The organism is Zhongshania sp. R06B22 (genome assembly GCF_040892595.1).
GTDB lineage: Bacteria > Pseudomonadota > Gammaproteobacteria > Pseudomonadales > Spongiibacteraceae > Spongiibacter > Spongiibacter arctica.
Map to the genome: position 1 here is coordinate 54,802 of NZ_JBFRYB010000002.1, position 115,343 is coordinate 170,144.

Sequence of the window (115,343 nt, forward strand, 5' to 3'; positions counted from 1 at the left end):
TGGCGATATTATTACCAGCCACTTTACGTTTTTTATAAAGCTTGAAAATACCGGTAAGAGCGCGGCAATGAGCCACAGTAGTAAAGCGTTGACGATGCCTTCCATATGCGCCATCCGCCATGCGTCGTAAGTGCCAGGCATTTGGTAGACGATCTTGCCGGGAATCGGCCAGAGGCTGATTTCACCGGTGATGAAAAATAAAAAACCGAATCCGATGATAAAAGCCGCCAGTAGTAATAGTGTGCCGTGAATTACCAGAAAGCGCTGGTGTTTTAATATGTCATTGTTCATTAGGAAAACCTCGTACCTATAGGTGTCATTAAATTATTCGTATCTAGATGGGCCAATTCGGCATCATGTTTTTTATGAACTTTAAGCCACTCCTTGCTCCATTGTGGATCGTCAATATCAGTCGGGTGATGCGAGGGCAGCATAGAGTGTAGTAGTTTCGGTGCTATCCCCGCTAAGAAACGAAGGTTGTACTTTATGACGTTTATGCGGCTGCGGATATTTCCCCATTCGCCGTCTTTTTTCATCATGATGATGTAGCCCCTGCGGCTAAACTTCATGATGTGAATGGCAGCGAAAAACGTACCATAAAGCCTGTGCCAGTATTGACCGTAGGCTGCCTGGTAAGCATCGAAGGCCGCGCATTTATGCTCTATTTCTTCAACAAAATGCCAGAGGATTAATGAGGCGACCCTAGAGTCGGATCCGCCAAACAAATAGGCCCGTTGTTTGATCAACCAGTGACCTAGCGTTAGTGCCATAGATTCAAAGCCCGCCGCGTAGGCCAAATTAAACTTGAGACTTTTATTTTGTTCTAGATAAGAAAACTCGTCGAGCATTTGCTTTTCTAAGGCCTCAATTTGATCGTAGCCTTTCGATTTGATAATGTCGTTGAACTTCCTATGTTGCTGATAGTGCTGTGCTTCCTGGCCGATATAGTCTTTTACTTCTTGGATGAGCGCCGGGTCTTGAAGCTGAGGAAGAACTTTTTTCATTGTTCGAATCAAATAGGGTTCCAGATAGGGCATGGTTAATGAAGCGCCATTCACCATATAGCTCCATTCAGGTCTAGCGGCGTTCCACTGAACACTGATGTCATCTTCAAAGGTAAACGGCATCCGCCTGACAACTAATGTGCGCGGTGTATTTCTATTCCCTGTCATGGTTATCTCCAAGCTCTAAGCGCTATTAAGTATCGACTGCAAAATGTAGTTTCACACCTTCGTAGCGTTTTAATGTTCACGCTTAGGCGCCAGGATTTGCTATGCCGAGCATTTCTGCCATTTTTTCACGGTTTATTGATAGCACGTCGCCACCGTCGTGTTCATAGCGGCGCCATGCAATTTGGATGGTGTTTTTTTTGCCGCTTACAAGCTTATGATTGCGGGGGTGGTAGCTACGTTTAAAAACCGGCAAGGCATTTATTAAAAATCGAGATAACATGTAAGCGCAGAATCCCATTTTGCGAATGCCGCGAAAGGGGTTTCGCCAGTATCCTTCAACAATGGTCATGGCGGTGTAGCACTTTATTGTTTCGCTGGCGATGTGAGCGAGTGCAGCGAGCACCATCCATTTTCGGTACCACTCGGCATCGCCGTATAGTGCTTTGTACACGTCAAAGGCGACTGCACCATGTTCGACCTCCTCGACCTGATGCCATACCCATAGTGCTTTCATGACCGGATCGCTATCTTTCATCCAGCGGTCATAGTTTTCTAAAATGATCAGTCCGGCTAAAAACGTAAAGGTTTCATAGCCCGCCGTGTAACCGACTTTGCGCTTTAGCGAATCAGTTTTGCTATGGTGGTTAAAAAAATCTTGAGCACCATTTTCTAGCTCGGCTATTTTTGGATAGCGCTTCGCCAGCCATTTGTTGTAGTGGAGGAAATTCTTGGCATGTTGAGCTTCCTGTCCGATTATCGCCGACATATCGCCTTGTAGATTCTCATCCTTAATTTTTGGTCTGGCTTCGATCATGGTTTTAACGAGATAGCGTTCGAAATGCGGTACGTGGACTCCGAGGGCGTTTATAAGCATCGAAAAATCGCGGTGCGATCGGCTCCATAGTGGGTCATTGAATTCAATATTATCGAAGTTGAACTCTAACTTTCGTACCGGGAAGTCATCCATGGGGTGGGCACTGCTTGGCGATGCTGCGGCCTGTTTCATATTAATCCCTGCGATCTCTTGAACAGTGTGGGAGCAGCCCTATTAGCAGGTGATTTGTTCAATGAATCATCAGCTAACTTGGCGCTCGTTCAGAAGGTCAATATTGCGAGTTATTATTTATTATGGGCGTCGTATATCGGCTCGGCAAAAAGCAAAACAAACACTGCCCAGATTGACGTGACCGCACCTAAGATGGCGGGAATATAGGCAAGGGCGCCCGCCATACTGGCATCGCCAAGACGGTTTGCTTCAATACTTAAACCGTGATTCGGGGCGAACATTCCAAATAGGTAAAAGCAGAAGTTACCCCAGATGGCGATGGCGATCCCTAGGAATATTAAGCGGGCTTGTCGGTCGGACAAGTAGACAGTGCGTATCACTAGCCCTAATGCTAGGGCCATAATGCCGTTCATTAGCGTGCCAACATGGAGTATTCGCCAACCGGAATCTGGGCCAGGAAGTTCGAATTGAAAGAACACCGGTAGCGGGCTGATGGATGCACCTCCGACCATGGAAAAGGCGAGTAGGAATCCTCCAAAAAGCCCCACAAGCATTGCGGCTAGGCCGTGTTTGATTAATAGGTTGGAGTAGTGCGCTCGCATGTGTTTTCCTCTGTTATTATTTGCAAGGTGCTAGTGCTACCTTGTGCTTCGGTGGCGAAGCCGCTTATCTATTAAATGAATACTATCATCGTAGGAGTAGACTAGATGAGGAGCTTGGGTTGCGAACCGACCTTTAGTACGGTTCTAGGAGTAATGGCGGCATAATTTTATGTGGTGCTCGAGGGTTCTTTTGAGAGAGTGCCAATGCGGGCCGCTTTATATGAAGAAAGATGCAGTTAGGTAGCTTGAATTGATAGACGTCATTGAGACAAAACTGAGTCCACCCTATATTCGCCAGCAGCGAATGAATCGTAGCACTATTCTAAAGAGGATGGCGGAAGAGGCGGCTTCTGTGCGGTTTGTTAGCGTGGTGGCGCCGGCGGGCTCAGGAAAATCCACCTTGCTAGTGGAGCTGCACGAAAAATGTCGTTTGGAAGACAGTGCTTGTGCTTGGCTGAGCCTTGAGGCGGGAGATGATGAGCCGGCACGCTTTGCTCGCTACATTAGCTCGGTTTTCCGGGTGATAGATAAGCCCTTCGCTGAGACCAATTTGGCATATTTAAAGTCCAGTGCATCGGCTGACTTGACGCGGTTTTTTGATGACATTATTGAATATATAGCGGCCATCGACAGGCGTTTCACCCTGTTTGTAGATGATTTTCATGTTTTGAAAGATCCAGATATTCTCGACTTTTGGACTCGGTTTATTAGCTATGCTCCCAGCAGCGTGCGGACCGTTATTGCCTCGCGATCTAAATTACCCCTCGATTTGAGCCGGCTTCGAATTGCGGGAGGTATTTTTGAGCTGGGACAGAATGATCTTAATCTCAGTGTGCAAGAAACCATGCGGTTCATGAAGGAGCAGCATAATGTAGCCCTGCCCATGCCTACCGTGCAGCTGCTACACGATCGTACTGAGGGTTGGATGGTAGGCCTTCAGCTAGCGGGGATGGCGATCAGCAAGTCTGACCGCAATAAGGAGGAAATTATTCGCGGCTTTTCTGCCCGCGATCGAAATCTACAAGAATACTTATTCGAGGCAGTTTACGGTTTGCAGGATGAGGCAACTCGTCATTTTCTATTGTGTACTGCGCCGCTCAATCGCTTTTCAGCGGAGTTATGCGATGTGGTGACGGGTCAAAATGACGGCTACCATCGCCTTGCTCAACTCGAAGCCGCCAATTTATTTATTCTGCCTTTAGATAGGGAGGGGCATTGGTATCGCTACCATCATCTGTTTTCAGAATATCTTGTTGCTCAGTTGATGCGGGGAGATCCTGGGCTTAAGGCGCAGATATGTGCCAATGCTGCGGACTGGTGTGTTGGTGAGGGCTACGTGCTTGAGGCCATACAGTATTGTCTGGATGCGTCGTATTTTGAGAAAGCTACAGATCTGATTGCCGAGCAGGCGAAGACCGTTGCCATAGGCGAGGGCAATCATTCCATTATTTTCGAATGGATGCGCAAACTGCCGCTTGAATACCAATATCGTCGGCCAGAGATTTTATTACACCATGCCTGGTCCCGAGCCTTTACGCGGGATGGTGTGGGGATTGCTGTATCGATATGCGATGAGTTTGAAAAACTTCTAGCTGACACTGAGGTGCCTCGCTGGGATTTACCCGCGACAGAGGTGCAATCTCTGGTGCATCTTTGCAATGTCATTCGCTGTATTACATTCGCTTGCGTGGAGGCGATAGATGATTGCCTTTTCGCCGCTAAGGCGCTTTTAACGGAGCTTCCCAAGGAAGACGATGTATTAATAGCGTCGGCCTCGGTTGCCAGTGCTTTCAGCTATTACCTCCAGAAGGATTTAAGCCAAGCGCTTGTGTCAGCCCATGAGGCTTATGTTTATGGCCGCAGAGGCGAAAGTGCCTACGCGGCGATTTGGGCGGACTTTGTTGCCGCCATGACTAATATCGAGCTTGGTCGTATCGGCGCGGCGGAACTGCTTGCGCGCCGGGCCGGACAGACCTTGAGTGAGGTTTCTGGCGACAGTCAGATCGCCGCCCTTGCTGCCCTTGTGAAGGCCGAGGTGGACTGTCAGCGCTGTGATTTTGACAGTTTGCAGCAGGTAATGGTTGATAGCCGAGTAATGTCTATTCTTTCTAGCTCGCCGGAGCCATTATTTATTGCGCGTCGCAACGAGGCGCGATTTAGGTTGTGGGCGGGTGATGTTGAGGCGGCGCGTGAGGTCTTGCGGCAGGGCCAAGACCTAGCGCTAACTATGGATATGCCAAGGCTTTACTTTGGGTTTATCGCAGAAGAAATTGAGCTGCAATTGCATAACGGTGATATTCGTGGCGCCAGAGACACCGCGAGCCGAACGGATATTCTTAATCGTAAAAACAGCCTTATTACAGCACGCCACCAATCTGCGGTGATGGAATATATTGAGTTGACTGATGCGCGCCTGCTTCTCGCCGAAGGTCGAGGTGATGAGGCTCTCAAGCTGTTAAATATGATTTTGCGAAAAGCCCAGAGCCAGCGGCGAACGGCTTTGATACAGCAGTTGCGTACGATGAAATCTTTAGCGCTGTGGGCCTTGGAAAAAGAAACTGAGGCAATGCGAGAGCTTGATAAGGTCGTTAATTCGGCCGCGCCAGAGCTGCATATGTATCCCTTATATCGTGTGGGTAGCGGGCTTCTTGTTATCCTCCAGCGTCTAGAAGATGAACGTGTCAGTGATGTTGAGGATGACGCTCTGGATGCGAAATATCAATTTCAACAGCAGCTCATTAAGTTGCTTAGCGCTAATGCCTCGGTGGACATGAGAGTTCGAGTCGGTCAATTGCAGCCGCGGTTGAAGCCCTCAGCGCTTGCGGACCCCCTGACTGATCGCCAGTTGGAAATTCTCCGTTTGATCTGTTCCGGTTTAGGCAATAAAGAATTAGCCCAAGAGCTGCATATCAGTTTGTCGACCGCCAAATGGCATGTTCACAATATCTTTGACAAGTTGGGTGTTCGCAATAGGACCTCAGCGGCGGCCTATGCTCGAAAAATCAATTTAATATAAGTTGGTTTTGTGAGGATGTGTTTATTTTGATGTGCCTGGTGTCTATTTGAAAGCACGATGTGCCGTCAGCGAGATAACTGATTCCCATCGAGTGACAGGAGTCGCTCATTGTCATGCTACTGGTACTTAGCGGCTGTTAGCCCTTTTTTCTCCAGCTTAGTACGGTTTTACATAATTGCGTGGCGGCGGCTTGCGCTGCCTCATTCTTACCGTGCAACTTAATCGTCACGTTCATGCCAATCAAGGCGTTGGCGAGCATCTCGCTGGCTTCATCTATATCTACGCTCTTTTTAAGGCCGCCTTGGCTGCGTTCATTGCAAAGCGCCTGTCGCAAGGAGCTGCGCATTAAGCTCATGAATTTGAAGACGCGATCTTTTATATCACTATCCTCGATCTGCCCTTCACAGAGGGTATTGATCATGAGGCAGCCATTATTGGCTTCAGGGGCGGTGGCATTGCTTGCTCGGAGATTAAAGAAGTGGACTATTTGATCAATATTACCGGCGCGAATTTGTATCAGGTAGGTCTCGTCCCATTGGCTGATATATGCATCTATTGTCTCTAGAAAGAGTCCCTGTTTTCCGCCAAATTCGGTTTGCAGCATAAATCGGTTAATACCCGTCAGCTCCTCGAGCTTGCGAACCCCTAGGCTCTGATAGCCGTGTGACCAGAATGCGCTGAGTGCCAGAGCGCGGGCCGTACCTATATCCACTTTTCTTGCTCTAGCCATTTTGTCCTCTTTGGTTTTGTAGTTGGCAAATATCGCTAGCGCCATGATAACCCATCTAGAGTCTATAAAATGGTCGGTGCTACTCCTTTTAAAGACGGGTGTCTTGATTGTATCTAGACGACCGTCTATGGTTGCTGTTAGGAAGGCATTTGAACGCGATGATATGGCTTAAATCACGAGGTCATTATCAGGTGTAGTGCCCATAATCTTAATAAGATAGGAATGTTTTAATGACTGATTTTTCGGATCAATATCCCTACCCGAAGCAATATAAAACCATCCGCGGCAAGCGTATGGCCTATATCGATCAGGGTAGCGGCGACCCTATTGTATTTCTTCACGGTAATCCCACGTCATCCTATCTTTGGCGAAATATTATGCCCTACCTCGAGGGTCGTGGACGGCTTATTGCTCCTGATTTGATCGGTATGGGTGATTCAGAGAAACTCGATAATACTGGGGCTGATAGCTATAGCTATGCAGAGCATCAGACCTACCTCTATGCGCTGTTAGAGGAGCTCGGCGTGAAAGAGAATGTCACTTTGGTGGTTCATGATTGGGGCTCCGGGCTAGGTTTTCACTGGGCAAAGATGAATGCGCATGCGCTTAAGGGCATTGCGTTTATGGAGGCCATAGTGGCGCCGGTGCCTGATTGGGCGTCATTTCCAGAAGATGCCGTCGAATTGTTTAAGGGGTTTAGGTCCGAGGCCGGCGAGCCGATGATACTAGACGATAACTTGTTTATTGAGTTCGTGTTGCCGGGCATGATCATGAGAACGATGACAGGCAGTGAAATGGACGAATATCGTCGGCCATTTGCACGAGCTGGCGAAGATCGCCGGCCAACGCTAACGTGGCCTAGGCAGCTCCCTATTGCTGGCGAACCTGAGGATGTTGTTAAAGCCGTTTCTGCTTACAGTACTTGGTTGTCGCAGACCCAAATACCAAAATTATTTGTGAACGCGGATCCGGGCGTATTAATAACCGGCGCTGTGCGGGATTATGTTAGATCGTGGCCTAATTTAAGCGAGGTCACTGTTGCCGGTCTGCACTTTATACAAGAAGACTCTCCCCATGAGATAGGCCAGGCCATTGCCGACTGGCATAGCGATCTGGTTTAGCGTTCTAAGGCTTTGAGTTTTTGACGGCCGAAATATATTGGCCATAAACCACAAAGTAAGATGGCGAAAGCGGGGCTGGCTAGGGATCAGCCTGCCTACGTCCCGCTTTTTCCAATGAGATACTCTGTTTTGGCGGGCTAACGCGTCCGCCGAAAATGACAGCGATGATGGTTCTGCTTGCTGCTAACACCGTTTAACGATAAATCATTGAACGCCCCAATACTTCTGCTATTACTTAACGACAGCCATCGTCTTATGTCTGCGTTTTGTGGTCGTCAGCGGACGATATTTGTGTGCCGTCTTCTAAGCGTGGTCAGCTCTTACGTGTTTAATTTTTCGCTTAGTAAACCGTTTCCAAGCCATTTCCCGCGTTGTGCAGGCATGTCCTGTAATGAATATTTTTAGTCCAAAAATGATAGGCCAATCACAGCTAACCTAAGGAGGCTTAGAAGTGTGACTAAAAACAATAAGGAGAGATGTAGTGATTGACCTAATTTTTGTTGAGCACGGCGGTGAGCGTCACCGGGTAAGCGCTCAGCCCGGCGGCAGCCTAATGCAGGCAGCTATCGACAACTCAATTCCCGGTATAGACGCCGACTGCGGTGGCTCCTGCGCCTGCGGTACCTGTCACGTTATCGTTGATTCAGAGTGGTTGGCTAAAGTAGGCAGTCCCAGTGAGAGCGAGGCATTAATGTTGGAAATGACGCCCGAAAACAGTGAACGCTCTCGTTTGGCATGCCAGATCACCATTGAGCCGGAAATGAGCGGCATGGTGGTAGCGATCCCTGAGTTCCAGATGTAGTACAAAAAATAATTGGAGTGACTGTTATGACTAGCCAAGCCGCGCATAAAGATTCTATTTTAGCGGATCCTTATTCTCTGCCATTAGAGAGTATAGATCTGAGTGATCCCAGTTTATATTCACAAAATCGCTGGCAAGATTATTTCCGTCGAGTGCGTGATGAGGATCCTGTTCATTATCAAAAAAACAGTCCGTTTGGTCCGTTTTGGTCAATTACCCGATTTGAAGACATTGTCGCGGTTGATACCAATCATCAGGACTTTTCTTCGGAACCGTTCATTATGATCGGTGAACCAGACGACACCATCCCCGTTGCTAACTTTATCTCCATGGATCCACCCAAGCATGATCAGCAGCGTGCCGCGGTTCAAGCTGTGGTTGCGCCGAGAAACCTTGCCGCTATGGAGGGCTTAATTCGCGAGCGCATTGGCACCATTCTAGATAATCTGCCGCTGGATGAGAGTTTTGACTGGGTTTCCAGTGTTTCAATGGAGCTGACCTCGCAAATGCTTGCGACTATTTTTGACTTCCCGTATGAGGATCGCCACAAATTAGCTTATTGGTCTGATATAGCGACTGGCGCCCCGGAACTGTCCGGTGGCACTGCGTCGCAGGAGGAGCGCTTTGCGGCATTGCACGATATGGTGAATACCTTCGGCGCTTTGTGGGAGCAAAAATCAGCGTCGCGCAAGGCGGGTAACCCTGTCGGTTTCGATTTGATTAGTCTTATGGAATCCAATGAAGACACCCGCGACATGATGAGCCGTCCTGAGGAGTTCATGGGGAATCTGGCGCTCTTGATTGTCGGTGGTAATGACACAACTCGGAACTCGATTAGCGGCAGTGTCCTGGCTATGAATAAGTTTCCCGAAGAGTTTGCAAAACTGCGCGCGAACCCCAAGTTAATTCCCAGCATGGTGTCAGAGATTATCCGCTGGCAAACACCGCTATCTCATATGCGGCGGATTGCTACCCGCGACGTTGAACTTGGCGGTAAGCTTATTAAAAAAGGTGACAAAGTTGTGATGTGGTATATCTCGGGGAACCGTGATGAGCGCGTCATCGCAAATCCCGACCACGTTATTATTGATCGTGCTAATGCGCGACATCACCTTTCCTTCGGATTTGGTATTCACCGCTGTATGGGTAATCGTCTGGGTGAAATGCAGCTGCGAGTAACCTGGGAAGAAATACTGAAGCGCTTTGATGATATTAAAGTGGTAGAAGAGCCTGAGCGAGTGCACTCAAACTTTGTGTTTGGTTATACATCAATGCATGTGAAGCTTAGCCCTATCTCAGCCTAGCGTCTTGCAAAAACAGGTCTGTGCTTTGTGCGCAGACCATCTGGGCATTTCTTGGCTAGGCTCAGGCCTGCGCTTTACTTAAGTAGTGGGTGCTGGGCGTGCAGCAAGAGCGGGCGTCAAAGAACTAGATTAGGGCGGCGTCATTATTAGTCAGCATTGCATATTATCTAATTAGCATCTGCTGCGGAATTGCTTAGGGGTTTGACCTGTTGAGGTTTTAAAGGCGCGTGAAAAATTGGAGTCGCTATTATATCCGCAGATATGGGAAATTTTACATATTGGATATTCAGTGCTTTCGAGCAGTAGCTTGGCGTAATCGAAGGAGACCTGCTGCTTGATCTCTGCAAAGGAGCTATTTTCATTGTGTAATCGTCGCGCCAAGGTGCGCTCAGAGATATTCATTTGTTCTGCGATCTGGCAGATATTGGTCGATAGACCATCAGCTAGGCGCAGTTGAAGATTTTTCTTAACTTTAGCGCTTATCGATAATTTTGAGATTGAATTAGATGTGCCCTTCAGATTGCAGTACACCTCGTTAAATGTGGCTTTATTGTGGGTGTAAAGGGCTTGGTTAAGGTGGTGCTTTTCAAAAATGACTTTAATAGTTTTTTGTGAGAATAGATGCTTGGCCTTAAAGTAATCTTCATAGGCAGCAATTTCGCCCAATGGCGCGTGGCTAAGGTGAACTTGTATCGGTGGGTCGCTGAACTGCGCAAAATGCCTAAGATTTAAAAAGTAACCACAAACCGCCTCATCTAAGAAAAATTGAACTTCCCCGAAGTCCATGATGGGTTTGAGGATGATATGACATTGGCCGCCCACACTAAGGCGCTCGAAGCGATAGGCGGGCATGACAGTGTGTGAGAAGTCGACCATGACTTCCAGTGCCTGCCGAATATCTTTTGCGGTGAAGGATGCTAGACCGAACATCCCGCCGGGAGCCGTGATGGGAATGTAATCAGCTAGCTGCACGGAGAGAGGCGTACCGGGGAGCGCGATATCCTTGCAAGATCTGAATATCTCGCGTATCTGCCACCCGCTAATATTACTTTCTTCGCGTAAAACCTGAGCCGCAGATATCTGGCAGCGACTATATAGCGCGGTCTTGCTTAGTTTTCTGCGGACGTAAAAATTCTCTGCCAAATCGAGTAAGGCTATGGGGAATACCTTCGCGTGGAAGGAGGGGCTCTCTTCCGATTCACTTCTCATTATTGTCAATCTATGTGAATGTTAAGGCTTTTGGGTAATCGTCGCGGCGGTTTCAGCTGAGGCAGTAGTTAAAGGCCCTCGCGATATTTTATTCTGTGGTTTTGCCGCAGTTAGTAACAAATAATATACCGTGAGCGTAGAATCTCGTCTACAGGCTTTTTGAAATGATCAATAATAATTCGAAATTCAGGTAAATAGCTAATTATTTCAATGGTTTGGTGCGATCGTCGGGCGAATGCTCGGACGGTAAATTGAGTTTTACGCTCAGTGTTCGTAATGTCGTTTTAGGGAATAGGGTCTGATACTGGATATCTGCGGCCTATGACTTGCTTGTGGCCGCCAGTGAAGCCGCTTTAGGTCGGTATCCACGCATGCCTCGGCCAACAGTGATGAATCTGCTATAGGGCGCTCAAATCTGCGCCCGCCGAGTTAAGTCTTGACTGGCTGGTATCGCGGGCATGGTATCTACAAGGAAAATGTATATGTGTGGCAGTGCTCATAAAATTGCTGCTGTCTGTTTTTGAATGTTTCTGACCGAAAATAATAAAAATATTGCGCTATTGTGGCTTCATATAATAATTCCAATGAGCTTTTTGAGGATTAATAATAATGAGAAAACCCCCGAATAAGACCCGTTTAGCGATCTGCACTGGTCTACTTCTTGTTTCGATTCCGGCGATGGCGGCTCCTCAGCTAGAAGAGGTTATTGTCACCGCGCAGAAGCGTTCTGCTAGCACCCAGGATACGCCTATTGCAATAACCGGTATGTCCGAGGGCGCGCTGGAAAAGTTTGGCTTTTCTAATGCGAATGACATCTCCGCGCAGGTACCCAATATGCAAGTGAGTGGTCCCTACGGCGAGGTGCAGCCGATATTCTCGATTCGTGGCGTGAGCATGTCTGACTACAGCTCTAACCAAGCCAGCCCGATTGGGGTATATAACGATGAAGCCTATTTGGGCGCGGTATACACCCATGGCATGAGTTTTTTTGATGTCGAACGTTTAGAGGTGTTACGCGGTCCACAAGGCACTTTATACGGCAAAAATACCACAGGTGGTGCAATCAATATCGTCACCAAGACACCACTAATTGGCGATCCTACCGCATTTAATCTCAAACAAGGTGTGCGGAATTACAATGGTCACGCCGGTGATTACGGTGTGGAGAGCACGCTGATAGAAGATACCCTAGCGGCAAGATTGGCTTATTCTTATTCACGCAGGGATGGCTATTTTGAGAACGCTCTAGGTGGCCCCGACTTGTCGGAGCAAGATTTCCAGGCGGCGCGATTGGTGGTTAATTGGCAGCTGACAGACTCTACAAATATGGTGTTGAAGTACTCGACCGCCCGCAACGATGCTTTGGGTAGCCCAAGCCGCAATGAGCCTCGAGGGGATCTCTCTAAAAACCCAGAATTAGTGACAGCGCTAGAAACCTCGGGGGTGGGTGTTTACGATAAGCCTAATAATGGCTTTATCGATAATACGGGGTATTCTCGCCCCGCGAAGAACCTAGATTACTACGAGGTCGAAGACAACTTTACCGGTGCGCTGGTAGTTAATTCTGATCTACTAGTTAACAAGATCGAATATGTTGCCGACGCTTATACCCTGACTGCCATTACCTCCTTGGCAGACTCAGATTACTCGCAAGCGCAAAACGTCGATGGCAGCCCAGACCAGTTGTTGGAGATTAATTGGGGGGTCGATACACAGGCCTTCAGTCAGGATTTTCGAATTACGACCACTTTCTTAGAGGACTTTGATCTTATTGCCGGTGCGTATTATGCGACTGAGGACATGCAGTTAGATAATCAGTACAGCTTGTATGAGACTCCGCCAGATACACGGGCGGCTGCAACCTACCCCGGTGTGACAGGCTACTATCCCTACCTGCTAGATTTCGGCGTCATTGATCAGAAAATGGATACCGAAAAAACTAGTGCCGCGCTGTATTCACAGCTTCGTTGGAATGTCACTGCCAACTTGGGCATCGATTTTGGTCTTCGTTATACCGATGATAAAATTGATTTGACCTATTTAAATATCTCCCGACTAGGTTATGACGGTAGCCCGCGCGGAACCTATGTGCCCGGCAATAACACCGGCGTCGATAATATCTTTATACCCGCTAATGTCGCCGGTCAAAGTCCTCTGGAGCCGGGGCTATTATTGGCAGAGTTCCTCAGTGGCAATATCGGTCTGGAGGAGCTTCTGTTAACCGCCCAGACCGGCTATACCCACGGTCCATATACGACAGATTCTGCGACACCATTAAGTGCACATGAGAAAGAGTGGACGGGAAAAATCGGTCTAGATTACCGCTTTAATGACGAGCTAATGATATACACCAGTTACAGCCGTGGATTTAGGGCAGGTAACTTTAATGCCGGCGTTTACTATGAGGAGCGGGAATTTGAGAATGCCTACGCCTCACCGGAGTTTCTGGATGCCTACGAATTTGGCTTTAAAGCTGACTTATGGGATCGCCGTGCTCGTATAAACAGCGCCTTCTTTTACTACGACTATACCGATCAGCAATTCATTAATGTTGTCGGCGTCTCGAACTTTTTGGAAAATGCCGGTGGATCTAAGATCTTCGGTTTCGAATCGGAAATGTATTTCGCTCTCACTGAAAAGCTAACAGTACAAATCGGTCTGGGGATTTTAAAAAGCGAGTATACCGAGCTAGAACTCTCTAATGTTCAGACTGTAAATAATGATGACGATGTCGTTGATTTGGCCGGTAACGAATTGATTTCTGCGCCAAATATAAGCGCCAATATCTCCATTGATTACGATATTTTTACCAATGATTACGGCTATCTGAGTATGAACCTCAATGGTAATTACCAGGCTGATCAGTGGTATAGCGCTTATAACGACAAGATCGGTTATGACAAAATTCGTCAAGAAGGCTACGGCTTGTATAACGCGCGTTTCACTTGGTTTGGTAGTGATGACAATTACAGTATCGCGGTGTGGGGTAAAAATCTTACCGAAACAAAATATGATGGTTACGCGATTAATCTGCAAGCGGGATTTGGCTTTGATTACTTTCAACAGGGAGCGCCAAGAACCTACGGTTTAGAAGCGACCTATAAGTTTTAATAATGTGAGATATCAGCTCAAATGCAATCGGGCTGAGTACTATTTGTAGATGCGTTGTAACTGGTATCTTTATTAATATTGCTGAATTGTGAAAACATAAAGAATAGCGATTTCGAAACTATTTTGTTCAACCCTGGGGCTACCTTTGTCGGGCTTTCACTAAAACTGCAAGCCCGACTTTTTTAATAATAAAATGGAGAGGAATGTATGAAAATAAAATTGACTCCGCGCTCTATAGCTTTAAGTGTCATGTTAGGTATTGCGGGTTCTGTTAGTGCGATCGAGCTACCAATTATAGGGAGTGTTGATCTAGGGGCTGGTGGTTTAGATGCCCTGCCGTTGTCGGTGGGCGGTATCGGAAGTGGTTTATTAATCAATTCAGGTATTCCAGTTCTGGTAGATCTACCAGTCATAGGTGGACTGCCATTAATTGATGGTCGTGGTATTCCAGTGATTGGTGATTTGGGGGGCGGGAGTATGTTGGTCTCTGGGTTGGTTCAGGTTGTTGCTGGCAACCCTAATCTCAATGGTGGTTTGCCGGTAATCGGAGATCGAGAGTTGGTATTATTTGATCTATTGCTAGAGGGTGGCCCGACCTTAAACTTTTTGGCGCTTGATGCCGTAGTGCCGCTATAAGTCTGCCTTTGCTAAAGGGTCTTTACGGCCCTAATGCTGCTTATTTGATTGCCGGTAATGACCAGGAGAGCAGTCGCTCCAGCGTTGAAATGCGCGTGTAAAGCTGCGGGTGTCGGTATACCCTAAATGAGCGGCGAGTTCGTCAATCTTCATGTCGCTGTCAGTCAATAATTGAAACGCCATTTGCTTGCGCTCCTCTTCAACTACGCCGCGAAAGCTGGTTTTTTCTTGGTCTAGTTTGCGTCTAAGGGTGCGACTTGAAAGTGCTAGTGCCGATGCCACATCTTCGAGTGATGCTGTGAGTCCTAAATCACCCAATATGTGCTGCCTAACTTGCTCGGCGGTGCCGCCAGTTTGGCGCTCGCGTAATTGCTTGGAGCATTGTTCAGTTAGCATGCTCGCTAGGCTGGCGTCGTAGGTGGATAAAGGCTTATCGAGGTGTTTGCTGGGAATGGTAAGGGCGTTGTGGGTGTTTTGAAATGTCGGTTTAGCCGCGCAGGCGCTTTCAATAAAGCGCGCATCTTCTGATGTTGGCTCGATGAACTCGGCCACCACTGACTGAATCTCATTCAGGCTAAGCTCTTTGACTAAGATGATACCCGCCGCCATATCTCGCTCTAGTAAAAACTGGCGAAGGTGGGAGGGAATAGCCTGTGGGTTCATTCGCAAACTAAAAGTGCCACCTTGCTCAAAGGGGGTAATCTCGCAATAGGCGGTACTTAGTGGCAAGAAGCGCAGCGCGACCTGCAATGCATCTCGCAAGGTTCTGCAGGTGCGAAGCGAAAATCCCCAGATACCAAAGGTAGCGATGTTGTAGCAAAGGCCAATTCTAAAGCCAAGTACCGGTATGTCTGGTAAGGCCAACATTAGATTTTCAATGAGCCGCATTTCCTGTTCAGGCTCAATTAAGGCGCTGCCGTCATTGAGCTGCTGCTCTGAAATAGCGGTGCCGAGCAAGCAGGTTTCTAGGTCCACCCCCTCGTTAATCGCAAAATTAATCATTACTTTGCTGATAGCCACCGGCCTAAGTGTCGTTTTTATATTGCCCATCTCCTGGAGTCTAGTTGCTTATATGTGAGTCGTGGTGGTTGCGTATGGCCATCTCTCCGGCGTAATAGGACAAAAATGCCCTGCTATACGCAATATATCTAAAGTACAGTATTGGCAAATAATTTGGTCGGCCAATGGCTGTAGAAGGTAGAAATGATGCAAGCAGAACTAAACAAGCAAGCCCTAGGTGCTGCAAAGAATTATATCGGAAAAACCGCTTGGTTAACGATAGCACTGACTTTTCTGGTCTGTAATCTCTTTGTGTTGTGTATTGTGCTCTTTGCCAATGGCTTGATGCCTGTATGGATTGCAACGCTGCTAGTCGGCCTGCTTACCTATATGTCGTATACAACCTTGCACGAAGCAGTGCACGGTAATATCCACGGTAATAACCCAAAGTTTCGCTGGATTAACGATCTCTGCGGCTATCTAGTTGCGCCAATAATTGGCGTGCCCTACAACTCGCATAAACATGAACACTTTACCCATCATCGCTTTACTAACATCGAGGGCAAGGATCCAGATTTTATTATTAGCGGTATGCGTACGGGCCTGCTCGGGGTATTGCTAACAACATTCAAATTTTTCTATGTTCAGAATAGCTTCTTCGCGAAGAACAACTGGCATACCGCGCAGTTAAAAGAGCGTGTTACCTATTGCCTTGAGATATTGTTTTCGATTGGTTGGCGGGTGTTGACCATTACCCTTGTGGAGCGCTCGGGTATCGCCGTCGTTGTACTGCTCGGTTATTTCATGGGTGGTTTCTTTACGGCCTATTGGTTTGCTTACCGCCCGCATTTTCCCTATGACAATACTCAGCGCTATCAGAATACCAGTAGCCTAATTATGCCAACCTGGATGCGGCCATTTGAATGGATTTGGCTGGGGCAAAATCTTCACTCTATTCACCATTTGTTTCCACGAGTGCCTTTTTATCGCTATCACGCGCTTCACCGAGAGATAGAACCAATACTCCGCGCTCAAGGCACACCGATTATTGGTATATGGAACAGAAAGCCAATCGACGCGGAGCAATCTTAATTACTTGCATAGTGGATTCTCGGCTCGCGGTGTTGTGCCTCGATGTGAGTGTTCAATAGTGTGGTGCGTAAAAGGCGAGAGTACCTGGGTATAAGTCATCAAACGAGTTAAAACTTTGCGCTTCAAAAATATAGCGCAAAGTTTTACTCTCCCCTTGGCTTACTGGCGCCCGATGAAGGCGATTATTATTTCCAGCAATGTCGTCTTAGAATTTAAATCGCAGCGCAATATCTAATTGACGCGGTGCGATAGATCTTCCGAAGTGGGCACCGGATAAGGTGGGAATATCACCGCCGCCGTCTAAGACAAATTCGTCGCTAGCATTGCGTACGAAAGCCTGTAGTGACCAGCGGTCATTATCATCTGCCAAGCGCATGCGGAGATTCACCGTCGCAAATTCACCCTGAACGTCGATGGGATCTTGATCGGACTGCAGTAGCTTGTCAGCTTCATAGAGCAAGTCAAAACCTAGCAGTATATTGACCGGTAAAGCCCACAGATCGTGAAAGTAATTGACGCTGAATGTCGACTTCCATAGCGGCGCAAAAGCCAGGGGTTTGCCGCTCAAATCGCAGGGGGTGTCTTCGCCGGCAGGGCAGGGACCGTTGGCGTAGTCAGTAAACGTCGCGTCCAGATAGGCGAGTGAAACATTACCCGACACGCCCCATGGCGTCACATACGCTGCCTCGACCTCGGCGCCTTTTGAGATGGCACCGGCAGCATTGGAGATACGGCTGACATTGCCCTCAAATATCGTCAGCTGCAGGTCTTCAAACTCGGTGTAAAATGTGGCTGCATTGAGCGTTGCGGCACCGTCAAGCAAGCGGGTCTTGGCGCCGATCTCATAGGTGCTAGAAGACTCAGGTTCCACTTCGGCAATCTCGGCGCGCACGGCAGAGCCACTGTAGCCACCGCTTTTAAAACCTTTGGCCGCGCTCGCATAAAACGTTAGATCATCGCTAGGCAGCCAGTTCAGCGATACTTTGGGGCTAACGTCGCGATCCACGCGCTTGTCGACCAAGCGATATTCCTCAGCAGTCACTACTTGGGTGAAAACTGGCCCATCAAGGTCTGTGCCGGCGGTGAATAGTTGTAGAGTTTGATCTACGTCCTTGGTTTCCGTTGAGACCCGGATACCGCCGGTTAAGCTCAGACTGTCGTTAAAATGCCATGTTGCCTGGGCGTAAACCGCCGAGCTGATGCTCTCTTGATAACCGTCAATCAATAGGCGCTCCCCCGGGGCATCGCCAGTGACTGGATTTAAAAGTGACGCCAGGCCACCCAAGCTGCCGCCGGTAGCGCTTAGACCAGACGCTAAGTCAGCAGGCGTTGGCGCGGCATCAATAATAACTTTAATCGTGGTGTCGCTCTGGGCCACGTAAGCGCCGGCTACGTAATCCAATTTGCCCCCGAACATCCCGATAGGCGACACGATGCGCAGCTCACTGCTTAGCTGCTCATAGTCTTCTCCGTTGAGAAAGAACAGCAAGGGTATTGGCGAAAAATCCAAATCCGTTAATGACTGCTCCTTGATAGAACTCAAGGCGTTTATCCAGCTGAATTCGTGGCCCCACAGCGAGGCGTTAAAACGGATATCAAACTTATTGCCCGTTTGATAAGTCATCGCCGGATAATCTTGGGCGCTCTGATTATTGCTAGTGTCTTTTTCAACACTGGGGTCGTAGAACTGCATAAGCGCAAATTGTTCGTCGGTCGCGGCTCGTATTTGAAAACTGCCGAGGCGGAATTCTTGATTGGTGTCGGTAGCCGCCACTGTCACATCTAGCCAGTCCAAAATATCCCAGCGCAGCTGTAGTCGTCCCACTCGAGAGTCGATACCGCCTTCATCGCGGTCCAGGGTGGTGTTATAAACCGTGCCATCGCGTTTATTCACCAGCGTCGAAGCGCGTAGCGCTGCGGTATCGCCAAGGGGAATATTGCCGGTGAGGGTATATTTTTCCAGATCGTCGTCCCCGGTCAGCGCCTCTGCCATAAACTCTGGATCTTGCGACGGCTGTACGGAACGAATACTGATGGCACCCGAAATGGTGTTTTTACCAAACAATGTGCCCTGCGGGCCGCGAAGCACTTCAACAGAGGCAACGTCTAAAAATGCGGCGTCGAGAAAGGCCAGACGCCCGAGATATACGCCATCTAGAAATAGACCTGCAGATTGCTCAAAGCCCTTATCGAATGGCGAACCCAAACCCCGAATCCGCAAACTTGTCAGGGGTGGGTGGCTAAACACACTGAGGTTGGGGGTCACGGCGGCAATGTCAGACATATCATCAATATTGCCGTCCTGCATTGCTTGAGCGCTTATTGCGACCAGTGAAATGGGCACATCTTGCAGGTTTTCCTCGCGCTTTTGAGCGGTAATGATGATCTCTTCCAACACCGGCGCGCCGCGTGCTAAAACATCTTGAGCTGCCAACAGCAGGGCGAAACTTACCAGTCGCTTAAACATAAAGGTCTCATTTTATTGCTTTAAAGAAGTTGTTTTTTGAAGTGGCGCAGCTTCTTATACGCTGCGCTTGGGTGGCCGTGGCATTAGGGCTGGGGTGTCGCGTTTGTAACTTTCATAATTTGCATTGCCTCCCCACTTAGCGTCGGCCCGCTTTTCCAGCAAGGGCACGCCACTGACCCGGGTCAGAAGTAGGAATACAAAGACAGGTGAAATGAGACTGAGCCACTGCCAAGCCTGAAATACCGGCAAGGCAATCAAAGCAATGCCAGCCCACAATACAATTTCACCAAAATAGTTTGGGTGTCTAGACCAGCGCCACAAGCCGATATTAATGAACTTGCCGCTATTTTCGGGACGTTTATTAAAGGCGGACTTCTGCGCGTCGGCAACCACTTCAAGGGCGAAGCCAAGTAACCAGATAAGTGTTCCCAGCAGGGCGATCACACCTAGCGGTTCACTGTGCTGGCTGGTAATAGCGGTTAATGCCGCAATGAGTGTTACGAAGACCCATAAGCCCTGTAGCGTCCAGGTTAATAAAAAACGCGGTATCGATACTTTTATCTGGTCAAAGCGACCGTCTTTACCGGCCTGCTTAACCCGCCGAAACAGGAACGGCCCAAGGCGTGCAGCCCAAAGTACTACCAGTACTGTCAGTAATATTGCGCGACCATCAAGGCCTTTTTCAGAGCCCGCGCTGAGAAACAGGGCCAGTAAGATAATAAGCACATAGGTGCTGCTGCCGGTAAGATCGTAATAGTGTTCGGTTTGAAAAATATAGGCTGGAATAAACGCCAGCCATTGAATGGCAAAGGCAATAAAGGCGCAGATCAATAGCACCGGATAGCCGCCCAAGTCTAAACCGCCGTCACCGCCAGCATAGGACAAGCCCCCGGCAATTAGCAGGCAAAGCACAATTAGCGCCGTACAGATTAATAGTCTCTTCATGTCAGGTCCTTCCGTTGACTTCATCGCATACGCATCATTACAAGGTATAGATAATAGTTATTGTTAATTTGTTGGCACTGTAATGTACCGACTCTTATCGCATTATATTAATCTTGGCGCCGCTTGCTTATTTTCGATTATCTGCCCGTGATACATAGTCGATATCTTGGCGATCGATAATCTCAGCACAGCTTCCGCATTTTACTTTTATGCTTAGTAGTGCGCCGCAACTACTGTGCAGCAGGCCGGCAACGGCTGTCGCATCCGCTTCCCACTCTACCGCCCATTGACGCATGGCAATCACAATCGGGAAAAGCGATAGGCCTTTTGCTGTTAGAGGGTACTCATGGCGCGGCGGTGAATCTTGATAGCTGCGACGTTGTAATACCCCATTGTCGACAAGGAGATTTAGGCGTGAGCTTAAAATGTTTGAGGCGATATTAAGCTGCTTTGCGAACGCATCGTAACGCTGCATACCAAAAAATGCGGATATCAAGATAAGTAAGGTCCAGCGATCGCCAATCAAATCACTGATCCCCGCTAGACGAGTGTCGGCAGTTTCTGACACCAGTGGCGATCTCACCCGCCGTTGACCGCTTAAAGATTTAATCTCTTCAATGTGTTGAATACCCTGAACGGCTATTGGTGACAGGCGAATCTCATCTAGCGAGAAAGTCTGCTCACAGCCGCCGCAGACCGCTTGCGGTGAAATAGCTTGCTGGCAGCCTCGATGAATAAGGGTGTCAGGCAAGCTGGTTGATGCATCGGCCAGCCACTTCTGCTCCCACTGCCAGGCGAGCAATGACGCGGGGAATAGCGCTGCCCCCTTGGCACTTAAAAGGTACTCATGGCGTTTGGATAATGGCGAGATACTGCGCTTGATCATCAGCCCCTGCTCGATTAACGCCGCTAGACGTCGAGTCAGTGTAGCTTTGCTGGCACCGGTGTAACGCCTAAATTCTTCAAAACGACGGCGGCCCAAAAAGGCATCACGCAAAATCAATAGCGACCAGCGATCACCGATTACGTCTAATCCTTGGGCGATAGCGCTGTTTACAACCAGATGATTGTTGCTCATAGGCTATTGCTGGCTCTTCCAGTGCTCACTATCACGCGGTCTCCATCAACGATAATTAAAACGTTCGCCCTGCATTGACAAAATATATATTAGTCTCATAATGCAAGCAACAAATAAAAACATTGTTTAACTTATTTTCAGGGCATCTTTATGGCTATAAGCTACAAAAACACCGTCAAATCCAGTTTAAAAGCTAGTCATCATCCCTATTTGAATGGCGCCTGGACACCCAATTTCACCGAGTACACTGCCACCGAGATGGAAGTTATCGGTAAGATTCCCGACGATATCGACGGTGTTTATATCCGCAACACCGAAAACCCCGTGCAAGAGTCTATCGGTCATTACCACCCTTTCGATGGCGATGGCATGCTTCACAGCATGTCTTTTAAAGACGGTAAGGCGGAATATCGAAATCGCTTTGTACGAACTAAGGGCTTTGATGCTGAGCAAGAGGCAGGGCAGGCGCTTTGGGCGGGCATTGCCAATCGTCCCAGCATGTCTACGCGACCCGGTTGGGGCGCCCAGGGCGGAGTGAAAGATGCCTCCTCAACTGATGTTACCGTTCACGCCGGCGAAGTGGTGTCGACCTTTTGGCAGTGCGGTGACGGTTACCGTTTAAATCCCTACACCCTTGAACAGTTGGGCACCGAAAGCTGGACGCCGGTAGACGGTATTTCCGCCCATCCAAAAGTCGATGAGCGCAGCGGCGAAATGTTGTTTTTTAATTACTCGATTTATCCGCCCTACCAGCACTACGGGGTGATCGACAGCAATAATAAACTAGTGCATTACACCCCCGTTCCCCTGCCGGGTCCGAGGCTTCCCCATGACATGGCATTCTCAGAACATTACTCGATACTCGCCGACTTACCCATGTTTTGGGATCCGGAAGAGCTAAAAAACGGACGCTACCACGCCGGCTATCACCCAGAGATGCCCACGCGATTTGCCATTCTGCCGCGCTACGGAAATGCCGAAGACATTCAATGGTTTGAAGCATCGGCCACCTATGTATTGCACTGGATGAATGCCTACGAGGAAGGTGATGAAATCGTCTTGGATGGCTATTTTCAAGATAATCCAGACCCAGAGCCACTTGCCGGATTACCAAAAGCGGCCGGTAAAATGATGGCTAATCTTGACATAAACTCCTTTCAGTCGAAGTTGCATCGCTGGCGTTTCAATCTAAAAACTGGCGGCGTAAAAGAAGAGCGACTCGATGACCGTCCACTAGAATTCGGTACTATCAATCAGCAGTATGCTGGCCGTAAGCACCGTTATATTTATTCGGTTTGGGGCGAGCCGAATTGGTTTTTATTCTCGGGCATGGTCAAACACGATCTGCAGACAGGTGAATCTTGGAGCTTGCCCTTTGGCGAACAACGCTTTGGCAGCGAAGCGCCGTTTGTGCCACGCATTGACGCCAAAGATGAAGATGACGGCTACCTAGTGAGCTTTATCACTGATATGAAAGAAGATCGCTCTGAATGTGTACTCATTGACGCCAAAGACATCGAAGCCGGGCCAGTGTGCCGAATTATCCTCCCCCACCGAATTAGCAGCGGTACCCACGCAACGTGGGCAAGCGGCGAGTCGATTCGCAAATACCAGAAGTAAGTACGTCGGCGAAGTGCTAGGCGGTAGAGAAGTCATGGAAGCGATAAAGGTAAATTAAATGCAAAGTGCGATGATTGTCGATGCAGTTAGAATTCCCCGCGCTACCCTGCGCGGCACGTCTGCTTACGCAGCGCTGCGCCCCGTAGAGTTATTGCGGCCGCTATTCACCGCCATCGCCGAGAGGAATCATCTCGACAGCAGTCACGTTGAAGATGTGTTGCTAGGTTGCGCTACCCAGAGCGGTGGTCAAGGTGCTAACGTCGCCAAGATTGCCGCGCTTTATGCTGGCTGGTCCGAGCAGGTTTCTGGTGTCACCGTAAATCGATTTTGCTGCTCGGGCTTGGATGCTATTAATCTCGCGGCCAGTAAAATCATGTCTGGTATGGAGTCGGTATTAGTCGCCGGCGGTGTGGAGCAGCTCAGTGCGGTACCCATGTTCGCCGATCAGGGCGACTGGTTCAGCAATCCCAAGGTGATGAAAGCCACTAAATTTATGCACATGGGTTTGTCCGCCGATCTGATTGCCACCCAGCAGGCTTATAGTCGTGAGCGTCTCGATGCTTACGCCTTGCAATCGCACCGGCGCGCCAACCATGCTGCCAGTCATGATTATTTTAAGCATTCCCTAGTGCCTGTTTGCGATGCTAACAATGCACCATTGTTAGATAGCGACAATGCTGTGCGGGCAGGGCTCAGTCTTGAAAAATTAGCGGCCTTGCCCGCCAGCTTTACTGACTATGTTCAGCACGGCCAAGCCTTAGTGAGCCAGCGTTACCCCGATACACTTCTGCAAGCCTATCATTCGGCAGGTAGCTCTCCCGCCTTGGTAGATGGAGCATCGCTGCTATTATTGGCGAGCGAAAGCGCCTGCAAGAAACTTTCCCTGACCCCGCGTGCCCGTATCTGCCATTACGCTAATGCCAGTGACGAGCCTGTCAAAATGCTCACGGGACACCTGCGGGCCACCGAAAAACTGCTCGCCGCCACCGGCTTGCAGGCCAGTGATATTGACCTGTGGGAAGTGAACGAATCTTTCGCGGCAAGTGTTTTGTATTTCCAAGACCATTTTAATATTGCCAATGAGCAGCTTAATGTTAACGGCGGCGCTATTGCCTTTGGCCACCCCCTAGGTGCAACGGGTGGCAATCTGATGGGGATGCTCCTCGACGAATTGGAGAGACGAAACTTGAAGCGCGGTATTGTCGCGATCTGCGGTGGCGCTGGGGTCGGTGTTACCACTCTGATTGAACGCCTTTAAGATCGATAACAGCCATATTGTGTAAGAATTCAAGCGAGATAATTAAATAATGAGCGCACAAAAAATTTATATACTGGGTGGTTATCAAAGCGACTTTGCGAAAAATATTGCCCGCGAAAATCTGAGCGTTGCAGACTTATTTATTGAAACTGTGCGATCTGGTTTGGCCGCAAGTGAACTCGACGCCGGCGAGATTAACGTTGGTCATGTTGGTAATTTTGTCTCGTCCTTATTCTCTGGTCAGGCTCAGCTTGGGGGCTTTTTTGGTCACGTTGATCCTGCTATGTGCTATATGCCAGCCTCAACGCATGAGGCCGCCTGCGCCTCTGGCTCAATGGCCCTTCTTGCCGCTATGGCTGACCTGGAAGCGGGGCGCTACCAGACTGCGTGCGTGCTTGGTATTGAGCTTATGCGCAATGTCAGTGGTGATCAGGCCGCTGCCAATTTGCGGCCTGCGGCGTGGGCGAGCCAAGAGTGGACCGAAACTGACTACGTTTGGCCCTGCGCATTCGATAATATGCTCGGGCTTTACGAAGAGCGTTATGGGTTGAAAAAGGAGTATCTCTATAATATTTCGCAGCAGAATTTCGCCAGTGCGCGTCGCAATAGCAACGCTCAAACTCGGCGGTGGCAATTTACGGAAAACAGTTTCAGTGACGATGATCTCGCCAACCCCATTATCAGCGGCAATATTCGCAAGCAGGATTGTGGTCAAACTACTGACGGCGCCGCTGTGGTGTTCTTGGCAACGGAAGCCAAGGCCGCCGAATACGCCGCTCGTAGAGGTATTTCCTTAAGTGCGATACCCACGATTAAAGGCTGGGGGCATATCAATGCACCTATCTCCTTTAAGGAAAAATTGTGTCTGAGCGAGCCCGACGGTTATATCTTCCCCCACATTCACTCGCTGTTTCAGCAGACGCTAAAGCGCGCTGGCATGAACGATCTAAGCGCTATCAATGGCTTAGAAGTACATGATTGCTTCAATATCACCGAGTATATGATTTTGGATCACAGCGGCTTATACCCCCCCGGCAAGGCTTGGCAAGCGATAGAAAATGGCGACATTGGTCGCGGCGGGAAACTCCCGGTGAATATGAGCGGCGGGCTCATTGGTTTGGGGCACCCGGTAGGGGCTACTGGGGTGAGAATGCTGCTAGACAGCTATAAGCAAATTATTGGTGGCGCCGGCGATTATCAGATAGATAATGCTCAAAATGTAATGACATTTAATCTGGGTGGGAGCGCGACTACTTGCGCAAGCTTTATTGTTGGCAAGTCCGATACTTAAAGTCATACCGCGCAGCTTGCCAACTATCTTGTTAGGGCGTAGACGCTTGGCATACAGCCTTATTCCTTAAAAAATGCCAACCGACAATAGTGAGCTAATGGTCGCTATTGTCTGCTTACACGCTAGCTCGACTCTCTAAACTATCTCGTTCATAGAAACCTTAAATAGCAAAAAATAAGCTCTTTTGGAGCCTGATTTTTGATTCTTTGGGTTTGGCTTTCATCGACTGCCTTTGCCTCCTCCACACTAAATTCAAATTCTCAGTGCCGTAGTGTTAAATTAAGGTATTCGGCCGGGTATCTTTTTGCTTATTTAAGTGCGCTCTCAAGCTAGGTTCCTCCTCTCTTGAGCGCGTATTTCGCCTCTTTTTAGGCTACCTTAGTTTCAACTGTAGTTCTGTAAATAAGCGGGGTATTTAGGTTATGGTATGTGAGTGTCGCGTGAGTCTGTCTATACCCGCAAGCTATTGAGGTTTCGACAGGCAGCTGTTCCGCAGGAAAAGACTAACAATAATGAAATCCAAGCGATAAATCGAGGAAATGTATCAAATGCGTAATTACCTGAATTTTTACATTAATGGCGAGTGGATAGCCCCCAGTGGCGTGCCATCATTGGACGTCATTGACCCTAACACTGAAGAAGTAGCCGGTGTTATTTCACTTGGCAATCACACACATGTCGATCAGGCAGTCGCTGCGGCAAAACACGCCTTTGCAGAATGGTCGCTTACCACGCCGGCGCAAAGGGTCGCGATACTAGAGCGTGTCTGCGAAGTTTACGGTGCTCGTATGCAAGATATCGCGGAGGCGATCAATGAGGAGATGGGCGCGCCGCTGACTAGCCTTGCGATAGAAGCGCAGGCTCCCATGGGCTTGGGTCATTTCATGACGACCACGGAAATTTTGAAGAACTACGCGTTTGAAGAGAAAAAAGGTACTACAACCATCTTGCGCGAGCCGGCTGGGGTGGTGGCAATGATTACACCGTGGAATTGGCCGATGAACCAAATGGCCTGCAAGGTGGCGCCAGCATTGGCGGCTGGCTGCACTATGGTGTTAAAGCCCAGTGAAGTTGCGCCGTTTTCTGCTTATTTACTTGCCGAAATCCTTCATGAAGCGGGCGTGCCGCCGGGGGTGTTTAATTTGGTGAATGGCGATGGACCGGGCGTTGGTTCCTATTTGACGGCCCACCCCGATATTGATCTTGTTTCTTTTACCGGTTCAAGCCGGGCGGGCAAGATGATCGTCAAGGCGGCTGCGGACACTCTAAAAAATGTGTCACTGGAGCTCGGCGGTAAATCCGCCAATATCATTCTTGAAGATGCAGATATGCAAGAGGCCATCACGAATAGTGTCGCCACGATGATGATGAACACCGGTCAGAGCTGCAATGCGCCTTCGCGGATGTTAGTGCCGAAATCGAGCTTGGCGAAGGCCGAAGATATAGCTCGCAAGGCTTGTGAAGGTATTGTGGTGGGTGACTCCCGTGCAGCAAACACCACGATGGGACCGCTAGCGAGCAAAATGCAGTTTGAAAAGGTGCAGGGGCTCATTGGCACCGGCATAGATGAAGGCGCGAAGCTAGTTTGTGGTGGACCAGGCTTGCCCGATGGTATTGGCAAAGGCTATTTCACACGAGCAACCGTATTTAGTGACGTTAATAATCAGATGACTATAGCCAGAGAGGAAATCTTTGGGCCAGTGCTGTGCATCATTCCCTACGAAAACGAGGAAGAAGCCATCGCCATCGCTAACGATACGCCTTACGGTTTATCGGGTTATGTTTTCTCAGGCGATCATGACAGAGCGAGTCGAGTGGCGCGTCGCTTGCGTACCGGTGCTGTCCATTTGAATGGCGCTCCCGTAGATTTAGAGGCCCCGTTTGGTGGCTACAAGCAATCAGGTATGGGGCGTGAGTGGGGCGTGCACGGCTTTGAAGAGTTTCTTGAAGTAAAAGCGGTTATGGGAGACAACGCAGCCTAAAGCTCGCCTTCTGATTTGCTGAGGATTTAATGAGCCTCGGCCTCGATTGCTGCGGCGTTGGTCTGACGCCGTGATTGCTGTCTTGCCGTGGCAATAAACATATTGCTTCGGCTTGCTCCAGTGCTTAGCTTGTTTGCATGCAGGCTAACTTTGAGTAGTAATCGTGATAGCCGCGAATATTGATCATCATTGGGGGGGAGTGGCGCACTAGCGAATGTTGCTCCCGCGCCCTCACTATAGCGGCACTAAACGAAGAAGCTAATCGTATTAATAAAATTGATTTGCCGGTATTGGCTGTAATCAAATGAATACTTTTTGTCGGCTAGAGCATATTAATAAAATTCATTTTCGCTAAGCCCGCTGCTAGTATTAAGCTATAAAAATATTCAATAAAATTTATGCTGCAAAACATCAATAATGCTTCATATTTTATACTTTAGAATAGCTGCTAAAAATAATGTATTTAGGAAATTAAACTATGTCGATTTCATTACAGAGAATGATGGAGCGCGCCGCGCGGACCAATCCCAACGGTGACTGCGTCGTATTTCAGGGGCAAAGCCGCAGCTGGAAGCAGGTGCAAGAGCGGGTTGCACGACTCGCTGGCGCGTTGCAGGCTTTAAATCTTGATGAGGGCGATCGGGTGGCGATTCTCAGTTTGAATTGCGCCAACTACTACGAGGGACTCTTTACAGTGCCCTGGGCGGGCTATTGTGTGGTGCCGCTAAATACCCGTTGGGCGCTGCCAGAGAACGAATACGCACTTGGTGATTCTGGTGCAAAAGTTATTTTATTTGACGATGCATTTGCGGCTCAGGTGAAAGAGTTACTTGAATCGGTGGCTGGCTTAACTCACGCAATATACATTGGTGGTGGTGAATGCCCTGATTGGGCCTTAGATGTTGAGAAGCTGATAGAGACCTCGGCGCCAGTCGCTGCAAGTGCTCGGGGTGGCGAAGAGATGGCCGGTATTTTCTACACCGGCGGGACTACTGGGTTTCCGAAAGGGGTGATGCAGTCGCATCTGGCAATTTGGGCGAGTGCAGTCTCGGCCCTGCCCGCTTTTGGCTTGGGGCGCCATTCTCGCTATTTGCACGCTGCGCCGATGTTCCATATGGCTGACTTGGTCGGCAGCATGGGAGCGATCTTAACCTGTAGCGCCAACGTTATTTTACAAGCCTTCGATCCGGCAAAGTTTCTCGAGCTTGTTGAGAAAGAGCGCGTTACCCACTCTCTAATTGTACCGGCGATGATCAAGATGGTCTTAAATCATCCTGATGTGGCGACCACTGATATCTCCTCGCTGGAAATGGTCATGTACGGCGCATCGCCGATGCCTGCCGCAACATTGGAGAAGTTTATGCGCGTCTGGCCAAATGTCAGTTTGGCGCAGGCCTATGGCCAAACTGAGTTGGCGCCTATTGCCACGATTTTACCTCCCGAAGACCATGCCCCGGGAAGTGAGTTTCTGCGCTCTGCGGGTCGTCCGACCAGTATCAGTGATATTCGCTGCATAAACGAGGATGGCATTGATTGTGAATTAGGTGAGCCAGGTGAAATACTCGTTCGCGGCCCGCAGGCCATGATGGGTTATTGGAAGCAGCCTGAGCAGACTGAGAAGGCACTCAAAGATGGTTGGGTTTACACCGGTGATGCGGGTTATTTTACCGATACCGGCCATCTGTATATTGTCGACCGGGTTAAGGACATGGTGATCACTGGTGGTGAGAACGTCTTTACCACCGAGGTTGAAAATGCGGTGATGAGCCATGACGCTGTGCAAGATGTTGCAGTAATTGGCATTCCATCTGAAGAGTGGGGCGAGACGGTTCATGCCATTGTTATTTTGGCGCCGGATATGCAGGCCACGGAAGATGAGATCAAAGCTCACTGCCGGGGTATTATTGCAGGATACAAACTGCCAAAAAGTGTGCAATTCCGCTCTGAACCGATGCCCTTGTCGGGTGCCGGCAAGGTATTGAAAACTGAGTTGCGCAAGCCTTTTTGGGAGGGGCAGGCACGGCAGATTAGCTAACTTTTGGCTGAGGGCAAGGTGAGCTGCTTTGCGGTTCACTTTGCTTGCTCTGCGTTACAGCGCATCGCCCAGTCAAATCATTTTTGCGTTTGGCCAAGCAAGACCATTTCTGATTTGGATAGTATAGTTAGCTCACACTCCTTTAATATCTAGCTCGGACGCACACGCGTTAATCGCCGGGTAGCGTGTGTTTATCTCCACAAAAACGACGTGCGATATAGCGCGCGTGTTGCGCTGTATTTACTGGGTGTTGACGCTAGCCAAGTTGCTAGGCAGGCTTTCCTTAATGGCTATGGTTTGGCTATAGATCGGGCATTTCGTGGCCATTGCCTAGGCTAATTTCCTATTAAACTTGACCTCATTCCTTAGATCGGCCAGTCTTCTTGGCTGCGGTATCACGGCCCTCGTTTTCGATTGTCACTATGTTACATTCAGGCCTGTATGCTCCGTAAATAAAATCGGGCTGAGAGTGGAATTACAACAATCATGTCAGTAAGTAGGCACTTTCAAATAATCACTACCAAGACGCTTCCCCCGCAAAAGCGAGGCAAGCAAGTTGTGCGGCATAATGAAGCGGAACTGCTAAAGCAAATTACCGAGGCGCGCCTGTCCAGTGTTGTTGCGCCGCCTGGCTTCGGAAAAACCAACATCCTCTCCCGCTCTTTCAGGCATCTTCATGCCCTAGGTTACCTCGTCGCATGGGTAAGCTTTGACGCCCAAGACAACCAGTTTTATCGCTTTCTGTCCTATGTCTTGGCGTCGCTCCACCAGAGTAATGCCTTGAAGCGAGAGTGGCGCGAGCTATTGGTGGAGACCTCCCCAGAGGATCAAGGTGACCATTTACTGTCCAGTTTGATTGAGGTCTTATCCGATAGCGACAATGATTTATATCTCATCCTTGACGATTTCCATCATATTCGCGATCGTCAAATCCACGACTTCCTCAAGCGTCTAACAGATTACGCGCCGTCTAATTTCCATCTCATTATTGGTTCGCGCCGGCGTTTGGAAATCGGTTTTTATCGCAGCGTTCAAAACGGTCTGTATGCAGAGATTGGTGCTAGTCAATTGCAACTGAATTTGGCAGATACACAGTATTTCTTTAGGGAGTGCTGTGACATGGAGTTGTCTCCCGCCGACGTCGAGCGTTGGCATCGTGACACCGAGGGTTGGGTCTTCCCTCTGAAGCTGGCCAGTATCTCCATTAAGCAGCGACCGGGTTTCGCCCTCGGTGAGTTTTTACTTAAAGATCGAGGTATTTCTGAGTATTTAAGCGATGAAATTCTCGAAGATATGCCCAAGCCCTTCGCTAATTTTGTTATGGCGATGGCGGTGCCAGATATCTTTTGCAGTGACACCTGTGGCTATATTGCCGGAGTGGATAATCCTGCGTATTTTCTTGATCAAATGCTAGCTCAAAATCTTTTTATTGAAAGGCTGACCAGCGAAGGTGAGTGGTTCCAGCTGCATCCGTTTTTTCGTAGTTACTTGGAGTCGCGCTTACACAAAGAGGCGCCAGGCTTGCTGGTTAGCTTACATCGCAAAGCGCGGGAATGGTTTGAGCAAAATAATATGCCGAGTTTTGCCATAAAGCATGCTATCGATGCCGGCGATAGTAAGTTCTTGGGCGCCTTGTTAGAAAAGAGCTGTTACGACTTATTATTTAATGGTCAGTACATGGAGTTGGTGGGCTGGGCTCAGTTACTGGGTGATGAAGATGTTCGCTCCAGGCCCAAGTTGTGCTTCGCCGTGGCCTTTAACTATATTCTTATGCATCAGTTTAGCGAGGGGCGTCGGCTCATCGCGTCATTGACAGATTCCGCCAAGTTCCGTCGTCAATTGGGGGAGTTCAGTGATGGCTTGCCAGTACTGCTTGGGGTGGATGCCGTATTTCGCGATGACGTCAAAGCTGCGATGGAACACTGTCAGGGTTGGCTTAGTTCCGTGCACTCGCCCGGAAAAACCCTGCCTCTTTTACTTATTACAGGCTGTAATGTGCTTAGTTATTGCATGTTGTACGAGGGCCGCTTTGCCGAGGGGTTGGATGTACAGGTGTCGTGGAAGGCGGTGCCTGAGAGTGAGGCTCCGGCCTACGGCATCACTTGCGCCCATTGTCTTGAAGGCTTGATTTACCTGCATATGGGCGACGTTGATGCGGCCGAGCGCAGCTTTGTTAAGGCTAAGAGGGTTGCGGTAGATAAATTAGGTGAATTCTCTATCTATTCATCCTTTGCAACAGCATTCCATGCAGAGATACGCTACCAGCAAGGAGACGCCCGTTTCTTGTTGGAAGAAGTGCTGCCAAGCCTAGATACCATTAGTAAGATTGGTCTGGTCGATTCCTTGATCCATTCATTCCCCCTGGTCGCATCCGTACTGCATCTTCAGGGTCGTAGTGTTGAGGCCAATGATATTCTTGATAGGGCTGAATCTCTCGCGAGGTTGTGTGATTGGCCTCGCTTGGCGCTGGCGTCTATGCATCAAAAATTGCGGTTTGCTATTGCGGGGCGCGCCTCGGTTGATAGGCAGTTGATCAATACCAAGGTTGAAAAAATAGAAGCTGACAACGTCGGTCGCCTGAATATCAGCGCCCAGTATTATCTGGGAATGATAAAAGCAGAGAGTCGGGCAGCTATTGGCCAGTACGCCGAAGCGATTGAGTTGGCGGCGTCGCTGCATCAATTATTAGTGGCTAAGGGGTTTGTATACCTAGGATTTTTGACGAATGTCCGCTTGGCTTTCTTTTATGGCGCCAGTGGGGATTCCGTAAGAGCTATCGATATATTGACTGAGTGTCTGGATTTTGCGGTTCGAGATAAACTGATTCAAGTCTTTGTCGATGTTAGCTATATATATCCCGGCCTTATTAATGAGAGTCGTGACGTACTGACAAGTACGGATCATGCCAATCTATTGCTTGCCATAAGTGATCAGATTGGCAGCCACGGCGAAAGCAAGGGTGATGTGCGTTCTATTATAGCGGCAAGCAGTCTTGAGCTTGAGCTCAATATTAGTGAGCGCGAAATGCAAATTCTCGAGCTACTGGGTCAAGGTTTGACGAGTAAGCATATCGCCCGCTCGCTGAGTATTGGGCAAGAAACCGTTAAGTGGCACATAAAAAATATATTTGGAAAGTTAGAGGTCAATTCCCGCGTCAGTGCCGTGCAAAAAGGCCGCCGCATAGGGCTTATTGCCTAGTATTATGCCATTCACTAGCAGCTATCCCTGGAAAGAATTAGTGCCATTATCTTCGTCTTAGTTCTATATCGTTAAATCGCCAACGGTTCCCGCGTCTCCTCTATATTTGATTTAGCCCCCCCCCTCTCCCCCCCATTAGTGGTGGGTAATTTCCTGGCAGACTCTATAGCCTAGAAGCTCATAATTTTCGGTCTTGATGATCAGGGCCGGCGGCAAGCGGTCTGCGATTTTCAAACATAATATTAAATGTATGTCGGCTCGCACGAGAGATTGAACTCTAATAACGAGGAAGAAAAATGTTCACCTTTGATAAGTTAGGATTGCCCGTCTTAGGGCTGCGTGGGCTTGAAGCTGACCTTTCAGAAGAAGAAAGAGCGATACAAGAAAACGTACACCGATTTGCCCGCGATGTAATGAGGCCGATTGGTAAAAAATTAGATGCGATGACGCCGGAAGAGGTGGTCGCAGAGGGATCGCCGCTGCACGACTATATGGCCCAAATGTATGCGAGCGGAATTTTAGATTTAGGTGCGCTCGACAGTATGAGTGATCTCGAAAAAAGTCGTATTTTCCCCCTTATCTTTGAAGAGCTTGGCTGGGGTGACTCGGGTCTAGCGATTGCTACGCTTGCATCAGCTATTCCTGCATTTACCGCCTATGGCACTGGCGATCCAGAAATTATTGAGCGTTTTGGGAGTCTGCCGGGTTGTTGGTTGGCTACTCAGCCTGATAAGGGCAGTGAGATCGTCGATATGGATGCCACCAATGTCCATCCTGGCACACAGCAGCTGAAGGGCAACCTTAGTGTTCGTAAAGACGGCAATGAATATGTAATTAACGGTCAGTCATCCGCGTGGGTGTCATACGGTCCGTTGGCGCAGACGGCAATGGCCTATCTGCCTTGTGACTATGGTGACGGCTTGTTTAAGGAAGGCACTCAGGGCTTGAACTGGGTAGGTATTATGATTCCCTTGGATTCGCCCGGCGTTTCTAGGGGTAAGCCGCTGGATAAAATTGGGCAGCGCGCACTGCCCCAGGGTGGATTGTTTTTTGACGACGTTCGTATACCGGAAAAATATGCCATCGCCACCGGCGACAAAGCCGTAGGTCAGATGATGGGAACGCTAACCTTTGCCAATATGGAAATGGCCGCCACGTTTACCGGCGTGGCCAGAGCTGCCTTCGAGCATGCTCTTGATTACGTTCATGAGCGTAAACAAGGTGGTACGGCAATCATTAATCATCAATCAGTACAGACTCGAATCTTTTCCTTGTGGCAAAAAGTTGAAGCCAGCCGCGCTTTGTCAAAGCATGTTTTCAGTTATAACTATGCATCACACGGCCCTCATGTCTTGGCGTCGGTGACCTCTAAAACCTTCGTTACTGATACGGCATTTCAAGTGACCAGTGATGCGCTGCAATTGTTTGGTGGCAACGGTTTAACCAAAGAATATCCCATGGAAAAAATCATGCGCGATGCCCGCGCGGCAATGATTGAAGATGGAGAGAATACCGTCCTTGGCCTGAAAGGGGTTACATGGCTGACTCGTTGGTATCAGGATAAACACAATATTTCAGTCTAATAAAAGACGCTAATAATTTAATAAATGAGGAGTGTAGAAATGTCTGATAAACAAGTTGTTGTATACGGTGCGAACGGATATACCGGTCGCTTGATCTGCGAATTTATGCGTGAGTACCAAATCCCTTTTATTGCTGCTGGTCGCAGTAAAAGTCGGATTGAAGAGGGGCTGAAACTGGTTCCCGGTATCGAAACTGCTGATTATGAGATCGTTGAAGTTGAGCATACGGTTGAAGCCCTAACGGCGCTGTTGAAAGGCAAGAAGGTTATTTGTAACACTGTAGGCCCATTCGATTACTTTGGCGAAACAGTTGTAGAGGCTGCAGCAAACGCAAATGTTCATTACATGGACACCACCGGCGAGCAAGCATATATGCTGCGTGTGCGTGAAAAATTTGGTGCGCAGTTCAAGGCCAATGGTAAGATCTTGGCACCAAGTGTAGCCTATATGTATACGCCTCTGGAGGTTGCTGCAAATATTGTTTTAGAAGATAGTAGCGTAGATACGTTAGAAGCTGGTTGTATTGCTTCGGGCGTGCCGACATATGGATCAACCCAAACGATCTTTGCAATATTTCAAACCGAGCATGTGTATCTAGAAAACAATAAGCTGGTTCCTTGGGAGAAAGGTCGTGGCTGGGAAGTGAGTGCGCCAGGGAAATTGATGACCCAATTAGCACACCCCTGGGGCGGTGGTGCTTTGCCAGCTTGGTTCCAGCATGATCACCGCGTAGTGAGTGCCAAGCAGTTGACCGCGTTTACAAATCGTCCCATGTTTGAGCAGGTCATCGCACTGCAAAAACATTATGAAGATAACATAAAGCTCCTCCCGCTCGATGAGCAGGAAAAAGCGCTAGCAACCATTGCTGAGGGTATGCAGCCTGGAATGCCGCCACGCGAGAATAAGTTGGTCCACCGGACTACTGATTTTGTTCATGGTATCGGTACTGGCGTCCGCAGAACCTGCGTCATTCATACATCTGTACCATATCAGCTGACAGGCGTGTTCCAAGCGGCATTAACTGCCTATTTGTTAGATTCTGAGCCACTTAAAACAGGTTTTGTATCAGGCTGCCAGGCTGCAGGTCACAATTATATGCTGGGCGCGATGAAGAAGTTTGTCCCTGTTCAGGTTGATATTTATTGATTCCTGAATAAGGGTTCTGGCAAGGGATACAAATCATGAGAATGATCGATTATTTTGATAATGGGGTTAAGTTTTACCCCAACAATGTTGCATTCACTGATGTTGATTGCGGTGATTCCTGCTTGACGTATGCTGATGCATCGCCAATCACTCATCGCATTGCTGCAGCCATTCGAAAGAATGGCTATCCGCAGGGTAGCCATATAGGTATTTTGGCACCCAATTCCACAGTGGCATTTTTGACTCTGCTTGGCCTTTTTAGGGCCGAGGCGGTCTGGTTACCCATTAACCCCCGCAATACCGTCGCTACCAATTCGGACCTGCTAACGCGTTTTGATGGCGAGCTGCTGTTTTATCACAGTAGTTTTGCCGATGAAGCTGAGCAGATTATGAAGGCTGTACCAAATCTCCGCGAGGCGGTTTGTATTGATGGCGAAGCGACGATAGGTAAGAGTCTGGATGTATGGAGTGAGGGAGCACCAGGGCATCACGAGATTGGTGCGATTGATCTAGATGCCACCATTGCTATTTTCCCTACCGGCGGTACCACCGGGAAATCAAAGGGTGTGGTGCTGAATCATCGCTGTATTTACACCATGTATCAGAACTATTACGCTCATTTTAATTATTACGATGACACCTGTCATTTAGTGGTAGCGCCAATGACTCATTCTGCCGGTATTATTGGTGGTTTGCATTTTGCTCGCGGTGGTACCAATGTTGTCATGAGTAAGGCGGCACCTGATTTGATTTGTGACGCAATTGATAAATATCGAGTGACCCATTTGTTCCTGCCGCCAACTGTTGTTTACATGATGTTGGCACTACCTGATGTGAAGGATCGTGATTACAGTTCTTTGCAGCACTTTCTGGTTGGTGCTGCTCCAACGTCCGTAAATAAATTAAAAGAAGCGGTTTCGGTTTTCGGCCCGGTAATGACGGAGGCTTTTGGTCAATCCGAAGCTCCAGCCGCCATTACTGCTAAAGCGCCGTGGGACTATTTGGATAAAGACGGCAATATCAATGAGCGTCGACTTGCTTCAATTGGTCGTCCCTGTGTCAATAATCGCGTCGCTATTTTAGATGACGAGGGCGGCGAGCTTAAGCGGGGGCAGGCTGGGGAAATTTGTATCCAGGGTGGTTTAGTCTCTCCAGGTTATTACAAAAACCCAGAAGCAACAGCTGAAGTGCGTCAGTTCGGTTGGCATCATACGGGCGATGTTGGAGTGATGGATGATGAGGGCTTTATCACCATTGTTGACCGCAAAAAAGACATGATTATTTCGGGCGGTTTTAATATTTTCCCCAATGAAGTTGAGCAAGTGTTGAACTCTCATCCCGCCGTGCAAGACTGTGCGGTCATTGGCGTTCCTGATGAAAAATGGGGCGAGGCGGTTAATGCAATTATTCAGCTAAAAGCCTCTCATCAGTGCAGCGATGAAGAGTTAATTGCCTTGTGCAAGCGAGAGTTGGGCGGCGTAAAAGCGCCCAAGACCGTTGATTTTATCGATGACTTGCCGCGTAGTCCCGCCGGTAAGGTCCTTAAAACGGAGTTGCGTAAAAAGCATTGGGAAGGTAGGGGGCGAGCAGTAAATTAAGCCGACTGCCTATGCTTCATGCCCATCAGTTCTTGATGGGCATTTTCTTATAGATCGGTATCGATAATAATTTTATCTGATTGTTTGAATATATTACGGGGCGGGGATGGGTTTTGCCGGAACGTATGCTGGCTGAGTATTGCTTGCCAAGCGAGAAATAATGAGTCGCTCATGATTGATAAGTGTTGACGCTATATGCTCAGGGTCATCCACTTCTTTAAGAATGCTAAATCCGTCCTCTACTAATTTATAAAGTTTGCCACAGCCACTCAGTTTTGCAGGTAAGCGGGCTACTTTTATAGATGTTTGTACGAATCTATTTGAAACGGTTGTATTAAGATCTTCGGCGAAGGTTTCGAATAGCGATATTTGCAGCTCTAAGTTTTTGATCACACTGCCTTGTTGGCAGGCTTCAGTATAGTTTTCTATGTTAACTTCTTTGTGTTTTTTTTCTTCAAAAATATGCTCAGTAAGGCTTTGATTTATTTCGCCTGTTAGGGCGTTAAACTCAAGTGCTGCTAGTAGCATGTCCGTGCCGGTAAAGAATTTTTCGATAAACTTGACTGTCGATTTAGCTTCGCGAAGCTCTGATAAATCGATGCCGCAAAATATTTCTTCAAAATAATAATTCAAAAGTTTTTCGTGAGACGGTGTGTCCATCAGAGGGCTGTAGCAATAAGCCATCTGCTCCATCTTCCACTGCTCAAGGTTGCTGATCACCTTGTTGAAGATTGGGTCGTGATGCTTCCTCAGTGCCAAATAGCGTTGTATGTTATTGGATATTTCTTGGGGATTCATTTTTTTATTTGCCTCATATGGCTGCTATTCGCTAGCATGCCGGCACCAATTATATGTGAGTTTATGTTCCTTAGTAGGCTAGGATTTATTTTAATATATTTTAATGAAGATAATGTTTTACTGTGCGTATGTCAATTCAGAGTCTAGCGATATATTAAGGGATCTGCAGGGCGTTATACGGCCTAGTCGAATGCCGAATCGATTACCATAATTTAATTTTTTGCGTCCTGTGCGTTTGCAGGGTATTTCACTAAGCTTGCACCTCATATCTTTGAAGCCACTGATAAAGCAGTAAGGCTGTCTGTGTTTGAGAGCGTCATATTTCGGGGGCGAAAATGATAAGCCAAGACCCGTCTGGTCAGTGGGTCTTATCGTTCTGCGGCTGTATCCATAATCAATATTGTTTCGATTGTTGCTATCCCCCCCCCAATATAGGTGGCCACCAGCTTCGTGAAATTCAGTAGGATGGCAAGATTATGGCAGATAGCCATTGGAGCACTCAGGAGAAGTATGGCATGGCAAGTAAAGTAGTCATCGCAGGGGTCGGAATGGTGCCCTTCAAAAAGCCTGGTCAGAGTGAAAGTTATGATGCCATGGGCGCCAAAGCTGCTCGCCATGCACTTATAGATGCTGGTATTGACTACGCCGCAGTTGAACAGGCATATGCAGGCTATGTGTATGGAGATTCCTGCAGTGGTCAAGCGGCGCTCTATCACCTCGGTATTAGCGGCATACCGATCTATAACGTCAATAATAATTGTGCTAGTGGCTCCAGTGCATTTGCGCTGGCTGTCCAAGCGGTAAAGAGTGGCGCTGTTGAATGTGCTTTAGCTCTTGGTTTTGAGGAAATGAGCCCGGGAGCCATTGAAATGGTATTCCCTGAGAAGGTCAGTCCTCTAGCGCGTCATAGCGAGGCCGTGGCGAGATTGATGGGCTTATCCGAGGCTGAGCAGCAGTTGCCGCCTGCGGTCTGCATGTTTGGTGTGCAAGCGGAGATGTTGCAGAAGGAGTTTGGTGTAAGTGAGATGGCGTTGGCAAAAATTGCCATGAAGGCTCGCAAACATGCGGCCCATAATCCGAACGCGATATTTCGTGAGCCGCTTACTGCAGAAAAGATACTTGCTGGCGACCCTATCTATCGTGGTTTGCGCAAACTATTTGCTTGTCCGCCTAGCTGCGGTGCTGCTTCCGTGGTTGTCTGCACCGAGGCGTTTGCAAAGAAGCATTCAATAAGAAGCGATGTTCAGCTCATCGGGCAGGGCAGTTGCAGCGATAGAGCCGAATACTTCGAAAGCGATGTTATGGACGTTATGTTTCGGGGCGTCAGTCGCGAGGCCGCAGCGATGGCATATGAAAGCGCCGGCGTGGGTCCAGATGATATTGATGTCATTGAGTTACACGACTGCTTTACCAGTAACGAAATTATTACCTATACCGCTTTAGGCTTATGTGAAATCGCTGATGCGGAGCGATTTGTCCTTGAAGATCAAAACACCTATGGCGGTAAGGTGGTCGTGAATCCATCTGGTGGTTTACTGGCCAAGGGCCATCCTCTCGGTGCAACCGGTTTGGCGCAAATTACCGAGCTCGTATGGCAATTGCGTGGTGAAGCCGATGAGCGTCAAGTGACCGGCGCTCGCACTGCGCTACAACACAATGGCGGGCTTGGCAGTGCCGGCTTCGTACATATTTTTCAACGAGCGTGATTGTTAATAATAATGGAGATGTCAGTGAAATTTGCAAATAAAGTTGTATTGGTAACGGGCGCCGCGTCAGGCATTGGTCTAGAGATCGCAAAGCAATTTTTGAGTGAGGGTGCGACAGTGATTGCCACTGACCTCAATCTCGCTAGCCTTGAGGCGCTTGCTCTTGAGCTGGGTGACAAGTTTTTACCGCGCCGCTGTGATGCAGGTTCGCCTGCAGAAGTTGAAGCTTTATTCGTGGGAATCGATCAGTTAGATATACTGATAAATAATGCCGGCATTGGCATTATGCAGAATCCTGAGGACTTGCAAGAAGAGTCTTACGACAAGCAAATGGCAGTGTTGCTGAAGGCCCCTATTTTCCATGTTAAGCACGCGGCGGCACTATTGCGACGTTCTAGTAATGGCTCAGTTGTTAATATTTCTTCGGCGTCTGCTTTATTGTCTCTGCCAGGTTATACCGCTTATGGCTCGGCAAAAGCGGCGCTGATCAAGTTTACTCAAGATGCGGTAGTGACAGTGCCTGGTGTTCGTCACAACGTTATTCTCCCGGGTCTTATAGAGACCCCAATACTAAAAGACGGTTATGGCGAAGATGCCGTCGAAAAATTGCAGCAAGCGGCGCAGATAACGCCTGTGCCACGCCTGGGCCAATCTAGCGACGTTGCGGCGGCCACCTTGTTCCTTGCCTCTGATGCTGCTGAATTTATTAACGGCGCACAATTGCTTGTAGATGGTGGATTGTCGCGGGTGCATGTGATGAGTATGGGTGCTTAATTTGCAGCAGAAATCAGATTTGCCTTGGGGGTCGTGAGGCCCCCTTTTTTTAATTGTATTTAGGCTTGCCAATCATAAATCTGATAAGTGCCGGGTCTCGGTGATGGTCGTGAGTTTAGATTGATTAAGTGTTCGTGGCGCTGCGATGTGTTGGTTCGGGGTGCGATCTAGGTTTATGATTTGAGAGTGACCATGGGTGTCAATCTAAAAAGCTGTTTGGTATTTGTGGGCTCTGATGATGGAGAGATAAATGCCAGCTCGCTGATGAGTGTAAGCTGGCATTTGGAGCTTAAAGACCTGGCAAGACGAGTAGGTCGGTAACGGTAGTTAGGCGCTCGAGTTCACCTGAGGCGTCTAATAATGGTCCAACAAGAGCACCTGCTATTGAGCCAGTTTGGTCGTTTAGAATAGTGCCGCTTAGTAAGCTTGTAGCCAAGGGTAGCAATTCACCTGACGCAAATTGGAGTCCTTCACGTGCTGGGAGGGTTGAGGTGAGCAGCGTTAAAGCGCCGCTATCATTTAAAACCGTGATGATAGACTGAGCGTTTGCTACAAATGGAAGGCTCAAGCAACTGAGGAGTGCGATCTTTTTTAGTGCGTTTTTGGTTTTCATAATAGATTCCATGATTATTATGTTGATATTTTAAAGATATTATATTATCGCAAAATTCTAGCTATAGGAAATAAGGTATAAATTTATTTGTGAACTCTGTCGCTTTACTGGCTTAAATAAATGGCCTGTCTGCGTCTCTTGGTGGCGGAGTATTACTGGAAAAATTTGTTATTCCATTTAAGTGATTTCCAATTTCATGTGGTATGTGATTGATATATATCGTGTTGCTTCATCGGTTGGGCGAAAATGCGCAGTCTTTATTGTCGACCTTCAAATAATGTCAGTTTTATGGCTACCCTAGAAAAGTAAGATTGTGGCGAGAAGTTATACATTCTAACCAGTTAAGTCTGTTGCCATAAAGCATGTGTTGTCAGCGCTTGCCCGCAAGTAATTTTGGCGCTTAGTAGTGGGCTAGACATGGTTTTTTGTGGAATCTGCACGAAAAGACGATCAGGAAGTATTCTCAAGTCGTACCGATATAGATTGTCGCGATACGATTAGTATTCTCTCGCGTAGAAAGAATATTCATTAGCGACTACCAGTATTGTATTTGGCTTGGAACTATCTTTAACTTGACGCTGGCGAATTTCGGCTCAGCGGCAGTGTGTGGGCTTTGAGTTTTTGGTTTCTAATAACAGTTTATGCACTAATGATGACGACATGCCTGGTGTCGCTGATGTTCTTGGCGATTTGCAGCATCAAAATACGGTATGGTTAATGTGCTGTAGAGTGTTCTAGCGTATCCGGATGTATAGCCCTACCCAGATGCCTCTGGAGCTGAGTGAGAATAAGAAAGGTATTAATAATTCCGAGGGGGGTAGGGCTTGAATGTTCAGCGCTCTAAAACTACTCATCGCGGTCGCGTCGCTAAGGCGTTTTAAAAATAGTAAATTCTATACGTGCTGCTGCAAGCGGCGATTGCTCTGAGCTGTATCGCAGGCATTTGCTTTGAAATGGCGAGTTAGTCTTGCCCTTTGACACTAATTGTTGTGGGTTAAGCTTCGGTTAACGCTATGACTGTAAACTTGCATATTGTGTTAATGAAAATTATATATTGGAGGTTTGTGTGACAAAGTTTTTGGTGTTGTTTGGGGTCTTTCTGCTGCAATTTAATCACGCTTATGCCGCGGCCGATGATTGGACCTTGGCGAGAGATAAAAATGGTGTTCAGGTCTATAGCAAACCGGTTGCCGGCTCCAGTTTAAATGCAGTCCGGGGAGTAACTACCGTTAAGAGCAGTATGAACCGCCTGGTGACTATTTTACGAGACCCTGAGTTGCGGCCTCGCTGGGATAAATTGTGTGGGGATTCTTACTTGCATGAGTCCGTTAGCGCGAACGAGGAGTTAGTCTACGTCCACACCAAGATGCCGTGGCCTGTCAGCGATCGCGATATGTTGTTGCGTACTGTGTGGGAGCAAGACCCGAATACCCTAGTGATCACAATGACCGGTAGTGGTACGCAGGGCGTCATGCCAGAGAAGTCAGGACGGGTACGCGTTGTGGAAGCAAATCAAGACTTCACTTTAACTCCAATGGGTAATGGCGTTATTGAGATTTCAAGTTATATTCATCTTGATCCCGCGGGACCCTTGCCGTCATGGCTAATAAACTCCCTATCGGTTGAATCTCCCTACGATGCATTAAGCCGGTTGAAGGTTTTGGTGACAGATTCTAGTATCGCCGATCAGCATTTTGAGTTTATTTCCGAGCCCAAAAATGTTGGTGCGGAGTGATCCGTAGCGTGTAACGTTTAATATTTTCTCATGGTTAATGTGCTGCTGTTTATCGTGAAGTGCCGTTCTTTGAAGATAGCAGCGTGAATATCTTTTTCAGCAACTGAGCAACAATAATTCCTAGTCTAGCGCGGGCCAATCGTCACGCGTTAGGGTTCGATAAATACAGTTAGAATACAAGACGAAGCTTGATATTAAGTTCGCTTATGTCTTGGGATAACATATTGATAATAGGGTAGTGATATGACCGCAGTAAATGAAGATCTAATAATGTTTCGCGATATGGTGCTTCGCTTTCTTGAGCAGGAAGTCGATCCTGAATTTGCGTCTTGGGAAAGCTCTGGTTTACTACCAAAGGCTTTGTGGAAGAAACTTGGGGACGCCGGCATGCTCTGCGTCGATTTTCCAGAGAAATATGGCGCCGCCGGTGCGAGCTTTGATGTCGCCCTAATGATAATTGAAGAGCTGGCGTGCAAAGGATATTCCGGCTTGTCTGGCGGTTATAATATTCACGCCAATATTGTTGCTCCCTATATTCAGAGTATAGGTACCGCTGAGCAGTGCGATCGTTGGCTGCCGGGAATGGTATCCGGGGATATTGTTGCGGCTATTGGTATGACAGAACCCGGTGCTGGCAGCGATCTTGCAGCGTTAGCAACGTCGGCTATTCGCGACGGCGACAGCTATGTTATCAATGGCTCCAAAGTATTTATCACCAATGGTATTCACGCCGATCTTGTTATTGTTGCCGCTAAAACTGATCCCAAGGCTGGCGCCAAAGGGGTTTCTTTGTTTTTGGTCGACACCTCACTGCCTGGGTTTTCGCGCGGAAAGCAAATTGAGAAGCTTGGTCAGCATGATAGCGATACAGCTGAACTATTTTTTAACGATCTACGCGTGCCGCTGGACGCCCTATTGGGGGAGGAAGGTAAGGGCTTTGCCTATTTGATGCAGGAATTGCCAAGAGAGCGCCTGGGTATAGCGGCGACTGCAATCGGTGCGGCTCGTGGAGCGCTTGCCATTACCTTGGATTATGTTCAGCAGCGCAGCGCATTTGGCCAAAAGATAGGGGCCTTTCAAAATTCTCGTTTCAAGTTGGCGGAAGTGAAGGCTGAGCTTGAAGTAAATACCGCTTATGTTGAGAAATGCACAGCGGCGTATAAAAAAGGCGAGATGACTGTAGATCAGGCCGCTATTGTTAAGTTGGCCGCGACTGAAATGCAGTGGAAAGTAGTTAACGAATGCCTCCAGTTGTTTGGCGGTTACGGCTACACCAAGGAGTACCCGATCTCTCGCTTCTTCATTGATGCAAGAGTACAAACAATTTACGGCGGCACCTCTGAAATAATGAAAGAGGTGATTGCTAGGTCCTTGCTGGGCAGAGGCTAGGCTAGCTCGGTAATTGAGGCAGAGCTTGAGGTCGTTGGTGTTGCTTTAGCGCTGACGGCCTACTAATGCTGAACATACCCATTTTGGCATCCCTAGAAGTTAATATATTTAGCTTTAAACGGCGGGCTCGCTTACATAATTTTGTCGGGAAATGGGTTTTAAGTTCCTCGAATATAGCGTTAAAATGCGCAACGTATGTCAGATTTTACCTTCTCATATTATTGCTGTCGCAAGGGAAATGCCTACGCTCTGACTCGAAGAGCCCCTTCCTTCGAGAGAAGTCAATTACCCGCTATTTATTAAGCGCTGCGGTCCGTATTGCCTAGCCTGGCAACCATCTACACGTCTTTTAGTAATCGGGAGTGTATAGCTATAGCTGCCATACATCCGATTCTACTGTGCTATCGAATCGCCACCTTTTTGTATTTGGGTGTTCTGAACCTTTCCCATAATAACAATAATTACTCTGGTTATTTCCTCACTTTTCCACCAATTTTAGGCTTTAGATTTTAGCTTGTGATCAAGGAGTATCGAGTTGATGGCAGAGATGTTCCCTCTTTTCGGTCAAGGGTCTGGGTGTGAGCACTGCGTAAGTGCAAGAATAGGTGTTTTGCGGGCGCGTGGTGATGGTCTAGCTGCCCGCCATCCTTTGAGGGGCTGAATGTGAATAGCCTTGTGCCTAAATTGATCGGTTTACTACTCTGGTCAGTGATAGCTTAGCGTCAGGTCGTAAACAGAAGCCCTGAGTGAGGCGATTACTTTGCCGAGTAACGCCTGCAGGGGTTACTCGGCAGCGGCGGATAATAACAAAATCGTCATTATAGCTAGGCTTGAAAGGGTTGGTATTCACTACTATAAAAATTTTCAAAATGGTTTTACTGGCGCTGTATGACATTTCTAGATATTGGCGGCCTAAAGTGTCGTTCTAAAGGCCGGCGGTGTGTATGCGCTCAAGGTCACGTAATACGCTAAATGGTCATAAATAATTCGCGACGCTTTTATGTTTGGTATTCGGTGTTCATTTTTATAGTTAAGTAGACCCCGTCTAGGAGATAGTGGCATACGAAATTACTGGTGCCGCTATCCGTAGATAATAGTTTAAACCGATGTGCTGAATGACTCGATAGACGGAGAGCATGACGTAGCTTGCCATTCAAGGAATGGTAAAAAATTATAGGTTCTGAATGAGTGTCATTGTAGTGGCTGGGGTTGAAGTGCGAATGCACGTTCTGCCTCTAGGGTAAATCACGGAGAAATACTGTTTTGAAAATAATAAGAAATCTCAATTTATCATTGTTCTTACTCGCTTCTTTTGCAGCAGCTCAAGTTCAGGCCCAAGCGGCAGCAGGGGATGGTGGTGCTGAGGTCGAAGAGGCAACTAAGGCGAATAGGACTAGCAGGCTCTTGGAGGAGGTGGTGGTAACCGCCCAAAAAAGGGAAGAAAATTTACAGGACGTCCCGATTTCGATGCAGGCTTTCGGTGAGGAGGCATTGGATGCCTTGGGTATAACAGACACCAGCGATCTCCAGTTTGTAACCCCAACCCTGAATGTTAGTGCGGTGGTAGGATTTACTAGCATCTATTTGCGTGGCGTGGGCACTGATGCCTTTTTGACCGCTGATCCTAGTGTAGCAACGTATATTGATGGCATCTATTTGCCCGTCGCTGCTGGTGTGGCTCAGGACTTTGGTGTCATTGAGAGAATTGAGGTGCTGAAAGGGCCACAGGGAACCCTTTTCGGTCGCAACACTAATGGCGGCGCACTTAATATAATGACTCGGGATCCGCTACTTGGGGAGTTCGACGCTCAGGTAAACCTGACGGTCGCGACCTACCCAGACTTATATGCAAAAGCGTATATCAATATTCCTATTGGCGATACTTTTGCAGTTTCAATGTCTCCGGTTTACGGAAAAACGCAACACTATATAAAAAATACCGCAGCTGATCCTGTCGGCCCGATGAACGACGATGAAAGTGAGGGGTATCGAATAAAAGCGCGATGGGCGCCGTTTGATTGGGTGGATATGACTGTCGCCGCTTTAACCATTAACAGTGATACGCCGGGTGCGCTTGTGCAGCCTACGATCCAGCCCACTACTATCGGCCAGGCAATCGGTATAGCCGGGAATAATTATCAGCGCGGCGATAAGGAAACCGAGCTCGATCACTGCTGTGGGAGTTTAGTTGATAATGAAATGTTGTACGGGAACATTAAATTTTATACGCCGTGGTTTGATATAAAGCTGTTGGCGAGTGATCAGCAGATACGCACAACAACCATTATTGATTTTGATGGTTCTGCTCGTAATGGTATTGGTCTTACCAATACTGGTTTTAGTGGCGATATACAAACTGCGGAGTTGCAGTTGGTTTCCAATGCGGATTCGTGGGGAAGTGATTGGTTTCGATGGATAGTGGGCGCCTATAAATTTGAAGGGCTAACTGGCTATTTAGAACCAGGTGATCGTCTAGAGCTACATGCCAATTTGTTGGATCCGCTACTGTCACCCGTTAATAGTATCTTGTCATTGGTAGATAGTTTGGGGCTAGGGCTTCTTCCGGCAGAGTTGAATAGCGGACTACTTTTTGCAACCAATTTAGTGGCAACAACTTCTGAGTCGGTATTTGCGCAAGCGACGTTCACACTTGCTGACTGGCTCGATCTTACCTTGGGTGTGCGACATCAGGATGAGGGGCGCGAATTGCTGGACTCTAAATTAGGTCTGCTAGTTAGTGGTGATGAGCTAACTCTTTTCGATTATGACTATGCAGTGACTCAGACCGGGGAGCGGGTTGGAACTAAGCGGTCGACGGTAACAACGAGCCCCAAGGTGTCTCTTGAAATGAGGCCATTTGATGAAGAAACGCTGGTTTACTTGTCTTACCAGGAAGCCACCAAGAGTGGTACTTATAATGGTTTTGCGGTGACAGGTCCGCCAACTTACGCGGAACCAGAATCCATAGCGGCGTGGGAGCTAGGCTTAAAGACCAGCTTCCTGCAGGGAACCCTGCTGTTCAATGCGGCGATTTTTGACTATGAGATCGAAAATCAGCAAGTTCAGTTTGTCTCGCTAACAACCGGTGGATCCATATCGTTTGAAAATGCCGAGTTGGCCAATATCCGCGGCTTTGATTTCGATGTGACCTGGGTTATTGCGCCTCATTTAATAGATGGCTTGGTGCTCGTTGGCGGCGCGGGGTGGTTGGAAACGGCTGAATTTACCTCTTACCCCAATGCCAAGGGTTATACCAATAATTCTGGGATTACCAGTCAAGATCAAGATTTTTCGGGTAACCGTATTCCGAAAACCCCGGAGATATCAGGAAATTTGGCCCTAAGCAAAACCTGGTTTTTTGATAGGGGTGAGTTGGAAATGGCCGCAGATATGTATTATTCGGAAGAATACTTTTACGAGCCGTCTAACCGGGAGGAAAGTTTCGAGCCTAGTTATACCTTATGGGGAGCGAGGCTTAGCTATCTTTATGAGCCTTGGAATACCAGGTTGACGCTATTTGGTCGAAATCTGACCGATGCAAATCCCACCAGAGGGGCTATAGGCGAGGAGTTTGGTAGGCAGGTTATTCCCGGTGAGCCAACAACGTATGGCTTGCGTCTCGCTTGGAAATATTAATCCCTGACACGAATCGCCTAAAATTCAAGACCCGCCATTAGCGCTATCGCGAACGATGGAGAGCGCACAGTTTACTGAGGAGATCTACATTCCTTTGCTAAGCTGTTGCCGCTGCTCTGGATCTTATCCCTGCGCTAACCCCTACATTAAGCCGCCGCCGAGCACGGGCCCAATACGTCATTTCTGAGCACAAGCTTTCTGCGGCTAGTATTGATGTCGTTGATTACACAGATTACAAAACCCTTACGCGAGCGCTTAATGTATGATGTGTTCATACTCGCTCGCCTTGAATATCGCTCTTTATATCTTTTTGCACCAATTTTGTGCGCTGCAGTAGTCTAGGGACGGAGCGGGAGTTTGAGTCTTTTTGCAGTACGCTTGTTTCTTTGCCCCCCCCCCCCTCGCTTTCCCCCCCTCCCCCCCCCCGAGCGAGGGGGGGGAAATTGGATCTCAAACCGTTAATGTGTCCTTCATTAGATAATAATTTTGACGTGTCTGATCAGTCACTCAACGATAGATGAAAAAAATAGCGACGTAGCAGCCTGAATTCTGGCGTTTGAAGAATAAATACAGGTTTCAAATTTTCCCATAATAATAGTGACCAGCTTAAGAAAAATAAGTTCTTACTGATTGCTGAATAGCCTAGCCCATGGAGGGATATTCTGTTGAATATTAAAAATAAAGTTCCGTTATCATTACTTTTTCTTGCGTCTTTTGGCGTGGGGCAAATTCAAGCTCAGGATGTTTCAGATACTGAAGTCGCAGCCCCTAGTGAAGCCGCCGTGCCCAAAAAGAGGAGCAGTCGCCTATTAGAAGAGGTTGTGGTCACCGCGCAAAAGCGGGAAGAAGACCTGCAGGATGTGCCGATTTCAGTCCAGGCGTTTGGCGCGGAGACCCTAGATGCCCTGGGGATATTTGATACTAGTGATCTACAGTTTGTAACGCCAACACTCAATATTAGTTCCGTGATCGGATTTACAACGGTTTATTTACGTGGCGTAGGTACCGATGCGTTTTTGACGGCTGACCCAAGTGTTGGCACCTATATCGACGGAATTTATTTGCCTGTTGCTGCGGGGATGACGCAGGACTTTGGTGTGGTTGAGAGAATTGAGGTTCTAAAAGGTCCTCAGGGGACACTCTTTGGCCGCAATACCAACGGTGGTGCGCTCAATATTATTACTCGAGATCCTATACTCGGTGAGTTCGATGCCCAAGTAAACGTCACGGCGGCAAGTTACCCGGACTTACATGCTAAGGCCTACGTCAATATTCCTTTTGGTGAGAACTTTGCAGTTTCAATGTCGCCTATCTTTGCAAAAACAGAGCACTTCATAAAGAATACGTCGCCTAATCAGGTTGCTCCAATGCATGATGACGAAACTGAGGGCTTCCGGATAAAAGCTCGCTGGGCGCCCTATGAATGGGTGGATATGACGATCGCGGCTTTAACGCTGAAGAGTGATAATCCCGGTGAATTAGTGCAGCCAGGCCTCAAGCCGACGGCGATCGGTCTCGCGCTGGGTATAGAAGAAGAGAATTATAGGCGCGGAGACGACGAAACCTCCCTTGATCACTGTTGTACAAGTACCGTCGACAATGAAATGCTTTATGGCAAGGTTGAGTTTTTTACCCCTTGGTTTGATATCAAGTTATTGGCTAGTGATCAGCAGATAAGAACAGGCACCGTTCTTGATTTTGATGGCTCTGGTGTGCAGGGTGTCGGTATTTCGGGCGTAGGCTTTAGTGGTGACACCCAAACCGCTGAGATTCAGTTGATTTCAAATGTGGAATCCTGGGGAAGCGACTGGCTAAGATGGATAGTGGGGGTCTATAAATTTGAAGGTATAACAGGCTTTAGCGAGCCGGGCGATCGCATAGAGATTCATGCCAATTTGCTGAGTCCGATTTTGGCGCCACTGAGTGGTGTGTTCTCGACGCTTAACGGCTTGGGGCTGAATCTTCTACCTCAAGGTCTTGGTACCGGCGTCCTTTATTCAAAGTATTCGGTGGCAACGGACTCTGAATCGATTTATGGCCAGGCGACAGTGACCTTGACCGAATGGTTTGATATTACCTTAGGTCTGCGCTATCAGGATGAAGGCCGCGAGCTGCTATATTCTGAATTGGGCGCACTTGTAAGTGATGAAGAGATCGCTCTGTTTGAATATGACTATGCAGTAACGCAGACCGGTGAGCGGGTTGAACCCCAAAAATCCACAGTCACCACCAGTCCGAAGATCTCCTTCGAGTTGCGCCCCTTCGATGAAGAAACCCTCGTTTATTTGTCTTATCAAGAAGCTACCAAGAGTGGTACGTTTAATGGCTTGGCAGTGACCGCTCCACCAACTTACGCCGAGCCAGAAAAAATAACGGCTTGGGAGATAGGGGTAAAGACAAAGTTCTTGCATGATACTTTGGTATTCAGTGCGGCTATCTTTGACTATGAAATTGAAGATCAGCAAATTCAGTTTGTGTCATTGACCACCGGCGGCTCCGTGTCTTTTGAAAATGCCGAGCTGGCTAATATCCGCGGTTTAGACTTTGATATTATGTGGGTTATAGCGCCACATTTGGTCGAGGGTCTGGTTCTTGTTGGTGGCGCTGGGTGGCTTGAAACGGCTGAATTTACCTCATACCCCAATGCCAAGGGATATACCAATAACTCTGGACTTTCTGCTTCGAATCAAGATTTCTCTGGCAATCGAATCCAAAAAACCCCCGAAATATCGGGTAATCTGGCTTTGAGTAAGACTTGGATGTTGAGCGACGGTGAGCTCGAAATGGCGGCCGACCTTTACTATACCCAAGAGTTTTTCTATGAGCCGTCTAATCGCGAGGAAAGTATTGAGGACGGTTACACAATGTGGGGTGCAAGACTCAGTTATCTTCATGAGCCATGGAATACCCGTGTGACCCTGTTTGGTCGAAATCTTACCGATATAAACACTACTAGAGGGTATATCGGTGCGGAATTTTCTAATCCGATTATTCCGAGTGTGCCAAGAACTTATGGCCTACGTTTGTCTTGGCAATACTAGGGTCTTGATATAGGCGGCTCCTGCAGAGGAGTCGCCGTATTATATTTCGACTTATTGGTTTTTAATCTCGACAATAATCTTTAATACTCCGCGTATCCTAGGTCGAGCTATTGTAATTCTCCGCACAGCGCGGCTTGCCTCACCTTACTCGACTTAACTCTAAGGTCTTGTGAGGTTGCTAGGTGTGGTCGTTTATCGTGTCTAAAAATAATATAACCCGCTAAAAATCACTTATCCGGTGGCTGCTTGCTGTAATTAATGCCAGGCCTTATCCGCGATATCCATTGCGGCTAATGGGTGCGCGCGATTCCCAAGCCTCAATCTCATACCAGTTGGCTGCACATTTCACCTAAATTGATGAGCGGTGATCGCAGGGTAAGAGCCTCGACTCCCAATACCACTATTTTAGTGTCTGCGCGCGCGGCTGGGTAGTGTCTAGTGCTTGGCCGGCATGCCCAGTCTGCAAGGGTTTCAGCGCTGCACAAGGGTGGTGTAAAGGCGCGCAAGGCCGGCAAGTGGGTGGGGTGTATATGTGCTGGCAATACTTACCTTGCGCCGGCGTGGCGCAAATGAATAATCTCTCGCCGCTATTGATGGGTTCGGAATTGTGGTCGGTGTTAACTTAAGCTCAAATCAATAAGCACAGTAGTAGGAGACAGCCATGGCTGGTTTAAGTCAGAAGATTTCCCGTGAAGTTGAAATTATACCCCGAGATGTTTCATTTGAGGTGGCTACTAAACAAGTGCCGCGTTACTGGTTCAATGATGATCCTTGGTCTACCCACTGGATGAACGCGCTTTTTTCTGTGGTACCTGTTGGCGAGCGCTTTATATGCCACACCTTTGCTGACCAGCTTAAAAAGATTAAGGATCCGTCGATCCATAAGGCTACCCTTGGCTTGATTCGTCAGGAGCGTTTGCACGCTCGCGAACATGCGGTCATGAATGAGACCTTGTCCGGTTTTGGAGTTCCACTTGAAGATGCCGAAGCTATTCTAGGAAAAGTTTTGGATGTTTTTAAGAAGTATATGAGTGATGAAACAAAGTTGGGTTTTGCTGCCATTAGTGAGCATTTCACAGCTTCTCTCTCTGAGGTCATGTTCGATAATCTCGAGCTTTGGGACGAAACCGAACTTGAAATTGCGGCCATGATGTACTGGCACTTCGTTGAAGAGACCGAGCATAAATCAGTCGCTTTTGACGTGCTCATGGATCGCCGTAGCGATGATTCAGATCTTGGTACCTACGCTCTGCGTATGGCCACAGCTGGTCTTTCGATGGGCCTTTTTCTGCCCTTAATTCATGGTATATGGCTTTACTTCGTGTGGAAGGATGGCCAGCTCACCAATGTTCGCTCCGCATTTAAATCGTTTAAGAGTCTTATGTTTGGCGCTGCGGTGGTTCCCAAAATGTTTTTGACCAAAACACTGCCTTACATTAAGCCCTCGTTTCACCCCTGGGATATCGACAATCGGGCCCACGTTGCCGCGTGGAAGACGGTTTATGAAGAAACCGGTGATCCACTATTGGCATTTACCGCCTTGCGCGAATGGCACGCAAAACACGGAAGCTATAAACCAACAATAAAACAGGCAGCAACAGTATGATCATGCGTAAACGTAAAGTATTAAAACCCTCCGAAGGTGCAGCTGCAGTTGTGACTGGTGCCGCTAATGGTATCGGCCGCTGTTTCGCCTATGAAATCGTCCGTCGCGGCGGCTCTGTGATCTGCGTAGATATTGATGAGGAGCTGGCTAATAAAACGGCCGAAGAGCTCTCCGAGCTAGGTGAAGGTCGTGCAATAGGCTACAAGTGTGACGTGGCTGATGAAGAGCAAATGCGGGTTCTTTCCGAACAGGCGGAGACCTTGCTTGGGCGGCCAGTGACTTTACTCATTAATAATGCAGGTATTGCCGTCGCCGGCAGTATAGGCGAGCAGTCTCTAGACGATTGGCGCGCCGCGATTGACGTTAACCTGTGGGGAGTCGTTTACGGTTGCCATTATTTTGTACCGAAACTGCGTGAACTTGGGTTTGGCGGCATTATTAATGTGGCGTCGGCGGCCGGCTTTGCGGCCATACCGGGCACTGCAGCATACAGCGCGTCTAAAGCTGCTGTGCTGGCTATGTCAGAGGCATTGGCGGGCGAGATGACGGGGTCTGGGGTTCATGTCACCACCCTTTGTCCCACCGCGGTCAATACCAATATTTTGGAGCGCGGTCGCATGAACAGCGGCATTAATGAATTCACTAACAAAATTAAGGACAACTGGGTGTTTGTGGCGTCACCAGAAAACGTTGCCAGCGGAACCCTAGATGCTCTAGATCGCAATAATATGTACTTCATGCCGCAATTCGATAGTCGATTGGGTTGGCGTCTAAAACGCTATGCGCCTCGGACCTATGCCCGCGCGCTAGGCGAAATTTATCGCTTAACAGCGAGTTGAGCTTGAGGACTTCGTTATGAGCTCTTTTGCTTCAAAAATTGTAGACCGTGCCTTTCGAATCGCCATGATGGGCGAACCGAAGTCGGCTGAGCAGATGCTTCGACACAGCCGTCGCGTTGTAGGTCTGGTTCGTCCGCCTGCGATGTTGCCGGATGGCGTGACTATGCGCAAAACCACGGTGGCCAATGAGCCCGCCGTACCGCCTGGCGTTCCGGCTGTGTGTGTTAGCACAGCCAAGCCCACGACTACCGTGCTTTACTTGCACGGCGGTGCATTTATATGCGGCAAGTTCGCAACCTATGCTGGTTTGTGCGGGCAGATTGCTAAGCGCCTGAACGCGCGTGTTTTTTGGGTTGATTATCGGCTGGCGCCAGAAATGCCCTTTCCAGCGGCGCCGGATGATGCTTTTAACGCTTACTGTGCTCTAGCAACTGATTACCCAGATGATCCGCTGGTAGTGATAGGAGACTCGGCTGGCGGAAATCTAACGCTCTCTACTTTGCTGAGGGTTAGAGACGTTTTAAAAAGTCGTAAGGGGTCTAAGCTACTTCGCCTGCCGGTGTGCGCGGTTGCGATGTCACCCTTGGTTGATTTTGCTAAGGCGTCCCCTTCGCGCAGCGCTAATGGTACTTCGGACGCTATCTTGAGCCCCCGAATGATCGAATTTGCTACTGAGCTATATCTGGCCGGTCATGATCCCAAAGATCCTTATGCGTCACCGATCTATGGCGACCTCTCTGGTTTGCCGCCGATGTTGTTATCGGTTAGTGATACCGAAGCGGTTCGTGACGATTCTTATCGCTTCGCCAACTCCGCCCGGCGAGCTGGTTCAAGCGTGCAACTATTGAGTCGTGAGGATCGATTGCATGCATGGCCTGTGCTGTACACAGCCCTTCCCGAAGCGCGTCGGGATTTTGCGGAAATCGTAGATTTTATGCGCACACATTTGCGTTATTCCGTTGCTCCTGAGAAACCTACGCCTCAGCTGCGGATCGCGAGTGCAAATTGATATATCGCTGACAAAATAAGAGTAGATTGAAGGACAATAATTATGAAGCTTGCACAAGAAAAGATGCTGGACGACATTGAGCTAGATTCTAAAGAGCCACGTACTAATTCCGCTATTCCAGATCATGAGGTTGTTGTGGTCGGCTCGGGTATATCTGGGCTCGGTGTGGCAATAGAGCTGAAAAGACGTGGAATTGAGTCTTTTATTATTCTGGAGCGTGCTCAAGACGTTGGCGGCACTTGGCGTGATAATCGATACCCAGGGGTGGCTGTCGATATACCGTCTTTGGTCTATTCGTTTTCCTTTGAGCAGAATCCAAATTGGTCGCGCGTATACGCGCCTGGTGATGAGCTCCAAAACTATTCTCGTCGCTTGGCTAGTAAGTATGGAATTTATCCTAAGATCCGCTTTGGCGTTAGTGTTGAAGATGCGGAGTTTGATGAGGTCCGTAACTTGTGGAAGTTGCGAACAGATAGTGGTCTGATCACAGCGCGTCACCTTGTTGCTGCTTCCGGCGGGCTGGTCACGCCTAAATTGCCAGAAATAAATGGTCTTGAGGGTTTTAAAGGTAAGGTAATGCACTCGGCGCAATGGGATGAGAGCTACGATCTCGCCGGTAAACGAGTTGCAGTGATAGGCACCGGAGCTAGTGCTGTTCAGTTGATTCCGAAAATTGCACCAGATGTAGAACATCTTGATGTCTACCAGCGCACACCAATTTGGGTGCTTAAAAAGCCAGATGGGAAAATTCCCGCTGTCGTGCGCACCGCATTTCGCTGGTTTGGTGGTTTACAGAACACTGCCCGTGTTACTGGCAATGCGATGATGGAAGCTGCTTTGATCATCTCTACCGTCTACTACAAGCGAGCTCCCTGGCTAGTCCGCTTCTTCGAGGGTGTAGGAAGAAAAAATTTGGAGGCGCAGCTGCCCGACCATCCCGAGTTGCGGGAGAAGCTGATGCCGAAATACGGTTTTGGCTGCAAACGCCCTACCTTTTCCAATGATTACTTTTCTACGTTTACCCGCGATAACGTAGAGCTGGTAACAACCTCTATTGAAAGTGTCACGCCCACCGGCATACGGACGGCAGATGGCGAAGAGCGGGATATCGATGTCCTAATTTTAGCCACCGGTTTCAAACTGTTCGACAAGGACAACCTGCCGACCTTTAAAGTCCGCGGCCGCGAGGGTGAGGTACTGGGCGAGTTTTGGGATGAGAATCGCTATCAAGCTTACGAAGGCATGACCATTCCTGGCTACCCCAACTTTTATATTATGTTGGGGCCCTATGCTCTGGTTGGTTCATCTTACTTTGTGATGGTTGAGGGTAACGCCACACACCTTGCACGCTTGGTACAAACGGCGCGCGAGCGCGATGCCACATGCGTGGAAGTTCGCCAAGATGCCCATGACCGGTATTTTGAAAACGTTCAGCAACGTCAGAAAAATACCGTGTTTTTTAATAATAATTGCAGCGCAGCGAGCAGCTACTATTTTGATAAGCACGGTGATGCCCCCTTGGTTCGACCTTCGACCTCGGTGGAGATGTTGTTGCGAGCTAACTTCCTCCCAATGAAGCATTACCGGTTCAAGCGTACCCCGGCGGCTGCGCTAGCAAAGCAGGTCTAAGCAGTTCGGACGTTTATTTTCGAATCAGCACCTCAAATCAGCCGCTCTTCGAGCGGCTTTAACTTAACATTTCACCGCCTTCCGTTGTTTTTATATCGGATTGGGAACTCGGTGCTATTCGGGGGCGCACAATTGACCCGAGTGAATAATAAAAGCGGTAGGCGTAATTAAGATGGTCATTGAACCCTGGCTTGCCTATGTGGCGATTCCACCAATAACAGCATGTGTTGCTTGGCTGACCAATTGGGTGGGTATAAAAATGCTTTTCTTCCCAGTGCGATTTGTGGGCTTCTGGGGAATTATCGGTTGGCAGGGGATTATTCCACGGCTTCGGGTGCGGTTGACTCGCACACTGGTTGGCTTTTCTGTTGCTAAAATTGCCACGCCTGCTGAAGTCCTTCGAGCCTTGGACGAGAGCGAGGTAGTCAATGATTTGGCGGCGCTACTCACACCGCAGATTAATGATTGGGTAGACGAAATCATTGATGAGCACGGTGTTAAATTGTGGCAGGTGGCGCCTCAGGGGATTCGGAATAAGGTGTATGAAAAGGTGCGTGAGAACGTGCCTGATCTCGCGCGAGCCATCCTCAAAGAGCTTGAGGGCCGTGCCAATTCGTACCTTGATATTGAGCAGCTCGCGGTTGACCAAGTAAAGGATAAGCCAGAGTTTCTCAACGAGCTGTTTCTAGAATGTGCCGGTAAGGAAATGGATTTTGTGATTCGCTCCGGCATCTACTTTGGTGCGCCTTTGGGGGTCATCCAAGCTTTGGCCTGGTATTTTCTGCCGTTGCCTTGGGTTTTACCTGTGTTTGGCGTTTTGGCAGGTGCATTCACAAACTGGATTGCGCTGCAGCTTATTGCCCACCCGGCCAACCCAGTTAAGGTTGGCCCATTCACCGTGCAGGGTTTGTACTTGAAGCGCCAGCATGAGGTCAGTCAGCTATTTGGCGAAACCTTCTGCAAAAACTTTTTGAACTCGAAAGTGCTGGTCGAGAGCCTGTGGGAAGGACCGCACGCAGACGAAGTGCATCGTATGGTACGTCGGCACGTTCGCGGCGCGATAGACGAGCATATGCTGGCGAAGTTTATCGCCTGGGCTTCCCTGAAGGATGGTGGAGGTGGGTTGATCGCAGACAAATCAGTTAAGATGGCCTTCGGTGGAATTATGCGTACCGTCGGGAGCGCTGAGGTTAATGCTCAGTTAACCCAGCCGATCAGTGATCTTATCGGCAGTCGCATGCGGGCCTTGCCGCCGCGAGAGTTTCAGCAATTGCTGCTGCCCGCCTTTAATGAAGACCAAGTATTGGTTGTTCTGGTGGGTGGTATCCTTGGTGGGTTCTTGGGCTTTATGCAATTAGTGCTATTGTTTGGCGGCGGCTAGCCTTACGCGTGGCTGGTAAGCGGCAGCTTCGTTTTTATAGAGTTATATTTAATGGTATTCCTTTAACTAAGCCACGAGTGGAGAAAATATGAAATCTGTTCACATAGCGGTTCACCGTCAAATCGCCTGCCCTGTAGGCGATGTTTTTGAATTATTGAAAGATAGCGAAGCGATGGGCAAGGCTGCAGGTATGCCTATGACGCTTATTGTCGAAGGTGAGGATCGTGATGGTCCGGGCGCTGTGCGTCGTGTCGGTCCGCCGGTTGTCGGCGTGGAAGAGACCATAATCGAAGTGATACCGAATGAGCTGATTCGCTATCGCATTTCCCGCAATGGTGGGCCGATTAAAAACTACGAAGCGCAAATGCGTGTCGAGGCCAAGAACGGCGGCACTGAGCTGTCTTGGATCATGGACTTTGAGGTGCCTTGGGCATTGTCTGGCCCCCTTCGCATGACTCTTCCCAAGGTCGCAGGTTTTGCATTGAAACGCCTGGGCAAGCAGCTCGAGTCTGGCCAAGCAGTCCCTAGCGCCTCTTAGGCCTAGAGGCGCGTCTATGGGTGGTGACACTAGAGGTCCTAGATTGGGACTTTACCTGTGATCAGCCCCTGAATTGAGCGGGGGACGAGCGGCAATAATCTATAGAGGACCTTGGCCTCTAGGCCGACCGCCACCTGCTCTCGATTGTGTTTTATAGTTGATACGATGGCATTCGCCACAAGCTCAGGCGAGTGTCCGTACTTTTGGAAAAACTCGTCTACTCGGCTGGCTTCTACTTTGCTGCGACCCACCATGTGTGAATTTGTCTTTGTGGGCCTCTAAATGCTAACTGACTCCGTTGTCCAATCCCAGTCATCCGTGGATTGATCAAGGGGTCGCACATTTAAGGCGACCCCAGCATTGTTGATTAATATGTCCACCGGCCCTCGGTCATTTTCTGTTTTTCCTGCGACTAATCCAAGTTGAGTTGGATCGGCGGCATCTATCTTGGTAAAACAAAAGCGCAGTGGCCTTTCCGATTCCACTTCCCGCGCCAGTGATAAGCGCTCTAGCCGCCTTGATAGTCACATTATTTTTACTCATTGAGCCGAACTTTCCATTGATCGAAAAACATAGCTTTGTTCAGGGCTCGCATAGGTCTCGGTCCACGATACTTTGGGGGCCTCGCCAGAATAAAGGGGAGTTTTGCCGTCTTTATCATAGTAGTAGCTGCTTGATGTTGCGCAGGAGCCGGTGTGATGTACGGATTGATCAAGCAGTTTATCCATATCGGCCATATAGGCATCTACGGCTTCGGGTTTAACCTCCACTTCAGCGGAGCTGCGACTCTGGGCAGTTTGCACGCATTTGACGATATGCTCGCTGATCAGATCGGCGGTTTCAAACCAGCTGGTGCCGCCGGCGTAAGGAATACCAAGATTGAGAAACAGATTTGGAAAGCCGCTCACGGTGGCGCCGCGAAATGCTTTGAAGCCGTCGCTGTTATGCCAGTACTCACGTAAGTTGAGACCCTGCCGTCCGGCAATCGGGAATGCTGGCAGACTGGTCGATGCGTCGCCCAAAATATTGAAACCAGTCGCAAGGATGATCACGTCAAAGGGATCTGCTTTGTCGGCGCCTCGCTTTAGAATGCCGTCTTTCGTCAGCCGCTCAACTCCATCACTAACAAGACTGACATTAGATTTTGAGAATGCTTTGTAGTAGTTGTTTGAAAAGCTGGGACGCTTACAGCCGAGGTTATAGTTCGGTGTGAACTTCTCTATAAGCGCGGGATCTTTCAGTTGTCTGCGAATATTCCAGCGGCCGGCCGACTCCAGTAGGCGATGCACGCGCGGGTGTTTGCCGGATGCAGATAACACCACTTGCAGGAAATAGGCGATGCCGCTGTAGCTTAGTTTGCGAGATAGGGCGTAGCTGCCAGGGATATTTTTGAATGCCCAGCGAAACGGCGACGCGATATTGAAATCGAATTTGGGCAGTAGCCAGATTGGAGTGCGTTGGTAGACGGTGAGCTGAGCGGCGGCATCAGCGACTATGGGAATAAGTTGCACCGCGCTTGAGCCGGTACCTAAGACCGCGACACGCTTGCCACTGAGATCTAGATCTTTTGGCCAGCGGGCGGTATGAAAAAGTGTTCCCTCGAAGTCCTCCAGATGGGGGATCTTCGGTATTAGCGGCGAGTTGAACGCCCCAGTCGCTTTTATCAAATACCGGCAGCTATACTCCTCTCCGTCATGGGTGCTGATGTTCCACTGTGCATTGCGGTCATCGTACTCCGCCTTACTGACCTTGACGCCGTAACGAGTTTGCTCATCCAGACCGTGTTTCGTCCGAGTCTGATTCAGGTATTTCATAATCTCTTCGCCACCGGCGTAGAGTTTGCTCCAGTTCGGATTTTGGTCCTCGGCGAACTGATATACCACCGAGGGGATATCGCAGGCCACGCCCGGATAGATGTTCTCGCGCCATACGCCCCCGGCGCCTTCGGCAGATTCCAGCATCAGAAAGTCTTTGAAACCTCCACGAAGTAGAGCGAGGGCGCTACTAATACCGGAAATACCGGAGCCTACAATAATGAATTCATGGTGCTTGCGATCTGTATTGGTCACTGGGATTTTCTCCAAAGGGAATCTGTTATAGGGCGGCGCGATCTGCGCTGTCCTGATGGGGAGCTGTTGCTTGGCTGGTTACAGCGCCGATGAATTCGGCTGCGTCGCAAAGCGCTTCTTTCGCCTCGCGCAGTCCAAGTCGATCAAAGAGGGGCCATACATGCCACATGCCCTGCCATATCTTGAGCCGGCAGTCCGCACCGGCTTCAAGGGCGCGGCTATGGAAGCGAATGGAATCGTCCAGCAAAACCTCGTCGCTGCCCACGTGTATTAGAGTGGGTGGATGATCCGTCAAATCGCCGAACAGCGGTGACATTAATGGGTTTGTGGTGTCTTGGCCTGCCGAGTAATGCGCCGCAGCCTCGGGTAGGGTGGCGACGTTGGTCAGTACCACTTCCTGCTTGCGTTTACTCAGTAGCGAAGGCCCGCTCAGGCTAAGGTCGGTAAAAGGTGACATGCAGTAGATGCCAGCGGCCTGCGCTAGACCCAGTTCACGAGTTCTCAAATGTGTTGCCAGCGCTAGGCCGCCGCCGGCGGAATCACCCGCGATGACCATATTCTCGGCCTGCTCGCCGGCGTTCAATAACCATTGCCAAGTAGCCACGGCATCATCAACTGCCGCTGGAAAGGGGTGCTCAGGGGCAAGGCGATAATCAATGATCAGGCAGCGCGCCTGCGCTGTTCTGGCAAGCCGGCCTGCAAGCTCCCAGTGACTTTGGATGGAGCCGCTGACATAGGCGCCGCCATGTAAATACAAAATGATAGGGCTGTTGGCGGCAGCTCCTTCGGGGATCAGCCACAGAGCATCAAGGTTGCCGGCGCGAACCGGAACACGCTGCACACCGCTGAGCTTGGTGGAGAACTTACCGATTAAGTCCAGCCGTTTGCGGATTTTCTGGGGCGTAACATTGTCAGCGCCCATTAATAATTTGAATACCTGCCTTAAAATGGGCTTAAGTATTCGCCCGTAAAGACTTGGCGAGTTGTGATGGACTGGAATCATAGACGTTCGGCCGGTAATTGACGTAGAAGGGCTAGGCATAGGCACTCTCATTATTATCGCTTACTCATAGCGAGCACTTACTTCTCTTTGCTAATGCGGTTTGGTGGGTGCTCGCCGCATCGTGAGAGTGATACTAAAGTAGGTTTTGACTGAGAGGTTGACTTTAGGCGCAAGTGGGTTTGACATTAGGCGAACTTGCGGAGGTTCGAGAATAAAATATTCAATGGGGTGTTGAGGTAGGGAGAGTTTTTATTTGTCGCCGAGTTTGGAGTTGATTTAAGTAGCGGGTAGGGAGGGGGGCATTTCTTGTCTTGGGTATTTCCTTGATTATCCTCCTTAGATTAATTGTCTGTCGATTGAATCTTGTTCTTAACTTTGTATTCTCTAGGGGACTGCCCAGTCCAGTTGCGGAATGCCCGGCTAAAATTACTGGGGCTGTCAAAGCCTATCAAATAGGCAATCTCACTGATATTTTTGCGGTTCTCTTGCAGGTGCTGGATGGCAAGTGTCTTTTGAATTCGGTTGACCACGCCACTAAAGGTTTGGCCGTGATTTTGGAGGTTTTGTCGCAATACGCGTTCACTGGTGCCCAGCTTACTGGCGATCTGTTTTAAGCTAAATTCTCCGAACGGCATGCCCTCAATGATCAGTTGCTCGCAGCGGTGCACAATATCTTGTTCATTAAATGTCGCCAAATACTCGGTTAATAGCCGGTCGTTTTCTCTGGCGAGTGCGGGGTTGCCGCCGGGAAGACGGACATTCATGATGGTGAGGTCAATTTCAGCACCAATGAAATCCTCACCGGTTTTGACTGGTGCCGATGCAGTTTCGGAAAATGCGGCGATCACCTTCTCGTGGGGTTCGCCGGGTAAGTGAAGGCAGCGAATGGGCACTTGACCGCCAAACAAATCCTGAATGATCCCTATAGCGGAATAGCCTAGGCTTTCCATTAATAAATTTGAATTCGGTGTATCTTTGAGTTGCTCGCGATACATTTCTGGGTTCCATCTGCCCATGACCAAATAGTGATCATCGCATAGCTTAGCTTCAATCAAGAAAGCGGAGCCGAGGTAGTCGCAGAAACGTTGTAGGCGTTCAAAAAAGTCCAGCAGTGTACTGCTGCATGACAGCGCAAACCCTAATACATTTAGGTGGGTAAGTTTCAGACTGCGGTAAAGATTCAGCGCCGCGCAGGGATCGCCAGTTTGCTGTTGAACTTTCTCTAATAGTTTAATGACGGTGATGACCGAAACGCGGTCGCTGGGGCTGTTAGAGGAGGGTACGCGCGCGCCCACTTCGGCAAACATTGCTTCAACATCCATACCTTCGCGGCCCAGAACCCAAGCGAGCAATGCCAGATGATTGCTCGATAGGTCGGACATCCGAAGATTGTCGGCCGGTTTTGTACTGTCCGTTCCGGTCTTGCCTGGAATGTCGTGCGTCACGTAACTTCGGACTCCTGCCTGAGGGCGCTAAATAGCGATGATCGATCAGTTAAATCGCGCTATCAACGAACAAATAGCCAAACATATTTGGCTAACAAATAGCCGTAGAAGTTTACGTTAACTGACTGTTTACCGCAATTATTCAAGCTTAGCAGCGCCACTGTCAATCGTGGTTTTCCGCATTACACTGCTGCATGTCTGGCCGTGCCAGCGCTTAAATGAGCGGCTGAATGCACTGAGTTCAGAATAGCCCAATATTTCAGATATTTCCGTCATGCTAAGTGTCGAGCTGTGCAGATACTTTAATGCCAGATCGTAACGAACCGCGTCCTTGATCTTCTTGAAACTGGTGTTGTGGCTTTGCAGGCGATTTTGCAGGGTGCGTTCGTTTACGCCTACAGAGTGAGCGACTTCCTCAACTGTACATGTACTATAAGGCAGCAAGGCGCGCACGGTATTTTCTATTCGTTCAGGCAGCCCAGCTTGAGAAACGCCGGTGTCCCAGCGGAGCACTGATTGCATCAGCCGGTGTGCTCGACTATTGGCTGAATCAAGAGCCACATCTAAGGTCTTGGCAGAAAAATGGATGACGTTACGTGCTTGGTCAAAGCTCAATTTGTCGCCAAAGAGTTGACGATGCATTGAGATATCCGGCGGCGCAGAATGTCTAAATTCCACCGCCAAGGGACGAAAGTCGGGAATGAACTTTCTGATATCATTAACGCAAAGCGCAAAGCCGTATTCGGCCCCTTGTGCGGTGTTGAAAGTGTGGTTAGATGCCGTATCCCAGCTCAGGCATAAGCCCCCCGTAGTTTCCTCAAGCGATATCGTCGCTGCCCGCGTATACATATCGTAGTTATTATTGAGGTCTTCTAGCATCTGCCGCAGTGATTTGGCACTTCGCAATAAGACCCACAGTGGTCCGAAGATATTCATACCATTGCGCGCGGCCAAGCGCATACCAAAGTTCGGGCACTGATAAAGTCGCGCCGCCGTGTCGAAAAATTTCAGAACCGCAGCGATATCTACCGGGATATCACCGTCGCTCAAGCTGGCAATGGGAACCCCCGTTTCTTCTGCCAGCGGAATTGGGTCACCGCCAAGCTCTCTGATCAGCTCCGCTGCACCGGATAGTACCCCTCCGGGTATGTATTTGCTTAACATGAAACGCGTGTCCAATCTAAAAATAAGAAATTGCTTACTTCACGACACAATTGACTAGTCGCAAAATATTCGCCTAATGTCAATTGAACGCCACCAACTGTCAAGGTCTGCTTATTGCTGGCGCCGGGCAGAATGCCGATGCGGCCGCTGTGGAGACCGCATTGAGGGATGAGTTGCGGCGCAAAATATTTTGGTTTTCGTGGCTCATTCTTTGGTCTGACTCGGCAGCATAAAATATCCTAGATTTGGGCTTCGATATTAGCAATATGTGACTAAGGTATAAAAAGGAACGCCAGCGAAACGCTAACGCGCCGGCTAAGTTAATCGCTATACATAAACAATGCGGATATTAAAAAAATGAAACTGATCCCTCTACTCTTTCTGCTGGTCACTTTATATGGTTGCTCGAATAGAGCGGTTTATGAGGGTGTTCAGTCTGGTAATAGAAATGAATGCGCTGAACTCCATCTGTCTCAATATGATGAGTGCATAGACGACGCTAATAGATCTTTCAATGAGTATGAGCGGGAACGGAAAGAGTCAGTCGGCCAGTAGTATTTTTTATTGCGGTATTTTAAATGCATAAAGACAAGCAATCGGTTCCCCATAACCGGCGCTGCTGTAAGGCCACACATTGCAGTTAGTGTAAAATGCATATATTTCCGGCAAACAGTGCCGATCACGCGACACCAAATTATAATGTCAAAAAGATAAATTCGGTAAACCTCGTCAGAATAAGCCAGAAAACCAAAAGCGCAATGTGGATACTCCGAGCGAATTTAATTTTGATTCATAGGGCATCATCTGCGCCTGCCCTGCGGGCGATAAAATTAGTCTCCGCTGCGGTCGACCGCGCGAGATCAAACCCAAAGATCTACTTCTAAGGCTAGCTTCTGCGACGCAGAGTTTGTGCAATAAAAGATGAATGTTTACAAAACTTCTGAGCGACAGATCACCGAAAAGGTGCGGGGAGGAAGTATCATTTTTACTAGAGCATAAATGCAAACGAAATTACACTAAGCAGATCACGTAGCGAGTCGACGGTGACAAAGCTATGCAGGTATTCCGTCACCGTGTTTCAGCTCTGGAGCAGGTAGATACGAAATGGAAGCTCTACGGTGTGGTGCATAACAGTGAAGAGCTGATGAATATCCGATAATATCGCCTTAGGTGAATCAGATTTAGCGATTAGATGCTGCAATAAAAAAATAATATACAGGCGATGAAAATATGAAAATCTTTCTTTACTCGGTAGGTTTAATTGCGGTTGCGCTAGCGGCAGTCGTAACGACTGTGCAGATCCCCTCCGTGCAAGGAATTCTTTTGGAGCGGGAAGTTGCGCAGCGAGCATCTAACATTCCAGAGGATCTTTTTGTTGATGATGCTGTGCGGGTCACGCTTTGTGGTAGTGCCGCGCCTATGCCGGTTCGAGATCGAGCGGCTGCTTGTGTGATGGTGATTGCGGGGGGGAAGTACTACATTGTTGATACCGGAAACCGCAGCACCAATAACCTTGCGCTCTGGAGGATTCCGTCTGCGAGAGTGGGGGCCGTACTATTAACCCATTTTCATTCCGATCATATCGGAGACCTTGGTGAGTTCAATATGACGACCTGGGCCCAAGGCCGCCCCGGCCCTTTAACCGTGTACGGACCCAAAGGCGTTGAACAGGTGGTCGAAGGATTCACTCGAGCATATGCCTTGGATAGTCTCTATCGAACAGCACACCACGGCAAGGAGATTTTAGATCCTGCAGTAGGAAAAATGGTAGCTAGAGAGCTTACCTTGGATGGCGATTCTGCGGTCGTCTTAGAAGATGGCGATCTAAAAGTGCAGATGTTTCGCGTCAATCATTCGCCAATTGAACCTGCTGTCGGATACCGTTTTGACTATAAGGGGCGATCTGTCGTGGTCAGCGGCGATACGACGAAAGTCGAAACGACCATAAAGTTTTCTCAGAACGCTGACGTGCTGATCCACGAGGGTCTGGCTAGACATATTGTGAAACGGATGGAAAAGCATTTTGCTTCAAAAGGGGATAAGCGTTTAGAAAAGATTATGTTGGATATAGAGGATTACCATACATCCCCGATTGAGGCGGCCGAAGTGGCAAATGAAGCCAATGTCAAAGAGCTGGTTTTGTACCACCTTGTTCCGGCTCCGCCGCACGCTCTGGCAGAATGGTTCTTTATGCGCGGTGTGAAAGACATTCGCTCGGCTGGGGTCACTCTGGGGTACGATGGCTTAACACTTGTGTTGCCCGTAGGCTCTAATGAAATACGCCAGCTAAATCTTGATGCAAGGTACTAAATAGACGGATTTACTTTTATCTGTATCTGCTTTGTGTGAATTCTTGCACCTAGGCCTTATCTAAATTGCGCTTATTGGTAAAGCTTTGGCGCAGGTGGCAATTCAAGATGGTAAGTCGCTGCGGAGCAGCCTTGAAGATAACAAGCCGATGGGGCAAATGGATGAACCGTGAGAAATTTCCAATGCGTGCTTGCTTTGGGTGTCAAATTACTTTGCCGTTGTGGCGGACTCTGAAGCTGTCATTGACGGCGGCTACGCGGGGTAATAAAGAAAAGGCTAACCCGATCTAGTCATTTAAGGGATGCGGATTTGATGTTTCTCGGCAAATTCAGCCGCGTTTTTCATGCTGCCAAACGAGTTCAATAGCATTTCCGAGGCACGGTCTTTGACTTCTTTTTCTTCGCTGGAAGTTAGTAAATTAATCCATGTGCGAACGAGTGCTACAGGAGGTTCTCTTTTTACTGCCACGGGTGATCCTGATGTTGAATTTCTGCGCCGGGGTAAGGCGTTATGAATTTGCTTGGCATAAATAGGATATGCACCAAAAGTCTGGGGCTCATTATATGACAAACCTAGCCCCTTTGGATATTCAGAAAATTCGGTTCTCGAATTTCCCCTCAAAGCCAGTGTTGCCTAGGCCTTCCCAATCATTTCGGATAGACATACCGAGCATTAATAAAAGCAAGGGTATCACTGCCAAATGGCCTATAGAAATTTTAATCTAGCGTGTTGTTTTGTATTCCATGTTAACCCGCCATTTACCCGGAAAAGTAGCTTGTTATTATCTTACGTAAGTGAGCTGCTTGCCCCATCTGAGTCTTGAGATGGGGCATACCATTCTGCAAATATTGGCGATAAGTGGTTTAAATTTCAGCGCAATTAAACAGGCCCCAACTTTGCAATTTACCACGTCAATTAGTCTGTTTTTAATCTGCCAATTGACCTGGTGTTAACAGGTAATGACCAACAAACCATTCTTGTCCGCCGCGATATGCAAACAGTTCTGAGCAGGCCAGTATGAACATGCGCCAGCGCTGATACTGCACTTTAGGATTTGGTGCATCTTCTAAAATATCGAGCGCCTGAGCTTTGTTGTCGTCCAACTTTTCTAGCCACGCTTCAAGAGTCTTAGAGTAATGTTCGCCATTAACGCGCCAACTATCGACCATGCGCATATGCTCGGAGAAATGCATCAATGTATCGAATGCAGGCATTTGCCCGCCGCTAAAAAAGTTATCTGTCATCCAGCCGCCGTCAAAAGGATAATGCAGGTAGGCGTGGCAGAATATATGCACAAACATGAGGCCGTTTGGCTCTAGCCATTGCGATACGTTGGCAAGCAGATCCCGGTAGTTGCGGACGTGCTCCAACATCTCAACCGTGATAACACGATCAAAGCGAGTATTGAGGGTAAGATCCCCGACGTTACAGGTAATGACTTCTACATTACTTAAACCGCGTTTCTTCGCCTCCCCTTTTATGAATAACCGCTGGCCCGCTGAATTGGATACGGCGGTGAATCTAGACCTGGGGTAGCGTGCAGCAGCCCACAGGGTGAAGCTACCCCAGCCGCATCCTAGATCGAGAATCTGTTGACCATCGGCTAGCTGTGCGCGCTCAGCGTAAATCTCCAGCATCGCGTGTTCTGCGTCTGCTAGGCTGCTGCATTGCTCATCCCACCAGCAGCTACTGTACTTCAGGCAGGGCCCGAGCATGAGTTCAAAAAGCGCGGCGGGCACTTCGTAGTGCTGTTCGTTCGCGTCGGTGGTATTGATGGCTATTTCTGAATGGCGCAACTCATCTCGAAATTGCCTACGACGAGCTTCATTGCTATTCAAATCATCACTGGCTTCCTGCACTAAACGATCTGCAAGTTCTCTACGAATCCCGCGCCGGAGCAGCATATCTGGTACCAAACCACGTTCGGCAAGTTCTATTGGGTCTATCATGGCTAACTCCTTGACTGAGAGATTATTACTATAGTCGGACTACGAAACCATCAGGAATACGGATCTTTATCAGTATATATTTTTAATAAAAAAGAGCCGCTAAGCGGGCCTTTCAATGCTAACTATCGGGATGGTGAAACGTAGTGTTGTCTGTGACTGCAGTGGAGTTTCTTGCAGCTAGGGCTTTGATATGAATCATTGGGCTCGCTCGATTAGGCCCATTCGTTGCCCTCTGCGCTAATAAGTGTGCAAATACCCATAAATTGTCGGGTACATCCATATTACCCCCCCCACCCCCCCCTTCACTGGGGGGGGAATATGTTTGGCGATCTTTATAGATTAGATTGGCAAAAAAGATTAACTGCCTAGTAGGTAGAAAAATAATAAATAAAAAGACTTCAAGGGAGTGGGGCAGGACATGAGTTCGGCTAAAACGTCAGTCAAAAGAAAATGTAAAAAGGTCTTTGCCGTCGGCGAAGTCCCTTCTCTATTTATGTTGCTGGTTCTGTGTGGCCCCGTGGCGAATGCCCAAGAAAGGCAGGAAAAAGCGAGTCGTCAGCTGGAGGAAGTGACCGTCACAGCTCGTCGCCGTAGCGAAAGTCTACAGGATGTTCCAACGATGGTTACAGCCATGAGTAACGAGGATCTGCAAAAATACGGTATCAGCAGTGTGGAAGACCTGGAAATCACCACGCCGGGATTGTTATATGCGGACGCTGTCGGCTATGCAATGCCCTATATACGCGGGGTTGGTAGTAATTCTTTTTCGCCCGCGGTCGATCCTACCGTGGGCACGTTTCTTGACGGTTTTTATAGTCCCTCCACGGTGGGCGCTCTGCAATATATTGGTGATGTAGAGAGCATACAGGTGCTAAAAGGGCCTCAGGGTACGCTTTTTGGTCGTAATACGACTGCTGGGGCTATCGTTATTAACACCAAGAAGCCGGCCGAAGCTCTCGAGGGAAGTATTCAATTTGGTATGGGTACACGCAATAAAGAGTCTTTAAGCGCTTATCTTTCAGGACCTTTGTTTTCAGATTATGTCGGATTTTCGGTCAGTGCCTACACAGATAGTGTAGATACTCACTACACCAGTACGTTTCCAAATAGACAGTTTGAGTTTGCTCCGGAAGAGCGCGAGGGTATTCGTGTAAAACTCCGATTTGACCCTACAGATTGGTTGAGTCTTGATCTCTCGTATACAGAATCTGACTCACAGGGCAGTAAGGGTATTGTTGTCCAGTTGGAGAAAACCGGCCTGGTTAATGCGACTTCATTAGCTGCTAGATCACCAGATCGGCCGCGCCATACTGCACAGAACGTAGATGGCTTTACCTCTATGGAAAGTGAATCGCTAACCGGTAAACTCACGTTTATTAGTGACAGCATTGAAGCATGGGCGTTAGCTGGATATACGGATGTCGTCGGTGGCACCTTGGGTGATTTAGATGGCTCAGAAAATGACCTTTTGAAATATTCTTATAATAAAGAGAACGATGAATACTTTTCTGATATCGATTCCTTGGAGATGCAAATTTCCTCAACTAATGATTGGAATTTGTTTGGCCTTTCCTACAACTGGCTGCTAGGTGCTTATACAGGAGATGCGTCCGCTGGGTGGGATCCGCTGGTGTTTGAAATTGGAGCGGATGTTGCTGCATCTATCTTGCCACCTCTTCCGCTAAGTGGCGGAGTTAAAGAATCTGTAGCAGGTATCGTCGATACTGATGCGGACGCTTTTTTTGCAAACTTTTCTATTGAATTGACCGAGTGGATGGCATTGGACTTGGGTGTTCGGCGTTCCGAGGAAACTCGAAAAATAGCAAAAAACAAGGCTCAGCTAACTACATCTGTTGACCTTGGTCTCGTCGACCTTGGGTTCATAACGGAGCAGGTCCCGGTTGTTGTGAGGGATATAAGTGGGCCAGAATTAGTATTTGAAGATACCTCATACCTTGTTGGTGTGAACTTCTTTCCCAGCGACATTGGTATGTTCTATGCGAAATTTGTACAAGGTTTTAAGTCGGGTACCTGGAATGTGACCGCGCTATTGACCGCGCCAGATGCGGTTGATCCTGAAGAAGTCGATTCCTATGAAGTCGGTTTCAAAGGCGAGTTTTTCGATCGATCGCTGCGTCTCAATACTGCGGCCTTTCGTTATGACTATCGGGGCTTGCAAAATTATCAAGTAGAAATAGCCAGCAGCGGTACTGTATTGGTTAAATCGATTGATGAGGCGGAGATAAATGGTGCTGAGTTTGATCTTACGTACATGCCCCCGATAGACGGTTTGCAGATCATTTTGAATGGCTCTTATATTAATACCGAGATTACCGAATGGCCAGATGCACCGTGTTATGACGAAGTCACATACTTGAGTTCTGGCGGCTGCGATTTCTCAGGAAATGAGTTGGGCGGTGCGCCTAAATATAGTGCTAGCCTAGATATTAATTATCAATTCAGTTTGTTCAATGACGAGTTTCAGATTGGCGCAAATTATTACGAAAACGGCGGTTTCTTTTTCGACGTCCAGAATTTAGTTGAACAAGAGAAATACGGAATTTTCGGTGTTCGCGCTTCGTGGATAAGAGATGAGTGGGGAACGACTGTATCGATCTCAGGAAAAAATATCACATCTGAAGACTATCGCGATTTTGGTATCGTCTTCGAGGCTGGAGAAGTTGTTCGTTACGCGCCGGCCGCAGAGTGGAATGCTTCGCTTAAGTGGGAATTTTAATAATTTTAAGTTATCTGGTGATTTGGTGTGCTTCGCCTGATTTTTAAAGGCGAAATTGTCGGTATTTTTTCGAAGAATAAATTGAGCAGGCGGACTCGAACTTGCAAGCTTCGGGTTTTTAGAAATCCTGTTGACTCATGAAATGTTATTTTATCCGTATTGCATTCCGAGGCGACTCTTGCTTATGAGATATAAAGGTATTTTAAATAATATTAGGGTCTCACAAAGCTCCGCCAATCATCCTGTGGCTGCATCTCAAGCGATGTATTTCTTGGGTTAGATAGGAAGTTCTTATAAGGCGTGGCGCAGTTCGTTAGTTCGATGGGTTGTCGATGCTGTCGAAGGACATAGCGGGCTTTGCAAAAAAACTGGACTTTGACGGACAGAGACCTGCCTTTAACGAAAGCTATCTTTTGTAGACATAGCGATTCGACCTTTTAGAAGTGATGCGTGTTGCAGCCGGGAGGGCAAAAGATGGCGGTAGATTAAACAAAGTTATCTGGATTTTTAGGATGCTGCTTTAAGCCCCTTTGAGGCTTAAGGGCAAAGATATTTCGAGTGGGGGAGGAGAGGTGATGATAGTAGCGAGGCGAATCGCTGGACTGGCGCTTTTAGTGTTTACAGCTGCTGGTTTCGAGGCTGTGGCCGAAGACCGGGCGTCCGCTGATCCCAAGCCCGATGGGCGATCGCAAAACCCTATTTCTGCACTAACGGGTGATCTCGCTGCCTCTAAGCTTAGCCCAAAGAATCGACTGCTTGAGGAAGTCGTCGTTACGGCACAAAAGCGCAAGGAGTCGCCGCAGGATGTGCCAATCTCACTTCAGGCATTTAGCGCTGAAAATCTTGAGGCGCGCGGTGTTCTGGACAACTTTGGCCTTCCCAAGATTACCCCGGGTCTCACTATCACCCAGCAAGTCGGGTATACAACGACATATATTCGCGGTATTGGCAGCGATGCTTTTCTGTTGGCAGATCCTAGTGTCGTGAATTATATCGATGGTATTTACCAGCCGTTTGCATTGTCTCTGGTTCAGGATTTTGGCGCGGTTGAACGGATCGAAGTGCTCAAAGGCCCTCAGGGAACGTTGTTTGGGCGTAACGCCCTCGGCGGTGCGATTAACGTAATTACTAAGGACCCGTCCACGGAATCTGTGGAGGTGTCATTGCAAGCTGTTATCGGCAGCTTTCAGCAATCAAACAACCGGTTGCACGTCAATCTGCCCATAGCCAATTGGCTGGCGGTCAGTCTATCCGGCGTTTTTAACACTCAGGAAGCTCACCATGATGGTCGACTCGATGTGCGCCCGGACAATACCGATGGTCGTGACTTGCCCAAGGAGAAGTCGCAGGCTGGCCGCTTTAAGCTTCGTCTTTTACCTGCCGAGTGGTTGGATATCAACCTAGCCTACTATCGTCTCGACATTGAGGGTACGGGCACAGTATTCGCGGTGAATACCGAGCCTAGCTTGATCAGCGAGTTGGCCGGGGTTAGGCCAATGGATCCCTACAACGGTGAAAACAACGAGGCGGTATACTCTGAAGCGATCAATGAAAATTTCTACGGTAAGGTCGACATAAACGCTCCATGGTTAGATATCAAGGTTCTGGCCAGTGAACAGCGCATTGTTTCGCGCCAGCTTTTTGACTATGACGGAGCGCGGCAGCCGTTAGTTACATTCGCCTTGGATCCTGGTGTGGCCGATGTTCGTACCACAGAACTGCAGCTACTTTCGAATGAAGGGAGTTGGGGTTCGGACTGGCTGGAGTGGATCTTGGGAGCGTATTACTTTGACGCGACGCAGGGCCTTTCCGGGTTCCTCCAAGCTGCGACAACTGACCTAGATAGGGGCTTGCTTTTGGGGGCCAGATTGCCGGAGGTTGTGCCCGCGACGCTCGAGGCCCTTCTGGGTGATTCTCTGTTGCCTACAGGGACCGTTGACGCGGTGGGTCTGGTCGGGACGGAGTCGCTGGCGATTTTCTCCCAAGTCAAGTTGGACGTGACGAGCTGGTTGTCGCTGACCGGTGGGCTCCGCTGGCAGAACGAGGAGCGAGTGCTGATAGAGTCCAGTTCCGGCCTGCGCACTCTCGGGGGGCAGGTTGTTCCCTTGCAGAACTTCAGCGGTCGAGATAACCCCGACTTTCGTGATACGACGCGTAGTCTCGATCCTAAGCTGGTCCTTGAGATGCGTCCAAACTGGCAGATCCTAGGCCCCGATGCGATGTTGTACGCCTCGTGGCAAACTGCTACCAAGAGCTCCACTTTCAATGCCGTGAATATCACTGATGATCCGGAATATGTCCGGGCGGAGGAGCTCACCGCTTGGGAGCTGGGAATGAAAACCCAGCTTTTCGACGGCTTGGCATCGCTCAATTTGGCTGCCTTTCAGTACAATATAGAAGACCAGCAGGTGCAGTTTATTTCCGTTCTAGAGGGTGGCATCGCGACATTTGAAAACGCGGCTGAAGCGCAAATTCAGGGTTTAGAAATTGAAACGACTGCGCAACTATTTCCGTCCTTGTGGAGCGGACTCGTACTCAATGTGGCTTATGCCTTTTTGGACTCGGAATATGTTTCTTTTCCGGATGGCTCCGGCTTTGATGAGGACACTGGTCTACTCACCCAAAATAATGACTTCACTGGTAACCAAGTGGTGCGGACACCGGAGCTATCGGGAACTGTCGGGCTAACTCAGGCTTTTGATCTTCCCAGCTTGGCTGGCACGATTGAGGTCGGCGCCAGTTATTACTACAACAGTGGCTTTTACTACCTAGCTCAGAACACGCCGAACGTTCAAGAAAATGCATATGAACTGGTTGATGCTCGGCTTACCTATATCCATAACCTGTGGAACCTGCGGGTGTCTGTGTTTGGTAACAATTTGTTAGGAGAGAAATACAACTACAGTCGCTTGGCCACCGACTTTGGAACATCCGACGCCGTTGCACCGCTGCGCTCAATCGGTCTGCGCCTTAATTGGGATTACAGCTTTTAGTAAGTGCACAATGCCATGGCCGGCAGCATTAAGGGATATGGATTTGATGTTTCTCAGCAAACGCAGCAGCACTTTTCATGTCCCCAAACGCGTTCAACAGCATTTCCGACGCACGATCTTTGACTTCTTTTTCTTCGCTGGAAGTTAGTAAATTAATCCATGTGCGAACGAGTGCTACCGGAGGTTCTCTTTTGTCTGTCACGGGTGATCCTGATGTTGAATTTCTGCGCCGAGGCAAGGCGTTATGAATTTGCTTGGCTTAAATAGAATATGTACCAAAAATCTGGGGCTCATTATATGACAAACCTAGCCCATTTGGATATTCAGAAAATTCGGTTCTCGAGCTTCCCTTAAAAGTCAGTGTTACCTCGGCGTTCCCAATCATTTCGGACAGGCCTACCGAGCATTGATAAAAGCACGGGTATCACTGCCAAAGTTCTACTAGCAATTTTTACCTAGTGTAATCAGGTCCTTGTACTTTCTGGCGGTTTTGTTTGTTGTCAGTAAGCGCGGTCTGCTCCCTAAAGCGAACTCCATAAAAATGAAAATCCAGTAGTAATTTACCATTTTCCTTACCTGCTCTAATGTTGCCCATGACATATTGCTCCGTTCGCCATATGGATATCCATTTGGTTAAATTGGCAACTACTTAACATTTCTTCTTCATACCGCTTTCCATAGGTATAGAATTTTGCGTCGCCCGAATGGCTTGATGTAGTGCTTACCTTCCAGCAAAACACTTTCGTTAAGTTGTGCCGTGGTTGACGTTATTTTGTCTGGCGTAGACGGCGGCGGTAATTCATTGGATATGTTAACTGGGTTAATAGATAAATCGCTGGGTGGCTTTCGTTGCGGTCTTGCATAGATAAGAGTGGTACAACAAGTAAAATGAGAAGACGGTCTCAGTGCCGTCTTTTTTTTTCGTTATAATCTAGGGTCGGTTTTCCCTTGCAGTCGTTATTGTGTCGTACTGTTTAAATAGGGCGGAATGAGAGGCAGCGATCGGCACGTGGTGTCAGGCTAGCACCTCGATAGTGACTTGAAGGAATAAGAAAATGTTGAAATTATCTTCGAAAAGTAGGGCATTTATTTTAGCTCTCAGTGCAAGCTTGGTACTCACCGCCTGCGGTGGGTCTAGTAGCAGCGGCGGTGGAAATTCAAATACTGTTGCTGATGGTGGTTCAAACGGCGGTGCTGATGGTGGTACGGACGGCGGTACAGATGGTGGCACGGATGGTGGTGATGAAGTTGCTAGCTATCGTGGTATTGAAGGACCCTTGGACGCTGTTCAGCAGCCCTTGTCTGAACAGGTTTTTGGTGGTTTAGCGTCTGCTGCTGAAGGCACGCCTCTTCAGGCGAGCTTCAGTTGCCTTGATCAAGTCGTTGCCCAAGATACCCTTGATATTCTTGACGCAGTGTTGGCGGCGGTTAATGCTGAATCTGCGTCTGATCCAGAGCAGGCATTTTCGGCGGCGGCAGAAAATGTGCAGTTAGCTAGTAATGAACTGTTGGCAGACTTACCTGGTTTGCTTATGTCTTTGGTTGGGCAAGGTGACTGCGACGGTGCAGCTGCGCCGGGTGGTGAAAACCCACTTGCAGGGACTCCACTAGCACCGCTAGGGGAGGCTTTGGCGCCGATATTAAATGCAGGAGGCTCTGGGGGTGACGCTGGCGGAGACGACGGTACACTAGATTTAACGGCGTTGATGGTACTTACTGGTCAATTACGTGATGCTTTTGATGAAGGTTTGAGTAATTTGCCGGCTGAAGTGATGGACGCTCCAGTACTAGGTGGCGCCTTAACTACCCTTAAAATGGCCTTTACTGACCTAGATAATACGGTCGTCGCAATCGACAGTGGTAATGGCGTGTTGACAGCATTCCGTGTTTCTCAGACCGTAGAGAATCTTCTGAAAAATGTGTTAACGGGCATTGTTCCGATTACTTTTATTGAAGAGCAATCTGGACAGCAAGGTGTGGTGTCAGAGCAAATTAACAGTGGCGTCGAGGCCTTAAGTGAGCAATTACTTGGCGGCTTGGCCGCGGTGTTGGCGCCGACGTTTGATCAACTATTTGGTGGCGCTGCATCACAGCTATTTTCTGGTGTGAATACTATTCTGACTCCGATTGGTGAAGCGTTAAGCGGCAGTGCTGGTGGCGATGATGGCGGTGCTGCTGGACCAACTGGTACTCCGCTTGATGCACTACTTGCTCCTTTAGAGGCGTTTGCTGGTATGTTGCAAGGTGGTGGTGCCGGTGGTGGCGAAGGTGGTTTGACCGGAACGCCTTTAGACCTGTTGCTAGATCCGCTGGCGTCGGCATTAGGTGGCGGTGGGGCGTGCCCTCTTGCCGGTACACCGTTAGATCCCCTGTGTGCGGTCGTTACTCAATTCCAGGCTGCAACCGCCCAGCAGCCTAGTGCTAATCCGCTCGATATACTTACTGACACAGTCACAGGTCTTCTTGGTGGATTGATCCCTAAGGGCTAGATACATACCTTGGATGGTATGGATATTAGTTCTTTATTAAGAACGCTAGAAAGGTGGCTTGCAGAACATTTAGGTTGGCCTTAAATCACGCTTATATTGATGCGGCCTTGTTGGACTGTAATAACCAGCAAGGTTTAATTGCACTAAGTATTAAAAGAGACAATTTTCTCAAAGACTTGAGGTGAGGGTGGTGTTTCACTGTCGTATGCAATTCGTGGTTAAACTTTGGCTACAAATTAACAGCTTAGGCGTTCGGCGTTATTATGATAATGGAGTGTGGTGCGATATAAGCGCCTGTCGTTGACCGAAGGTCGATTGGTAGAGTTTGGAGTTTTACTAGATCACGCTTTGTGCGCAGGATGGGCACAGAGGTCCAAAACCGACAGGCGAAAAAAAACGGCAAGCCAGTAAGTAACTGATTTGCCGTTCTTTAATATGGTAGCGGGGGCAGGATTCGAACCTACGACCTTCGGGTTATGAGCCCGACGAGCTACCAGACTGCTCCACCCCGCAACTGATCTGCTGTCGTTTTCTCTATGACAGGGCGCGCATTATAGGGGCGGAAATTGAGTAATGCAACTGCTTCTCGAAGATAAAACAAAATAAGCACTTTTTTATTGGTCTGCACAGAAAAGCACTGTGTTTATAGCGTTTGTGCGATAGCTGTTTAGTTTGTTGCTCGTTTAGGGCTGGTGATTTTTGGAGTTCGAAAAAGGAATCACTACTTCATCGCCTCAGTTTCGCTTACTACCGGGCGGTCAGTTCTACTGCCGCGCATTATATCGCTGTCTGGCGTGTCGGTGCCGTTGTAGTGTGCGAGCATCACGTGGTCGTCGTGGACCTCTACTAGCACGCCAACAAAGGGCATATCCATCATTGAGCCTGCCACTCGGTAGCTCACAAGGTCGCCTGGCTTAAATGTCTGGGGGTCAAAATTTAGGTCGAAGGGGCACTTCTCGCCGTCTGCACCGCTCATATCCATCATGGTTTGTCGCCTCTATTATTAGGTTGTGCTTCTTAGTGCTTGGGCGTGAGTGTAGCAATTTTATAATTTCTAAACAGTAGCACTGCCCGTGGCGTTCGCATTCTAGACGATGATAGCTGCTTGGCTGTTGAGTTTTTGACGCTGTAAATATTGGCGTCATCAGGCTAATCTGTGTTCTTAAATCGAATTAAGGGATGCAACATAGCAATGAGAATTCTGCGCTCCATTATCTATGTATTGATTGTGTTAATGGCGACACCGTTTTTATTGGTGCATTACGGTCCATCAGGGGTGGCCACAACATCGAAGGTGGCCCTTAACGCTTTGTTTGGATATGGCGGCGATGAGCCTAGTGCGGATATAGTTCGTCAGCAACTGGATGTCGCTGATGGCTTTCGATTGGATTTGTACGCGACCGGTCTCGGCAAAATTAGATTCATGTACGCGACCGAGGCCGGAGATATTTTGGTCAGTCGTCCGCGTAGTGGCGAGGTGCTGATATTGAAGGCAGACGCCAATCGTGATGGATCGCCAGACGACGTCAGCGTACTGTTAAGTGATCTCACGCGTCCACACGGCATAGATTACCTCAATGGCTGGCTGTACGTCGCCGAGTCTAATGCGGTGGGAAGAATTGCGTTTGATGCGGTGTCTGGCAGGGTTAGCGGCGTCTACACGAGGGTGGTCACGGGACTCGGTGATAAGGGTAATCACTGGACTAAGACGTTGCGGGCGGGTTCAGATGGCTGGTTATATTTGAGTTCGGGATCAACCTGTAATGTATGCGAGGAGGAGGACCCACAGCGCGCAAGCGTTATGCGTTTCAAGCCTGATGGCAGCGAGCTAAGCATTTACGCCACCGGTTTGCGAAATAGCGTCGGTTTGGATTGGGCGCCGTGGAGCAATGAGTTGTTCGGCACGGATAATGGCCGCGATTTACTGGGTGATGACTTTCCACCCTGCGAGCTGAACAATATTGTAGAGGGCGGCTTTTACGGCTGGCCTTATATAAATACATCGACACTTGACCCTGATTACGGTGACAAGCTACCCAAAGATTCGCCAGAGAACCTGTTGCCGGCACACGAGTTTAAGGCCCATAACGCGCCCTTGGGCATTCGCTTCTTGCGACACAGCGCCGTTGCCGGTTTTGAGCGCAGTGCCTTGGTGGCCTTGCATGGCTCGTGGAATCGGAGTGTGCCAGATGGGTACAAAGTGGTGGTGCTCAAGTGGCAGCCCGACGGGACTATAATAGAGAGCGATTTCGTTAGCGGCTTTTTGCAAAACGGGAACTTATTGGGTCGGCCTGTTGACGTGACTGAGGCTAGAGATGGCACAATTTATATCTCAGATGATTACTCGGGCTCAATTTACCGCGTTCTTCCTGATGATGGACTTGAGTCATCATTTACTTTACCGGCCGCCGTCCAGCAGGTAGATGCCGACGTGGGTGTTCTCGATGGCTACGATGAACAAAAGCGCGCCAGTTTGGCGGCGCAGGGCGCACAGCTTTATCAGCAATTTAATTGTGCGGCCTGCCATCAGCCGGCCTCGCGGATGGCGCTTAAGACCTTAGGCGAACGTTACAATGCAGCTAGTTTGGCGGATTTCTTTAGCGCGCCGACACCGCCGATGCCGGCTTTTCCGCTGAGTGCAGAGCAGCGTGAAGCAATGGCGGTGTATTTGTTTGACCAAGAGTTAAAGGCTGCGCACTGACTGGGTGCGACTCACTCCTTGTTTAGGTCGGCTTCTGCGCGTCTAACCAGTTGTTGTAAGTCACTGCGTTTGTCGAACATGCGGTCGGTGTACATATTTAATAAGCCGCGCAGCGCCGAGATCGGCGCCCAGCGGCGGGGGACGATAATACGCGGCGCGCGCTTAGATAAACCCTGTATTACTGCAGTGGCGACAGTTTCTGGGGTGATTAAACGTCGCAATGAGCGTGGAAATGCCGTCTCGACTAATTCTGAAGCCGTGGCATTGGCGCCAAAGGCAATGCGGGTCATAGGCGTTTTTATCCACCCCGGGTACAGCACGCTGGCGGTGGTGCCGGTGCCAGCCAGTTCGGCGCGCAAACTGCGACCAAAGCTTTCCACACCGGCTTTAGACATAGCGTAAGGGGCGTTAATGACGCCATTGCCAAAGGCGTAGACAGAGGAGGTCACTAATATTTGGCCATTGGCTTTGATGATTTCTGGCAGTGCGGCGCGAACTGTCCGCCAAACGCCGAGCAAGTCAATTTCGATAATGCGTTCAAATTCGGCTTCGTCGGCGGTGGCAATGGTTTTGGGTGTTTGCCAGGCCACGCCAGCATTGGCAAATACGATGTCGAGGCGACCAAATTTTTCTATGCTATTGGCAATCACTATTTTTGTTGCGCTCATATCTGTGACGTCTAGTGTTTGGCTTAGTACTCTTGCCGGATCGAAATCTTTAGCGATCTTTTCAAGTGCGTCGGCGCCAAGGTCGGTCAGCACTAAGTTTGCACCGTGGCGATAAAATTCCTTTGCGCAGGCTGCGCCAATACCGCCTGCGGCGCCGGTAATAAAAACCACTTTGCCGGTGAAATCGAAGTTCGTCATGATAATGTCCAGTCGTTTTTTATTGGTATGTTGTCGTTATTTATCGTTTGCGAAGCTCATGGCTTTGCGCACATTTTTGTCTTTAAAGCCGATACCTTCGATGAGCTTACGAAATAGTCCGGGCGCGCGTGCAATGATATCGTTTATGCTCGGCACGGTGACAATCTCGGTGCGGTTTTCAATAGCTGCAATGGCGGCGTCTACGACCTCATTAATAGTCACAGTTTTAAAGGGGAATTCTTTGTGTTCTCCCCACAGTGCGTTGCCAGCGTTGTTGTCTGAAATATTCTGCAGCAAGGGTGTCTTGAAAAAAGTTGGATGCAGGCTGCCGACGCTAACACCGTATTGACGAAGCTCGAGGCGTACGCTGTTGCAAAGCGCCCAAACTCCGGCCTTACTGGCGGTGTAAGAGGCTTGCAGGGGTGAGTGGACAAAAGCGGCCATGGACGATATAGCCAAGAGGTAGCCGCCACTCGCTTTGACGTGTGGCAGTGCCGCGCGAAAGGTGCGCCACACACCATTTAAGTTTATATCGATAACCCGCTCGAAACTGTCGTCGCCGTCGGCGGTGAGTGGCTCTATTAAGTCGATACCTGCGTTGGCTATTACTACGTCGATGCCGCCAAAATAGTCGGCGGCGGCGTTTATTGCGTCTCGCAAGCTGTCAGTATCACAGACATTGGCATGCCAGCTTTTCGCCCTATATGCGTCGGGGTAATGCTCAAGCTGTGCCGCGAGGGCCGCGTCGTCTATATCGAGTAATGCTAGCTTTGCGCCGCGTTCGTAAAGCGCCTTGCACAACGCTGCTCCAAAGCCGCCACTGGCGCCGGTAATGGCGATGACTTTGTTTTTTAAGTGATATTTGCTCATAGTTTTAGTGCCCGCGCGTTTTGCAGGGCGTTGGCATAGAATTCTAATTGGTCTGCAATGCCTATATCGAAGTCCTTGCCGGTATAAATATCAAAATGACCAATGTCGTATTGTTTAAGTGTGGCGGTGTTGGGCATACGCTCAGCCATTTTAATAGCGGCCTTAGCCGGTGCCACGGTGTCTTTATTGCAGACTTGGAGTAAGGCCGGGCAGCGTATTTTCTTGGCGTTGCTGATGGGCCTATACAGCGACAAAACCAGCACGGTGCGCGCGCTCATTTCATTTCGCCAGCTGGGGTCGGTGATGGCATGATAGCCACTAAAGGCGTCGCTACTACTCATTGCTGCAAGTTCCCCCGGTTTAGCAATAAGGGGAATATAAAATGGGCTCATTCCCAGCGTGCCGCGTACTTGATCGATAAGGCCGCAGCTACTGAGTTTGGCCAAGTGAACGGGACCGGCGTAGTTCAAAATTTCTAGGCTGGCGGCGCGACCGTCAACCATGGGTCCCTGTGCAGAAACCGCCACCAAGCGGCTATCTTCTGCTGCAATACTAAGAACATGACCGCCTGAAAATGACGTGCCCCATAAAATAATTTGCTCGGGATTGACACCTTCTAATTGGCGCGCAAACGCGATAGCTGCGCGCCAGTCAGCTAGTTGATAATCCACTTTTAATAGTTGGCGGGGCTGGCCGTCACTGTCGCCAAAGTGGCGATAATCAAAGACTAAGACATGATAGCCTGCTGCGGAAAACCGTTCAGCGTATGGGCTAAGACCGCACTCGCGGGTGCCACCTAAGCCGTGGGCCATTACAATGCAGGGGTTTGTAGGGTGCTCAGATTGACTCAGATAATGCCATGCGCTGCAGCGTGTGCCATCACTGTCAAAGGCGACATCAAGCCTAGTGGGTGTCGTCATATTACCTCTCCATAACTTATTATTTGTAGCGTTCGCATGCTGTTATTTTATTATCGCGCGGCGCAGCAATGCGGCGCAATAATCATCCTGTAGCTCGTCTGCTGTGCTGCCTATACCGCAGGTGTTGTCCCAGAGTATCTCGCAGCGCGCGCGGCTTTAATATAGTTCGGAGCTGCAATACCTTTCGAGGAGCTGATTTTACCCATGCTTGTTCAATTTTACGCCAGAACATGCGGGGCGATATGGCATCACAAAAGATTCAAGCGACTCATATTGCAGACAGGTGATATTGCCTACGAGGCTTGCATAGCATCGTGCTACTCGGCTGTCTGCATGTTCTTGTTTTTTGTGCTGATCGCTTGGAGTCTACATTCCAAAGCTATCAATTATGCCGATAAGCTCTTATGTCCTTTTTTTGAGCGACAGCTCTTTGGGTCGGCGGAGATCTGTATGAAGTGATACTGCGTAACAACAAGGTCGATAATTTATCACAATGGAATATAAAAATGGCGTACACAATTGAAACATCCCTGCCGGAAACGGAAACCAGCCTAGCCTTGTTAAAGGTGCTTGCAGAGAACAGCTTTGACTCGATCTTAGTTACTGATGCAAGCGCTAAAGGGAAAATTATCTATGCCAACAAAGCTTTCAAAAAGCTAACTGGTCATGACCCATCAGAAGTCATTGGGGAAACGCCGCGCATTCTTCAGGGCGCGGCTACCGATAAAAAAGTGATAGATCGCCTTACTAGCGCCTTGAAGTCGGGTAAGAAATTTGAAGGAAAGGCGATTAATTACAAAAAAGACGGCACGCCATTCATCATGTATTGGCGAGTACTTCCCATTAAAGTTGGTAAGAAGATCGAAGCCTGGATTGCGATTCAACGGGAAGGCTCGGTTATTTAATATCTTCGCCACAAAGCTCAGTGCGGCCTTCGCATTGAGTTTGCTATTTTTTTAGCAGCCGGGCTGGCTGCCTACAAATCCTATGACTGCCTCTGTTTCTATATCGTATTTATAGTAGCCAAGTATGATCAGGCTGCCAGTGAGTCACCCGCCGAACCGCAGTATCAGTCTTTTGATAGCGCTAGCTTGATTGCGTTTATAATATCCGTTGCTGCATCGCATTGCCGGGGAAGAGTATCGCGGCAATATTGACTCACCAGCCAGCAGAAAGGATAGTGGTTGGCGCGTTTTGTTATTTGCTTGCATGAGTACGCAAATAACTGTGTATTAAATGGTTCTCGTTTCGCGAAGCAAAGTGAATGATGTCGCAAGTATTGTAGTAAAAATAATTAGGCGATTCTGATGAAGATCCACCAAGTCAAAACGCGGCTGTCTAATAGCTATGTTATTGAAGACATTCGCGACGGCGAACCGCAACTGTTAGTGATTGATGTGGCGGTAGCCTGTCACCGCTACGTACTGGGTTTTATCGAGTCAGATTTAAAATATTCCATTCATTGCGTCCGAGCCGTTACATTTACCCACGATGATCCCGATCATTACGGCGGTGTGTTGGCGCTAGCTGGTCTTTGTGGTGCTCCTGTTTATGCGCCATATGGATCGAGTCGGAGTGTGCATAAATTTCTCAATGATCCCGCCGGTGTTTTGATCCGCATAGCCACAAGTATTCGTGAGCTTTTTCGTCGGAGATCGTGGTCAATGTACTTTAGTCGTTCTCGTAATCACGCTGCTCGCTTAGAGCCAAAGTTTATTGGTGGCTTGGAAGCGGCAAGGGAAGGCGCTGACAAAACAATAAGATTAAAAGGCGGCGATAGTATTTTTGGCTTTGCCGGCTGGGAGCTACTGCATACGCCGGGCCACTCTTGGGATTCCTGCTGTTTTTATCATTCGGCTAGTAAAAGTATTATTACCGGTGACACTTTGCTGGGCAGCGGACCACAGAAGCGCGTGGTGGTGCCAGCGATTTATTCTAACCGTAAACAAATGCAGCACACGCTAAAGCATTTAGCGGCGCTTGAAATTGAAACGATATATCCCGGTCATGGCAGTGTAATTTGCGATGCCACCGCGATTGCTAGCGAGGCTCGCGCCTTCTCCGCAAAGCGTTAAGCTCTAGGCGGCCGGAATATATCTGTTCTGGTTTGTCGCTTGGTAGCGGCTATCCCTGTGTTAGTAGCTTTACTCGATTCATTGCCATCCGTCTTTCAGCAATCATATGTTTGAGCATTACCCGTAGCACTGCGGTGTGGGTATTGGGTTCTCTGCCCTCTGCCAAATCAATAATCTGCCGGTAATACCACTGGGTGGCGGCGCCAAAGTTAAGGGTGCGGATTTTTTGATTACTACTTTGTGGGCCAAGCCAGCCAGGCCCCAGTCGCAGTTCTTTCTCCCAGTTTGGCAGACTAGTTTGCTCGCCATTGAGCAGGGGGTGTATGTCCGCTTGCGAACACAGTGGCCGACCTAGGCCAACGACATCCATCGCGCCGCTATCCAGCGCATGTTGCATAGTGGCTAGACTGCGAAAGCCGCCGGTAATAGCGAGTGGGATTTTAGTGACGTTGCGAATGCCTTCCGCATATTTTAGAAAATAGGCTTCTCTATGTTGGCTAGACTCGGCGCTAGTGTCTTCGCTTTTGTCGCCCATGAGTGCGAGTTTTTCGTAGGTGCCGCCTGATACTTCTAGTAAATCGATGCCAGCATCAGAGAGCCACTGGGCAACCTGTAAGCTGTCTTCATGGCTAAATCCGCCTTTGGAAAAGTCGGCGGAGTTGAGTTTGACTGAAATTGCGAAACGGTCGCCGACGGCCGCGCGCACTGCCGCTACGGTTTCAAGCAGAAAACGCGCACGATTTTCAAGCGAGCCACCCCATTGATCGCTGCGTATATTTGCCAGCGGAGATAGGAATTGGCTGATGAGATAGCCATGTGCGGCGTGTATTTGAACGCCGGTAAAGCCTGTGGCTTTGGCGGTAGCGGCGACTTTTGCGTAGCGGTTAATGGTGTGGCGAATGTCAATTTCGGTCATTGGCATGGGTCTGCCAAACATCCCAACAAGATCTATGCCGACGTCGGAGGGCGCCAGTGGCCTTGCCGACACTTGGCGCTGACATTGACGTCCGGGGTGATTGATTTGCATCCATAGCTGATTGTTTGCTGAGGTGCCGGCTTTTGCCCAGTCCTGTAGGGCCGCTTCACCGCCATTGCCATCTATAACAACATTACCGGGGCGCTCAAGAAAGCGGCGGTCAACCATAACATTACCGGTAATGAGTGTGCCTGTGCCGCCCTGAGCCCAGCGCCTATATAATGTCGATAAGCGAAGTGTGGCTTGATCGTTGGTATTCGCCAAGCCTTCAGTCATGGCTGACTTTAAAAGTCTATTTGGCAGTATCACGCCGCAGGGCAGTTCTAAAGAATCATTGAGCTTTGGCATAGTCTGGGGTGGTCCTAGGGGAGCTTGGAATAAACGCGGCGGGATAGCGGCTATAATTTTTAGCTTACAATAGTGATTGATAAATTAAGCATGTCAATACTGTAGCGAGTATCGATAAATTAATATTGCCCTAACACGCCATATTTTGCGTATGCTGCCGCTACATAAATATTTTATTCAAACGGAGGAATTGTAACGGTGTTTGATCTACTCAGTTCAGCGGTGGCCAGCTCGGTGCGAGGTTGGCGCGGTGCAATGGCATTTGGTGGTGCTAAAACTCGGCAGCCTGAGCAAATGCTGGTGCTCTATGAGTTTGAGGCCTGTCCCTACTGTCGCTTGGTTAGGGAAGTTTTGAGCGAATTAGATTTAGATGCACTTATTTATCCCTGCCCAGTGGGCGGCATGCGCTTTCGTCCAGAGGCGCTAGATATCAGTGGTGTGAGTCAATTCCCGCTGTTGATCGATCCCAATACTGGCGACAAACTCTTGGAATCTGCTGATATTATTGATCATCTCTATAAAAATTACGGCGATGCGCGTCGGCGGTCACCGCGCGGTCTGCGTCGGCAACTCGCGCTCTCTGGGTCAATGGCGGCCAGCGCAGCGCGCTCAATAGGCGGTGTTCGCGGCATGAACGCAATGCCGTCGGTGGCAGCTAAGCAGCCCTTGGAATTGTATAGTTTTGAAGCTAGCCCTTATTCTCGGCCTGTGCGTGAGCTGCTTACGGAGTTAGAGCTGCCTTACCTACTTCGTAATTTTGCCAAGTCCCGTTGGCAGGAGGTGGGACCGCCGATAGTGCGCTCGCGCTGGTTTGCTGACGCGCCGATTACCAGCCCCAATCGGCTTCGTTTACGGGAGTTAACGGGCCGGTCACAAGTGCCTTATCTGATTGACCCAAATACCGGCGTTGCCATGTTTGAGTCGGTGGATATCATAGATTACTTAAAGGACACCTACGCGCCTTAAGTTTGTTGGCCTCGGGGAATGCTCCGGGGCCAATACTGGGCTCAGCGTTGGCTGTGGCTATCTGAAGGCTAATCCTTGAAGTTGGCGGTAAAATAGTGATAATTGGTCGCCAAAAGTAGCTGTGCTTGGGCGGTTTGACCAGCCTTGGTCAGTTCCGCTAATCGGATTTTCCTGTCTGGCAGTGTCAAGATTCGCGTCGATCTACTTTCGCGCTGCGTTGTCGGCGTGATTTTGCCCCCATTAAGGATGTTATGAACCCAGTTTCGCTAACAAGCTCCCGGCTTCAGCGCGTCTTGCTTGATCTGGCGGTGGTGGACGGTGACCATAACAATGCCCAGTTTGCCGATAAGCTCGGCGAATTGATCAGTTTGTCAGATGCTATTGTATTGGCTGAGTCGCTGCGTGGGCTAAAAAAGAAACCGTTTACCGCAGCGCATAGCGACAGCGACGCGAATGACGTGTTTATGCAGACACGGGCAGCGATGTTGGCCTTTATTATTAATAGTTTTGTACTGGAGGGCGAGGGCGGCTCCGAAGCAAGCACGTCGCCCTTCATTCTGCCGCGACCCAATCGCGACACTCTCGATGACCCCAATGCCGGCTTTGTTGCTTACCAGCGATTTTATTCGCTGCATCAAAGTGAAATGGATCATCAGGTGGTGACGCTGCGGCGGCAATTGCAGCAGATTATGTCGGGTCATTCGCATCAGCTCGCCCAGTTGGCGACACTGGATAGCAGTATGGCAGATACCATGGCCGATTTTAGTCGGCGTGCTTTTGCCGGTATTCCACATTTATTGGCAAAACGGTTTTATTTTTTAAATCAGCAATATCGCGATATGTCCTCTGAAAATAGTGATTTAGAGCCCGTACTGGCGAACTCAGCACAGACCGAAACGGCCCGCTGGTTGCAAAAAGGTGGGTGGTTGGATCGGTTTATTCGCGAAATGCAGGCGGTGTTGTTGGCCGAATTAGAATTGCGACTGCTGCCGGTGATCGGCTTAATAGAAGCGCTAGAATTTGAAGTAGAGAAACCCCAATGATAAGAATGATATCGGTAATAGCGTTTATCTTAGGCGCCATTGTAGTGGTGTGGATGGCGTCGGCCTTCGTTGGCAGCAATGCCCTCGCCCTAGGCGTAACCTTGCTTATCGCGGCTGCCTACTCGGTAGGCTTCACAGAATTAGTGCGCTATCAACAAGCGAGCGTGGTTTTGAGCAAGGCCTTATCTAGCGTTGACGATTCCTTGCAAGACATAGAGTCCTGGCTGGCGGGTATTCCCACCACCCTGCGCAATGCGGTTCGCCAGCGTGTTCAAGGCGAGTACGTGGGCTTGCCTGCCCCTGTCTTAAGTCCCTACATCATCGGTCTGCTGGTTATGCTCGGTTTGTTGGGTACCTTTATTGGTATGGTTGTTACCCTCAAGGGCGCCGTAGTAGCGCTAGAGGGTACCAACGAATTAGAGGCAGTTCGCGCCGGTTTGGCAGCGCCGATCAAAGGGCTCGGTATGGCCTTTGCCACATCGGTGGCGGGGGTTTCGGCGTCGGCGATGCTGGGTTTGATCTCAACTGTAAGTCGTCGTGAGCGCCTGCAGGTATCTCGTCAATTAGATACCTGTATGAGCACAGTGTTTAAACCATTTTCATTGAGTCAACAGCGCCGCCAAAGTTATCAGGCTATGCAATCACAGGCAGAGGCCTTGCCCGCCGTCGCTGAGCAATTGGCTGTATTGGCTGATCGGCTCGGGCGTATGGGGGATGATCTGGCTAGCACTTTAACGCGCAGCCAAGAACAATTTCACGCGGCGGCGCAGCAACAATATACCGAGCTAGCACATTCGGTAGACGCCTCTTTGAAACAAAGCCTGGCCGACAGCGGCCGTCTTGCCGGCGAGAATATTGCGCCGGTTGTGTCTGCGTTCGTTAGTGATATTCGTGACGATTTAAAGAGTAGCCAGCAACATTTACAGGCTACTGCCGAGGCGCATTTAGAAGGTTTAGAGGCCCGTTACGTTAACACGTCGGATGAGTTTAACAGTGCCTGGCAGCGGGCAGTGAATGCGCAGCAAGTGGGTAGTGAGTCCTTGCTCGCCACTATGGATCAACGGTTTGCTCAGCTCGCCGACCAATTTCAAAATAGTTCACAATCCCTGCTTCACAGTTTTAATACAGTGAGTGAAGATTGGGTGGCGACCCAGCAGTCCGCTGAGCAAGAGCGTCTGGCAAATTGGTCGACGGTGTTTGATCAAAGTGCAGAGTTGCTGCGCAGTAGTGCTGAGACTCTTACAATTAATGCCCGCGCTGGTTCGCAAGCGCTGACAACGGAGTTCACTAAATTACTATCGGCATCCGAAGAGTTGGTGGCGGCGCGTACTCGCACTGAGAGTGATTGGCTTGATAGCTATGAGCAGCGCATGGGCGATATGACAGCCACCATAAAAGCAGAGTTGCAAAGCCTGCAGGTGTTGGAAGAGCAGCGTGGCGAGACAGCGGTCAATCGTTTAACAGATTTACAAGCCGCAGTTGCAGAGCATTTAGCAAGTTTGGCGCATGCGCTTGAAGAGCCAATGGGGCGTTTGATTGAGTCAGCGTCTGAAACACCGCGTGTCGCTGCTGAAATCATGAGCAAATTACGCGCCGAAATGAATGAAAATAGTGAGCGCGACAACAGCCTATTGGATGAGCGTCGGGAATTGATGACGCAGTTGAACGGCTTGTCTGAGTCATTACAGATGTCGGCGCTGGGCCAGCGTGAAGCGGTGGAAAGTATCCTCACTAATTCCTCAGATATACTTGCGGATATCAGTCAGCGGTTTGGCGATAGTGTAGAAAAACAAGCTAGCAAATTGTCTGATATTGTCGCGCATTTTGAGGGCGGCAGCGCGGAGCTGGCGAGTTTGGGTGATGCTTTTGCAAGCGCTGTTTCCCAGTTCAGCGATGCCAATGGGGGCTTGATAGAGACCCTCTTAAAAGTCGAGGCTGGCTTGCAGGGTAACGGTGAGCGCAGCGATGAGCAAATGGCGTATTACGTTGCCCAGGCCCGGGAAATTATCGACCACAATATGCTATCTCATCAAGAAATCATCACTCAATTACAAACCTTGAGTAGCCGCGCCGTTACTGCCCAAGAGGACGCATCGGCGTGAGTATCTCTGAGTTGGACGATGGCTTAGATCAGGAGCCACCTATTTGGGCCATCTTTGGCGACCTGATGACGGGGCTCGTAGGTGTGTTTGTATTATTGCTAGTGTGGGCCTTGGGGTTTCAGCTGGAGTTGTCACAAACTTTAGAGAAAGAAATACACAAGCGAGAGGTCGCAGAGCAACGGCGCTTAGCCCTAGAGCAAGCCTTGGCTGATCCGCTGGCCACTGGTCGAGTTACTTTGCGCGACGGCAAAATTGGTATTAGCGGCAGCGTCTTATTCTCCTCGAATTCTGCGGAGCTGCAGGAAGAGGGGCGAGAGCTGCTACATACCCTGCGGGCCCCCCTGCAGGTATACCTCGGTGATAATGAGCAATTACTTATGGTCAGTGGTTTCACCGATGACCTACCCATTCAGAAAGGTAATTTACATTTCCGTGATAACTGGGAGCTGTCCGCGCAGCGTGCGCTTACCGTAACTCGCACTCTGATTGACGAGGGAATGCCGGCAGATATGGTATTTGCGGCGGCATTTGGCGCGCAGCAGCCGGTGGTAGAGAATAGCGACAGCGATAGTCGCTCGCAAAATCGACGCGTAGAAATGGCGCCCGTGCCGAAGGTGGGCAGTACGGTAGAAGAGGCGCCTTAGGGTATGCTTTCTAAGTTGCAGCAGGATTTAGTAAGCTTGCGTGAAACGAATGCGGATCGCTTTGATCCGGCGCGATTTCGTTTTATCGAGTCTTTGCTCGAAAGAGCTGCCACCAAGCGTGGTCCAGTGCAGAGCATTCTAGAAAACAAAATTAGCGCGGCCTTAACTTCGTATAAAGCAGATCAACATGCTGCCGCCGCGCAGCTAGAGAGTTTGACTGAGCAAGCCACTGGCTACTGCGCTCAAAGCTCGCTTGCAATGCTTGTTGGGCTGCGGGAATTATTAGATCAAAAACAAGTGCCTGTAGATTCGGCGACATCCGCCTTGGAACGCACATTAAACGAGCAGGAAAACCTGAGTTTAGCTGGCGCTATGTTTATCGCAGACATGTCCACTGAGCAAGACGGCGGTGTGGTCACGGGCGAGCAGAGGCCCTTAAAAGCCAGCAGGGAGATGCAGATTTCTCAACAGCGGCACTCAATAGTAAAAAGAGTAGAATTAGCTATTCAGCAAGGTCCGGAAAGCCCTGGCCCGCTCAATCCGCAAATGCTCGCTATTAAAGCCTTAACATCGATGCGCGATTTGTCACCGCAATATTTAAGTCGTTATATAAATTATTTAGATGCCTTGTTCTGGCTTGAGCGCGCGGCAGAGCGACCAGCACCAGCGAAGGCCGCCGGTAAGCCTAAAAAAGCAGCGCGGAGAAAATAGCTTAGTCAAAGACTAGCTTGAGCTGATATCTAAGCTTGTTTACCTTGGGGCGGGGTTTGCTAGGAGTTTAAAAACCGAATGCCTGATACTGTTGGCGTGTATTCGTTATTGTAGCGGTTCTAACTAACTAGGGGGTGGCAGTATGGTGAAGCGCGCTGTGTGTAAAGGCTGCGACCGACCTCTTAAAACCTGCTTGTGCGATGCCCTTGTAACTATGACCTGCCCTTATAGGCTGATTATTTTGCAAGACGTAAAAGAAGCCAAACACGCTTTATCCTCTGCGCCTATATTAGAGAAGTCCATTGTAGGTGCTGTACGCGTGGTGGGAGACGACTTTGATCCCACTGTGATTATGGGGCAGGCATGGCAGGAAGAAAGCGTGTTAGTTTTCCCCTCTGAGCGCGCGATCACTGCGGATCAGCTGGTGGGTAAACATATCAAAAATATTATTTTATTAGACGGCACGTGGCGTAAAGTTGCTCGTCTAATGCATCTAAATCCCTGGCTGACGGATTTACCCTGTATCGCCATTCAGGCAGAGATGGCATCTCAATATAAGATTAGAAAATCACCCAGGGTAGATGGCCTTTCCACTATCGAGGCAGCCGTGGTTGTTCTCAATAGCTTGCTGCCTGATCAAGATTATTCAGCTATCTTACCTGCGTTTTTCAAGATGGTTGATCTTCAAATCGAGGCCATGGGGTCGGCAACCTACCAAAAAAATTATAATTTATAAGAATTACTATGACCCTCACTATCTGAAATTTCAGCATCGTGTGATGCGGTCTCAATATAATCTAGCGTAGCTCTTGAAGGGGAAATGGTAGAGGTCCATTGTGTGATCTCGCGCCGATAATTAGGGCGCGATAAATATATCTGGGGCACGAAGTTACGCTGCCGGCCCCACATTTTGCGCCATCGGTGATAAATAGGTTAACTTACATGATTCTGTCTGGCGGTTTATCGCTATCATCACTAATTGTCTTACTCTGTCATAAGATCAATTTACCGCAGCTATGGCTGTTATTTGTTAACGCTTGTGCCGCGCGGCTTAAAGTATACGCAGTGGTGTTGGGTCGTCGGTCATCAGCGGAATTGGACTGAAAATTCGAAGTTTATCTTAAATAATGGGAGCGTTTTTCAATGTCAGATTCTAATAGCTATACCCCGCCAACGGTTTGGAAGTGGGATAATCAAAGCGGTGGTAAATTCAGTAATATTAATCGACCGATATCTGGCGCCACCCATGACAAGGAGTTACCTGTAGGCGAGCACGGCTTGCAGTTGCATTCCTTGGCAACGCCAAATGGCGTAAAAGTAACCGTGATGTTAGAGGAGTTACTGGAGCTGGGTATCAGTGCCGCCGAGTACGACGCTTACACCGTTAATATTGGCGATGGCTCACAGTTCTCTAGCGGGTTTGTTGAGATTAACCCCAATTCTAAGATTCCCGCCCTGCTAGATCGCGGTGTGAATCCGCCAATTCGAGTTTTTGAGTCGGCGGCAATCCTACTTTATTTGGCTGAGAAATTTGACGCCTACTACCCTAAGGATGCGGCCACCCGAGCGGCTTGCCAGTCATGGCTTATGTGGCAGCAGGGCAGTGCGCCGTTTTTGGGTGGCGGCTTTGGACATTTTTATGCCTATGCGCCTGAAAAATATCAGTACCCCATAGATCGCTATGCCATGGAAGTGAAGCGGCAATTAGACGTGCTGGATAAGCATTTGTCTGAATGCGACTACCTCTGTGGCGACAGTTATACCATCGCCGATATCGCTACTTATCCTTGGTACGGGGCTCTGGTTCAGGGGCATTTATATGACGCGGCTGAATTCCTTGATGTTAGCTCCTATACCAATGTACTCCGCTGGGCGAATCAGATCGCAGAGCGGCCGGCAGTGAAGCGCGGGATTAGAGTGAATCGAGTCTGGGGACCAGAAGACAAGCAGGTGATGGAACGGCATAGCTCGGCAGATTTTAAATAGTGTTCTAGGAGTATGTGATTGGCGTGCGATTCACTGCTATAAAATACGCAGGCCATTCACGGGCGAGAAAATTGGTCTATTATTCCTAAACAGCTATAATTTTCGTTAACTCTTTGATGCATATCTTTGCAGGGCGCTAGATTGTCGCCCTCAGTGCTAGGCTAGTTAGAATAATACCAAGGTTAAGGATGACCAAATTGGGATATTTTAATCTAATTCCACTCATAGACTCATTTCACTCCAATATAGGCGGTGGTGCCAAGTTGTACCGTCACCGTTTGGTGGCCAGCTTAATCCTTGGTGTTTTATTTTATACGTCGGTCATCGTTTTTATTGCGAGTTACTTTCTTCCCTTTGGGTCGCATGATTTACATACTGTGCGAGGTTTATTCGCGTTTGTTGGTGTTGGCGCCCTGCTTTCTATTTATATACTGCGAGGCTTGAGGCATCACGTTCTTGCTGTGAATACGCTTATGGCTTTTCTCAGCTTGGCCTTGATTTATCTGGCAGCGATAACCGGCGGGATTTTATCGCCCGCTGCTATTTGCCTGATGATTTTTCCCGCGGTGGCAACCATCAGTATCGATTTTAAGGCGGGGGTAATTTGGGGAGCTTTGGCGCTGCTATCTTGGTCATTGCTGTTTGCGGCCCCGTATATTGGCCTCCCGATACAGAAGGCGATACCGTATGTCGATGACGGCATTGCCTTTTACGTTAGCATTTTAACCACTCATAGCTTTATCGCATTTGTCGCACTTTATTATAGCGAGATGTCTAAAACCTTACGTACTAACCTGCTTAAAGAGCGTCGTGAATATCATTACTTGGCGAATCACGATACCCAAACTGGTGCGATTAATAGGCATCATTTTTTGGAGCTGCTGAAGTCAGAAATAGTAAGCTGTGAAAGAAATGGCGGTGGTTTTTGCTTGTTTTTCATCGATCTCAGTGATTTCAAAAAGGCCAACGATGATTATGGTCATCATTTTGGGGATGAGATATTAGAGGTGTTCACTCGTAGATTGCGTCATCGAGTGCGTGCGACTGACACAGTGGCACGGGTGGGAGGTGATGAATTTTGCATCATTAGCCGCGACATGAAAAGTGACGGTGATGCGAACCGCGGGGAGCAGCGTATCAAGCTGATTCTGCAGGAGCCGCTGGCGCTTAAACACGGTAAATATACCTTGAGAGCGAGCATAGGGTGGTCAATTTATCCTATTCATGCCAAGGATTATGAGGCGCTACTTAAATGTGCCGACCAGCGGATGTATCAAGTTAAACGCCTCGAAAAGGCTTCGAGAACCTAATTGAAATAGCCAATTTGGAGTTGTTAGTTGTCGTCATATCCCTCGCCGAGGCTAGCTATGCGCCGCGGCGGGGACGTGAAAACATTAGACGCGGGAAATTCGGCTCAGTACCGCTTTGAGGTAGCGTGTTTCTGGTATTGCTGCGTGCACAGGGTGGTCAGGCCCTTGCATACCTTCCGCAAGAATTTGGGCGTGGCGGTCAATATGGCGAGCGGAGGCGCGTACTAGATCTAGCAATTCTTCTCTTGGCATATGCATTGAACAAGACGCGGAAATAAGAAAGCCGTCCGGATTTAACAGTCGCATTGCCATTTCGTTTATGCGGCGGTAAGCGAGGATACCTTCCTTTTGATCTTTTTTGCGTTTTATGAATGCCGGTGGATCTACGATGATGATATCGAAACGCTCATCAGCTTCCTTCAAAGATTTCAGTGTGGTGAATGCATCGCCTTGCACCGTGCTGAGTTTATCGGCGACGCCGTTGAGTTCAGCGTTCTTGTGCACCATATCTAGCGCGGTTTCAGATATGTCTGCACACCACACGTCGCTGGCGCCGAAGACTGCCGCCTGAACCCCAAAGCTGCCGACATAGCTGAAAACATCCAATACCCGCTTGCCGGGTGCTAATGCCCGCAGCCATTCGCGATTGGGACGCTGGTCGTAGAACCAGCCGGTTTTCTGGCCGGCTGCCAGGGGTGCTAAGAAGCGTACACCATTTTCAATAAGCTCGACTTCGTCGGGCACTTCACCGTAGGCGGTGACGACTTCTAGCTCAAGGCCTTCCAGCTTGCGAACAGGGGAGTCGTTGCGCAGCAGAATGGATAGCGGCTGCAGCATACGCACCAAGGCTTCGATAATAATGTCACGCATGGCGTCCATGCCGGCGGTGTTGAGTTGCACCGACAAGTGATCGCCAAAACGGTCCACAATAAGACCCGGCAGTAAATCACTGTCACCGTAGATGAGGCGATAGCAGGGATGCTCGAATAGTGCTTCGCGTAGGGCGAGCGCAGATTTGATGCGTTTTTTAAAGAAGTTAACATCAATGGGGCGTTCGTCACTACTCAAGAGGCGGGCGCAAATTAATGATTGTGGATTCACATAGGCGACACCCAGATTTTTGCCCTGTTGATTTTCGACGATGACGTGCTCACCCGCAGTGAAATTGCGCAGTGGCGTTGTAGCAGCGTCAATTTCGTTGCTGTAGATCCACAAATGACCGCTACGCAAACGTTTATCTTCATTTTTAGCTAGGCGGAGGCGTTGAAGTGTCATGTTGGATTCCTAAGGCTGGTCAAGATCAAGGCGGGCATTATCCCTGATAGGTGCGTGGGGTGAAATACATTAAGGCTTCCCGTAGGCCAATTGTTATTACTACTGATGTTGCGATTGAGATTTTTACTTAGAATTGCGCCGCGTTTCGGGGTCACCGGTAGTGGAGAAATCTTGCTGTCGAACATCTCCATATCGCAGCCAAGGGACATGCGGATAAGATTCATTTTGGTGAGTCTAGGTATTCAAGGGGCTGATTGCGAGCGGCCCTGTGGCTCACATCTTTAAGGCTTGGATTTACAGGCTTTGGACGGATTATTACCAAGGGATTAGATTAACTCTGCCCTTGATGCCTCACTTTGGTCTTCGGTTAAGTAATTTTCAAAGCAGAGTTTGAGAGCGTGGCTATGTAGTTTGAACTCCTTATAGAGTGGAGTGATTGTATCTAGCTCACAGCTCTTCCCGGCTCGTTCGAGCTTGGCGGCGCATTGGTGAAGTTGAGTGCCGTGAAGTTGTCCGGCACTGCCTTTTACGGCGTGGGCTATTGAGGCGAGTTCGTCAAAGTTAGACGCGGCATAGGCGCGATCTAAGTCGCTAATATGAACGTCTATTTGTTCGCAGAATAAGTGCAGTAATTTATTCAGTAAGGCCGGTTTTCCCATGGCGCTGTCTAATGCCTTTTCGCAGACCCAAATAGGAAGTTCATCGTCGCTATCACTAGTGCTCTGGCTAGAGATCGTGCGTGGCGCCGTAATTGATGTGAGCGACGCTGACAGGATAGGCAGCCAGTGCTGAAGCTTTTCTATTAATGCTTCAGGCGTAAATGGCTTCGGCAGGTAGTCATTCATACCAGCACTCATGCACTTTTCCTTGTCGCCGGACATTGCATTTGCAGTGAGAGCGACGACCGGTATGGCTCGGTAGCTATCGCCTGCGGCGCCGGTGCGAATAAGTTTGCACACTTGATAGCCGTCCATTTCTGGCATTTGGCAGTCTAGTAAAATGAGCGAGTAGTAATCCGGTGCCGCGTTTTTCAACATCTCCAGTGCTAGCTTGCCGTTTTCCGCAATGTCCGTAGATAATCCGATTTCGTCGAGCGTGCAGCGTCCGACCTCTTGGTTAATAGGATTGTCTTCTACCAATAGCACCTTGTGCTGACTGAGTTCCTCGTGTTTTAGGTTATTGTAATGTGCATCCGCTGGTGAAGCTTGCTTGCTGTTGTTTGGCGGTGATAGGCCCTGGCCGGTATTTGCAATTGTTGGAAAACGTTTTTCATGCGGCTGAATATTAATGATGCTTACTAAGTCGGCATAAGATACTGGTTTTAAGTAATAGGCATTGGCTCCTGTGGATTTAATTTGCTCAACATCAGTGATTTCAAAATTACCCACGATGACAATGGCCGATTTTTCAAATATTGGGTGTTGCCGAAGTTGAGTGCATAGCAACATCGCTTCATTCAAACTCTCGTTGTCCGTGCCTATGATCACTAAGTTTGCATGATTGCTTTGACTTGGTGCGTCGCTTGTCGTAAGTAGCGCCGTGGCGTTAGCTACGGGGTTTATATGCGCCCCCCATTGCCGAAGTTGCTTGGCAATGGAGGTCTTAAATTCACTATTGTCATCGACAATAAACACTTGCCGATTCCGTGCTTTGATCAGTGCTTGATCGCCATGCTCTCTGCCGCTGCTACTCTGCAGGCAGACGCTAAAGGTGAAGGTGCTGCCTTCTCGATATTTGCTGGCAACTGATATGCTGCCCTCCATTAATTCACATAGATTTTTGCATATCGACAAGCCCAAGCCTGAGCCGCCGAACTTGCGAGTAGTGCTGGCATCTACTTGGGAAAATGGTGAAAACAAGCGCTTCATTTCGCTGTTTGGAATACCAATACCGGTGTCGGTAATGGCGCAACTCAGTATTAACTTGCCGTTTCTGGGTCGCACTGCCGCACGTAGAATAACGTTGCCTTTCGCCGTGAACTTAATGGCATTGCCTAGCAGGTTGGTGACGATTTGACGCAGTCTCGCTGGGTCGCCGGATACCCAGCTTTGTTCTATTGCGCTTTGATCTACGATGAGTTCCAAGCCCTTCTCATTGGCGTGTAGGGCTTGACTCGCGGCAATATCATCAAACAGCTTGCGGATATTAAAAGTAATATTCTCAAGCTCGAGTTTGCCGGCATCGACTTTAGAAAAATCGAGGATGTCGTTGATTAAGCTTAGTAGCGATTGGGCGCTGGTTTTAGCAATATTAACTTTGCGTTCTTGATCGGTATTTAGTGGTGAGTTCTCGAGTAAATTGAGCATGCCCAATACACCGTTCATTGGGGTGCGAATTTCATGGCTCATCACTGCTAAAAATTCACTTTTGGCATGTGCGGCGGCTTCGGCATTTTCTTTGGCTTCGACAAGTTCATCACGCACTTTTTTACGAATGTCGATGTCCTGTACGGAGCCGTAAATTCGTTTGCAGCTATTATTGTGGAATTCCGCTTGGCCGGTAATGTGAATCCATGTTTCACGACCGCTCTCGGTGCGTATTTTAATTTCCTCGCTAAAAGGAATACCGTCTTTTATCGCTTCCCCTATGGCCTTTGTTATCCGCAGATGGGAGTCCCGAGTGTAAGAAAAATCTTTGATGTTTTTATGAGTGGGGGAAAAGTCGTCGCTTACTTTAAATATCTTTCTAGTCATTTCAGACCAATATATCTTGTCTGCGTCGACAATGTATTCCCAGGCGCCAACACGGGCTTGGGCGCCCATAGATCGCATTAGGGATTGTTGGCGTAGCATGATTTCAGCGGTTTTCTTTTGTGCAGATATGTCTTCAATAATTGACCAGACGAATGATCTACCGACATCGTCATGAATTAAAACGCCGCTGAGTCTTACCGGAAATTCGCTGCCATCTTTGCGAATATAATTGCGCTCATACGGGCCGTAGCGACCGGTCTTTTGCAGTGCGCGTATTTGATACTGCTCGGCTTCGTCTTTGCTGCGGGCACTAAGCTGCCAGCTATTTAATGCTATAAATTCGTCGCGACTATAGCCCGTGCTTTCGAGCAGAGTATCGTTCACTTGCAGGAATTTACCGTCTTTAAATTCACTAAGTGCTATACCGTTTGGCGATAGATCAAATAAGCTGCGGAGTAAAAGATTATTGCGATGGCGACGGTTAATTTGCTGGCATGTCACTATAATCATCGAGTAGATGATCAGACCGGCGAGAATAAGATAGACGCGCAGTGTATAGGCGTTTTCTGCCAAGGTTGACCAGCCGTTTTTGGGGATGGCCGCAAGCTCCCATTTATCTCCTGAGGGCATGGCAATTTCACTTATTACCGGCTGGGATTCGGCATAAAAAGAGCTGCTATTGCCGAAGAATGCCGCTGATGTATCGCCATTTATTTTTCGTATGGCAATGTTCAAGTCTGAGTTGCTTGCAAGTAGACCGCTTGCCTCATAGAGGCGCTGTAAGTCGACAACCGCAGAGATAGTTCCCCATACTTGCGGTATTGCCTGCCTACCATCAGGAATAACTACCGGCAGGCGGAGAATCAAGCCTTGACCGCCTTGAATAAGTTCAAAAGGGCCTGAGATGACGGTTTGCTGGGTTTGGCGCGCGCGTAGTAAATCCTTAAGTTGATCTGGCCGGTCGTGATAATCAAAGCCTATCGCGGCCTCATTGCCCTCAACTGGATACATATACTTGACTGTTAGATTTCGGGTTGCGGTGATGTTTCTAAGTTGCGCGCTGCCGTCGAAAAGAGGCTGTGCAAATTGCGCAAATTGGTCTTGATCTAAGTCGGGATTATAATAAACCGCTGATACCATGGCTTTAGAGGTTTGTAAGTTGCCGAAGATATTTCCCTCTAAGCGGGCGGCTATCACTTGTAGAGCATTGTCTGCTTCACTGCGTTCGCTTGTTTTATGATTGCTATTGTTGAGTTTGTCGATATACACGCCGATGGCAATGATGATTATCGCGGTCACTATCCATATTGCTTTTTGCAGCCATCGAATATTGTCAGAATCTGGGCGACGAGGTGCGTTAAGGTGATCACTGTCCACCTTGCCGCTGTAATTGTTTGTTAACCGCGCTAGCAGTTCTTTCATGCACTGGCTCTCTGCATCTTTATGCGCTCGTAGTACCCTCTGCAAGGGAATTATCCTAAGGGAGCTTCAGGGCGACGGATATTCGTACTTTCCCTAGGGGGCGGCTGAAAGATCTGTACACTAGCGAAGGCACACTAGCTGACCTGTGGTGTAGGCGGGGCGAAATGTCGCATCTTGGTCGTCTGTGTGGCGCAGTGTGGATATGGTTTATCGGGTATATAAAGTAATAGCGAGGTGTCGGTGACAATTTGGGTAGATGCGGACGCATGTCCGGTAGTAGTAAGAGAAATACTGTTTAAGGCGGCGGTGCGTACAGGCGTTACCCTGACTTTAATTGCAAATCAGGCGGTTCGCGTGCCGCCCTCGCCTTATATATCGGCGATTCAGGTAAGCAGCGGTTTTGATGTGGCGGACGATGAAATTGTGCGCCGCGCCTCAGCTGGCGATTTGGTTATTACCAGTGATATTCCCTTGGCCGCGGAGGTGATAGAGAAGGGCGCATTTGCGCTTAGTCCGCGAGGTGAGTTATTAAGCACTGAGAATGTGCGCAGCCGTCTAATAATGCGTGATTTTATGGACACTATGCGTTCATCAGGCGTGCATAGCGGCGGCGCAGCGGCCTATAGTTCGGCCGATAAACAGATGTTTGCGAATCAGCTCGACCGCTATTTGGCCAAGCAGTGAAAAGCCCGGGTTTACTTGCAAGCGAGTACACATCGCCTTGAGACTATTTGCCTTGGTATTGAATTGCGCGCTGATTTTCATTTTCATCAGTGCGTTGCGCTAACTCTGGGCAAGTTCTTAGGACGCAAATAGGGAGCAGTAAGACAAGACTGCTTACTTTGAATCACAGGCTTATACGGGAGTCGAAGTAGCAACATGTCGCGAATTCAGTTGGTGTTACTTACTGCAATGGTCATGGTGGCATTTGCGGCTAATTCCCTGCTTTGTCGTGAAGCCTTGTCGGCGGGCCACATCGGCGCCGCGAGTTTCACTTTTGTGCGGATTACCTCGGGCGCAGCGATACTCAGCCTGCTTCTATTGGTTAAATTCCCAAGGTATCAGCTGGGTGGGAGTTGGTTGTCGGCCGCTGCCTTGTTTGTCTATGCCGCGGCTTTTTCTTTCTCATACATCAGTTTGAGCGCGGGAACCGGCGCCTTGCTTCTGTTTGGTGCGGTGCAGACAACCATGATTGTTTACGGATTGTGGGCGGGAGAGCGCCTTACTATTTATCAGATGGTCGGGGCTGTTGCGGCCGGCGGTGGCATAGTGTGGCTTATGTTGCCCGGCATCGAGTCGCCGCCGCTGCTGGGCGCAATACTGATGCTGCTGTCTGGTGTTTCTTGGGGCGCGTATTCCTTGCTCGGTCGAGGCACGGCGGATCCCACCGCGGCTACCGCAGGCAATTTTATGCGCGCTGTACCCTTTGCCGTTATTTTGGTGGTCGTGCTGGGGAATGCTCAGGTGACGTGGGTGGGTGCGGCCTATGCCTTTGCCTCGGGCGCCCTCGCCTCAGGAATGGGTTATGCCTTGTGGTATGCAGTTTTGCCCGCATTGGCGGCTACCACGGCCGCGACCATTCAATTGAGCGTTCCGGTTATTGCTGCTTTTGGCGGTGTGCTACTTCTGGGGGAGGCGGTGACCCCGCGATTTGGATTGGCATCGATAGCCGTGCTCGGCGGGGTATTATTGTTTGTCGCTAGCAAGCAGAAAGCATAGTGGTTTTCGCTTTCTGTGCTAATACCAAAGACTAAATGTATGTCATGCGTCTTTCTATTTTAATGGCTCAATAAAGCAGCCGTATTCCTTGTCAAGCTCCACACTGAAGCGATGGCGCTCGGGGGTGGTATTAACAATATAGCGTCGAAAACCGGCTAGCACCTTGATTGAGTTAATCGTGCTGTCCGCCGCCAAGGGAATGCTCAGGGTGGTGTCTAGTAGTTGATTATATTTGCGGATTTTCACTTTGCCGGCCTGGAGTCCTTGCTTAAAACAATCTAGCGCGAGCACATAATTCTTGGTTTGTTTGTCATCATAGCTGGTGTCGCTCAGCGCTGTGTCAGTGTCTATTGTGGTACCGCGATATTTTATCTTTCTGCCTTCACTGCTCTTGCAACTGATTTCATCGGGGGCGGTATTTACCTGGCAGCTAACCATGCGGTAGTAGCTGAATTCTTGGTCTTGCTCATGGTCGCTTAGTTTGATCTGCCGCTGTCTGCCCGGTCCAACTTCGCAGCTGGAAATGGCCTGCGTACTGGCCGCCGTGCCAAAGTTTTGGACAAGCTCGGTAATAGCCTCGCTGAGCAACTGTTCGCTAAAAATATCGCTGTCTTGGCAATCGGCAGCAAGGCTGATGCTAGGTATGACAAAGAGAAGGGCGTAAGCGATACGAAGATACATATAAGACTCTTTTATAGCTGTTTTACGTGGTTGAGATTTGGCCACAATCCTGCGCTGATATCACGCTAATACTATCAATGTTGGCAGTTAATCCCAACCGCAAATAGCGCGCTTGCTAAAGTGTCGTTGCTTAGTGCGGGGCATGATTAGCCAGCTGTGAAGTGCAAAGATGGTATTTTTTTTCGGGGAGAGAGACTAGGCCTTATCTAGCGGTGGCTGATTTGCGTGAATGTCGCGAGTAAGGTCAATGCAGGCGGGACTGTTTGAACGCTTGCACGTTCAAACAGTCCCGTTTTCTGGGTGTTAATGAGGTCTCTAGTTTGTAGCCGCTAGGCTCAGCGACGATATCGCTAGGGCCTTAATTACACTCTATCGGGTAGAGTGATATTGAGCTCAAGCACCGAGAAATTACCGTTGTTGTCGAGCTGAACTTCAACTTGATCTTGATCGACATCCACGTATTTGCGAATGACATCTAATAGCTCTTGCTGAAGCTTAGGCAGATAGTCTGGCTGATTTCGCTGATTTCGCTCGTGCGCCACAATAATTTGTAGACGCTCTTTGGCGATCGAGGCGGTGTCTTTCTTTGCGCTGCGGAAGTAGTCAAATATGCTCATGCGCTCCTCCGAAACAGGCGTTTCAACAGCCCTTTCTGCTCTATATTCATGAAACGGTGCTCAACCTCTTCGCCGAGGAGGCGACTGACCGCGTCAGAGTATGCTTGGCCTGCGGGGCTCTCGATGTCATGAATCACAGGAATACCTTGATTCGATGCCTTGAGTACCGTTTCTGACTCGGGGATCACACCAAGGAGTTTGGTGGCGAGGATTTCTTTGACATCTTCAACGCCGAGCATTTCGCCTTTGGCGACGCGCTCAGGGTTGTAGCGGGTCAGGAGTAAGCACTCTTCTACGCGTTCGCCATTTTCTGCGCGGCGCGACTTGCTTTGGAGTATGCCGAGTATGCGATCAGAGTCGCGCACTGATGAGACTTCTGGGTTGGCAACCACAATGGCCATATCGGCGAAATACATTGCCATAAATGCGCCGTGCTCGATACCTGCTGGCGAGTCACAGATGATGTATTCAAAGCCATCGGCGGCGAGTTCTTTCAGAATACGCTCTACGCCTTCGACCGTGAGGGCATCTTTATCACGGGTTTGCGACGCTGGCAAAATATAAAGATTTTCTGCGCGCTTATCTTTAATTAAGGCTTGGCGAAGGTTGGCTTCGCCATTAATGACGTTGACAAAGTCATACACCACTCGGCGCTCACAGTTCATGATGATATCGAGGTTGCGCAAACCGATATCAAAGTCGATGACAACGGTTTTATGGCCGCGCATAGCGATGCCGCTGCTGATGGCGGCACTGGTGGTGGTCTTACCCACACCGCCTTTTCCTGAGGTAACTACAATTATCTTGGCCAAGGGTTTAATCCTTCTTTGGTCGTTGCGTGTTAATTGTGTAAAAGGGCGATTAGCCTAGCTCAAACCAGTGGTGTAATGCAGAGTGTTTGCTCGTCGAGACGGGCTTGAACTGCGGTTTTCCAATGATCTTTGCGAAGGTCTTCATCTACTTTAAAATTGCCGGCGATAGAGACCAGTTCGGCCTCTAAGCTTTGACAAAAAATTCGTGCTGAGGTGTCACCGAGGACACCGGCGAGCGCGCGGCCGCGCAGAGCGCCATAAATATGAATATTGCCGTCGGCGAGTACTTCGGCGCCGGCAGAGACCGAGGCCATAATAATGAGGTCGCCGCCTGGTGCATAAACTTGTTGGCCTGAGCGAATCGGCGTGGTGATGATTTTGCTGCTGCTGTGACTAAATTCACTGGGCTTTTCAAGGGATGGCGATGGGCTTTGTGCCTCACTGTCTGGTTCGGGTTTATTTGGCGGAGCATCGCTGGGGGGCGGATTATTGTCGGCTGACTTTACTCGCCCCACCGGCATAATGGCGAGATTTATATGCTTGGCTTGGGCTTGCAGCTCGGCATTGCTATTGCGCAATGCGACTGGCAGCAGGCCTTGTGATCTGCAGATATCGACGAGTTCACTCAGCGGCAGAGTGGCGGCATCGCCATCAAAGGCCTCGAAGCTGAGAACAACCGGTGTCTGATTAAAAAACACCGGTGCTTCCGCGGATTTTTGCTGTAGTTGGAGTTCAAATTCAGCGCGATCGTAGTGGGCAATTTCTAATAAAGTGAGGGGGAATAAGCCCCCTTTTAAACGAAAGGCGGCGGATGATGCCGTGGTTTTACCGGTAGCTGACTTTAAAAGTGGCAATCTGTTTTCCTGAATATATTGTGTCGATGGGCGACGTCGAGATACTGCGTATAGTTTACGCGGTCCGTTGCCGAAAATGTGATACCAAAACTAGTGTTGCTTAGAGTAAGGGATCGCGGCGATTGTTCAACTGTTTTTCGCGGTGTTTAGCTCGACTTTGTAGATATTGATCATTTGTGGGCTTATTTTCTGCCGGCAGCCTGTGTTAGTACTATTTTTGCACCGTATACAGCATCACGCAGCTCAACAGGCGTTGGTCCTTAATTTGGTATTGAACTGTTAGCGTGTTGCGCTCGTTGTGTAAAATCCATAATGCCGGATCAAAGCGAAAAGTGAGGCTGCCGTCGGTGGTGTTAATACTATGTAATTTCGCTGCGTTGAAACCAAAGTACTGCTGAACGCGGGGATACAGCGCTTTGTAGATTGCCTCTTTAGCAGAAAAGCACAGGCTTAGGCCAAGTGCGGGTGTGAGCTCACTTTGTGTAATTAGGCGCGATTCGGCACTGTCGATAATACGTGATTGCACGCGCTCGGCTCGGCTGTCGTCAAGAATGTCTTGGGCGTCGATACCAATGGCGGCAATCGCGGACTTTTTGGCGACGATGCAAGCGGCATATTGATCTGTGTGGGTAATGCTGCCTACCAAGGTGCTTGGCCATTGCGGGCAGCGCTTGGCGTCGGCGAGCAGTTTAAACTGGCTTATTCCGTAGCTGCTCATCGCTTCATTAGCTAAATAGCGTCCGGCAAAATACTCTGCTTGGCGCTTGCGGCTGGCACGAAGCATCGGCGGGGGGCAATACACCGCATTGCTTGCAAACTGACTGGGGTCAAAAATACTGTTGTCGAATTCGGCGCTTACCAGTATCGAGCCGGGATGCGTTTCGGTGTCGTGAATCGCTTTGATAAAGGGCTCGCCAGCTGCTGGGTTGAACTCGTTCATGCGTGTTCTGCGGCTTTAAGGGGTGGGTTTTTTATAGCAGTAGTCATGCCAATCTCGCCATTAATCTGGTGCTAGTGTGCCTCAGGGTAAAGTGGCCCGCAATGTCTGATGGGTCACATCTTGGGCTTTGTTTATTTGACCCCTTGGTTTTACTGCCACAGAATGCGGGCGGGTGTGTAGCAGAGGTTCATAAAATAATGAGAGCGATGAGATGAATCGTAAAGCCACACTGATTGGCGCAGATGGCCAAGCCGCGTTTGGCCTGTTTGAGCACGGCATAGAATGCGTTAATTTTCAGGACTACGATTTGCGTTCCCCTATGGACCGCAAATTGGGCGCCCTTGCCAAGCATTTTAAATTCAATCAATTTCAATTTATTGCCTTAGTGAGTCCGCAGTTAATTGTGGGTGTGGCGATTGTTGATTTGAAATTGGTAAGTAAGGCCTTTGTCTACTTATACGAGCCGCTAACAGAAGCCTTTGAGGAGTTTAGCTTTATACAGCCGCTGGCTCGCAAAACCAGTATTGATCTTAAGCCAGATAATGGCCGTGCGTATTTTGCTAGTGGTAAAAACACAATATCCATAGAGGCGAAGGCTGGGCGGCGACATTTAACGGTGGCGCTGCGATCTGGGGTAAGCATCATCGCAGAGCTCGATGAGTCGCATTCATCGCCATTGGCCATGTGCAGCCGAGCGGGTTATCAGGGCTGGGTGTACACCCAAAAAAATGCAGCCATACCTTGTCGCGGGAGCGTTGTCTGGGAGGATAAAAATATTGATTTGGCTGCGATCAATACCTTGGCGTCAGTAGATTGGACCGCGGGGTATATGCGCGGTGAGACGTTCTGGAATTGGGGGAGTATGTCGGCGAGCTTGAAAGATGGTCGCAGGCTGGGAATGAATCTTGCCGCCGGCGTGAATGAAACTGGGTTTACCGAGAATGCAATCTGGCTTGATGACCGCCTGATAAAAGTGGATATGGTTAATTTCCAATTTAATCGTTACTTGCCCGATAGTTGCTGGCATATGCAGTCAGCCGACGGCATTGTAGATTTGCGATTTACGCCGATGGGGCAGCGTAAAGAAAAAGTGAATGCGTTTTTTGTGGCGTCTAATTTTACTCAACATTTTGGGGTGTTTGAGGGTGAAATTCGCGTTGGTGATGAACTGATTCCTGTGGAGAACTGCTGGGGCTTTGCAGAAGATCATTTTGCCCGCTGGTAACGCAATGCTAATGCGTGATTGGGGCGGTTTGAATTGGTGACGATTAGGTTTGGCGCGGCCGATATTTTTTTGGATATGCGGTGGTTTTAATTGTCATTTTGTGGAAGTATTTTAATCAGTATTGATAAATTCAAAAAATAGTGGGGGCAGTATGGCAGTAATAAAACGAGGGCGACTTTTACTTAGTGGGCTAATTGTGGCTTCTATAGCCGCATGCGGTGGTGGCAGTGGCGGCGTAGATGTTGGCGCGGTCGGCGATGCGCTCGATGTGCAGGCGACCGCCATTGAAAGTTCGGTATCTGATGGATTGACGGCAGGTGAACCCATCGAAGGGCAGTATATTGTCCTACTTAATAAGGCGACTTCGCCGATCTTATCAGCCCTATCATTGGATGACCTTACTAGCGATCTACTTGATAGTGTTGGCGGTGTTTTGCTGGGTCGTTTTGAGTATGTTGTGCGCGGTTTTGTTGCTCAACTTACACCAGAGGCAGCTGCCCAATTGGCGCAAAATCCATTGGTGAAGTTGGTAGAGCAAGACAGCGTTGTCACTATCGCGGCGACTCAAAACAGCGCTACCTGGGGCCTAGATAGAATTGATCAACCCAGCTTGCCCCTGGACGGCCGCTATAGTTATAACGGCGATGGCAGTGGCACCCATATCTATATTGTTGATACCGGTCTGCGCACTTCCCATCAAGAATTCACCGGTCGGGTTGGTAGTGGTCGTAACTTTGTATCTTCTGGTTTCTTCTTTTCTAGTACCGATCCTGCTGATGTTGATGATTGCAACGGCCACGGTACTCATGTCGCAGGGTCTGCTGCGGGTACAACATGGGGGGTTGCTAAAGCTGCCACGGTGTATCCGGTGCGGGTATTAGATTGTAATGGCTCCGGCAGTAACTCAGGTGTTATTGCGGGTATCGATTGGTTGGCGGGGAATCATCAAAGTCCAGCTGTTGCCAATATGAGCTTGGGCGGCGGCAGCAGTGCGGCACTTGATGAGGCTGTTCGAGCGGCAATTGCGGCGGGTGTTACCTTTGTTGTTGCTGCGGGTAATGATAATGCCGATGCCTGTTCCGGCTCACCTAATCGGGTTGCTGAAGCGCTTACTGTGGGTTCTACGTCGTCGAATGACGCGCGCTCATCGTTCTCTAACAAGGGCACATGTGTAGATATTTTTGCGCCTGGTTCAGCGATTACCTCGGCCTGGTATCAGAGCAATACTGATACCAATACCATCAGTGGGACCTCGATGGCATCGCCTCACGTAGCTGGCGCGGCGGCATTGATCTTGGGTCAGAATCCATCGGCAAGCCCGGCGGCGGTATTCTCACAGCTTGTTGGCGAAGGTGCTGTGGGCAGACTCAGTAGTATAGGCACCGGCTCGCCCAATTTACTGTTGCAAATATCAGATGCTGGCAATGGCACGCCGACGGATTTCCCGCCTAGCGCGGCATTTACTTATAGCTGCACGGATCTAAATTGCAGCTTTAATGCTGGCAGTTCCACGGATGATAACGGCATCGCTAGCTATCAATGGAGCTTTGGCGATGGCAGTTCTGCAAGTGGTGCAACGCCAAGTCATAACTTTGCATCAGCGGGAAGTTACACCGTCGCCTTAACAGTGAGTGACACCGCCGGTCAGCAAAATACCGCTGCGCAATCGGTAGTGGTGTCTCTACCGGGTAGTGGTCCTTGCCCAGAATGCGCGCAAACTAGCGGCACCTTAAGTGGCACCAATGCTCAGCAGTACACTCCAAGTAGCGGTGGCTTCAGCAGCAATGGTGGTCAGTTCCGGGGCTTCTTAGAGGGCGCGGCGGGCAGCGATTTTGACTTGTACTTGGAAAAACGCAGTGGATTTATTTTCCAGCGCTGGTCGGTAGTAGCCTCAAGTGAGAACAATGGTTCTGATGAGGCCCTCATATATAACGGAAGTTCGGGTACTTATCGCTGGCGCGTAAAATCTTTTAGCGGCAGTGGTGATTATATTTTGTACACCGATAATCCCTAGTATTTTTTGCTGACTAGTTAGTAAGTACAAGAAAAACGGCACCTATATGGTGCCGTTTTTTTTGCGGGAATTTATGTGTTTAGTGGAGATGAGCATTGGCTGCGCCATTTTGGATATCGCCCGAAGACGAGGTAGTTATTGGTCTCGGTCAAGATGATCGCTTTGTATGGTGATATTTGTGCACAGACTTGGTTTGAGCTGTGTAGTCATTGACAAGATGCTGGAATCATTATTCAATCCATTTATGACACTTTTGGTGCGTTATGTGTATCTGCGCTAAATGAGTCGAATAACAATAAAATAGACGTAAAAATTCATGAAATGTAGCTAAGTTGCCAACTTTTGCATATTGCTTAAGGCAATGTTGTTGGGTAACTTACGCAAATATAAACTATTAGCAGAGTAATTCTGCGCCATCTAAATTTGATCCTCGTAGCCACTGGGCGTGGTGATGTTCAGTGGTGGTATTGATTAAATAGAAGACAAAAGGATCGTCAGAATGAAACGATTGGTGTTATTGCTGAGTGTGTTACTGGTGGCATGTAGTAATGACAATGCCCCTGATGTGAGTAGCGAAGCGGCCGCTGCGGACGCTCGGCAGACTTTACAGCAGGCGGCGTCTACTGACGGCAAGGCCCTTTATGTGGCGTGTGCTGGATGTCATGGCGCGCAGGGTGAAGGTAATGTGGCCTTGAGCTCACCGTCTCTAGCCAATCAGCAAACCTGGTATTTGGAGCGCCAGCTACTGGGCTTTAGGAGCGGTTTGCGCGGCAGTCATCCAGAAGATGGTTACGGCGCGCAAATGCAGGCGATTGCTAAAACCCTGCCGGATGATAATGCGGTGAAAGCCGTTGTGGGCTATATCGCTACTTTCAAAGCCAAGCCCGCTGCCAAAACCTTGGATGGCAATATTAAGCGCGGCGCGGATTATTATTCTAATTTGTGTGGTTCCTGTCATGGACCTGCTGCAGAGGGTAATGAGCTACTCCAGGCACCCGCCTTGGCGGGCGTTGATGACTGGTATTTATTGAAGCAGTTTAATCACTTTCGGGATGGAGTTCGTGGTGCGGATGAGTCAGATCGCTACGGCTATCAGATGGGCATGATGGGTAAGATCTTACCCGATGATGATATTGCTAATGACGTGATTGTATATATTCAATCACTGGCTGATTAATGATGCGTGGACTGTTCGGCCCGCTTAGTTTGTGGCTGATGACGTGTGTCGTGTCAATGCCGCTAGTTGCTGCAAGCGAATGGACATTAACAGATGTTTGTCCCGCCGGATTTCACCAGCGAGACGGCGGCTGTTATCTGCAAAGCTTCTACAGTGGCTACCGGTCGCTGCAAGATTCGGGCGTCGGTGGTTTGAAAACCGGGCTGCCACCGCTGAGAGAAGGCTTTAGCGCTCAAGAAATCGATCTCGGCCGTTTATTGTTTTTTGATCCGCTGTTATCGGCCGATGGCGATATGGCGTGCTCGTCCTGCCATCAACCCGCAAAGGGCTTTTCCGATGGTTTGCCGGGAAGCGTCGGCAGAGATGGTTTTGTAATGCATCGCTCGGCCCCCACCTTGTGGAATGTTGGGTTTTTGCGTGAACTGTTTTGGGATGCGCGGGCCTCTTCCTTGGAAGAACAACTTGAGGGGCCTTTGTTTTCCAGCGTGGAGATGGCGAATACCCCCGCGCAACTATTGGCAAGTTTACGGCAGAACGCGAATTACCCCGGCTTGTTTCAGCAGGCCTTTGGCGGCGCTGGTGAGATAAGTCTAGAGCAGATTTACGCCGCATTGGCGGCGTTTCAGTCATCCTTAATATCCTTAAGTAGCCGTTATGATCTATATGCCAATGGGTTTCATGAGGTACTAACGCAGCCAGAAATCGATGGGATGAATGTGTTTCGTTCCTTCGTCGCTCGCTGTGCGGAATGCCATACTCCTCCGGCGTTTACTAATCAGCAAATTGCCGTTATTGGCACGCCTGAGCCAGAAGGTATGCCGCTAGATATTGGTGTCGAAGCGATTACCGGCGATGAATCTCAGCGCGGTGGTTTTAAAGTGCCTACATTGAGGAATATCGAGTTAACAGCGCCTTACATGCACTCCGGTCGTTTTAATACGCTGCGTGAAGCTGTGGCGTTTTACACCGGCGGCCGAGGGCATGCTGTGCCAGAAGGTGAGCATTTAAGTTTGCACTGGCATATCTGGGAGCCTGATCTAAATGATCGCGAACTCGACCTGTTAGTGGCTTTTTTAAAGACCTTAACGGACCAAAGTTTTATGCCTGTGCTACCCCAAAAAGTCCCTTCCGGCTTAAAGCCGGTGGCTACCCAAATACTGACGCATTAATGATCCAGACTCTGGAAACAAGGAGCGTAACAATGAAAAAAATGATCCCACTGGGACTGCTGTGGCTTGGCCTCATTATCGCCGCGCCAAGTTTGCTGGCGGCCGACATCTCGGTAAAGGACGGCGACTCCATTCAGGCTGCGGTAAATCAAGCCAGCACCGGTGATGTCATTCTGGTTCATCCCGGTACCTATAAAGAAAGTGTTTACGTGGATAAAGACGGCATTACCATTCGCGGCGTCGTTGTAGAAGGTGAGTGGCCGGTTATGGACGGGGAGGGCATACTCAATGACGCTATCCTCTACTCGGGCAACGATTTCACCGTGGAGTGGTTAACGATTACCCGCTACAAGGGTAATGCCGTTATGGGCCAAGCCGGTAATAATTTTGTGATTCGATATAACAAAGTTATCGATACTGGGGTCTACGGTATTTTCCCCCAGTTTGGTAAAAACGGTCTTATTGAGTACAACGTTTTGAGCGGTATTGAAGACGCTGCTATTTATGTGGGTATGTGCGACAACATCGATGTTCGTCACAACGAGGTGTTTGATAATGTTGCGGGTATTGAGATAGAAAATACTCGCCATGCGCTGGTAGAGAACAATTACGCTCATAACAATACCGCGGGTCTATTGGTGTTTATCACACCGGGCTTGCCGATCAAGACGACCTACGACGTTATTCTGCGCAATAATTTTGTGGTCAATAACAACACTGCTAATTTTGGCGCGCCTGGTTCAATTGTGTCTAAAGTGCCAGCCGGAATCGGCATTGTGGTAATGGCCGCCGACGACGTGATTGTTGAGGGTAATATTATTTCAGGGAATAAAACCGCTGGTATCGTGATTACCGATCTGGCGTTTATCACCGATATTTCCAGTGACCCAGATTCAGAGCCCAATCCAGATCGCATGGTGTTCCTTGATAACTTAATGTTCGATAACGGCGCTGATCCCGTCGCTGATGTGAAGGCCTTAATGTTGACCCAGTTCAGCCGTCGTGGCCCCGACATTCTCGCTAATTTGGGTTCCGCACAGGAGCCGGATAATTGCATTATCAATCGCGAACGCTACACCAGCTTTGGGGTGAAAAAGTGGAGTGAGTGTGAGCGCAAAGACACTGCGGACATTGTCAGTATGATGATACCCGGTGGTGCCCCCAGTGAAGTGGTGACTACTGAGGGTCGCACCAAGCTGCTGTATCAAGGCATTTGTGCTGGCTGTCATGCTTACAATATGCGCTTGATTGGCCCCCCAACCTTAACGGTTAAAGCGATTTATCGCGATGATATACAGGCTGTTGCTGACTATATTGCGGCGCCTCATAAAGTGCGAACTGACTATCCTGCCATGCCGCCACAGGGACATTTATCTCCAGAGCTGCGTCGTGACGTGGCCGAGTATATGTTGAACGTGACCAAGTAAAACCGATTGCCGCTAAGTTGTAATTTGCAATGCGCAGTTCGGGTATTGCAATGCGCGTTTTGTTTGTGAGTGAGGGCGTAATATGAAATCCATTAGTAGAAGTCGCATGGCCTGCGCTATAGGTATTGCAGTACTGGGGACGCCTTCGGCGTATGCGGTAAACAACCTTGCCTTAGAAGAGGTTGTGGTTACCGCACAGAAGCGCGAGCAAAGCGCGATGACGGTGCCGGTGACCGTCGATACTTTTACCAATCAGGATTTAGAAAATACCGGTGCTTTGAATATGGAAGATATTCAGGCTTATATTCCGGGGCTAAAGGTGGGTGATGGTGTGCGTGGCGGTGGCTCCACCCAGTCCTCATTTGTGATTCGCGGTATTGATAGCTCGAATATCAGCACCGGCGGCGACCCTTCGGTTGCGACCTTTCTCGATGGTGTTTATCTACCGCGGGCAGCGATCACCGTGCCGTTTTCTGATATGCAGCGGGTAGAAGTTTTAAAAGGACCGCAGGGGACATTATTTGGCCGCAACGCGGCGGCGGGGGTGGTGAGCTTCATTCCCAATGCACCGAGCACAGAGGAAACTGAAGGCTTTGTGATGACAAAGCTAGGAAGTTATAACTTGTTTCGCGTTGAGGGTATGGGTAATTTGCCGCTGGCCGATAATCTTGCTCTGCGGCTTAATTTACTGCACAACCAGCGCGATGCGGTCATCGACAGCAAGGGACCCGCTGCGCCAGATCCTGGCGAGCAAGATAATCAATTCGGCCGCGTGGCGCTGCGTTGGGATACCAACGATAGGCTGAGTATGCAGTTCGCCTACGATATTGATCGTGTCGACAACGGCCCGCAGGCGCGGCTCAGTATTAGTGAAGAATTCTCAAACTTTCCCGACCCAACAGATCGCACATTAGAAACCGATGCTATGGGTGGCGGTGAAACCAGAGAGATGCAAGGGTTTACCGGTAAGCTGTGGTATGACCTCACAGATACTACCAGCATGACTTTAATCGGCAGTTACCGCGCTTTCGAAACCTATAACCTGCAAGACGAAGACGCAACGGCAGACGATTCAGTCTATGTAGATACCAATAATATTGAAGATTCTGATATTGCCTATTTCGAGATGCAATTTAACGTAGCCCTGCCATGGGTGGATGCCGTGTTTGGGGCAAATTACAGCAAGGAAGATACTTATCAGCAAACCGCTTTAACCTTTAGTTATGGCGCGGTGCTGGAGCTGGCATCGGGTATGGCAGGCATCCCCCAAGGTTTGTTGAATACCTTGCTTGGTGGTGCTGTGGCCGGTCGTTACGTTACTGAAAGAATGACCAATGAGGGTGATTTCGAAAGTTATGGTTTCTTTAGTGACCTGGATTTTCCGATTACCGAAAGACTGAATATTATCACCGGCCTGCGTTACAGCAATGATCAAAAGTCGTTTAGTTGGGACGCGCCGCTGACTGATTTTGTGGTCTCGCAGGCGCTGGGTGAAAACTTCTTTTTTAACTCGGATGGCGTAGAAACCGCATCCGAAAGCTGGGATAAAATTACCGGTCGTCTGGTCGCCAACTATCAAATCACCGATGGCGCGATGACCTTCCTAAGTTACTCGACCGGCTATAAGTCGGGGGGTTACGACTCCCTAAATACCGGGACTCGTGAAGCGCCATTAGATCCTGAGGTGGTGAGCAATATTGAATTTGGCGTAAAAGGTGATTTCTTTGATACGCGAGTGCGTACTCAAGTGGCTCTTTTTAAAATGATCATTGATGATCGCCAAGAAGCCATAGAGTCGCGATCGCCAGACAGTAATGGCGCCGTGCCTACGGTTATTAATACCGATGAAGATATTCAGGGTGTCGAGCTAACTGCGGACTGGCTGGCGACAGAAAATTTGCGCTTCGGACTGATTTATACCTACCGTGAGCAAGAGTCTAGCCGCGAGTCATATTTCAACGCACAGGGCGAATTTGTGGTCGCTGATCAGCTAAATGCTACATCCCCGCAGGAATATACCGTGACTTTGGATTGGTCTCCGGAAATTAACTACGGCCTGCTGTTATTCCATTTTGACTATATTTATGAAGAAAACACCGAGCCGGAGAACGAAGACCATCAACCGTTTTTTAATACCGTTAATGGCTATGGCGACGATACCAGTTTGCTGAATGCAAGAGTGGCGTGGAACACCCCTGGTGGTGGCTACGAAATGGCGCTGTGGGGCAAAAATTTGCTGGGCAATGAGCGTGTATCACAGCCCGGCGGTTTAACAGGTACTGATATCGGTACCTTCCATGTTGGTATTGTTGATCCTTTAACCTATGGCGTCGATTTTAGAGTTATTTTTTAAACTGCTAGCTCTCATTAACGCCGGAGTTGATCGTGTGCATTAATGTGACGTAGCTGTCGCCATGACCGGCGAAGCTCTAGCTTATGATCTTATCCTTTATTCGATAAGCGGATATTTTTCATTGCTTGGCGGTCGGTCTTATCAAAGTAGTCTTTAAGGAAATCTATTAATACCCGCAGTTTTTTTGAGCTGGCACTGCCCGGTGGAAAAACACCATAAATATCGATGTTATTTAAGTGATAATCTTCCAGTACCCTTTCTAATAGCCCTGCTTGAATTTTCGGCCAGGCATCATAAAGTGGGATGCGACCTAAGCCATGCCCCCCCTCTATAAAGGCGGTGCGAGCCGCTGCGTTATTGGTGCTAATGCTGCCTTTCACAGCAACACTATAAGAGCGACTACCTTTGCTTAGGGTAATCGCGCCAGCGGTGAGTTTATAAACAACCCAGTCGTGCGCTTCGAGGTCACTTGGCGTCGTTGGGCGGCCGCGTTTTGCAAAATAGTCTGGCGAGCCACATAAGCAGGTGGGAAAAGTGGACAGCTTGCTCGCTTGCAGTCCGGAATCCGTCAGCGGTGCTCCCCGTATGGCGAGGTCGATCCCCTCTTGCATGATATTAACCACTTCATCGGTTAGCATCACATCGAGTTCAATTTTAGGATAAAGGCGGCGAAAATTATTTAGTGCTGGCACCACCATCTGTAAGCCGACATTCACTGGACAGGTTATTTTTAATAAACCTTCGGGCTCATTTTTCAAGTTCTCCATCTGCAGATTGGCGATGTTCGCTTGTTCGGCAATGATGCGGCAAGACTGATAATACGCCGCACCCGCCTCCGTTAAGGCGATGGCGCGGGTAGAGCGATTGAGCAACTTCACCCCCAGCTGAGACTCCAGTTTTTTAAGATGATAGCTGACTGACGCGCGGGATAAGCCTATGTGTTTGGCCGCGGCGGTTAAGTTGCCCTGCTCAATGACTTGGGCAAAGACCACCATGCTCTTAAGTTGTTCAAAAGATAGATTCATAGGCTATCGTATCAATATTTCTACTAATGTAGTCAATTCTGTCTGTATTGTTCGATATGCCCCGTGGGTAATACACTGTTGGTAGTTGATAGAGGTCGAGCTATCTAGAAGTTGAGCTAGCTATCAGGCGAGCCAGCACACGATTTACAGGAGTACGTAAAACATGACTAATTCAAACGCTAAAAAGGTGTTAATGGTAATTACCTCGCATGCAGACTTAGGTAGTACCGGAGAAAAGACGGGCTTTTGGGTTGAGGAGTTTGCCGCGCCCTATTACGCCTTTGTAGACGCAGGTGCTCACGTGACACTAGCCTCACCTGCCGGTGGCCAGCCGCCAGTTGATCCAAAGAGTGAGTCGCCAGATGCTCAGACGGTGGCTACCCGCCGCTTTGACGAAGATACTGAGTCGCAGGCCTTATTGGCAAAAACGGCTAAGTTGAGCGACGTTAAGGCAGCAGACTATGACGCGGTATTTTATCCCGGTGGTCATGGGCCATTGTGGGACTTAACCGACAATGTCGAATCCATCGCCTTAATTGAAAGCTTTTTAGCCGCCAATAAGCCCGTT

85 protein-coding genes, 1 tRNA gene and 1 pseudogene (2 of these 87 only partly in view) are annotated in these 115,343 nt (G+C 49.0%); 52 read left to right on the forward strand and 35 right to left on the reverse strand.

The window, feature by feature from the left end:
- From AB4875_RS16200 to AB4875_RS16215, 4 genes are all read right to left on the reverse strand, one after another.
- Window positions 1-291: the 5' portion of a styrene oxide isomerase gene (locus tag AB4875_RS16200; protein ID WP_368377153.1), read on the reverse strand. Its footprint begins 198 nt before the window's first position; 291 of the gene's 489 nt are visible here — the first part of the coding sequence; it begins with the start codon at window positions 289-291; its stop codon lies beyond the left edge, outside the window.
- Entirely contained in the window at window positions 291-1,172 is an 882-nt protein-coding gene (locus AB4875_RS16205; RefSeq protein WP_368377154.1) for a metal-dependent hydrolase, read from the reverse strand. Before AB4875_RS16205 ends, AB4875_RS16200 begins: the two co-directional genes overlap by 1 nt.
- A gap of 82 nt (window positions 1,173-1,254) precedes the next feature.
- Complete coding sequence (locus AB4875_RS16210; RefSeq protein ID WP_368377155.1) at window positions 1,255-2,178, reverse strand: metal-dependent hydrolase; 924 nt, start codon at window positions 2,176-2,178, stop codon at window positions 1,255-1,257.
- A gap of 113 nt (window positions 2,179-2,291) precedes the next feature.
- A complete protein-coding gene (locus AB4875_RS16215; RefSeq protein WP_368377156.1) occupies window positions 2,292-2,780 on the reverse strand; it encodes a styrene oxide isomerase in 489 nt (162 codons plus the stop codon).
- A 304-nt stretch (window positions 2,781-3,084) separates the two neighbouring features.
- On the opposite strand from AB4875_RS16215, the gene AB4875_RS16220 reads away from it, so the two are divergent.
- Complete coding sequence (locus AB4875_RS16220) at window positions 3,085-5,796, forward strand: winged helix-turn-helix domain-containing protein (protein ID WP_368377157.1); 2,712 nt, start codon at window positions 3,085-3,087, stop codon at window positions 5,794-5,796.
- Window positions 5,797-5,932: 136 nt separating this feature from the next.
- On the opposite strand, the gene AB4875_RS16225 is transcribed toward AB4875_RS16220, so the two are convergent.
- Window positions 5,933-6,526: a TetR/AcrR family transcriptional regulator gene (locus AB4875_RS16225; RefSeq protein WP_368377158.1), complete on the reverse strand. Its 594-nt coding sequence runs from the start codon at window positions 6,524-6,526 to the stop codon at window positions 5,933-5,935.
- A gap of 230 nt (window positions 6,527-6,756) precedes the next feature.
- Between AB4875_RS16225 and AB4875_RS16230 the strand changes: the two genes are divergently transcribed.
- The 3 genes from AB4875_RS16230 (at window position 6,757) to AB4875_RS16240 (ending at window position 9,753) form a co-directional block, all read left to right on the forward strand.
- A complete protein-coding gene (locus tag AB4875_RS16230; protein WP_368377159.1) occupies window positions 6,757-7,647 on the forward strand; it encodes a haloalkane dehalogenase in 891 nt (296 codons plus the stop codon).
- 481 nt (window positions 7,648-8,128) lie between these two features.
- A complete protein-coding gene (locus tag AB4875_RS16235; RefSeq protein WP_368377160.1) occupies window positions 8,129-8,449 on the forward strand; it encodes a 2Fe-2S iron-sulfur cluster-binding protein in 321 nt (106 codons plus the stop codon).
- Window positions 8,450-8,475: 26 nt separating this feature from the next.
- Window positions 8,476-9,753 (forward strand): cytochrome P450, encoded by a 1,278-nt coding sequence (locus AB4875_RS16240; RefSeq protein ID WP_368377161.1) that lies wholly within the window; start codon window positions 8,476-8,478, stop codon window positions 9,751-9,753.
- Between the two features lie 171 nt (window positions 9,754-9,924).
- Here AB4875_RS16240 and AB4875_RS16245 read toward each other — a convergent pair whose 3' ends face one another.
- Window positions 9,925-10,962: a helix-turn-helix domain-containing protein gene (locus tag AB4875_RS16245; protein WP_368377162.1), complete on the reverse strand. Its 1,038-nt coding sequence runs from the start codon at window positions 10,960-10,962 to the stop codon at window positions 9,925-9,927.
- Between the two features lie 609 nt (window positions 10,963-11,571).
- Here AB4875_RS16245 and AB4875_RS16250 point away from each other — a divergent pair.
- Complete coding sequence (locus tag AB4875_RS16250; protein ID WP_368377163.1) at window positions 11,572-14,073, forward strand: TonB-dependent receptor; 2,502 nt, start codon at window positions 11,572-11,574, stop codon at window positions 14,071-14,073.
- A gap of 207 nt (window positions 14,074-14,280) precedes the next feature.
- A complete protein-coding gene (locus AB4875_RS16255) occupies window positions 14,281-14,709 on the forward strand; it encodes a hypothetical protein (RefSeq protein WP_368377164.1) in 429 nt (142 codons plus the stop codon).
- Between the two features lie 30 nt (window positions 14,710-14,739).
- Here AB4875_RS16255 and AB4875_RS16260 read toward each other — a convergent pair whose 3' ends face one another.
- Window positions 14,740-15,759, reverse strand: coding sequence for an AraC family transcriptional regulator (locus AB4875_RS16260; RefSeq protein ID WP_368377165.1), 1,020 nt, complete (start codon window positions 15,757-15,759; stop codon window positions 14,740-14,742).
- Between the two features lie 153 nt (window positions 15,760-15,912).
- On the opposite strand from AB4875_RS16260, the gene AB4875_RS16265 reads away from it, so the two are divergent.
- Window positions 15,913-16,800: a fatty acid desaturase family protein gene (locus AB4875_RS16265; protein ID WP_368377166.1), complete on the forward strand. Its 888-nt coding sequence runs from the start codon at window positions 15,913-15,915 to the stop codon at window positions 16,798-16,800.
- A 205-nt stretch (window positions 16,801-17,005) separates the two neighbouring features.
- Here the strand turns inward: AB4875_RS16265 and AB4875_RS16270 are convergent, their stop codons facing one another.
- The 3 genes from AB4875_RS16270 to AB4875_RS16280 all read right to left on the reverse strand — a co-directional run bounded on the left by AB4875_RS16270 (window position 17,006) and on the right by AB4875_RS16280 (window position 21,290).
- Window positions 17,006-19,267 (reverse strand): TonB-dependent receptor, encoded by a 2,262-nt coding sequence (locus tag AB4875_RS16270; RefSeq protein ID WP_368377167.1) that lies wholly within the window; start codon window positions 19,265-19,267, stop codon window positions 17,006-17,008.
- Window positions 19,268-19,321: 54 nt separating this feature from the next.
- A complete protein-coding gene (locus AB4875_RS16275; RefSeq protein ID WP_368377168.1) occupies window positions 19,322-20,212 on the reverse strand; it encodes a DUF1295 domain-containing protein in 891 nt (296 codons plus the stop codon).
- 127 nt (window positions 20,213-20,339) lie between these two features.
- Window positions 20,340-21,290 carry a winged helix-turn-helix transcriptional regulator gene (locus AB4875_RS16280; RefSeq protein ID WP_368377169.1) on the reverse strand — a complete coding sequence of 317 codons (951 nt, stop codon included), beginning with the start codon at window positions 21,288-21,290 and terminating at the stop codon, window positions 20,340-20,342.
- A 150-nt stretch (window positions 21,291-21,440) separates the two neighbouring features.
- On the opposite strand from AB4875_RS16280, the gene AB4875_RS16285 reads away from it, so the two are divergent.
- From AB4875_RS16285 to AB4875_RS16325, 9 genes are all read left to right on the forward strand, one after another.
- The gene (locus tag AB4875_RS16285) at window positions 21,441-22,910 is read left to right on the forward strand and encodes a carotenoid oxygenase family protein (protein WP_368377170.1); all 1,470 of its coding nucleotides are present in this window, start codon (window positions 21,441-21,443) and stop codon (window positions 22,908-22,910) included.
- 58 nt (window positions 22,911-22,968) lie between these two features.
- Entirely contained in the window at window positions 22,969-24,168 is a 1,200-nt protein-coding gene (locus AB4875_RS16290; protein WP_368377171.1) for an acetyl-CoA C-acyltransferase, read from the forward strand.
- A 49-nt stretch (window positions 24,169-24,217) separates the two neighbouring features.
- Entirely contained in the window at window positions 24,218-25,459 is a 1,242-nt protein-coding gene (locus AB4875_RS16295) for an acetyl-CoA acetyltransferase (protein ID WP_368377172.1), read from the forward strand.
- Between the two features lie 548 nt (window positions 25,460-26,007).
- Window positions 26,008-27,441, forward strand: a complete 1,434-nt coding sequence (locus tag AB4875_RS16300) for an aldehyde dehydrogenase family protein (protein WP_368377173.1) — start codon at window positions 26,008-26,010, stop codon at window positions 27,439-27,441.
- A gap of 478 nt (window positions 27,442-27,919) precedes the next feature.
- Window positions 27,920-29,476 carry an acyl-CoA synthetase gene (locus tag AB4875_RS16305; protein ID WP_368377174.1) on the forward strand — a complete coding sequence of 519 codons (1,557 nt, stop codon included), beginning with the start codon at window positions 27,920-27,922 and terminating at the stop codon, window positions 29,474-29,476.
- 486 nt (window positions 29,477-29,962) lie between these two features.
- On the forward strand, window positions 29,963-32,674 hold the full coding sequence (locus AB4875_RS16310) for a winged helix-turn-helix domain-containing protein (protein WP_368377175.1): 2,712 nt from the start codon (window positions 29,963-29,965) through the stop codon (window positions 32,672-32,674).
- Between the two features lie 296 nt (window positions 32,675-32,970).
- Complete coding sequence (locus AB4875_RS16315; protein WP_368377176.1) at window positions 32,971-34,257, forward strand: acyl-CoA dehydrogenase family protein; 1,287 nt, start codon at window positions 32,971-32,973, stop codon at window positions 34,255-34,257.
- A gap of 39 nt (window positions 34,258-34,296) precedes the next feature.
- On the forward strand, window positions 34,297-35,403 hold the full coding sequence (locus AB4875_RS16320; protein WP_368377177.1) for a saccharopine dehydrogenase family protein: 1,107 nt from the start codon (window positions 34,297-34,299) through the stop codon (window positions 35,401-35,403).
- Between the two features lie 35 nt (window positions 35,404-35,438).
- Window positions 35,439-37,001 (forward strand): class I adenylate-forming enzyme family protein, encoded by a 1,563-nt coding sequence (locus AB4875_RS16325; RefSeq protein ID WP_368377178.1) that lies wholly within the window; start codon window positions 35,439-35,441, stop codon window positions 36,999-37,001.
- Window positions 37,002-37,094: 93 nt separating this feature from the next.
- On the opposite strand, the gene AB4875_RS16330 is transcribed toward AB4875_RS16325, so the two are convergent.
- Window positions 37,095-37,799, reverse strand: a complete 705-nt coding sequence (locus tag AB4875_RS16330) for an FFLEELY motif protein (RefSeq protein ID WP_368377179.1) — start codon at window positions 37,797-37,799, stop codon at window positions 37,095-37,097.
- A gap of 476 nt (window positions 37,800-38,275) precedes the next feature.
- Between AB4875_RS16330 and AB4875_RS16335 the strand changes: the two genes are divergently transcribed.
- Both AB4875_RS16335 and AB4875_RS16340 read left to right on the forward strand, forming a co-directional pair.
- Window positions 38,276-39,505: a thiolase C-terminal domain-containing protein gene (locus tag AB4875_RS16335; protein ID WP_368377180.1), complete on the forward strand. Its 1,230-nt coding sequence runs from the start codon at window positions 38,276-38,278 to the stop codon at window positions 39,503-39,505.
- A gap of 24 nt (window positions 39,506-39,529) precedes the next feature.
- Window positions 39,530-40,279 (forward strand): SDR family NAD(P)-dependent oxidoreductase, encoded by a 750-nt coding sequence (locus AB4875_RS16340; RefSeq protein ID WP_368377181.1) that lies wholly within the window; start codon window positions 39,530-39,532, stop codon window positions 40,277-40,279.
- Between the two features lie 289 nt (window positions 40,280-40,568).
- Here the strand turns inward: AB4875_RS16340 and AB4875_RS16345 are convergent, their stop codons facing one another.
- Window positions 40,569-40,892, reverse strand: coding sequence for a hypothetical protein (locus AB4875_RS16345; protein ID WP_368377182.1), 324 nt, complete (start codon window positions 40,890-40,892; stop codon window positions 40,569-40,571).
- Between the two features lie 1,066 nt (window positions 40,893-41,958).
- On the opposite strand from AB4875_RS16345, the gene AB4875_RS16350 reads away from it, so the two are divergent.
- The 10 genes from AB4875_RS16350 (at window position 41,959) to AB4875_RS16395 (ending at window position 57,695) form a co-directional block, all read left to right on the forward strand.
- Window positions 41,959-42,627: an START domain-containing protein gene (locus AB4875_RS16350; RefSeq protein WP_368377183.1), complete on the forward strand. Its 669-nt coding sequence runs from the start codon at window positions 41,959-41,961 to the stop codon at window positions 42,625-42,627.
- A 243-nt stretch (window positions 42,628-42,870) separates the two neighbouring features.
- Window positions 42,871-44,016 (forward strand): acyl-CoA dehydrogenase family protein, encoded by a 1,146-nt coding sequence (locus AB4875_RS16355; protein WP_368377184.1) that lies wholly within the window; start codon window positions 42,871-42,873, stop codon window positions 44,014-44,016.
- 1,263 nt (window positions 44,017-45,279) lie between these two features.
- Window positions 45,280-47,652, forward strand: coding sequence for a TonB-dependent receptor (locus AB4875_RS16360; protein WP_368377185.1), 2,373 nt, complete (start codon window positions 45,280-45,282; stop codon window positions 47,650-47,652).
- A 665-nt stretch (window positions 47,653-48,317) separates the two neighbouring features.
- The gene (locus AB4875_RS16365; RefSeq protein WP_368377186.1) at window positions 48,318-50,693 is read left to right on the forward strand and encodes a TonB-dependent receptor; all 2,376 of its coding nucleotides are present in this window, start codon (window positions 48,318-48,320) and stop codon (window positions 50,691-50,693) included.
- 661 nt (window positions 50,694-51,354) lie between these two features.
- Window positions 51,355-52,299 (forward strand): metal-dependent hydrolase, encoded by a 945-nt coding sequence (locus AB4875_RS16370; protein ID WP_368377187.1) that lies wholly within the window; start codon window positions 51,355-51,357, stop codon window positions 52,297-52,299.
- On the forward strand, window positions 52,296-53,138 hold the full coding sequence (locus AB4875_RS16375) for an SDR family NAD(P)-dependent oxidoreductase (RefSeq protein ID WP_368377188.1): 843 nt from the start codon (window positions 52,296-52,298) through the stop codon (window positions 53,136-53,138). The genes AB4875_RS16370 and AB4875_RS16375 overlap by 4 nt, the downstream gene beginning before the upstream one ends.
- A gap of 16 nt (window positions 53,139-53,154) precedes the next feature.
- Entirely contained in the window at window positions 53,155-54,147 is a 993-nt protein-coding gene (locus AB4875_RS16380) for an alpha/beta hydrolase (RefSeq protein WP_368377189.1), read from the forward strand.
- Window positions 54,148-54,189: 42 nt separating this feature from the next.
- Window positions 54,190-55,776, forward strand: a complete 1,587-nt coding sequence (locus tag AB4875_RS16385; RefSeq protein WP_368377190.1) for a flavin-containing monooxygenase — start codon at window positions 54,190-54,192, stop codon at window positions 55,774-55,776.
- 172 nt (window positions 55,777-55,948) lie between these two features.
- On the forward strand, window positions 55,949-57,157 hold the full coding sequence (locus tag AB4875_RS16390) for a DUF445 domain-containing protein (protein WP_368377191.1): 1,209 nt from the start codon (window positions 55,949-55,951) through the stop codon (window positions 57,155-57,157).
- An 88-nt stretch (window positions 57,158-57,245) separates the two neighbouring features.
- Window positions 57,246-57,695: an SRPBCC family protein gene (locus AB4875_RS16395; protein WP_368377192.1), complete on the forward strand. Its 450-nt coding sequence runs from the start codon at window positions 57,246-57,248 to the stop codon at window positions 57,693-57,695.
- Window positions 57,696-57,973: 278 nt separating this feature from the next.
- Here AB4875_RS16395 and AB4875_RS16400 read toward each other — a convergent pair.
- The 5 genes and pseudogenes from AB4875_RS16400 to AB4875_RS16420 all read right to left on the reverse strand — a co-directional run.
- Window positions 57,974-58,201 (reverse strand): annotated as a pseudogene (locus AB4875_RS16400) (SDR family NAD(P)-dependent oxidoreductase); the annotation flags it as partial.
- A 33-nt stretch (window positions 58,202-58,234) separates the two neighbouring features.
- Complete coding sequence (locus tag AB4875_RS16405) at window positions 58,235-59,764, reverse strand: flavin-containing monooxygenase (RefSeq protein ID WP_368377193.1); 1,530 nt, start codon at window positions 59,762-59,764, stop codon at window positions 58,235-58,237.
- 25 nt (window positions 59,765-59,789) lie between these two features.
- Window positions 59,790-60,806, reverse strand: a complete 1,017-nt coding sequence (locus AB4875_RS16410; RefSeq protein WP_368377194.1) for an alpha/beta hydrolase — start codon at window positions 60,804-60,806, stop codon at window positions 59,790-59,792.
- Between the two features lie 302 nt (window positions 60,807-61,108).
- Window positions 61,109-62,212 (reverse strand): AraC family transcriptional regulator, encoded by a 1,104-nt coding sequence (locus AB4875_RS16415; protein WP_368377195.1) that lies wholly within the window; start codon window positions 62,210-62,212, stop codon window positions 61,109-61,111.
- 138 nt (window positions 62,213-62,350) lie between these two features.
- Entirely contained in the window at window positions 62,351-63,376 is a 1,026-nt protein-coding gene (locus AB4875_RS16420; RefSeq protein WP_368377196.1) for an AraC family transcriptional regulator, read from the reverse strand.
- Window positions 63,377-64,606: 1,230 nt separating this feature from the next.
- On the opposite strand from AB4875_RS16420, the gene AB4875_RS16425 reads away from it, so the two are divergent.
- Window positions 64,607-65,686: an MBL fold metallo-hydrolase gene (locus AB4875_RS16425; protein ID WP_368377197.1), complete on the forward strand. Its 1,080-nt coding sequence runs from the start codon at window positions 64,607-64,609 to the stop codon at window positions 65,684-65,686.
- A gap of 294 nt (window positions 65,687-65,980) precedes the next feature.
- Here AB4875_RS16425 and AB4875_RS16430 read toward each other — a convergent pair whose 3' ends face one another.
- Complete coding sequence (locus AB4875_RS16430; protein WP_368377198.1) at window positions 65,981-66,256, reverse strand: hypothetical protein; 276 nt, start codon at window positions 66,254-66,256, stop codon at window positions 65,981-65,983.
- Between the two features lie 356 nt (window positions 66,257-66,612).
- Complete coding sequence (locus tag AB4875_RS16435; protein ID WP_368377199.1) at window positions 66,613-67,635, reverse strand: SAM-dependent methyltransferase; 1,023 nt, start codon at window positions 67,633-67,635, stop codon at window positions 66,613-66,615.
- Between the two features lie 418 nt (window positions 67,636-68,053).
- On the opposite strand from AB4875_RS16435, the gene AB4875_RS16440 reads away from it, so the two are divergent.
- Both AB4875_RS16440 and AB4875_RS16445 read left to right on the forward strand, forming a co-directional pair.
- Window positions 68,054-70,372 (forward strand): TonB-dependent receptor, encoded by a 2,319-nt coding sequence (locus AB4875_RS16440; RefSeq protein ID WP_368377200.1) that lies wholly within the window; start codon window positions 68,054-68,056, stop codon window positions 70,370-70,372.
- Window positions 70,373-70,947: 575 nt separating this feature from the next.
- A complete protein-coding gene (locus AB4875_RS16445) occupies window positions 70,948-73,365 on the forward strand; it encodes a TonB-dependent receptor (protein WP_368377201.1) in 2,418 nt (805 codons plus the stop codon).
- 28 nt (window positions 73,366-73,393) lie between these two features.
- Here AB4875_RS16445 and AB4875_RS16450 read toward each other — a convergent pair whose 3' ends face one another.
- Both AB4875_RS16450 and AB4875_RS16455 read right to left on the reverse strand, forming a co-directional pair.
- The gene (locus tag AB4875_RS16450; protein ID WP_368377202.1) at window positions 73,394-73,567 is read right to left on the reverse strand and encodes a hypothetical protein; all 174 of its coding nucleotides are present in this window, start codon (window positions 73,565-73,567) and stop codon (window positions 73,394-73,396) included.
- Between the two features lie 249 nt (window positions 73,568-73,816).
- Complete coding sequence (locus tag AB4875_RS16455) at window positions 73,817-73,960, reverse strand: Arm DNA-binding domain-containing protein (protein WP_368377203.1); 144 nt, start codon at window positions 73,958-73,960, stop codon at window positions 73,817-73,819.
- Window positions 73,961-74,420: 460 nt separating this feature from the next.
- Here AB4875_RS16455 and AB4875_RS16460 point away from each other — a divergent pair, with 460 nt between their 5' ends.
- Window positions 74,421-75,854 (forward strand): hypothetical protein, encoded by a 1,434-nt coding sequence (locus tag AB4875_RS16460; protein WP_368377204.1) that lies wholly within the window; start codon window positions 74,421-74,423, stop codon window positions 75,852-75,854.
- Between the two features lie 436 nt (window positions 75,855-76,290).
- Here AB4875_RS16460 and AB4875_RS16465 read toward each other — a convergent pair.
- Window positions 76,291-76,367: transfer RNA gene (locus AB4875_RS16465), tRNA-Met, on the reverse strand.
- Between the two features lie 208 nt (window positions 76,368-76,575).
- Entirely contained in the window at window positions 76,576-76,839 is a 264-nt protein-coding gene (locus AB4875_RS16470; protein WP_368377205.1) for a hypothetical protein, read from the reverse strand.
- 207 nt (window positions 76,840-77,046) lie between these two features.
- Here AB4875_RS16470 and AB4875_RS16475 point away from each other — a divergent pair, with 207 nt between their 5' ends.
- On the forward strand, window positions 77,047-78,555 hold the full coding sequence (locus tag AB4875_RS16475) for a PQQ-dependent sugar dehydrogenase (RefSeq protein ID WP_368377206.1): 1,509 nt from the start codon (window positions 77,047-77,049) through the stop codon (window positions 78,553-78,555).
- An 11-nt stretch (window positions 78,556-78,566) separates the two neighbouring features.
- On the opposite strand, the gene AB4875_RS16480 is transcribed toward AB4875_RS16475, so the two are convergent.
- From AB4875_RS16480 to AB4875_RS16490, 3 genes are read right to left on the reverse strand one after another with little or no spacing between them, the layout of a single operon-like run.
- Window positions 78,567-79,421, reverse strand: coding sequence for an SDR family NAD(P)-dependent oxidoreductase (locus tag AB4875_RS16480; protein WP_368377207.1), 855 nt, complete (start codon window positions 79,419-79,421; stop codon window positions 78,567-78,569).
- Window positions 79,422-79,457: 36 nt separating this feature from the next.
- A complete protein-coding gene (locus AB4875_RS16485; RefSeq protein ID WP_368377208.1) occupies window positions 79,458-80,291 on the reverse strand; it encodes an SDR family NAD(P)-dependent oxidoreductase in 834 nt (277 codons plus the stop codon).
- Window positions 80,288-81,211: an alpha/beta hydrolase gene (locus tag AB4875_RS16490; RefSeq protein WP_368377209.1), complete on the reverse strand. Its 924-nt coding sequence runs from the start codon at window positions 81,209-81,211 to the stop codon at window positions 80,288-80,290. Before AB4875_RS16490 ends, AB4875_RS16485 begins: the two co-directional genes overlap by 4 nt.
- Before the next feature lie 506 nt (window positions 81,212-81,717).
- Between AB4875_RS16490 and AB4875_RS16495 the strand changes: the two genes are divergently transcribed.
- Together AB4875_RS16495 and AB4875_RS16500 are read left to right on the forward strand one after the other, a co-directional pair.
- The gene (locus tag AB4875_RS16495) at window positions 81,718-82,116 is read left to right on the forward strand and encodes a PAS domain-containing protein (protein ID WP_368377210.1); all 399 of its coding nucleotides are present in this window, start codon (window positions 81,718-81,720) and stop codon (window positions 82,114-82,116) included.
- A gap of 402 nt (window positions 82,117-82,518) precedes the next feature.
- Window positions 82,519-83,286, forward strand: coding sequence for an MBL fold metallo-hydrolase (locus AB4875_RS16500; protein WP_368377211.1), 768 nt, complete (start codon window positions 82,519-82,521; stop codon window positions 83,284-83,286).
- Window positions 83,287-83,335: 49 nt separating this feature from the next.
- Here AB4875_RS16500 and AB4875_RS16505 read toward each other — a convergent pair whose 3' ends face one another.
- Complete coding sequence (locus tag AB4875_RS16505) at window positions 83,336-84,610, reverse strand: NADH:flavin oxidoreductase/NADH oxidase family protein (protein WP_368377212.1); 1,275 nt, start codon at window positions 84,608-84,610, stop codon at window positions 83,336-83,338.
- 198 nt (window positions 84,611-84,808) lie between these two features.
- Between AB4875_RS16505 and AB4875_RS16510 the strand changes: the two genes are divergently transcribed.
- From AB4875_RS16510 to AB4875_RS16545, 8 genes are all read left to right on the forward strand, one after another.
- Window positions 84,809-85,576: a glutathione S-transferase N-terminal domain-containing protein gene (locus AB4875_RS16510; protein ID WP_368377213.1), complete on the forward strand. Its 768-nt coding sequence runs from the start codon at window positions 84,809-84,811 to the stop codon at window positions 85,574-85,576.
- A 251-nt stretch (window positions 85,577-85,827) separates the two neighbouring features.
- Window positions 85,828-86,619, forward strand: a complete 792-nt coding sequence (locus tag AB4875_RS16515) for a DUF3348 family protein (protein WP_368377214.1) — start codon at window positions 85,828-85,830, stop codon at window positions 86,617-86,619.
- The gene (locus tag AB4875_RS16520) at window positions 86,616-88,721 is read left to right on the forward strand and encodes a hypothetical protein (protein ID WP_368377215.1); all 2,106 of its coding nucleotides are present in this window, start codon (window positions 86,616-86,618) and stop codon (window positions 88,719-88,721) included. Before AB4875_RS16515 ends, AB4875_RS16520 begins: the two co-directional genes overlap by 4 nt.
- Window positions 88,718-89,365 (forward strand): OmpA family protein, encoded by a 648-nt coding sequence (locus tag AB4875_RS16525; protein ID WP_368377216.1) that lies wholly within the window; start codon window positions 88,718-88,720, stop codon window positions 89,363-89,365. Before AB4875_RS16520 ends, AB4875_RS16525 begins: the two co-directional genes overlap by 4 nt.
- 3 nt (window positions 89,366-89,368) lie before the next feature.
- Window positions 89,369-90,076 (forward strand): DUF2894 domain-containing protein, encoded by a 708-nt coding sequence (locus AB4875_RS16530; protein WP_368377217.1) that lies wholly within the window; start codon window positions 89,369-89,371, stop codon window positions 90,074-90,076.
- Between the two features lie 142 nt (window positions 90,077-90,218).
- Complete coding sequence (locus tag AB4875_RS16535) at window positions 90,219-90,812, forward strand: tRNA-uridine aminocarboxypropyltransferase (RefSeq protein WP_368377218.1); 594 nt, start codon at window positions 90,219-90,221, stop codon at window positions 90,810-90,812.
- A gap of 407 nt (window positions 90,813-91,219) precedes the next feature.
- The gene (gene yghU / locus AB4875_RS16540; RefSeq protein ID WP_368377219.1) at window positions 91,220-92,062 is read left to right on the forward strand and encodes a glutathione-dependent disulfide-bond oxidoreductase; all 843 of its coding nucleotides are present in this window, start codon (window positions 91,220-91,222) and stop codon (window positions 92,060-92,062) included.
- Between the two features lie 197 nt (window positions 92,063-92,259).
- The gene (locus tag AB4875_RS16545; protein ID WP_368377220.1) at window positions 92,260-93,372 is read left to right on the forward strand and encodes a diguanylate cyclase; all 1,113 of its coding nucleotides are present in this window, start codon (window positions 92,260-92,262) and stop codon (window positions 93,370-93,372) included.
- An 84-nt stretch (window positions 93,373-93,456) separates the two neighbouring features.
- Here the strand turns inward: AB4875_RS16545 and AB4875_RS16550 are convergent, their stop codons facing one another.
- Window positions 93,457-94,647: a class I SAM-dependent rRNA methyltransferase gene (locus AB4875_RS16550; RefSeq protein WP_368377221.1), complete on the reverse strand. Its 1,191-nt coding sequence runs from the start codon at window positions 94,645-94,647 to the stop codon at window positions 93,457-93,459.
- Window positions 94,648-94,973: 326 nt separating this feature from the next.
- A complete protein-coding gene (locus AB4875_RS16555; RefSeq protein WP_368377222.1) occupies window positions 94,974-98,762 on the reverse strand; it encodes a response regulator in 3,789 nt (1,262 codons plus the stop codon).
- A 240-nt stretch (window positions 98,763-99,002) separates the two neighbouring features.
- On the opposite strand from AB4875_RS16555, the gene AB4875_RS16560 reads away from it, so the two are divergent.
- Complete coding sequence (locus AB4875_RS16560) at window positions 99,003-99,446, forward strand: YaiI/YqxD family protein (RefSeq protein WP_368377223.1); 444 nt, start codon at window positions 99,003-99,005, stop codon at window positions 99,444-99,446.
- A gap of 195 nt (window positions 99,447-99,641) precedes the next feature.
- Window positions 99,642-100,481 carry a DMT family transporter gene (locus tag AB4875_RS16565; protein WP_368377224.1) on the forward strand — a complete coding sequence of 280 codons (840 nt, stop codon included), beginning with the start codon at window positions 99,642-99,644 and terminating at the stop codon, window positions 100,479-100,481.
- A 54-nt stretch (window positions 100,482-100,535) separates the two neighbouring features.
- On the opposite strand, the gene AB4875_RS16570 is transcribed toward AB4875_RS16565, so the two are convergent.
- From AB4875_RS16570 to AB4875_RS16590, 5 genes are all read right to left on the reverse strand, one after another.
- On the reverse strand, window positions 100,536-101,162 hold the full coding sequence (locus AB4875_RS16570) for a hypothetical protein (protein ID WP_368377225.1): 627 nt from the start codon (window positions 101,160-101,162) through the stop codon (window positions 100,536-100,538).
- A gap of 362 nt (window positions 101,163-101,524) precedes the next feature.
- Entirely contained in the window at window positions 101,525-101,779 is a 255-nt protein-coding gene (gene minE, locus AB4875_RS16575; protein WP_368377226.1) for a cell division topological specificity factor MinE, read from the reverse strand.
- A complete protein-coding gene (gene minD, locus AB4875_RS16580) occupies window positions 101,776-102,591 on the reverse strand; it encodes a septum site-determining protein MinD (protein ID WP_368377227.1) in 816 nt (271 codons plus the stop codon). Before minD ends, minE begins: the two co-directional genes overlap by 4 nt.
- A gap of 59 nt (window positions 102,592-102,650) precedes the next feature.
- Complete coding sequence (gene minC, locus AB4875_RS16585) at window positions 102,651-103,445, reverse strand: septum site-determining protein MinC (protein ID WP_368377228.1); 795 nt, start codon at window positions 103,443-103,445, stop codon at window positions 102,651-102,653.
- 211 nt (window positions 103,446-103,656) lie between these two features.
- The gene (locus AB4875_RS16590; protein ID WP_368377229.1) at window positions 103,657-104,385 is read right to left on the reverse strand and encodes a 4'-phosphopantetheinyl transferase family protein; all 729 of its coding nucleotides are present in this window, start codon (window positions 104,383-104,385) and stop codon (window positions 103,657-103,659) included.
- Window positions 104,386-104,596: 211 nt separating this feature from the next.
- Here AB4875_RS16590 and AB4875_RS16595 point away from each other — a divergent pair, with 211 nt between their 5' ends.
- From AB4875_RS16595 to AB4875_RS16620, 6 genes are all read left to right on the forward strand, one after another.
- Window positions 104,597-105,610: a DUF2804 domain-containing protein gene (locus tag AB4875_RS16595; protein WP_368377230.1), complete on the forward strand. Its 1,014-nt coding sequence runs from the start codon at window positions 104,597-104,599 to the stop codon at window positions 105,608-105,610.
- 151 nt (window positions 105,611-105,761) lie between these two features.
- Window positions 105,762-107,624, forward strand: coding sequence for a S8 family serine peptidase (locus tag AB4875_RS16600; RefSeq protein ID WP_368377231.1), 1,863 nt, complete (start codon window positions 105,762-105,764; stop codon window positions 107,622-107,624).
- A gap of 499 nt (window positions 107,625-108,123) precedes the next feature.
- Window positions 108,124-108,801, forward strand: coding sequence for a c-type cytochrome (locus AB4875_RS16605; protein ID WP_368377232.1), 678 nt, complete (start codon window positions 108,124-108,126; stop codon window positions 108,799-108,801).
- A complete protein-coding gene (locus tag AB4875_RS16610) occupies window positions 108,801-109,970 on the forward strand; it encodes a cytochrome-c peroxidase (protein ID WP_368377233.1) in 1,170 nt (389 codons plus the stop codon). Before AB4875_RS16605 ends, AB4875_RS16610 begins: the two co-directional genes overlap by 1 nt.
- 32 nt (window positions 109,971-110,002) lie before the next feature.
- Window positions 110,003-111,397, forward strand: coding sequence for a parallel beta-helix domain-containing protein (locus AB4875_RS16615; RefSeq protein WP_368377234.1), 1,395 nt, complete (start codon window positions 110,003-110,005; stop codon window positions 111,395-111,397).
- Between the two features lie 82 nt (window positions 111,398-111,479).
- Window positions 111,480-113,750 carry a TonB-dependent receptor gene (locus tag AB4875_RS16620; RefSeq protein WP_368377235.1) on the forward strand — a complete coding sequence of 757 codons (2,271 nt, stop codon included), beginning with the start codon at window positions 111,480-111,482 and terminating at the stop codon, window positions 113,748-113,750.
- A gap of 89 nt (window positions 113,751-113,839) precedes the next feature.
- Here the strand turns inward: AB4875_RS16620 and AB4875_RS16625 are convergent, their stop codons facing one another.
- Window positions 113,840-114,775 (reverse strand): LysR family transcriptional regulator, encoded by a 936-nt coding sequence (locus AB4875_RS16625; RefSeq protein WP_368377236.1) that lies wholly within the window; start codon window positions 114,773-114,775, stop codon window positions 113,840-113,842.
- A gap of 163 nt (window positions 114,776-114,938) precedes the next feature.
- Between AB4875_RS16625 and AB4875_RS16630 the strand changes: the two genes are divergently transcribed.
- A protein-coding gene (locus AB4875_RS16630; protein WP_368377237.1) for a type 1 glutamine amidotransferase domain-containing protein crosses the window boundary here: on the forward strand, window positions 114,939-115,343 show its 5' portion. Its footprint extends 294 nt past the window's final position; 405 of the gene's 699 nt are visible here — the first part of the coding sequence; the start codon lies at window positions 114,939-114,941; the stop codon falls past the right edge of the window.

What these genes read in the sequence shown, in the direction of transcription:
- AB4875_RS16375 (WP_368377188.1), top strand. Translation starts at nt 52,296, where the DNA reads ATGATCATGCGTAAACGTAAAGTATTAAAACCCTCCGAAGGTGCAGCT.
- AB4875_RS16205 (WP_368377154.1), bottom strand. Translation starts at nt 1,172, where the DNA reads ATGACAGGGAATAGAAATACACCGCGCACATTAGTTGTCAGGCGGATG.
- AB4875_RS16275 (WP_368377168.1), bottom strand. Translation starts at nt 20,212, where the DNA reads ATGAAGAGACTATTAATCTGTACGGCGCTAATTGTGCTTTGCCTGCTA.
- AB4875_RS16395 (WP_368377192.1), top strand. Translation starts at nt 57,246, where the DNA reads ATGAAATCTGTTCACATAGCGGTTCACCGTCAAATCGCCTGCCCTGTA.
- AB4875_RS16625 (WP_368377236.1), bottom strand. Translation starts at nt 114,775, where the DNA reads ATGAATCTATCTTTTGAACAACTTAAGAGCATGGTGGTCTTTGCCCAA.
- AB4875_RS16295 (WP_368377172.1), top strand. Translation starts at nt 24,218, where the DNA reads ATGAGCGCACAAAAAATTTATATACTGGGTGGTTATCAAAGCGACTTT.
- AB4875_RS16620 (WP_368377235.1), top strand. Translation starts at nt 111,480, where the DNA reads ATGAAATCCATTAGTAGAAGTCGCATGGCCTGCGCTATAGGTATTGCA.
- AB4875_RS16555 (WP_368377222.1), bottom strand. Translation starts at nt 98,762, where the DNA reads ATGAAAGAACTGCTAGCGCGGTTAACAAACAATTACAGCGGCAAGGTG.
- AB4875_RS16570 (WP_368377225.1), bottom strand. Translation starts at nt 101,162, where the DNA reads ATGTATCTTCGTATCGCTTACGCCCTTCTCTTTGTCATACCTAGCATC.
- AB4875_RS16290 (WP_368377171.1), top strand. Translation starts at nt 22,969, where the DNA reads ATGCAAAGTGCGATGATTGTCGATGCAGTTAGAATTCCCCGCGCTACC.
- AB4875_RS16380 (WP_368377189.1), top strand. Translation starts at nt 53,155, where the DNA reads ATGAGCTCTTTTGCTTCAAAAATTGTAGACCGTGCCTTTCGAATCGCC.
- AB4875_RS16355 (WP_368377184.1), top strand. Translation starts at nt 42,871, where the DNA reads ATGACCGCAGTAAATGAAGATCTAATAATGTTTCGCGATATGGTGCTT.
- AB4875_RS16505 (WP_368377212.1), bottom strand. Translation starts at nt 84,610, where the DNA reads ATGCCAAAGCTCAATGATTCTTTAGAACTGCCCTGCGGCGTGATACTG.
- AB4875_RS16515 (WP_368377214.1), top strand. Translation starts at nt 85,828, where the DNA reads ATGAACCCAGTTTCGCTAACAAGCTCCCGGCTTCAGCGCGTCTTGCTT.
- AB4875_RS16325 (WP_368377178.1), top strand. Translation starts at nt 35,439, where the DNA reads ATGAGAATGATCGATTATTTTGATAATGGGGTTAAGTTTTACCCCAAC.
- AB4875_RS16255 (WP_368377164.1), top strand. Translation starts at nt 14,281, where the DNA reads ATGAAAATAAAATTGACTCCGCGCTCTATAGCTTTAAGTGTCATGTTA.
- AB4875_RS16315 (WP_368377176.1), top strand. Translation starts at nt 32,971, where the DNA reads ATGTTCACCTTTGATAAGTTAGGATTGCCCGTCTTAGGGCTGCGTGGG.
- AB4875_RS16370 (WP_368377187.1), top strand. Translation starts at nt 51,355, where the DNA reads ATGGCTGGTTTAAGTCAGAAGATTTCCCGTGAAGTTGAAATTATACCC.
- yghU (WP_368377219.1), top strand. Translation starts at nt 91,220, where the DNA reads ATGTCAGATTCTAATAGCTATACCCCGCCAACGGTTTGGAAGTGGGAT.
- AB4875_RS16270 (WP_368377167.1), bottom strand. Translation starts at nt 19,267, where the DNA reads ATGTTTAAGCGACTGGTAAGTTTCGCCCTGCTGTTGGCAGCTCAAGAT.
- AB4875_RS16610 (WP_368377233.1), top strand. Translation starts at nt 108,801, where the DNA reads ATGATGCGTGGACTGTTCGGCCCGCTTAGTTTGTGGCTGATGACGTGT.
- AB4875_RS16240 (WP_368377161.1), top strand. Translation starts at nt 8,476, where the DNA reads ATGACTAGCCAAGCCGCGCATAAAGATTCTATTTTAGCGGATCCTTAT.
- AB4875_RS16320 (WP_368377177.1), top strand. Translation starts at nt 34,297, where the DNA reads ATGTCTGATAAACAAGTTGTTGTATACGGTGCGAACGGATATACCGGT.
- AB4875_RS16565 (WP_368377224.1), top strand. Translation starts at nt 99,642, where the DNA reads ATGTCGCGAATTCAGTTGGTGTTACTTACTGCAATGGTCATGGTGGCA.
- AB4875_RS16420 (WP_368377196.1), bottom strand. Translation starts at nt 63,376, where the DNA reads ATGTTAAGCAAATACATACCCGGAGGGGTACTATCCGGTGCAGCGGAG.
- AB4875_RS16410 (WP_368377194.1), bottom strand. Translation starts at nt 60,806, where the DNA reads ATGCCTAGCCCTTCTACGTCAATTACCGGCCGAACGTCTATGATTCCA.
- AB4875_RS16445 (WP_368377201.1), top strand. Translation starts at nt 70,948, where the DNA reads ATGATAGTAGCGAGGCGAATCGCTGGACTGGCGCTTTTAGTGTTTACA.
- AB4875_RS16215 (WP_368377156.1), bottom strand. Translation starts at nt 2,780, where the DNA reads ATGCGAGCGCACTACTCCAACCTATTAATCAAACACGGCCTAGCCGCA.
- AB4875_RS16390 (WP_368377191.1), top strand. Translation starts at nt 55,949, where the DNA reads ATGGTCATTGAACCCTGGCTTGCCTATGTGGCGATTCCACCAATAACA.
- AB4875_RS16605 (WP_368377232.1), top strand. Translation starts at nt 108,124, where the DNA reads ATGAAACGATTGGTGTTATTGCTGAGTGTGTTACTGGTGGCATGTAGT.
- AB4875_RS16470 (WP_368377205.1), bottom strand. Translation starts at nt 76,839, where the DNA reads ATGATGGATATGAGCGGTGCAGACGGCGAGAAGTGCCCCTTCGACCTA.
- AB4875_RS16455 (WP_368377203.1), bottom strand. Translation starts at nt 73,960, where the DNA reads ATGGGCAACATTAGAGCAGGTAAGGAAAATGGTAAATTACTACTGGAT.
- AB4875_RS16490 (WP_368377209.1), bottom strand. Translation starts at nt 81,211, where the DNA reads ATGACGACACCCACTAGGCTTGATGTCGCCTTTGACAGTGATGGCACA.
- AB4875_RS16520 (WP_368377215.1), top strand. Translation starts at nt 86,616, where the DNA reads ATGATAAGAATGATATCGGTAATAGCGTTTATCTTAGGCGCCATTGTA.
- AB4875_RS16590 (WP_368377229.1), bottom strand. Translation starts at nt 104,385, where the DNA reads ATGAACGAGTTCAACCCAGCAGCTGGCGAGCCCTTTATCAAAGCGATT.
- AB4875_RS16595 (WP_368377230.1), top strand. Translation starts at nt 104,597, where the DNA reads ATGAATCGTAAAGCCACACTGATTGGCGCAGATGGCCAAGCCGCGTTT.
- AB4875_RS16600 (WP_368377231.1), top strand. Translation starts at nt 105,762, where the DNA reads ATGGCAGTAATAAAACGAGGGCGACTTTTACTTAGTGGGCTAATTGTG.
- AB4875_RS16475 (WP_368377206.1), top strand. Translation starts at nt 77,047, where the DNA reads ATGAGAATTCTGCGCTCCATTATCTATGTATTGATTGTGTTAATGGCG.
- AB4875_RS16495 (WP_368377210.1), top strand. Translation starts at nt 81,718, where the DNA reads ATGGCGTACACAATTGAAACATCCCTGCCGGAAACGGAAACCAGCCTA.
- AB4875_RS16480 (WP_368377207.1), bottom strand. Translation starts at nt 79,421, where the DNA reads ATGACGAACTTCGATTTCACCGGCAAAGTGGTTTTTATTACCGGCGCC.
- minE (WP_368377226.1), bottom strand. Translation starts at nt 101,779, where the DNA reads ATGAGCATATTTGACTACTTCCGCAGCGCAAAGAAAGACACCGCCTCG.
- AB4875_RS16530 (WP_368377217.1), top strand. Translation starts at nt 89,369, where the DNA reads ATGCTTTCTAAGTTGCAGCAGGATTTAGTAAGCTTGCGTGAAACGAAT.
- AB4875_RS16220 (WP_368377157.1), top strand. Translation starts at nt 3,085, where the DNA reads ATGAATCGTAGCACTATTCTAAAGAGGATGGCGGAAGAGGCGGCTTCT.
- AB4875_RS16460 (WP_368377204.1), top strand. Translation starts at nt 74,421, where the DNA reads ATGTTGAAATTATCTTCGAAAAGTAGGGCATTTATTTTAGCTCTCAGT.
- AB4875_RS16330 (WP_368377179.1), bottom strand. Translation starts at nt 37,799, where the DNA reads ATGAATCCCCAAGAAATATCCAATAACATACAACGCTATTTGGCACTG.
- AB4875_RS16335 (WP_368377180.1), top strand. Translation starts at nt 38,276, where the DNA reads ATGGCAGATAGCCATTGGAGCACTCAGGAGAAGTATGGCATGGCAAGT.
- AB4875_RS16385 (WP_368377190.1), top strand. Translation starts at nt 54,190, where the DNA reads ATGAAGCTTGCACAAGAAAAGATGCTGGACGACATTGAGCTAGATTCT.
- AB4875_RS16435 (WP_368377199.1), bottom strand. Translation starts at nt 67,635, where the DNA reads ATGATAGACCCAATAGAACTTGCCGAACGTGGTTTGGTACCAGATATG.
- AB4875_RS16230 (WP_368377159.1), top strand. Translation starts at nt 6,757, where the DNA reads ATGACTGATTTTTCGGATCAATATCCCTACCCGAAGCAATATAAAACC.
- AB4875_RS16225 (WP_368377158.1), bottom strand. Translation starts at nt 6,526, where the DNA reads ATGGCTAGAGCAAGAAAAGTGGATATAGGTACGGCCCGCGCTCTGGCA.
- AB4875_RS16535 (WP_368377218.1), top strand. Translation starts at nt 90,219, where the DNA reads ATGGTGAAGCGCGCTGTGTGTAAAGGCTGCGACCGACCTCTTAAAACC.
- AB4875_RS16260 (WP_368377165.1), bottom strand. Translation starts at nt 15,759, where the DNA reads ATGGGCAATATAAAAACGACACTTAGGCCGGTGGCTATCAGCAAAGTA.
- AB4875_RS16210 (WP_368377155.1), bottom strand. Translation starts at nt 2,178, where the DNA reads ATGAAACAGGCCGCAGCATCGCCAAGCAGTGCCCACCCCATGGATGAC.
- AB4875_RS16305 (WP_368377174.1), top strand. Translation starts at nt 27,920, where the DNA reads ATGTCGATTTCATTACAGAGAATGATGGAGCGCGCCGCGCGGACCAAT.
- AB4875_RS16440 (WP_368377200.1), top strand. Translation starts at nt 68,054, where the DNA reads ATGAGTTCGGCTAAAACGTCAGTCAAAAGAAAATGTAAAAAGGTCTTT.
- AB4875_RS16280 (WP_368377169.1), bottom strand. Translation starts at nt 21,290, where the DNA reads ATGAGCAACAATCATCTGGTTGTAAACAGCGCTATCGCCCAAGGATTA.
- AB4875_RS16245 (WP_368377162.1), bottom strand. Translation starts at nt 10,962, where the DNA reads ATGAGAAGTGAATCGGAAGAGAGCCCCTCCTTCCACGCGAAGGTATTC.
- AB4875_RS16500 (WP_368377211.1), top strand. Translation starts at nt 82,519, where the DNA reads ATGAAGATCCACCAAGTCAAAACGCGGCTGTCTAATAGCTATGTTATT.
- AB4875_RS16300 (WP_368377173.1), top strand. Translation starts at nt 26,008, where the DNA reads ATGCGTAATTACCTGAATTTTTACATTAATGGCGAGTGGATAGCCCCC.
- AB4875_RS16285 (WP_368377170.1), top strand. Translation starts at nt 21,441, where the DNA reads ATGGCTATAAGCTACAAAAACACCGTCAAATCCAGTTTAAAAGCTAGT.
- AB4875_RS16485 (WP_368377208.1), bottom strand. Translation starts at nt 80,291, where the DNA reads ATGAGCAAATATCACTTAAAAAACAAAGTCATCGCCATTACCGGCGCC.
- AB4875_RS16550 (WP_368377221.1), bottom strand. Translation starts at nt 94,647, where the DNA reads ATGACACTTCAACGCCTCCGCCTAGCTAAAAATGAAGATAAACGTTTG.
- AB4875_RS16310 (WP_368377175.1), top strand. Translation starts at nt 29,963, where the DNA reads ATGTCAGTAAGTAGGCACTTTCAAATAATCACTACCAAGACGCTTCCC.
- AB4875_RS16345 (WP_368377182.1), bottom strand. Translation starts at nt 40,892, where the DNA reads ATGAAAACCAAAAACGCACTAAAAAAGATCGCACTCCTCAGTTGCTTG.
- AB4875_RS16425 (WP_368377197.1), top strand. Translation starts at nt 64,607, where the DNA reads ATGAAAATCTTTCTTTACTCGGTAGGTTTAATTGCGGTTGCGCTAGCG.
- AB4875_RS16265 (WP_368377166.1), top strand. Translation starts at nt 15,913, where the DNA reads ATGATGCAAGCAGAACTAAACAAGCAAGCCCTAGGTGCTGCAAAGAAT.
- AB4875_RS16615 (WP_368377234.1), top strand. Translation starts at nt 110,003, where the DNA reads ATGAAAAAAATGATCCCACTGGGACTGCTGTGGCTTGGCCTCATTATC.
- AB4875_RS16250 (WP_368377163.1), top strand. Translation starts at nt 11,572, where the DNA reads ATGAGAAAACCCCCGAATAAGACCCGTTTAGCGATCTGCACTGGTCTA.